This is a genomic window from Nocardia rhizosphaerae, assembly GCF_042650365.1.
Lineage (GTDB): Bacteria > Actinomycetota > Actinomycetes > Mycobacteriales > Mycobacteriaceae > Nocardia > Nocardia rhizosphaerae.
The window spans coordinates 113,086-207,102 of sequence record NZ_JBHSBA010000014.1; the positions used below are offsets into that span (position 1 = coordinate 113,086).

104 protein-coding genes, 2 tRNA genes and 1 pseudogene (1 of these 107 only partly in view) are annotated in these 94,017 nt (G+C 67.2%); 34 read left to right on the forward strand and 73 right to left on the reverse strand.

Annotated elements, in window-relative coordinates; translation table 11 throughout:
- Window positions 1-534: the 5' portion of a TetR family transcriptional regulator gene (locus tag ACFOW8_RS20690; RefSeq protein ID WP_378553174.1), read on the reverse strand. It extends 108 nt beyond the left edge of the window; 534 of the gene's 642 nt are visible here — the first part of the coding sequence; the start codon lies at window positions 532-534; the stop codon falls past the left edge of the window.
- A 285-nt stretch (window positions 535-819) separates the two neighbouring features.
- Here ACFOW8_RS20690 and ACFOW8_RS20695 point away from each other — a divergent pair, with 285 nt between their 5' ends.
- Window positions 820-2,031: a hypothetical protein gene (locus ACFOW8_RS20695; RefSeq protein ID WP_378552688.1), complete on the forward strand. Its 1,212-nt coding sequence runs from the start codon at window positions 820-822 to the stop codon at window positions 2,029-2,031.
- Window positions 2,032-2,122: 91 nt separating this feature from the next.
- On the opposite strand, the pseudogene ACFOW8_RS20700 reads toward ACFOW8_RS20695, so the two are convergent.
- Window positions 2,123-2,764 (reverse strand): annotated as a pseudogene (locus ACFOW8_RS20700) (ABC transporter permease); the annotation flags it as partial.
- A 234-nt stretch (window positions 2,765-2,998) separates the two neighbouring features.
- On the opposite strand from ACFOW8_RS20700, the gene ACFOW8_RS20705 reads away from it, so the two are divergent.
- Window positions 2,999-3,250 (forward strand): TetR/AcrR family transcriptional regulator C-terminal domain-containing protein, encoded by a 252-nt coding sequence (locus tag ACFOW8_RS20705; RefSeq protein WP_378552689.1) that lies wholly within the window; start codon window positions 2,999-3,001, stop codon window positions 3,248-3,250.
- Here ACFOW8_RS20705 and bcp read toward each other — a convergent pair whose 3' ends face one another.
- A complete protein-coding gene (bcp, locus tag ACFOW8_RS20710) occupies window positions 3,251-3,724 on the reverse strand; it encodes a thioredoxin-dependent thiol peroxidase (protein ID WP_378552690.1) in 474 nt (157 codons plus the stop codon).
- A 74-nt stretch (window positions 3,725-3,798) separates the two neighbouring features.
- Here bcp and ACFOW8_RS20715 point away from each other — a divergent pair, with 74 nt between their 5' ends.
- On the forward strand, window positions 3,799-4,032 hold the full coding sequence (locus ACFOW8_RS20715; RefSeq protein ID WP_378552692.1) for a DUF3618 domain-containing protein: 234 nt from the start codon (window positions 3,799-3,801) through the stop codon (window positions 4,030-4,032).
- Window positions 4,033-4,152: 120 nt separating this feature from the next.
- On the opposite strand, the gene ACFOW8_RS20720 is transcribed toward ACFOW8_RS20715, so the two are convergent.
- Both ACFOW8_RS20720 and ACFOW8_RS20725 read right to left on the reverse strand, forming a co-directional pair.
- Window positions 4,153-4,449 (reverse strand): excalibur calcium-binding domain-containing protein, encoded by a 297-nt coding sequence (locus ACFOW8_RS20720; RefSeq protein WP_378552693.1) that lies wholly within the window; start codon window positions 4,447-4,449, stop codon window positions 4,153-4,155.
- A gap of 232 nt (window positions 4,450-4,681) precedes the next feature.
- Entirely contained in the window at window positions 4,682-5,659 is a 978-nt protein-coding gene (locus ACFOW8_RS20725) for a pirin family protein (protein ID WP_378552695.1), read from the reverse strand.
- Window positions 5,660-5,721: 62 nt separating this feature from the next.
- On the opposite strand from ACFOW8_RS20725, the gene ACFOW8_RS20730 reads away from it, so the two are divergent.
- Window positions 5,722-6,186 carry a MarR family winged helix-turn-helix transcriptional regulator gene (locus ACFOW8_RS20730; protein ID WP_378552697.1) on the forward strand — a complete coding sequence of 155 codons (465 nt, stop codon included), beginning with the start codon at window positions 5,722-5,724 and terminating at the stop codon, window positions 6,184-6,186.
- Between the two features lie 65 nt (window positions 6,187-6,251).
- Here ACFOW8_RS20730 and ACFOW8_RS20735 read toward each other — a convergent pair whose 3' ends face one another.
- From ACFOW8_RS20735 to ACFOW8_RS20755, 5 genes are all read right to left on the reverse strand, one after another.
- A complete protein-coding gene (locus ACFOW8_RS20735; RefSeq protein ID WP_378552699.1) occupies window positions 6,252-6,578 on the reverse strand; it encodes an ArsR/SmtB family transcription factor in 327 nt (108 codons plus the stop codon).
- A gap of 4 nt (window positions 6,579-6,582) precedes the next feature.
- The gene (locus ACFOW8_RS20740) at window positions 6,583-7,545 is read right to left on the reverse strand and encodes a ketopantoate reductase family protein (protein WP_378552700.1); all 963 of its coding nucleotides are present in this window, start codon (window positions 7,543-7,545) and stop codon (window positions 6,583-6,585) included.
- A gap of 169 nt (window positions 7,546-7,714) precedes the next feature.
- Window positions 7,715-9,346 (reverse strand): SulP family inorganic anion transporter, encoded by a 1,632-nt coding sequence (locus ACFOW8_RS20745; protein ID WP_378552701.1) that lies wholly within the window; start codon window positions 9,344-9,346, stop codon window positions 7,715-7,717.
- A gap of 2 nt (window positions 9,347-9,348) precedes the next feature.
- Window positions 9,349-11,172, reverse strand: coding sequence for a phosphoenolpyruvate carboxykinase (GTP) (locus tag ACFOW8_RS20750; RefSeq protein WP_378552703.1), 1,824 nt, complete (start codon window positions 11,170-11,172; stop codon window positions 9,349-9,351).
- Between the two features lie 85 nt (window positions 11,173-11,257).
- A complete protein-coding gene (locus ACFOW8_RS20755) occupies window positions 11,258-11,569 on the reverse strand; it encodes an ArsR/SmtB family transcription factor (RefSeq protein WP_378553176.1) in 312 nt (103 codons plus the stop codon).
- A gap of 103 nt (window positions 11,570-11,672) precedes the next feature.
- On the opposite strand from ACFOW8_RS20755, the gene ACFOW8_RS20760 reads away from it, so the two are divergent.
- Together ACFOW8_RS20760 and ACFOW8_RS20765 are read left to right on the forward strand one after the other, a co-directional pair.
- The gene (locus tag ACFOW8_RS20760; RefSeq protein WP_378552705.1) at window positions 11,673-12,476 is read left to right on the forward strand and encodes an alpha/beta fold hydrolase; all 804 of its coding nucleotides are present in this window, start codon (window positions 11,673-11,675) and stop codon (window positions 12,474-12,476) included.
- Window positions 12,477-12,503: 27 nt separating this feature from the next.
- Window positions 12,504-12,848 (forward strand): zinc ribbon domain-containing protein YjdM, encoded by a 345-nt coding sequence (locus ACFOW8_RS20765; RefSeq protein WP_378552707.1) that lies wholly within the window; start codon window positions 12,504-12,506, stop codon window positions 12,846-12,848.
- A 136-nt stretch (window positions 12,849-12,984) separates the two neighbouring features.
- On the opposite strand, the gene ACFOW8_RS20770 is transcribed toward ACFOW8_RS20765, so the two are convergent.
- The 4 genes from ACFOW8_RS20770 to ACFOW8_RS20785 all read right to left on the reverse strand — a co-directional run bounded on the left by ACFOW8_RS20770 (window position 12,985) and on the right by ACFOW8_RS20785 (window position 16,552).
- Window positions 12,985-13,326 (reverse strand): hypothetical protein, encoded by a 342-nt coding sequence (locus ACFOW8_RS20770; protein ID WP_378552708.1) that lies wholly within the window; start codon window positions 13,324-13,326, stop codon window positions 12,985-12,987.
- A 63-nt stretch (window positions 13,327-13,389) separates the two neighbouring features.
- Window positions 13,390-13,998, reverse strand: coding sequence for a transglycosylase SLT domain-containing protein (locus tag ACFOW8_RS20775; protein WP_378552709.1), 609 nt, complete (start codon window positions 13,996-13,998; stop codon window positions 13,390-13,392).
- Between the two features lie 495 nt (window positions 13,999-14,493).
- Window positions 14,494-15,132 carry a potassium channel family protein gene (locus ACFOW8_RS20780; protein WP_378553177.1) on the reverse strand — a complete coding sequence of 213 codons (639 nt, stop codon included), beginning with the start codon at window positions 15,130-15,132 and terminating at the stop codon, window positions 14,494-14,496.
- A gap of 40 nt (window positions 15,133-15,172) precedes the next feature.
- On the reverse strand, window positions 15,173-16,552 hold the full coding sequence (locus tag ACFOW8_RS20785) for a TrkH family potassium uptake protein (RefSeq protein ID WP_378552710.1): 1,380 nt from the start codon (window positions 16,550-16,552) through the stop codon (window positions 15,173-15,175).
- Between the two features lie 131 nt (window positions 16,553-16,683).
- Between ACFOW8_RS20785 and ACFOW8_RS20790 the strand changes: the two genes are divergently transcribed.
- Complete coding sequence (locus ACFOW8_RS20790; RefSeq protein WP_378552711.1) at window positions 16,684-16,842, forward strand: hypothetical protein; 159 nt, start codon at window positions 16,684-16,686, stop codon at window positions 16,840-16,842.
- Between the two features lie 52 nt (window positions 16,843-16,894).
- Window positions 16,895-17,350 carry a hypothetical protein gene (locus tag ACFOW8_RS20795; protein WP_378552712.1) on the forward strand — a complete coding sequence of 152 codons (456 nt, stop codon included), beginning with the start codon at window positions 16,895-16,897 and terminating at the stop codon, window positions 17,348-17,350.
- Between the two features lie 121 nt (window positions 17,351-17,471).
- On the opposite strand, the gene ACFOW8_RS20800 is transcribed toward ACFOW8_RS20795, so the two are convergent.
- The 4 genes from ACFOW8_RS20800 to ACFOW8_RS20815 form a co-directional block, all read right to left on the reverse strand.
- Window positions 17,472-18,104, reverse strand: coding sequence for an MspA family porin (locus tag ACFOW8_RS20800; protein ID WP_378553179.1), 633 nt, complete (start codon window positions 18,102-18,104; stop codon window positions 17,472-17,474).
- 63 nt (window positions 18,105-18,167) lie between these two features.
- Complete coding sequence (locus ACFOW8_RS20805) at window positions 18,168-18,836, reverse strand: MspA family porin (protein ID WP_378552713.1); 669 nt, start codon at window positions 18,834-18,836, stop codon at window positions 18,168-18,170.
- Between the two features lie 258 nt (window positions 18,837-19,094).
- Window positions 19,095-19,682, reverse strand: coding sequence for a GNAT family N-acetyltransferase (locus ACFOW8_RS20810; protein WP_378552715.1), 588 nt, complete (start codon window positions 19,680-19,682; stop codon window positions 19,095-19,097).
- Window positions 19,679-20,287, reverse strand: a complete 609-nt coding sequence (locus tag ACFOW8_RS20815; protein WP_378552717.1) for a TetR/AcrR family transcriptional regulator — start codon at window positions 20,285-20,287, stop codon at window positions 19,679-19,681. The genes ACFOW8_RS20810 and ACFOW8_RS20815 overlap by 4 nt, the downstream gene beginning before the upstream one ends.
- A gap of 371 nt (window positions 20,288-20,658) precedes the next feature.
- Between ACFOW8_RS20815 and ACFOW8_RS20820 the strand changes: the two genes are divergently transcribed.
- From ACFOW8_RS20820 to ACFOW8_RS20830, 3 genes are all read left to right on the forward strand, one after another.
- Entirely contained in the window at window positions 20,659-20,967 is a 309-nt protein-coding gene (locus tag ACFOW8_RS20820) for a hypothetical protein (RefSeq protein ID WP_378552719.1), read from the forward strand.
- Window positions 20,964-21,161, forward strand: coding sequence for a hypothetical protein (locus ACFOW8_RS20825; protein WP_378552721.1), 198 nt, complete (start codon window positions 20,964-20,966; stop codon window positions 21,159-21,161). The genes ACFOW8_RS20820 and ACFOW8_RS20825 overlap by 4 nt, the downstream gene beginning before the upstream one ends.
- 238 nt (window positions 21,162-21,399) lie before the next feature.
- A complete protein-coding gene (locus ACFOW8_RS20830) occupies window positions 21,400-22,113 on the forward strand; it encodes a tyrosine-type recombinase/integrase (protein ID WP_378552722.1) in 714 nt (237 codons plus the stop codon).
- A gap of 2 nt (window positions 22,114-22,115) precedes the next feature.
- Here ACFOW8_RS20830 and ACFOW8_RS20835 read toward each other — a convergent pair whose 3' ends face one another.
- From ACFOW8_RS20835 to ACFOW8_RS20960, 26 genes are all read right to left on the reverse strand, one after another.
- Window positions 22,116-22,499: a hypothetical protein gene (locus ACFOW8_RS20835; RefSeq protein WP_378552723.1), complete on the reverse strand. Its 384-nt coding sequence runs from the start codon at window positions 22,497-22,499 to the stop codon at window positions 22,116-22,118.
- Between the two features lie 14 nt (window positions 22,500-22,513).
- Window positions 22,514-23,050 carry a DUF3558 domain-containing protein gene (locus ACFOW8_RS20840; protein ID WP_378552724.1) on the reverse strand — a complete coding sequence of 179 codons (537 nt, stop codon included), beginning with the start codon at window positions 23,048-23,050 and terminating at the stop codon, window positions 22,514-22,516.
- A 56-nt stretch (window positions 23,051-23,106) separates the two neighbouring features.
- Window positions 23,107-23,691 carry a hypothetical protein gene (locus tag ACFOW8_RS20845; protein WP_378552725.1) on the reverse strand — a complete coding sequence of 195 codons (585 nt, stop codon included), beginning with the start codon at window positions 23,689-23,691 and terminating at the stop codon, window positions 23,107-23,109.
- A gap of 9 nt (window positions 23,692-23,700) precedes the next feature.
- Window positions 23,701-25,029: a hypothetical protein gene (locus ACFOW8_RS20850; RefSeq protein ID WP_378552726.1), complete on the reverse strand. Its 1,329-nt coding sequence runs from the start codon at window positions 25,027-25,029 to the stop codon at window positions 23,701-23,703.
- Window positions 25,030-25,054: 25 nt separating this feature from the next.
- Window positions 25,055-27,454, reverse strand: a complete 2,400-nt coding sequence (locus tag ACFOW8_RS20855) for a hypothetical protein (RefSeq protein ID WP_378552728.1) — start codon at window positions 27,452-27,454, stop codon at window positions 25,055-25,057.
- A 128-nt stretch (window positions 27,455-27,582) separates the two neighbouring features.
- On the reverse strand, window positions 27,583-27,843 hold the full coding sequence (locus ACFOW8_RS20860) for a hypothetical protein (protein ID WP_378552730.1): 261 nt from the start codon (window positions 27,841-27,843) through the stop codon (window positions 27,583-27,585).
- A 37-nt stretch (window positions 27,844-27,880) separates the two neighbouring features.
- The gene (locus tag ACFOW8_RS20865; RefSeq protein ID WP_378552732.1) at window positions 27,881-28,249 is read right to left on the reverse strand and encodes a hypothetical protein; all 369 of its coding nucleotides are present in this window, start codon (window positions 28,247-28,249) and stop codon (window positions 27,881-27,883) included.
- Window positions 28,246-28,656: a hypothetical protein gene (locus ACFOW8_RS20870; protein ID WP_378552734.1), complete on the reverse strand. Its 411-nt coding sequence runs from the start codon at window positions 28,654-28,656 to the stop codon at window positions 28,246-28,248. Before ACFOW8_RS20870 ends, ACFOW8_RS20865 begins: the two co-directional genes overlap by 4 nt.
- Before the next feature lie 12 nt (window positions 28,657-28,668).
- Window positions 28,669-29,034 carry a hypothetical protein gene (locus tag ACFOW8_RS20875; protein ID WP_378552735.1) on the reverse strand — a complete coding sequence of 122 codons (366 nt, stop codon included), beginning with the start codon at window positions 29,032-29,034 and terminating at the stop codon, window positions 28,669-28,671.
- A complete protein-coding gene (locus ACFOW8_RS20880) occupies window positions 29,031-29,372 on the reverse strand; it encodes a head-tail connector protein (RefSeq protein ID WP_378552736.1) in 342 nt (113 codons plus the stop codon). The genes ACFOW8_RS20875 and ACFOW8_RS20880 overlap by 4 nt, the downstream gene beginning before the upstream one ends.
- Before the next feature lie 4 nt (window positions 29,373-29,376).
- Window positions 29,377-30,915 carry a hypothetical protein gene (locus ACFOW8_RS20885; RefSeq protein WP_378552739.1) on the reverse strand — a complete coding sequence of 513 codons (1,539 nt, stop codon included), beginning with the start codon at window positions 30,913-30,915 and terminating at the stop codon, window positions 29,377-29,379.
- Window positions 30,912-31,190, reverse strand: a complete 279-nt coding sequence (locus ACFOW8_RS20890) for a hypothetical protein (RefSeq protein ID WP_378552741.1) — start codon at window positions 31,188-31,190, stop codon at window positions 30,912-30,914. The genes ACFOW8_RS20885 and ACFOW8_RS20890 overlap by 4 nt, the downstream gene beginning before the upstream one ends.
- The gene (locus ACFOW8_RS20895) at window positions 31,187-31,333 is read right to left on the reverse strand and encodes a hypothetical protein (protein WP_378552742.1); all 147 of its coding nucleotides are present in this window, start codon (window positions 31,331-31,333) and stop codon (window positions 31,187-31,189) included. The genes ACFOW8_RS20890 and ACFOW8_RS20895 overlap by 4 nt, the downstream gene beginning before the upstream one ends.
- Window positions 31,330-32,058: a M15 family metallopeptidase gene (locus ACFOW8_RS20900; RefSeq protein ID WP_378552744.1), complete on the reverse strand. Its 729-nt coding sequence runs from the start codon at window positions 32,056-32,058 to the stop codon at window positions 31,330-31,332. Before ACFOW8_RS20900 ends, ACFOW8_RS20895 begins: the two co-directional genes overlap by 4 nt.
- Entirely contained in the window at window positions 32,055-33,209 is a 1,155-nt protein-coding gene (locus ACFOW8_RS20905) for a phage portal protein (protein WP_378552746.1), read from the reverse strand. Before ACFOW8_RS20905 ends, ACFOW8_RS20900 begins: the two co-directional genes overlap by 4 nt.
- A gap of 10 nt (window positions 33,210-33,219) precedes the next feature.
- Window positions 33,220-33,471 carry a hypothetical protein gene (locus ACFOW8_RS20910; RefSeq protein ID WP_378552748.1) on the reverse strand — a complete coding sequence of 84 codons (252 nt, stop codon included), beginning with the start codon at window positions 33,469-33,471 and terminating at the stop codon, window positions 33,220-33,222.
- Window positions 33,453-34,781 carry a terminase large subunit domain-containing protein gene (locus ACFOW8_RS20915; RefSeq protein WP_378552749.1) on the reverse strand — a complete coding sequence of 443 codons (1,329 nt, stop codon included), beginning with the start codon at window positions 34,779-34,781 and terminating at the stop codon, window positions 33,453-33,455. Before ACFOW8_RS20915 ends, ACFOW8_RS20910 begins: the two co-directional genes overlap by 19 nt.
- Window positions 34,782-34,821: 40 nt before the next feature.
- Window positions 34,822-35,220 (reverse strand): hypothetical protein, encoded by a 399-nt coding sequence (locus ACFOW8_RS20920; RefSeq protein WP_378552750.1) that lies wholly within the window; start codon window positions 35,218-35,220, stop codon window positions 34,822-34,824.
- A gap of 133 nt (window positions 35,221-35,353) precedes the next feature.
- Window positions 35,354-35,617, reverse strand: coding sequence for an HNH endonuclease (locus ACFOW8_RS20925; protein WP_378552752.1), 264 nt, complete (start codon window positions 35,615-35,617; stop codon window positions 35,354-35,356).
- Window positions 35,614-35,985: a hypothetical protein gene (locus ACFOW8_RS20930; protein ID WP_378552754.1), complete on the reverse strand. Its 372-nt coding sequence runs from the start codon at window positions 35,983-35,985 to the stop codon at window positions 35,614-35,616. Before ACFOW8_RS20930 ends, ACFOW8_RS20925 begins: the two co-directional genes overlap by 4 nt.
- Window positions 35,973-36,215, reverse strand: coding sequence for a hypothetical protein (locus ACFOW8_RS20935; protein ID WP_378552757.1), 243 nt, complete (start codon window positions 36,213-36,215; stop codon window positions 35,973-35,975). The genes ACFOW8_RS20930 and ACFOW8_RS20935 overlap by 13 nt, the downstream gene beginning before the upstream one ends.
- A complete protein-coding gene (locus ACFOW8_RS20940) occupies window positions 36,212-36,358 on the reverse strand; it encodes a hypothetical protein (RefSeq protein ID WP_378552759.1) in 147 nt (48 codons plus the stop codon). Before ACFOW8_RS20940 ends, ACFOW8_RS20935 begins: the two co-directional genes overlap by 4 nt.
- A complete protein-coding gene (locus tag ACFOW8_RS20945) occupies window positions 36,355-36,726 on the reverse strand; it encodes a hypothetical protein (protein ID WP_378552761.1) in 372 nt (123 codons plus the stop codon). Before ACFOW8_RS20945 ends, ACFOW8_RS20940 begins: the two co-directional genes overlap by 4 nt.
- A gap of 459 nt (window positions 36,727-37,185) precedes the next feature.
- The gene (locus ACFOW8_RS20950; protein WP_378552762.1) at window positions 37,186-37,371 is read right to left on the reverse strand and encodes a hypothetical protein; all 186 of its coding nucleotides are present in this window, start codon (window positions 37,369-37,371) and stop codon (window positions 37,186-37,188) included.
- Window positions 37,372-37,468: 97 nt separating this feature from the next.
- Window positions 37,469-37,900 (reverse strand): hypothetical protein, encoded by a 432-nt coding sequence (locus tag ACFOW8_RS20955; RefSeq protein WP_378552763.1) that lies wholly within the window; start codon window positions 37,898-37,900, stop codon window positions 37,469-37,471.
- Window positions 37,897-38,118 (reverse strand): helix-turn-helix domain-containing protein, encoded by a 222-nt coding sequence (locus ACFOW8_RS20960; RefSeq protein ID WP_378552764.1) that lies wholly within the window; start codon window positions 38,116-38,118, stop codon window positions 37,897-37,899. The genes ACFOW8_RS20955 and ACFOW8_RS20960 overlap by 4 nt, the downstream gene beginning before the upstream one ends.
- A gap of 191 nt (window positions 38,119-38,309) precedes the next feature.
- Between ACFOW8_RS20960 and ACFOW8_RS20965 the strand changes: the two genes are divergently transcribed.
- On the forward strand, window positions 38,310-38,540 hold the full coding sequence (locus ACFOW8_RS20965) for an XRE family transcriptional regulator (protein WP_378553181.1): 231 nt from the start codon (window positions 38,310-38,312) through the stop codon (window positions 38,538-38,540).
- On the opposite strand, the gene ACFOW8_RS20970 is transcribed toward ACFOW8_RS20965, so the two are convergent.
- A tRNA-Lys gene (locus tag ACFOW8_RS20970) sits at window positions 38,502-38,574 on the reverse strand. The genes ACFOW8_RS20965 and ACFOW8_RS20970 overlap by 39 nt on opposite strands.
- 354 nt (window positions 38,575-38,928) lie before the next feature.
- Here ACFOW8_RS20970 and ACFOW8_RS20975 point away from each other — a divergent pair.
- Window positions 38,929-40,134 carry a L,D-transpeptidase gene (locus tag ACFOW8_RS20975; protein WP_378552766.1) on the forward strand — a complete coding sequence of 402 codons (1,206 nt, stop codon included), beginning with the start codon at window positions 38,929-38,931 and terminating at the stop codon, window positions 40,132-40,134.
- A gap of 60 nt (window positions 40,135-40,194) precedes the next feature.
- Here ACFOW8_RS20975 and ACFOW8_RS20980 read toward each other — a convergent pair whose 3' ends face one another.
- Complete coding sequence (locus ACFOW8_RS20980; RefSeq protein WP_378552768.1) at window positions 40,195-40,539, reverse strand: hypothetical protein; 345 nt, start codon at window positions 40,537-40,539, stop codon at window positions 40,195-40,197.
- A 97-nt stretch (window positions 40,540-40,636) separates the two neighbouring features.
- On the reverse strand, window positions 40,637-40,807 hold the full coding sequence (locus ACFOW8_RS20985; RefSeq protein WP_378552770.1) for a hypothetical protein: 171 nt from the start codon (window positions 40,805-40,807) through the stop codon (window positions 40,637-40,639).
- Window positions 40,808-40,832: 25 nt separating this feature from the next.
- Here ACFOW8_RS20985 and ACFOW8_RS20990 point away from each other — a divergent pair, with 25 nt between their 5' ends.
- Window positions 40,833-41,357, forward strand: a complete 525-nt coding sequence (locus ACFOW8_RS20990; protein ID WP_378552771.1) for a CGNR zinc finger domain-containing protein — start codon at window positions 40,833-40,835, stop codon at window positions 41,355-41,357.
- A gap of 346 nt (window positions 41,358-41,703) precedes the next feature.
- On the forward strand, window positions 41,704-42,708 hold the full coding sequence (locus tag ACFOW8_RS20995) for a hypothetical protein (protein WP_378552773.1): 1,005 nt from the start codon (window positions 41,704-41,706) through the stop codon (window positions 42,706-42,708).
- 19 nt (window positions 42,709-42,727) lie between these two features.
- Here the strand turns inward: ACFOW8_RS20995 and ACFOW8_RS21000 are convergent, their stop codons facing one another.
- The 4 genes from ACFOW8_RS21000 to orn all read right to left on the reverse strand — a co-directional run bounded on the left by ACFOW8_RS21000 (window position 42,728) and on the right by orn (window position 45,263).
- Window positions 42,728-43,093 carry a hypothetical protein gene (locus ACFOW8_RS21000; RefSeq protein ID WP_378552775.1) on the reverse strand — a complete coding sequence of 122 codons (366 nt, stop codon included), beginning with the start codon at window positions 43,091-43,093 and terminating at the stop codon, window positions 42,728-42,730.
- A 7-nt stretch (window positions 43,094-43,100) separates the two neighbouring features.
- Entirely contained in the window at window positions 43,101-44,066 is a 966-nt protein-coding gene (locus ACFOW8_RS21005) for a hypothetical protein (RefSeq protein WP_378552778.1), read from the reverse strand.
- Window positions 44,067-44,493: 427 nt separating this feature from the next.
- Window positions 44,494-44,569: transfer RNA gene (locus ACFOW8_RS21010), tRNA-His, on the reverse strand.
- Between the two features lie 55 nt (window positions 44,570-44,624).
- Window positions 44,625-45,263 (reverse strand): oligoribonuclease, encoded by a 639-nt coding sequence (gene orn, locus ACFOW8_RS21015; RefSeq protein WP_378552779.1) that lies wholly within the window; start codon window positions 45,261-45,263, stop codon window positions 44,625-44,627.
- 165 nt (window positions 45,264-45,428) lie between these two features.
- Between orn and ACFOW8_RS21020 the strand changes: the two genes are divergently transcribed.
- Complete coding sequence (locus ACFOW8_RS21020; protein WP_378552781.1) at window positions 45,429-47,090, forward strand: helicase HerA-like domain-containing protein; 1,662 nt, start codon at window positions 45,429-45,431, stop codon at window positions 47,088-47,090.
- A 284-nt stretch (window positions 47,091-47,374) separates the two neighbouring features.
- Here ACFOW8_RS21020 and cmrA read toward each other — a convergent pair whose 3' ends face one another.
- Window positions 47,375-48,178, reverse strand: coding sequence for a mycolate reductase (gene cmrA, locus ACFOW8_RS21025; RefSeq protein WP_378552783.1), 804 nt, complete (start codon window positions 48,176-48,178; stop codon window positions 47,375-47,377).
- A 353-nt stretch (window positions 48,179-48,531) separates the two neighbouring features.
- On the opposite strand from cmrA, the gene ACFOW8_RS21030 reads away from it, so the two are divergent.
- Window positions 48,532-49,617 carry a phosphotransferase enzyme family protein gene (locus ACFOW8_RS21030; RefSeq protein ID WP_378552784.1) on the forward strand — a complete coding sequence of 362 codons (1,086 nt, stop codon included), beginning with the start codon at window positions 48,532-48,534 and terminating at the stop codon, window positions 49,615-49,617.
- 184 nt (window positions 49,618-49,801) lie between these two features.
- On the opposite strand, the gene ACFOW8_RS21035 is transcribed toward ACFOW8_RS21030, so the two are convergent.
- Together ACFOW8_RS21035 and ACFOW8_RS21040 are read right to left on the reverse strand one after the other, a co-directional pair.
- Complete coding sequence (locus ACFOW8_RS21035; RefSeq protein ID WP_378552786.1) at window positions 49,802-51,832, reverse strand: FAD-dependent oxidoreductase; 2,031 nt, start codon at window positions 51,830-51,832, stop codon at window positions 49,802-49,804.
- A complete protein-coding gene (locus ACFOW8_RS21040; RefSeq protein ID WP_378552788.1) occupies window positions 51,829-52,383 on the reverse strand; it encodes a PadR family transcriptional regulator in 555 nt (184 codons plus the stop codon). Before ACFOW8_RS21040 ends, ACFOW8_RS21035 begins: the two co-directional genes overlap by 4 nt.
- A gap of 115 nt (window positions 52,384-52,498) precedes the next feature.
- Here ACFOW8_RS21040 and ACFOW8_RS21045 point away from each other — a divergent pair, with 115 nt between their 5' ends.
- Window positions 52,499-53,833: an MFS transporter gene (locus ACFOW8_RS21045; RefSeq protein ID WP_378552791.1), complete on the forward strand. Its 1,335-nt coding sequence runs from the start codon at window positions 52,499-52,501 to the stop codon at window positions 53,831-53,833.
- A 124-nt stretch (window positions 53,834-53,957) separates the two neighbouring features.
- Here ACFOW8_RS21045 and ACFOW8_RS21050 read toward each other — a convergent pair whose 3' ends face one another.
- Window positions 53,958-54,605, reverse strand: coding sequence for a TetR family transcriptional regulator (locus ACFOW8_RS21050; protein WP_378552793.1), 648 nt, complete (start codon window positions 54,603-54,605; stop codon window positions 53,958-53,960).
- Window positions 54,606-54,748: 143 nt separating this feature from the next.
- Between ACFOW8_RS21050 and ACFOW8_RS21055 the strand changes: the two genes are divergently transcribed.
- From ACFOW8_RS21055 to ACFOW8_RS21065, 3 genes are read left to right on the forward strand one after another with little or no spacing between them, the layout of a single operon-like run.
- A complete protein-coding gene (locus ACFOW8_RS21055; RefSeq protein WP_378552794.1) occupies window positions 54,749-55,840 on the forward strand; it encodes a ferredoxin reductase in 1,092 nt (363 codons plus the stop codon).
- A gap of 34 nt (window positions 55,841-55,874) precedes the next feature.
- Window positions 55,875-57,023 (forward strand): fatty acid desaturase family protein, encoded by a 1,149-nt coding sequence (locus ACFOW8_RS21060; protein ID WP_378552795.1) that lies wholly within the window; start codon window positions 55,875-55,877, stop codon window positions 57,021-57,023.
- Window positions 57,024-57,026: 3 nt separating this feature from the next.
- Window positions 57,027-57,329 carry a hypothetical protein gene (locus ACFOW8_RS21065; RefSeq protein ID WP_378552797.1) on the forward strand — a complete coding sequence of 101 codons (303 nt, stop codon included), beginning with the start codon at window positions 57,027-57,029 and terminating at the stop codon, window positions 57,327-57,329.
- A gap of 3 nt (window positions 57,330-57,332) precedes the next feature.
- Here the strand turns inward: ACFOW8_RS21065 and ACFOW8_RS21070 are convergent, their stop codons facing one another.
- On the reverse strand, window positions 57,333-57,863 hold the full coding sequence (locus ACFOW8_RS21070; RefSeq protein WP_378552798.1) for a DUF4254 domain-containing protein: 531 nt from the start codon (window positions 57,861-57,863) through the stop codon (window positions 57,333-57,335).
- Window positions 57,864-58,211: 348 nt separating this feature from the next.
- On the opposite strand from ACFOW8_RS21070, the gene ACFOW8_RS21075 reads away from it, so the two are divergent.
- Window positions 58,212-58,532 carry a hypothetical protein gene (locus tag ACFOW8_RS21075; protein WP_378552800.1) on the forward strand — a complete coding sequence of 107 codons (321 nt, stop codon included), beginning with the start codon at window positions 58,212-58,214 and terminating at the stop codon, window positions 58,530-58,532.
- A gap of 6 nt (window positions 58,533-58,538) precedes the next feature.
- Here the strand turns inward: ACFOW8_RS21075 and ACFOW8_RS21080 are convergent, their stop codons facing one another.
- From ACFOW8_RS21080 to ACFOW8_RS21095, 4 genes are all read right to left on the reverse strand, one after another.
- Complete coding sequence (locus ACFOW8_RS21080; protein WP_378553182.1) at window positions 58,539-59,528, reverse strand: ABC transporter ATP-binding protein; 990 nt, start codon at window positions 59,526-59,528, stop codon at window positions 58,539-58,541.
- 2 nt (window positions 59,529-59,530) lie between these two features.
- On the reverse strand, window positions 59,531-60,364 hold the full coding sequence (locus ACFOW8_RS21085; RefSeq protein WP_378552802.1) for an ABC transporter permease: 834 nt from the start codon (window positions 60,362-60,364) through the stop codon (window positions 59,531-59,533).
- The gene (locus ACFOW8_RS21090; protein WP_378552803.1) at window positions 60,357-61,205 is read right to left on the reverse strand and encodes an ABC transporter permease; all 849 of its coding nucleotides are present in this window, start codon (window positions 61,203-61,205) and stop codon (window positions 60,357-60,359) included. Before ACFOW8_RS21090 ends, ACFOW8_RS21085 begins: the two co-directional genes overlap by 8 nt.
- A gap of 75 nt (window positions 61,206-61,280) precedes the next feature.
- On the reverse strand, window positions 61,281-62,648 hold the full coding sequence (locus ACFOW8_RS21095) for an ATP-binding protein (RefSeq protein ID WP_378552805.1): 1,368 nt from the start codon (window positions 62,646-62,648) through the stop codon (window positions 61,281-61,283).
- A gap of 530 nt (window positions 62,649-63,178) precedes the next feature.
- Here ACFOW8_RS21095 and ACFOW8_RS21100 point away from each other — a divergent pair.
- The 7 genes from ACFOW8_RS21100 (at window position 63,179) to ACFOW8_RS21130 (ending at window position 73,026) form a co-directional block, all read left to right on the forward strand.
- Window positions 63,179-64,489: a DUF1254 domain-containing protein gene (locus ACFOW8_RS21100; protein ID WP_378552807.1), complete on the forward strand. Its 1,311-nt coding sequence runs from the start codon at window positions 63,179-63,181 to the stop codon at window positions 64,487-64,489.
- Between the two features lie 357 nt (window positions 64,490-64,846).
- The gene (locus ACFOW8_RS21105; RefSeq protein WP_378552810.1) at window positions 64,847-65,023 is read left to right on the forward strand and encodes a hypothetical protein; all 177 of its coding nucleotides are present in this window, start codon (window positions 64,847-64,849) and stop codon (window positions 65,021-65,023) included.
- Between the two features lie 392 nt (window positions 65,024-65,415).
- A complete protein-coding gene (locus ACFOW8_RS21110) occupies window positions 65,416-67,113 on the forward strand; it encodes an aldehyde dehydrogenase family protein (protein WP_378553185.1) in 1,698 nt (565 codons plus the stop codon).
- A gap of 312 nt (window positions 67,114-67,425) precedes the next feature.
- Window positions 67,426-68,187 (forward strand): iron-containing redox enzyme family protein, encoded by a 762-nt coding sequence (locus ACFOW8_RS21115; protein WP_378552813.1) that lies wholly within the window; start codon window positions 67,426-67,428, stop codon window positions 68,185-68,187.
- Window positions 68,184-68,768 (forward strand): hypothetical protein, encoded by a 585-nt coding sequence (locus tag ACFOW8_RS21120; RefSeq protein WP_378552816.1) that lies wholly within the window; start codon window positions 68,184-68,186, stop codon window positions 68,766-68,768. Before ACFOW8_RS21115 ends, ACFOW8_RS21120 begins: the two co-directional genes overlap by 4 nt.
- Before the next feature lie 92 nt (window positions 68,769-68,860).
- The gene (locus ACFOW8_RS21125; RefSeq protein WP_378552819.1) at window positions 68,861-71,278 is read left to right on the forward strand and encodes an efflux RND transporter permease subunit; all 2,418 of its coding nucleotides are present in this window, start codon (window positions 68,861-68,863) and stop codon (window positions 71,276-71,278) included.
- The gene (locus tag ACFOW8_RS21130) at window positions 71,275-73,026 is read left to right on the forward strand and encodes an AMP-binding protein (protein WP_378552820.1); all 1,752 of its coding nucleotides are present in this window, start codon (window positions 71,275-71,277) and stop codon (window positions 73,024-73,026) included. Before ACFOW8_RS21125 ends, ACFOW8_RS21130 begins: the two co-directional genes overlap by 4 nt.
- A gap of 41 nt (window positions 73,027-73,067) precedes the next feature.
- Here the strand turns inward: ACFOW8_RS21130 and ACFOW8_RS21135 are convergent, their stop codons facing one another.
- On the reverse strand, window positions 73,068-73,703 hold the full coding sequence (locus ACFOW8_RS21135) for a TetR/AcrR family transcriptional regulator (protein ID WP_378552821.1): 636 nt from the start codon (window positions 73,701-73,703) through the stop codon (window positions 73,068-73,070).
- Window positions 73,704-73,798: 95 nt separating this feature from the next.
- On the opposite strand from ACFOW8_RS21135, the gene ACFOW8_RS21140 reads away from it, so the two are divergent.
- On the forward strand, window positions 73,799-74,530 hold the full coding sequence (locus tag ACFOW8_RS21140; RefSeq protein ID WP_378552823.1) for an alpha/beta fold hydrolase: 732 nt from the start codon (window positions 73,799-73,801) through the stop codon (window positions 74,528-74,530).
- Window positions 74,531-74,572: 42 nt separating this feature from the next.
- On the opposite strand, the gene ACFOW8_RS21145 is transcribed toward ACFOW8_RS21140, so the two are convergent.
- The 7 genes from ACFOW8_RS21145 to ACFOW8_RS21175 are packed head-to-tail and all read right to left on the reverse strand — an operon-like array spanning window position 74,573 to window position 81,084.
- Complete coding sequence (locus ACFOW8_RS21145) at window positions 74,573-76,663, reverse strand: MMPL family transporter (RefSeq protein WP_378552824.1); 2,091 nt, start codon at window positions 76,661-76,663, stop codon at window positions 74,573-74,575.
- On the reverse strand, window positions 76,660-77,583 hold the full coding sequence (locus ACFOW8_RS21150; RefSeq protein WP_378552825.1) for a hypothetical protein: 924 nt from the start codon (window positions 77,581-77,583) through the stop codon (window positions 76,660-76,662). Before ACFOW8_RS21150 ends, ACFOW8_RS21145 begins: the two co-directional genes overlap by 4 nt.
- Window positions 77,580-78,062, reverse strand: a complete 483-nt coding sequence (locus ACFOW8_RS21155; protein WP_378552827.1) for a type II toxin-antitoxin system RatA family toxin — start codon at window positions 78,060-78,062, stop codon at window positions 77,580-77,582. Before ACFOW8_RS21155 ends, ACFOW8_RS21150 begins: the two co-directional genes overlap by 4 nt.
- Window positions 78,055-79,092 (reverse strand): SDR family oxidoreductase, encoded by a 1,038-nt coding sequence (locus ACFOW8_RS21160; protein WP_378552829.1) that lies wholly within the window; start codon window positions 79,090-79,092, stop codon window positions 78,055-78,057. The genes ACFOW8_RS21155 and ACFOW8_RS21160 overlap by 8 nt, the downstream gene beginning before the upstream one ends.
- Window positions 79,089-79,904: a hypothetical protein gene (locus ACFOW8_RS21165; RefSeq protein WP_378552831.1), complete on the reverse strand. Its 816-nt coding sequence runs from the start codon at window positions 79,902-79,904 to the stop codon at window positions 79,089-79,091. The genes ACFOW8_RS21160 and ACFOW8_RS21165 overlap by 4 nt, the downstream gene beginning before the upstream one ends.
- Window positions 79,901-80,164 (reverse strand): hypothetical protein, encoded by a 264-nt coding sequence (locus ACFOW8_RS21170; protein ID WP_378552832.1) that lies wholly within the window; start codon window positions 80,162-80,164, stop codon window positions 79,901-79,903. Before ACFOW8_RS21170 ends, ACFOW8_RS21165 begins: the two co-directional genes overlap by 4 nt.
- On the reverse strand, window positions 80,161-81,084 hold the full coding sequence (locus ACFOW8_RS21175; RefSeq protein ID WP_378552835.1) for a diiron oxygenase: 924 nt from the start codon (window positions 81,082-81,084) through the stop codon (window positions 80,161-80,163). Before ACFOW8_RS21175 ends, ACFOW8_RS21170 begins: the two co-directional genes overlap by 4 nt.
- 254 nt (window positions 81,085-81,338) lie before the next feature.
- Between ACFOW8_RS21175 and ACFOW8_RS21180 the strand changes: the two genes are divergently transcribed.
- Window positions 81,339-81,968 carry a TetR/AcrR family transcriptional regulator gene (locus ACFOW8_RS21180; protein ID WP_378552837.1) on the forward strand — a complete coding sequence of 210 codons (630 nt, stop codon included), beginning with the start codon at window positions 81,339-81,341 and terminating at the stop codon, window positions 81,966-81,968.
- A gap of 94 nt (window positions 81,969-82,062) precedes the next feature.
- Here ACFOW8_RS21180 and ACFOW8_RS21185 read toward each other — a convergent pair whose 3' ends face one another.
- The 5 genes from ACFOW8_RS21185 to ACFOW8_RS21205 all read right to left on the reverse strand — a co-directional run bounded on the left by ACFOW8_RS21185 (window position 82,063) and on the right by ACFOW8_RS21205 (window position 90,441).
- Complete coding sequence (locus ACFOW8_RS21185; protein WP_378552839.1) at window positions 82,063-82,521, reverse strand: hypothetical protein; 459 nt, start codon at window positions 82,519-82,521, stop codon at window positions 82,063-82,065.
- A 21-nt stretch (window positions 82,522-82,542) separates the two neighbouring features.
- Window positions 82,543-83,808: an aspartate kinase gene (locus tag ACFOW8_RS21190; RefSeq protein WP_378552842.1), complete on the reverse strand. Its 1,266-nt coding sequence runs from the start codon at window positions 83,806-83,808 to the stop codon at window positions 82,543-82,545.
- Window positions 83,805-86,594, reverse strand: coding sequence for a beta-ketoacyl synthase N-terminal-like domain-containing protein (locus ACFOW8_RS21195; RefSeq protein ID WP_378552843.1), 2,790 nt, complete (start codon window positions 86,592-86,594; stop codon window positions 83,805-83,807). The genes ACFOW8_RS21190 and ACFOW8_RS21195 overlap by 4 nt, the downstream gene beginning before the upstream one ends.
- Before the next feature lie 226 nt (window positions 86,595-86,820).
- The gene (locus ACFOW8_RS21200; RefSeq protein WP_378552845.1) at window positions 86,821-87,099 is read right to left on the reverse strand and encodes a hypothetical protein; all 279 of its coding nucleotides are present in this window, start codon (window positions 87,097-87,099) and stop codon (window positions 86,821-86,823) included.
- Between the two features lie 225 nt (window positions 87,100-87,324).
- Window positions 87,325-90,441 (reverse strand): non-ribosomal peptide synthetase, encoded by a 3,117-nt coding sequence (locus tag ACFOW8_RS21205; protein ID WP_378552846.1) that lies wholly within the window; start codon window positions 90,439-90,441, stop codon window positions 87,325-87,327.
- A 315-nt stretch (window positions 90,442-90,756) separates the two neighbouring features.
- On the opposite strand from ACFOW8_RS21205, the gene ACFOW8_RS21210 reads away from it, so the two are divergent.
- The 3 genes from ACFOW8_RS21210 to ACFOW8_RS21220 form a co-directional block, all read left to right on the forward strand.
- Window positions 90,757-92,466 carry an MFS transporter gene (locus ACFOW8_RS21210; protein ID WP_378552848.1) on the forward strand — a complete coding sequence of 570 codons (1,710 nt, stop codon included), beginning with the start codon at window positions 90,757-90,759 and terminating at the stop codon, window positions 92,464-92,466.
- Between the two features lie 2 nt (window positions 92,467-92,468).
- A complete protein-coding gene (locus tag ACFOW8_RS21215; protein WP_378552850.1) occupies window positions 92,469-93,809 on the forward strand; it encodes a homoserine dehydrogenase in 1,341 nt (446 codons plus the stop codon).
- Between the two features lie 2 nt (window positions 93,810-93,811).
- Window positions 93,812-94,017: pyridoxal-phosphate dependent enzyme (locus ACFOW8_RS21220; protein WP_378552851.1), on the forward strand; the 206-nt coding region annotated here is incomplete at its 3' end.

Genomic DNA, 94,017 nt, shown 5'->3' on the forward strand with positions numbered 1-94,017 from the left:
GTTGGTCTGTTCGTCCTGCACCGAGAAGTTCAGCATCGAATAGACCACGTGCACCAGGACCTCGGCCATCATGGTGCGCCGGGCGCGCGGCGTGCGTGGGGTGAGCGGCCGCAGCATCTGCGAGACCACCTCGGCGAACTCCTTCTCGTGCAGCGCGCCGGTGGCCCTCGTGGACGGGGTGGACTGCATGGCCAGCCACACCTCGCGGCGGGAGGGATCGGTAGTCCACAGATTCGCCAGGTGGTCGACGAACTGGTTCATGTGCCGCAGCCAGTCCAGCGAGGGGATCTCACCGTGGAAGTCGGCCAGCTCGCGCGACACCGCGACCAGGTCCTGCCGATTGAGCTCGCACACGATGACGTACTTGTTGGCGAAGAACTGGTAGAGCGTGCCGATCGGCACCTCGGCCCGCTGCGCGACCTCTTCACAGGTGAACGACTCGAACCCCACCTCGACGAGCAGTTCTCGCGAGGCCTGCAGCAGCGCGTCGAACTTGCGCTTGCTGCGTTCCTGGGTCGGCCGCTTGCGCGGCATCAGCTCCTGCGGATCGTCCTGCAACTCCAGCGCAGGATCCAGCCGGGGATGCTTCGACCTGGTCTGCGCGTGTACCTCCACCCATCCAGGCTAGCGGTATACACCGGGCGGCGGCACCGGTCTACCGGCAGCGTGTCAACAACTGGGGGAATTTCCTCCCATCCACGCCGAGGATGGTGACGAATCATCAGATGAGCGTGCTTGCATCCGCACGCTTATTCGCGGCGACCTCTCGCCGCACCGACCTACCGCGAAGTGATCAGCCCCCGTGGGAAGGCAAGATTTGTGGCTGCAGGATCTGTGATCACCCTCGGCGTCAGCACCGAGCGAGGCGCCGCGCACGCGGTGGCGTTCGCCGAATCGGGCGCCACGCTCACCGACCGGATGCTGTTGCGGCGCACGGTCCGCGCGGGTGCCGACGGCAAGGCCGAGGTGGCCGCCGCCGTGCAGACCGCGCTGGACTCGATGGCCGCCGAGCTCGCCGACGAGCACGAGATCGCCGGTGTCGCAGTGAGCTACCGCGATGCGGTCGAACGCCGCGCGATCGTCACCCGGCTGGCCGGCACGCCGTGGCGCACCGCCTCGCTGGTTTCGGCCAAGTCGGCGCACCTGTTCGTCGCGGGCGCGATGACCTGGCTCGACGAGTTCGACAATCTCCTCGTCTACGAGGCGGTGCCGGGCCACCAGGCGATGACCCTGCTCGATCCGGGCAGGCACCGGGTGCTCGCGGCCTCGGCGCAGACCGGTGCCCCCACACCCGATGCTCTGCGTCTCGGCGTGTCGGCGGCCTGGGACCAGTTCGACGCGGCCGGGGTGCGTCCCGCCGCGGTGGTGCTGGTCGGATCGTCGGCGGAGTCGTCCGCGGTGCGTGAGGCGGCCGCCGGGTTCGGGGTGCCGGTGCTGCCGTGCAGGCTGGCGCCGTTCGTCCCCGCCGCTGGTGCCGCGCTGGTGGCGCTCGGCGATGTCACCGAGGCGCCGGTCCCGGTTGCCCCGCAGTCGAAGCGGGGGACCGCGCTGGTCGCGGCGGCCGCGAGCCTGCTGGCAGGCGGTCTGGTGGCCGGCGGTTCCTATGCCGTGATGAACGGCGGGCCGCAGGCGGTGGACAACACCGCCGTGTCATCGGAGCCGGAGGCGGATCCGGCCGCGCCGCCGTCGCCCGCTGTGCAGGAGATCGCGGACACCGGCGCGCCGGAGACCGGGGCGGCGGCCGGCGGCGGTCTTCAGGTGGGTCCGGCGGGCGGGCCCGCCGACACCGCACCGTATGAGTCGGTGTCGCCGAACCCTCAACTGGTCGACCCGTCGCAGTTCCCCCTCGGCTATCCCACTCAGCTGTACGGCGATGCGCCACAGGAAGATCCGCTTCCGCTCGTACCTGCGCCCGCGGTCCCGCAGACCCCGGCCGCCGCGCCGGCCCTGCCCGGTACCGGGATCCCGATGGGGATGCAGCCCGCCCAGGCACCGGTGCCGGAGGGGCTGCGCACCGAATCGGCGGACTGACGCCACGCGCCGAAGGAGCCGTGCGATTCGGTCAAGTTCCGGCGGTCGTCGCAACACTCTCAACTGAGAGGTTGCGACGACCGTGTCGTTTTCAGACGCTGGTGCGGCGCCGGAACAGCGCACCGGCCGCGAGGAATCCGACCAGCGCGATCCCCGCGCACCACAGCACGGCCAGCAGCGCGCTGTCACCGATCGGGGTACCCATCAGCAGTCCGCGCACTGTCTCGATCACCGGTGTCACCGGCTGGTTCTCGGCGAACCGGTGCAGCCAGGTCGGCATCGACTCGGTCGGCACGAAGGCGCTGCTCACATAGGACAGGAACAGGAACACGAAGGTGAATCCGTTGGCCGCCTCCGGGTTCCTGGCCAGCAGGCCGAGTGCCGCCGACAACCACGACAGCGCGAACACGAACAGGGCGAGCACGCCGAACACGGCGAGCCAGCGCAGCGGATCGGCGGTGGGCCGGAAACCGATCAACACGGCGACTCCGATGACGATCGCGGAGGTGAGCAGATTGCGCAGCACGCTCTCCACGACATGCCCGGTGAGGACCGCCGAGCGGGCGATGGCCATGGCGCGGAACCGGTCGATGATGCCCTCGGCCAGATCGGTGGACAGCGCGACCGCGGTGGTCGCCGAGCCGAAACCCGCGCACAGCAGGATGTTTCCGGGCACCACGTAGTCGATATAGGCGCCGGGGCCCACGTCCATCGCGCCATCGAAGACGTAGATTCGGGACGCTCAGGCGGTGACGGCACGGCCGGTCCGGCCGGTGAGTGCGAAGAAGAGAGTTCGCACCGGAGTGAGGAGGAGTCGATGACGGACTGCTCGATCTGGTCCCGGACCGGGTGGTCGGGCCGCCGCCGGAGATCGCGCCCGACATGCCATGGCGGGCGGCCCTGGAGCAGTGGGCGCGCACGGAGTTCGAGCGGATCGGCGCCGGAGCCGGTCAAGCTGCAACTGGCGATGAACCTGTCGATGTTCGTGATCGGTAAGCGCAGAGCCGGGCGCGACCTGCGGACGGAGGAGGACAGCGACTTCGGCGAGGTGCTGGCCACGGTGCTCGGCCGGGCCGACCTTCCCGCGGTCTCGGCGGCGTTGTCCGCCTCCGCCTTCACCGACGAGGGCGATATCGATTGGGAACAAGCCGATTTCGAGTTCGGCTTGGCGCGGATGCTCGACGGCTACGAGGTGTTCATCCGCACCTTCGAAACCTGATCAGACCGAGAGATCGCGGCGCAGCTTGGCGACGTGCCCGGTGGCCCGCACGTTGTACTGGGCCAGTTCGATCGTGCCGTCCGCGTCGACGAGGAAGGTCGAACGGATCACGCCGGTGACGGTCTTGCCGTACATCTTCTTCTCGCCGAAGGCGCCCCACTCCTGCAGCACGGTGCGCTCGGGGTCCGACAGTAGCGGGAAGGTGAGGCCCTCGGCGTCGCGGAACTTGGCCAGCTTGGCGGGTTTGTCCGGGGAGATTCCGATGACGTCGATCCCGGCGTCGCCGAGTTCGGCCAGGTTGTCGCGGAAATCGCAGGCCTGCTTGGTGCAGCCGGGCGTGCTCGCGGCGGGGTAGAAGTAGACGATCACCTTGCGGCCGCGATAGTCCGAGAGCGACACGTCCTTGCCGTCGGCGTCGGGCAGCGTGAAATCGGGTGCGGGGTCTCCGGGGGAGAGGCGATGGTTGTCGGTCACCACCGCACGGTAACCGACCGGGTACCGCGACGGCATGGATAGACTCGTCGGCGAGCAGCAGACTGATATGGGAGGTGACGGTGGCCAAGGACGACACCGACCGGATCGAACGCGAGATCGAGATCGCGCGCGCCCGGTTGGCGACCACGCTCGACGAACTGGCGGTGCGCGCCGATCCACAGCGGATCGCGGACGACACCAAGACGATGGTGGTCGCCAAGTTGAACGAGCCGAAGGTCAAATACACACTGATCGGCGCGGGTGCCCTGGTTGCGGGCCTGGTCCTGGTCAAGATCTTCCGCCGCTGAGCGCGGTGGCCAGAACGCGAACACCCGATGCGGCAGTCGCCACATCGGGTGTTCGCGCTATAGCCGGCCCCTAGGTTTTCGGGTTACGAGGCCGAAAACCCGCGGCGCCAGCCGCCGATGTCATTGCGTGGGGCAGGCCAGGCCGTCGCCGTCGGGATCGAGGTGCGGGGAGTAGCCCGCCTCGCCACGGAACAGCGGGGCGCGCCCTGCCGCGTAGGCCTCGTCGCAGCTGGCGAACGCGCCGCCCGCCGAACCGGACTGGACCAGGTTGGCCGAGCCGGTCGCGCCGAGCAGCGAGTCGAGGCTGGAGGAGCCGGTGCCGGCGGAACCGGTGGGCACATTGGCGTTGGCGGCGGGGACGGCGAGCAGGGAGAGTCCCACTGCGGCCAGGGTGACGGTGAGCCGGCGAGCGTTCATGAATTCCTCGATGTGTGCGGCGTTTCGGTGATGGGCCCGGACACGTGGCGCCTCGGGCGGCCCCGTCCACCTTCGTGACCAAGCATCCGGTTTGTCAACGCTCGAGCGTCGACGATGTTCGAGCGTCGACAACCATACTGTGTTCTCGGTCTCGGCACGATCCCATGCCGCCGATCTGGACACCGGGGGTGTGGCCGCACCCCTGTTTTTGTGAACTCAGCCGAGGCCACGCTCACTCGCCAAGGCGCAGCCCCGATGAGTGTTCGGCAGGCACGGTGCCCATTCGGCCCGCCTGGAAGTCCTCGATGGCCGTGATGATCTCCTCGCGGCTGTTCATCACGAACGGTCCGTACTGGATCACCGGCTCCCGCAGCGGGATGCCGCCGAGCAGCAGCACCTCGAAATCGCCGGTGGTGGTGTGCTGTTCGGGATCGGCCGCCAGGGTGACGGCTTCGCCCGCGCCGAAGACGGCCAGCTGCCCCGCGCCGATCGGCCTGCGGTCGGTGCCCACCGTGCCCTCGCCCGCGAGCACGTAGGCCAGCGCGGTGTAGTCGGCGGGCCACGGGGTTTCCAACTGCGCGCCCTGGCTGATCGAGGCATGCGCGTAGATGATCGGGGTGTAGGTGGAGCCGGGGCCTGCGAAACCGGCCAGCTCGCCGGCGATCACCCGGAGGAGGGCGCCGCCGTCGTGCGAGCTCACCAGGGTCAGCTCGCTCGCGCGCAGGTCCTGATAGCGCGGGGTGGCGAACTTGGTCGCGCGTGGCAGGTTCACCCACAGCTGGATGCCGTGGAAGGTGCCGCCGGAGATCACCAGCTTCTCCTCTGGCAGTTCGTCGTGCAGCATGCCGGAGCCCGCCGTCATCCACTGGGTGTCGCCCTCGCCGATCACGCCACCGCCGCCCTGTGAATCGTGGTGGACCATGGTGCCGTCGAGCATGTAGGTGACGGTCTCGAAGCCGCGATGCGGATGCCACGGCGCGCCTTTGGCCTCGTAGGGCTCGTAGGCGACCGGGCCCATCTGGTCGAGCAGGATGAACGGGTCGGCCGTGCGCAGGTCGACGCTCGGGAAAGGCCGGGTCACCTCGAAGCCGGCGCCTTCGCGCTGCCGGTCGGCGGTGACGATCCGGCGGACCGGTCGCTGGGTCTGGGTGACATCGGGGCGGGGCAGCCGGGGTAGCACCATGATGTCGTCGACGGTGATCGCTGGCATGGGATTCGCCTCCTGAGTAGCTTTGTTTCCATGTCAACCAAATGGGTTCTAGGATCATTCCCGTGACCCGATGGTTGACCGAGGAAGAGCAGCGGACCTGGCAGGCGTTCATCCGCATGCGCCAGCGGCTGGACGCGGCGCTGGCCGCCGGCTTGGCCGAACACAGCCTGTCGATGGCGGACTACGAGCTGATGGTAGCGCTGTCGGCCACCCCGCAGGGGTGCATGCGTGCCAAGGAGCTGGCCGCCGAGGTGTGCTGGGACAAATCACGCCTGTCCAAGCAGCTGGCCAGGATGGCCGCGCGCGGCCTTGTCGACCGGCGGCCCGCCGAAGACGACGCGCGCGGGATCGTCGTCTCGCTCACCGATGTCGGCCGCGCGGTACTCGGCCGGGCCGCTCCTGAACACGTCGAGCTGGTGCGCGAGGTGTTCGTCGACCGGTGGTCCGAGACAGAGAGCGCCGCGATCCGGTCGCTGTCGGCCAAGGTGGTCGCCGCCAGCGACGAGCGCAGCGCTTTGCCCGGCTGACGGCGTCGGGTCGAACATCGCGTGCGGTTCAGGGCAGCATCGTCCCGATGGTCGAGGTGGCCGGTTCACCGCGCGCGGTGTTCATCCAGGCATTCGGTGATCCCCCGCACCATGTCGACCAGCGGCTCCAGCGCGCCCGAATCCGCCTCTAGCACATAGCGGCGGGTGGTGCCGATGCGCTGCACGTCGAGGACCCCTGCGTCACGCAGGATCTTCAGATGGTGGGAGACGGCGGGCTGGGAGAGCTCGATGGCCTCGGCGATCTCGCCGACACTGAGTACCCCACCTGCCTCGATCAACCGCCGCACGATCTCCTGACGTCGTTCGTCGCCGAGCGCGGTGAGCAGTGGCCGGGCGGCCTGGAAGAGGGCGGGGATGTCGTGCTGCGGCATCCGCCTATTGTCGCGGGTCATCCGCCCGCGCCGGTAGCGGCGGCATGGCTGCGACGAGATCGCGCAGGTGGCCTGCCGGGAGGCCGCGGTGCTCGCCGAGTTCGGCCCACTCGCGCAGCATCGCCCGCGTCTGCGCGCCGACCTTGGTGAAGTGCGCGCGCAGGTACTCGGGCGCGTCGAAGGGGGCCAGCGCGGGGAACATGCCCCATGCCATCCAGGCCGTCCATTCCATGGTTCGGCGTGACGGTGGCGCGGGCAGGCCCCGCTCGGCCGCGACGATGGTGGCGGCCTCGAACGCCGCGTGCGAGGCGGGGGAGAGATCGGACCGCAGCGTCGCGATCGACCAGTCCGCCACCTCCAGCGCGGCCAGGTACGGAACGGTGCGGGCGGCCCTGGCGATCCCGCCGCCGTTGCGGCGGATGCGGGCCGGTGCACCGCCTCGGCTGAGTGCGGCCCGTATCGGAGCGACGCGTGCCGGGGTGCCCGTCAGTATCACGGCCGCGCCGGGCGGGCGGTAGTACGCGGTGGGTCCGGGCCGCGCTGTGCCGAGCGGCGTCGTCCAGGCGAGTTCCGCCACCGTCACGGCGACCACCTGGTCCGACGGCCACAGGCGCGTCAGTGTGATCAGGTCGCCGAGGCTCTGGTCGAGTGTGACGACAGTGGTGGTGCCGATGGCCGCCCGGAGGGTGTCGAGCCAGTCGGGCCGCAGGGCGGTCGAGTCGACCAGCAGCCAGACGCTGTCCCACGCGGTGTCGGCGACCGCGGCGGGCTCGGTGTAGACGCGGGCGGGTTCGACGGTGGTGGCGGCGTCGGGTCGCCATCGGCGTAGCCGTTCGACCGTCATCCCACCGCGCACCCGCTCGGCCTGTCCGGGTTTCACCAGGTAGCTGACCGCCGCCCCACCACGGGCGAGGTCGGCGCCATAGACCTGTCCGAGCGCACCCGCTCCCACGATCAAGACCTCCATGCCAACTCCATCTATATATCGAAACATTTGGAAATATGGATACTACCAGACAGGCCGGTGCGAAAAGCCGATCGTGGCCACGAGGTTGCCGGGCCGGTGAGACTTCGTGCCGGATCGGCCGCGCGCTCACCGCGATGGTCCAACGCGGCGCATGCCTCTGGGGCCGGACCTACTTACGCGCACTCGGCAGGAACCGGCGGGCGTAGTCGATGGCGGCGCCGGTGTCGGAGAAGACGGCGTCGGCACCGCCCGCGGGAAGGGCTCCGATGGTGGCCAAGCGCTGCCGGTGGTCGGTACGCAGGCCCGACATCAGCACGGTGATGTGCCGATGCTCGAGCTTGTCGACAGCGTCCTTCAGGACAAGGGCGCCGGTGGTGTCGAGCGCGGTGACGCGCGACATCCGCAGGATCACCACGCGCACGTCGGCGACCTCGGCCAGCTCCAGCAGGAAGCGGTGGGCGGCGGCGAAGAACAGTGGTCCGTCGATGCGGTAGGCGACGATATGGTCGCGCAGCAGGTCGTGTTCCTCACCGAGATGATCGCTCTCGTCGAGCGGTACCTGGTGCAGTCGCGCCTCCCGTGCGACCGCGCGCACCGCGAGGACCAGCGCGATACCGATGCCGATCACCACGGCGGTGACCAGGTCGAATGCCACGGTGACGACAAAGGTCACCGCCAGCACCATCGCGTCGCCCCTGGAGGCACGCGCGATCGCGGACAGCGAGGCCGTCTCGACCATCCGCACGGTGGTCGCGAGCAATACCCCGGCCAGCGCCGCGATCGGGATGTCGGCGACCAGCCCGGCTGCCAGATAGACGATTCCGGCCAGAACGACCGCGTGGGTGAGCGCCGCCAGCCTGGTCCGGGCACCGGAGCGGACATTGACGGCCGTGCGCGCGATCGCCCCGGTCGCGGGAACCCCGCCGAACAGCGGCGCGGCGATATTCGCCAAGCCCTGCCCGAACAGCTCGCGGTCGGGGTTGTGCCTGGTCCCGACGGCCATGGCGTCGGCGGCGGTGGCCGAGAGCAAGGATTCGAGTGCGGCCAGCGCGGCGACGGCGAGCGCGGGCAGCAGCAGCCCGGTCAGGTCGCCGAGTTCGAGGAAGCCGAGGGAGGGTGCGGGCAGGCCGGCCGGGATGGCCCCGATCCTCGCCAGATCGAGCGGGAAGACGGTCGCGACCAGAGTCGCCGCCACCACGGCGGCCAGGGCGAACGGCAGCTTCGGCAGGAACCGGCCACCGACCAGGATCACCGCGGCAACCACCAGCGCGGTCACCGGTGCGGTCGCGTCCGGCTCCTCGACGAATCGCCGGACGGCATCGAAGGCCGACTGCCAGACCTTCGCACCCTCGGCCCCGGACACCCCCAGCGCGCCCGGAACCTGTTGCAGCGCGATCACCACCGCGATTCCCGCGGTGAACCCCTCGATCACCGGGGCAGGCATGAACCGCACGGCTCGCCCGACCCCGGCGAACGCCAGCGCGACCAGCACGATCCCGGCCATCAGCCCGACGGTCAGCACACCCGACGCGCCGTGCTCGTGCACGATCGGCACCAGCACCACCGTCATCGCGCCGGTCGGGCCGGACACCTGGAACCGCGACCCGCCGAAGACCGCGGCCACCACACCTGCCACGATCGCCGTGGCCAGACCAGCGGCGGCACCGAGCCCGGAACTGATGCCGAATCCCAGCGCCAGCGGCAGGGCCACCAGCGCCACGATCAGCCCCGACAACAGATCCGTGCCCGGTGCCAGGAAGGCGGGCTTCCACTCCGACCACGTCGGCAGCAGTGCCCGCATGGTCAGCGGTTGCCGAGCAGGCGCAGTTTCAGCGCGGCCAACTGCTCGCGCAGCTCGTCCGGGAGCCGGTTGCCGCCGATCCCGGCGAACCAGTCGTCGATGGACCTGGTCTCGGTGACCCATTCGGCCACATCGACGGTCAGCGCGGCCTCGACCAGCGCGCGGTCGGCGTCGTCGAGCCCGGACAGGTCGAGCGCGTCGGCGGTCGGGACATAGCCGATCGGGGTCCATTCGGCGTCGGCGGCGCCGTCGAGTCGTTCCAGCGCCCACTTCAGTACCCGGACGTTGTCACCGAAACCGGGCCACAGGAAGGTGCCGTCCGCCGCGCGGCGGAACCAGTTGACCTGGAATATCTTCGGCAGCTTCACCGGGTCGGCCGCGGCGCCGAGCCGCAGCCAGTGCGCGAAGTAGTCCCCGACGTGATAGCCGAGGAAGGGCAGCATCGCCATCGGGTCGCGGCGCACCACCCCGACCGCGCCGGTCGCCGCGGCGGTGGTCTCCGAGGACAGCACCGAGGCGGTGAAGACCCCGTGCTCCCAGTTGAATGTCTCGGCGACCAGCGGCACTGTCGTCGCCCGGCGTCCGCCGAAGAAGATCGCCGAGATCGGCACGCCGGTCGGGTCGTTCCATTCCGGCGCCACCGACGGGCACTGCTCGATCGGGGTGCAGTACCGCGAGTTGGGATGTGCGGCAGGGGTATCGGAGGCGGGTGTCCAGTCGTCGCCGCGCCAGTCGATCAGGTGCGCGGGCGGCTGCGTGGTCAGTCCTTCCCACCACACATCGCCGTCGTCGGTGCGGGCGGTGTTGGTGAAGATCGAGTTGCCCCGGTCGATGGTGGCGATCGCGTTGGGGTTGGTGCGCGCTCCGGTGCCCGGCGCGACGCCGAAGAAGCCGGCCTCGGGGTTCACCGCGCAGAGTCTGCCGTCGGCACCGAACCGCAGCCAGGCGATGTCGTCACCGACGGTCTCGGCCTGCCAGCCGGGCAGTGCGGGCTCGAGCATCGCCAGGTTGGTCTTGCCGCACGAGGACGGGAACGCGGCGGCGACGTAGTGGGTGCGGCCCTGCGGGGACGTGAGCTTGAGGATGAGCATGTGTTCGGCCAGCCACCCTTCGTCCCGGCCGATGACCGACGCGATGCGCAGCGCGAAGCACTTCTTGCCGAGCAGCGCGTTGCCGCCGTAGCCGGAGCCGTAGCTCCAGATGGTGCGGGTCTCGGGGAAGTGCGCGATGTATTTGGTGCGGTCGCACGGCCACGGCACATCGGCCTGACCGTCGTGCAGCGGCGCGCCCACCGAATGCAGGCAGCGCACGAATGCGGTGTCACCGGTGAGCTTCTCCCACACCGGTGTGCCGGAGCGGGTCATGATCTGCATCGAGACCGCCACATACGGCGAGTCGGTGATCTGCACGCCGAACTGAGGTTCCGCGGCATCGAGTGGGCCCATGCAGAACGCGATCACATACATCGTGCGACCTGTCATCGCGCCGCGGTAGTGCTCGGTCATGACGGTGCGCATGTCCACCGGGTCGACCCAGTTGTTGGTCGGGCCCGCGTCGCCCGCGTCGGCCGAACAGATGAAGGTGCGGTCCTCGACGCGAGCCACGTCGTCGGGATCGGAGACGCACCAGAACGAGTTGGGTTTGCCGGTGAGCCGGACGAAGGTGCCCTTCTCGACGAGCTCGTCGGTGAGCCGGTCCCATTCGGCGCGGGAGCCGTCGCACCAGACGATGCGTGCGGGTGCGGTCAGTTCGGCGATCTCGGCGACCCAGTCCAGGATGGCCGGGTGTGTGGTCGGAACCGTCGTGGGCGCGGAGCTCGCGGTCACGGATGTTCTCCTTGTCAACTTGCTAGGTGGCTAGTTTAGAAAATATGCAATCAGTGGGCGTGTGGCGATCGGTGGGTGGACGTGGTCAGGCGACCGTGGATTCGGGATTCTCCAGGAGTTCGGCCTGCCCGGTGACGACGCCGGTGAGGATGGCGCGAGCCACGATCAGCAGCTCCTTCACCCGCGGTGAGGTGAGCTCGTAGGTCACCGAGAGTCCTTCGCGGCGGGCCGTCACCAGGCCTGCCCGGCGCAGGATGGCCAGCTGCTGAGACAGGTTCGCCGCCTCGACGCCGACCTCGGGCAGCATCTCCGAGACCGCGTGTTCGCGCTCGCTGAGCAATTCCAGCACCCGGATGCGGACGGGATGGCCGAGAGTTTTGAAGAAGTCGGCCTTCATCTGGTAGAGCGGCCTGCTCAATCCCGGCACCGTGGTGACCCCGTCCTGCTGTGTGGCGGTATGGTGTGTTTTCTAACTTTAGCAAACAGCTAACAGGAGAGTCATGCCCCTCGCCACGCTCAACGGCATCCAGCTCAACTTCGACGTCACCGGATCGGGACCGCTGGTCCTGCTGGTGATGGGCAGTGGCAGTCCGGGCCGGGTCTGGCGCACCTACCAGGTACCCGCCCTCGTCAAGGCCGGGTTCCGCGTCGTCACCGTGGACAACCGGGGGATCGCGCCGTCGTCGGAGTCGGCGGCGGGCATCACCATGGCCGACCTGGTCGGCGACACCGCCGCGCTGATCGAACACCTCGGCGCGCCCGCGCACATCGTCGGTACCTCGATGGGTTCGCGCGTGGTGGCCGAACTGGCGCTGGCCCGGCCGGAGCTGCTCGGCAAGGCGGTCATGTGCGCCGCCACCGCCCGGCCGCATCCGGTGTCGAGCACACTCAACCGGGGCGAGCAGGCGTTGTTCGACAAGGGAATCCAGCTGCCGCCCGAATACGCGGCGGCGATCAAGGCGATGCTCAATCTCTCTCCGCACACGCTGGCCGACCCGGCCAAGGCACAGGAGTGGCTCGACATCTTCGAATTCACCTCGGGCAAGGGCACTCCCGGCACTCGCGCGCAACTGGGGATGGACCGGTCCCAAGACCGGCGGGACGCCTATCGCGGGATCACCGTGCCCAGCCTGGTCGTCGGATTCGCCGACGACCAGATGGTGCCGCCGCGGTTCTGCCGGGAAGTCGCCGAGGCGATCCCGGGCGCCCGCTACACCGAGATCGAACGCTGCGGCCACTACGGCTACCTGGAGCGGCCGGACGAGGTCAATCGGATCATCGTCGAATTCCTTTCCGCCGCCTGATCATTCACCCCATCGAAGGACTGTCCCATGAGCGACTCGCTGCCACCCTGTCCCGCCTGCTCCTGCGAGTACACCTATGAGCTCGGTGCGCTGCTGGTGTGCCCGGAGTGTGCCCATGAATGGGAACCCGCCGGTGCCGAGGGCGGCGAGACCGAGGAGATCCGCGACGCCGTCGGCAATGTGCTCGCCGACGGCGACACCGTCACCGTGGTCAAGACGCTCAAGGTCAAGGGCAGTCCCACCGGGATCAAGGCGGGCACCAAGGTGCGCAATATCCGGCTGGTGCAGGGCGTCGGCGATCACGACATCGACTGCAAGGTGGACGGCATCGGACCGATGCAGCTGAAGTCCAGCGTGGTCAAGAAGGTCTGATCCGGGCGGGGGAGTCGAGTCTCCACTGTTGCCAGTACAGCGGGACGCGCCGTTTCTCGCATGCGGACTAGATCTGCGCAGCGCGAACCGAGACAAGCCGGCCTCGGCGCTCGATCTCATGTCCCTCAGCAAGACATCAGCTGGCGGTCCACGGTGTGACCGGCGGCTTCACCCACAGCAGTTTCTCGTCGGAATGCGGGCGGGCGGCGGCCGGATGGCCGGGATTGCGGGCGGCCCAGTCGTCCTTCTGATCGAGCAGCTCGGCGACCACCTGCCAGGTCTCGCCGGTGCTCGGCGGGTTGGTCTCGGCCGCTCTCGCCAGTTTGCGCAAAGTGGCGGCGGGCAGGGCGCGCAGTTCGGCGCTGTGGATATCGCGGGACCAGAGGTAGGCGGCCAGGCGACGGGCCTTGGCGACGCGGCTGGCGGTGGCCGCGTCGGAATGCGCGTGATCGGGTGCCTGATCGGCGCTGTCTGGCACGTCGGCGATTCTACGACGAACGCCCGCACCGGTCGGGGTGCGGGCGTTCGGTGCTCAGGTCGCTCAGTACGCGCTGTTGACGTTGTCCATGGAGCCGTAGCGGTGCGCGGCGTAGTTGCAGGCCGCGACGATGTTGGAGACCGGGTTCCACACGTCGAACGGGGTGCCTTCCACGTGGTATGCGGCGAAGGTCGGGTCGATCACCTGCAGCAGGCCCTTGGACGGGATGCCCGCGGCGGCGTTGGAGTCCCAGAGGTTGATCGCCTGGGGGTTGCCGGTCGACTCGCGCATGATGTTGCGGTAGATGCCCTCGTAGCTGCCGGGGATGCCCTTGGCGGCCATGATGTCGAGCGCCTCGCGGATCCAGCCGTCGAGGTTGTTCGGGTAGACCGGCGGGGCGGGCTCGGGCATCGGGGCCGGGACCGGTTCGATCGCCGCTTCCAGCGAGGGAGCGGGGATCTCTTCGACGGCGGGGGCGGCCTCGACGGCGGGGATGGCCTCCGCCTGCTCGACGACGACCTGGGCAGCACGCTCGGGCACGCTGTCGTCCGCGAAGGAGACGGCGGAGGACGCGGCTACGGCGACCAGACCGACCGCGGCGACCGCCACGGTGAACGCCTCACGGCGCGAACGACGGCCGAAAACGGTGCTGAGCTTGTCTTTGTTGAGCATTGCTGATCTGTTCCTTCATCTCTGTCTGGCGACGCAGGCCCGGGTGAGGGCACGGTGGATCGCGCAGCGCGCACACGGCGGCGCACGCCGGTCAGGCGATGTGTTGTTTCTGTTCTGATGGGGAATGTGCGACGCTGTCGGGGTCGGACGCTCGATGGCGGTCCGCGCGTCGCACGGCGCTCCACAGCTGGCTGCGGGGAGACCACGCGCTGTTCGGGGCGGGCGGAGGTTGGATACCTCCGGGCTGACCGAACCGCAGGTCTGTTTTTGACCTGATTGCAGAATGGTCACGATGGGTTAATAGAAGGTGAACGGAATCTGAACGGAAGGTGCTGCCGATCTTGGTCGGTTCGCCCCACGGTTGCAGAATCGTTATGTATGCAGGGGGTTTGCCCCGCGAATAACTGTGTCCCGGCTCACAGAAAAAGTTGGCCAAGATCGGGTTTCGTGCGCGTTTGCGCAGCTCCAGCGGGTCCGAGCGGTCCGGATTCGCCGTTACACGAGATCGGCGAAAGACTCCACACAGACGATGCTGCCCGAGACGATCAGCTCGTCACCGGCCATCACGACAGTCTCGGGTGTGGCGTAGGTGAACTCACCACCGCGCCGCTTGATCGCGACGACCGTCACGGCGAAGTTCTCCCGCAGACCACTCTGGGTGAGCGTCATCCCGATCGCCGCGCGCGGGGCGGTGGTACGCACCATGGCGAAGTCGTCGTCGAACTCGATGTAGTCGAGCATGCGGCCGGTCACCAGATGGGCGATGCGCTCGCCCATGTCGAACTCCGGCAGTACCACGTGGTGCGCGCCGATGCGCTCGAGGATGCGGCCGTGCTGGCGGCTGGTGGCCTTGGCCCAGATGCGCGGGATACGGAAGTCGACGAGCAGCGAGGTGGTGAGGATGCTCGCCTCGAGATCGGTGCCGATGGCGACCACCGCGTGCGGGAAGTCCCGGACACCGAGCTGTTCGAGCGCCGCCACGTCGGTGGTGTCGGCGACCGCGACGTGGGTGATCTCGTCGGCGTAGTTCTGTACCAGACGCGGGTCGGAGTCGATGGCCAGCACCTCCGAGCCGTGCACGACCAGTTCCTTGGCCAGTGAGCCGCCGAACCGGCCGAGACCGATGACGACCACGCGGGTGGTCGGATGCTTGGGCGCCTTGGTGAACGGTGTCCTAGCCAACGATGGGTCGCTCCTCCGGTAGCTCGTAACGGCGTTCGTGCTCGCGCAGGGCGAGCGCGGACGCCAGGGTGATCGGTCCGACGCGGCCGATGAACATCAGGCCGATCAACAGCAGGTGGCCCGAGGTCGGCAGGTCGGCGGTGATCCCGGTGGACAAGCCTACGGTGCCGAACGCCGAGGTCACCTCGAACAACACGTCGTCGAGCGGCAGGTGCGACAGCCGCAGCAGCGCCATCGTGGCGATCAGCACGACCCCGAGACTCAGCAGCGTGACGGTGATCGCCTGCCGCTGCACGGTCGCCGCCAGCCGCCTGCCCATCACATGCACGGTCGGCTGGCCGCGCACCTCGGCGTATACGACGAACGCGAGCAACGCGAAGGTCGTGACCTTGATGCCACCCGCGGTGCCTGCGCTGCCGCCGCCGATGAACATCAACGCATCGTTGACGAGCAGGGTCGTCGGATGCAGTGCGCCGACGTCGAGGGAGTTGAACCCCGCCGTGCGCGGCGACGCGCCGTGGAACATCCCGGCGAGCAGCCGACCGGGGACACTCAGGGCGCCGAGCGTATTCGGGTTGGACCATTCCAGGGCGGTCACCAGCACCACACCCACCGCGAGCAGTCCGCCGTAGGTGAGCACGGTGATCTTCGTGTGCAGCGACCACCCCGGCACCCGGACACCGCGCACCCGAGAACGGATCGCCCGCGACACCTCGAACACCACCGGGAATCCGATGCCGCCGAGGACGAACGCGATCATGATCGGTGCGATGATCCAGACGTCGGTGGCGTGGCCGACGAGGCTGTCGGCACTGAGCCCGAAACCGGCGTTGTTGTAGGCCGAGATCGCGTGGAAGACACCCCAGTACAGTGCCGAGCCGAACGAATCGGTGGTGGTCGCCAGCCGCCGCGCGGTGAGCGCCGCGGCGGCGAGCACCTCGATGCACAGGCTCATCGCGAGGACCCCGATCACCACCCGCCTGGTCTCGCCGAGTCGCAGGGTCTTGGTCTCGGTCTGGGCGATGAGCTGCATCCGCAACCCCATCCGGCGCGCGACGAGCAGACCGAGCAGCGAGGCCGCGGTCATGATGCCGAGCCCGCCGATCTGGATCAGCGCGAGCACGACCCCCTCGCCGAACGCCGACCAGTGCGTAGCGGTATCCACCACGACGAGCCCGGTCACGCAGACCGCGGAGGTGGAGGTGAACAGTGCCGTCACCGGATCGGTCCAGGTCCCCGACTCCGAGGAGACCGGCAGCATCAGCAGCAGCATGCCGAGGAGATTGACCGCACCGAATCCGGTCACCATCAGCCGAGCCGGATGTCCGAGCGGCCCGAGCCGGCGCACCATCGGCAGCGCGGTACGCGCCATGGGTCACCTCCTCCTGCCTGGCCCCGCCCGGTGCGATCGGCCCGCCGCGGAGTCTATCCGCGTCCGCGCCGCCGAAGCCGCACCGCACGGCCCGCAAGGCGGTCCTCGACATCGACACCACCCGTGGCCCGGTGCGGTTCTTCTACGCGCCGCCCTACACGATCCGGTCCGCGGGTGCGACCGGGTTCCAGCCGCCCGATCGGGCAGGACTCGGTGCGGCGATCGTCATCATGGCGCTCGCCGTATTGATCCCGATGGTCCTCATCTGTGCGGCGGTGCTGCTGGGCTGACGCCGGGCGATCGGCCACGGCGGCAACCGGAATCGGCCATAGGATGGCCGGGATGTTCGACCTCGCTGTTCCGATGCTCGCCGGACTGGCCGCCGTCACGGTCGCCGGATTCGTGTGCGGGCTGGCCTATCACCACATCCTGGTGCCGGTGAACGAGGCGCTGCGCAGCCATGGCGGCCCCGGTTATACCGCTCGTCGCCCGGCGCTGGCCGTCGCGCACACCTGTGCACTGGCCCATGACCCCATGGCCTGCCCGTGCCCGCCGCGCAGGCAGCGCACGATTGTCGAGTACCAGGGTGTGGACTGGTCGCGGCGGCGGCACCCGGTTCCCGGCCGTTACCCGCTCGGCGCCGAGCTGTCGGTGCGGGTGCGGTACGCCGGTAACCGTCCCTATCCGCTCACGCGGATCACGGTGCTCCGCAGTGCGATTCGGGGTGCCGCCGCGGGGGTGGGTTTCGGTCTGGTCTTCATCGTGCTGCTGATCGCTGTGCTGGTGTCCCAGAGCTGACATCCGTCGGACGGCCGGAACAGTGTGGGCGGTACCAGCTCTGACCGAGGGCGGGATCCGGTGATGACGGAGTGAACGGATCCCGCCGATCGAGACGGCCCAGGTGCGGCCGAGCTGAGGGTCAGCCCAGGCTGAAGGGCTGGCCCCAGAGGGTGACGACGGTCCTGATGGTCTCGGTCTGCACCTTGACCTTGACGAACGCGCGCGCCTGCGCGTAGCCGGCGCAGCCGGACAGCCCGATTGTCGAATCCGCCCAGGTGACACTGGCTTCGGAGCCCTTGAACGAGTTGGCCGAGCTGTGTGACTCGTCGCCGTAGTCGTTGGCCGATTCCCGGTCGAGGATGACGAACGAGGTCGCCTCACCCGGTCCGAGACTCAGGTTGCCGCCGCTGGTGAGCCCGCCCGAAGCGTTGCCCTCCCAATCGGTCTTGCCAGATGCGCCGCCGTCGACACCGCCGCCGGCGATATCGACCTGGCAGCCCACCACGTATCCGGGCTGGATCGACCCCTTCTTGATCCCACCGGCGACCTGAACCTCGGCCCGGCCGGAGACCCACGCATTGCGGTGGACCGGGGTGGCGCCCATCGACGGGCTGATGGTGGCGGACTCGCCGACGAGCCGGACCGTCACCACGGTGCCGTCACCGAGCGTGCGGCTGATCTCCCCGCCGGGCAGCGGGACGAACGTGTCGGCGTGCGCGGCACCGGTCGAGAGCAGACCCACGGTGGTGACAGCGGTGGCCAGCCAGGGCATGACTTTGCGGATGATCACGAAAAGACTTCCTTCAGAAATGGATCGGGCAGGACGGCATTCGGCTCAGCCGATGCTGAACGGGGCGCCGTACAGGGTGGTCTTGGAGTAGTGGTCGCCGATGATCTCGACCACGGAGTAGGCCCGCGCCTGGGCGTAGCCCGCGCAACCCTGGATCTGGATCTCGACATCCTGGTACTCCAGCGAGTACACCCCGGCCCGCAGAATGTCCATCGCGTCGATGGCGACGAACTTCACCTCACCCGGCCCGAGCTTCAGGCCGACCGAGCCGCCCGCGTTCACGCCGCCGGTGCTGATGCCGCCGGAGACACCCGCGGAGATGGCGTTGTCGGCGATGCTGACCTGGCAGCCGACGATATAGCCCGTATTGACCTGCGACGCACCGTGTGTCGAGGAGTTGTTGGTGCCAGGGTTGTTGTTCGGGCCGCGGTACGGGCCCGGCTCACCCTCGGGTGTCTGGGTGACGTCGGCGGTGACCGTGCCGGTCACCCACACGGTGCGCCCGGCGCCATTGGCCGCCAACGAGGGTGAAATCAGGGCGCTCTCGGCGGTGCGCTTCAGCGTCACGCCGGGACCGACGCGCTCACCGTCGGGCAGCGGAACGAAGGCGTCGGCGTGCGCGGCGCCGGGCGAGAGCAGGCCGAGCGTCATGGCGGCGCCGACACACGCGGCCCCGCCACCGCGACGCAGTCCGACAGCACGAAAGAGACTCATAATTCCTCATCTTCATCAGGTTCGGCCGGGCACCCGCCCGGCGCATGATAACGATAATCGTTGTCATTAATGCGGATGAGGCGGGTCTGCTCTCGCGCTGTCGCTCGGTGGCGACCGAAGTCGTGTGCGCGTTGTCCCGCGGGCCGTCGCGTCGACCTGCGCCTCGACCCGATCGAGAAGTGCCGCCGCGACACCAGGCACACCGACCGGTGAACCTCGATCGGCTGATCCGTGGGTACGACGATGGCGACCCGTCAGCTACCTGACGCGGGACATCGATACGTACGCGGAGAACCCGGCACGGGCGGCGAACCACACTGGGCGAGTGCTGGATTCGTGGAATCCGAGCTTCCGGTAGAGACCGAGGGCTGGTGCGTTCGTGTCTTTGATGTCGCGAAGCACGAATTCGTCGTAGGGCAGCTGCAGTAGGTACTCCATCAACGCTGTCGCGACGCCCTTGCCCTGGTGCTGCGGTGCGGTGGTGACGAAGCCGATCTCGGCCAGGCCGGGACGCGCGTCGGCGTACGCGCCGAGGAACTGACTTCGCACGATGTAGTAGCTGATCAGGCCGTGCACCCTACCGAGTCCGCGCTGCATCGCTCGACGGTCGGGCTCGAAGCACTCCTGGCTGCCCTCGGTGACGCACGCGATCGCGGCGGGTTCCCCGTCGACCAGCGCCACGTAGAAGCGCTCGAGGATGAGCATGTGCTCGAATGCGTCAGCGAGAGCCCGTTGGTCCTTCGAGAAGTACTCGAAGTCCTCGGCGAACCCTTGCACCAGGACCTCGGTGATTCGCCGGCGGTATCCCTCGCCCAGTGCGTCGCCGCGCGTGATCTCGATGGTCATGAAGCTCCTTGTCGTCTCAGCAGGCGAAGCACCAGGTCGACGCCTGTCTCGGTCGTCGCGTCCGGGATGACTGTTCGCATGGCGGCGATACCGGACAGCATCGCGAAGTAGTAGGCCGTCAGCTGGGCAGGTTCGCCGTCCTCGAACTGACCGGCCAGTTGACCGCGACGCACGAGCGCCGCGAAGGCGTCCCACAGCGGGCGCTGGGCGGTCGCCAGCCGCTCCGCGGTGCCGGCCGGGGTGTCCGTCAGAAACCCCTGGTTGATAACCAGGACGAACTCGGCCTCGCCGTTCCCGTTCGCGAGGTCGGTCAGGAAGACGCAGGTGAAATCACGCACCAGGGTGAGCGGATCCGCGTCGCTCGAGAGCGCGGCAGATGCTGCGACAAGACCCGACGTCGCCTGATCGAGCAGTGCGTCGAACAGTGCTTCCTTGCTCGCGTAGTGGCGGTAGATCGACCCCGTGCTGAGGCCGGCCGCTTCCGCGATATGCCTGATGCTCGACGCGGCGAATCCTCGATTCGCGAAGACGCGGACGGCCGCGCGCTCGATGGTCTCGCGCGTCGCGTCGCGCATCGCCGCGTTCTGCTCCGGTGTTCTCGTCAACTCGGCTCCAATAGAATGAACTTCTGTTCATTATACGGCCTCAGGTGGTGTCGCGCGCGACGCTGGAGTGTGAGGGAACCAGGAGGGCGGGGATCGCCGAACGGCACTACAACGTGTCGCCGGACTCATCGGCCGGGCTGGAACAGGTTTCGGCGCGCCGGGCTGACGAAACTCTTGGTGGCGGCCCGGAATGGCGGGTGGAATGAAAGAAGTCCCTGACCGTATGACCTGGTCAGGGACTTCCTGTTGTGCGCCATCAGGGACTCGAACCCCGAACCCGCTGGTAAGTGCACTACGCACGTGTTGCCGCAGGTCACAGACTTGGACCGGTACCGGTGGCGTAGCGAACAGAAGCGGCTGGAGAAGGTCGCGTGAGCGCGCTGAAGCTGGCCGCCGGGACGCGGTACGGGGATGGAACGCAATACGACGCGTGGAATCGGCCGACGGCCGTTCCCTGGTGCATGGGCGGGTCGGTTACGCACCCGGTGATGGTCGACGGTCGCCGGGTGGGATGGGTCGGCGATATCCGGCGGTGGCGCGGGCATCGGCACGGCGGTCGGCGGTGGTGGGCGTGCTGGCGCGAGGACGGCGACACGCATGCGCGCTGGTCTGAGTTCGAATTCGGCACGCGCCGGGCGGCGCTGGCGGCACTGACCGAGCGAATCGAGGGTGCACGGTGAGCGGCGCCGACGACCTCACGATCACGCGTAGCGACCTAGTGGCTATTCTGCGACTCGCCGAGGCGGCCGGACAGAACTACCTCACCGAGTACGGCGGCGATCACGCGACGCGGCATGTCGCCTATACCGAGCGGTGGGGCTATCTGCTTGGTGCGCTGGGCATTTCGCCGGAGGAGATAGAGCCGCCGCAGTGACCGGCCGTACCACGGCAACGTTGGTGCAGCGTAGGTCCCCTAATCGTGCGATTGGGGGACCCCGCTACGTCGGGGGACCGGTCGGTTCGGTGAGGCTGAGCACATGACCAGACAACGAACCGCCATGCGGCCCGTACCGGTCGCATGGCGCGCGGATATCAACGATTGGCAGGCGGCCCTAGCAGCTGGCGGTGCGCCGAAAACCACTCAGACGACACGGCTTTCACACATTCGACGGATGGCGCGCGGGGTGGGCGCCCGGACCGGTCCGTGGGAAGTCGGCGCCGACGCGCTGATCGGGTGGGCCGGGCGCCAGGACTGGAAACTCGAGACCCGCCGGTGCTTCCGGTCCAGCGCGCTCCAGTTCTACCGATGGGGGATCGAGGCCGGGCGCGCGACCGATAATCCGGCGCTGCGCCTGCCACGGGTGCGGCCCGCCGAGCCGATCGCCCGGCCGACACCCGAACACGCCTACGTCGCGGCGGTGATCGGTGCGCCGCCGCGCGAACGGCTCATGTTGCGACTCGCTGCGGAATGCGGGATGCGTCGGGGTGAAGTCTCCCGCGTCCACAGCGACGACTTGCTCCAGTCGATCGACGGATGGTCGCTGATCGTCCACGGCAAGGGCGGCAAGGACCGGTGCGTTCCGCTGCCGGACTCGCTGGCCGCGGAGCTGCGCGCGCTCGGGGCCGGCTACGCGTTTCCAGGCGCCGATAAGGGTCACTTATCGGCGGCCTGGGTCGGCAAGCTCGTCACTCGCCGGTTGCCCGGCAACTTCACCATGCACACGTTGCGGCACCGGTTCGGCACCCAGGCCTACGCGGTCGACCGCGACATCCTCGCCGTGCAAGCGCTGCTCGGTCACGCCTCACCGGTGACGACTCGTAGGTATGTGCGGGTGCCGGATGCCAGTTTGCGGCGCACTATCGAGGCGGTGCAGCGCATCGCGTAGCGTCAGATGCCCTGAGCGGCGGCGCGGATGGCGGCGGCGCGTTCCTCGTCGACCATCTCGAGTTTGCCGATAGCCGCGGCGAACGTGTCGTGCTGTAGCCAGGCGATGGCGATGTGCTCTTGGAGGCGAGAGACCGCGTTGTCGGTTGGGTCGTCGCCACCGCCGACCGCTTTCTGTTCGAACTTCACGCGGAGCAGCTTGGCAGAGTCCAGACCGCCCCAACCGGACAGGTATCCGAGGCGCTGCGCTTCGCCTACCAGGATTTCGAGGTCTTCGGCGTACTGCTTGGCTGCCTTGCGGATTGCTTCGCCGACACCGGGCTCGATCCGAAGTTCGCCAGACATGGCCTGCCCGGCGAGCGTGAGCCATTTCGTGCGTTCGTCCATCGTTGTCCCCCTTGCTATTTCGGCAGGCTCGGTTCCAGCGCTTCGGCGTGCTTGGTCACGAGGTCGCACAGGTCGCTGATCTGGTCGCCGTATTGGCTCAACTGGCGAGCATCAACGGTGAACATGCCCTGCTCAGCCTTCATCGACAGCCAACAGCCAGGATCGTTACGTTCGGAGGTGAAGAGCGCACGGCGGCCGTTGACGGTGGATTCACGCAGGACGGTCACGCCCTCTTTCGTGGTGAGTTGGTCGAGAGTGCGCGAGGTGGAGAACACCCCGATCGTGTAGTTCGTCGGCGCGTAGCGGTCATCGACTGGTCGCCAGCTGCAGATGCGGAAGGTCGACGGTCCTTCGGGCGGGTCGACGGTTACGCGCTTGGTGGTCGGGTCGAGCCCGGCCGCCAGGAGTGCGGCGTCGCTGAGGCCGGGATCGCGGCAGACGTTGAAGATGTCGGGTTTGGTGGTCGTCGGCTGGGCGGTCTCGCTGGATGTGTCGTTGCATCCGGCCAGTGCCAGGCCGAGGACGGCCAGTGCCACGGCGGCGCGCTTCATCCGGTCCCCTCCCGCGTTGTGTGCCGTCGGTGGGCGAGCCTACCTCGAGCATCCGGCTACGGCGCCGGGCGAAGGTAAGTCATCTTGAACCGGCCGCGCACGGCGCCGCCCCACATGGCGCCGCCTCCGGCGAGGTTGCCGCCGCTGTCCTGGGTGACCAGCAGTCGCAGGATGTTGCCCGCGGCGAGGTTGAGCACTCCGGCGACCTTGCCGATGTTGTCCCAGCTGTTGGCGTTCACGGCGTCGGCCAGGACGGTCCCGGTGCTGCCGGTCGAGTTGAGCGTGATTTTCACGGCGCGGCGTCCGTTGCCGTTGCCTGCCCAGGGCCACATGCATTCGACCAGGTACAGGCCGGGCGCGCGGACAGTGAGCCCGGTCGAGCTGGCTTGGACTTGGCCGCCGGGCAGGGTGTCCCAATCGGTGGCGTTCCACGACACCAGGGTGTCGGCGCCGTTGGCGACGGTGACCGCCGAGGATCGCGATACCGCGGCGGCGGGCAGGGATGAGGCGGGCGGGACGTTGAGCGCGGCCAGCACGTCGTCCACGCGCCCGGCCAGTGCGCCGATGGTCGCGGCGCCGTCGGCGATCGGCTCAGTCGGCAGCGGGTAGGGAATCTGGTACTCGGGGGTGTAGGCGGGCATGTCGGCACCTCACGCGGGGTTGTAGACGGTCGGGTCGTCGAAGTAGCGAAAGTCGGTCCAGCTGACCGACTTTGCCAGCTTGAAATCGTCGGGCCGCTCCCACCACATCCACGAAACCAGTTGGTTCCAGCGCATCGGGGTAACGGCGTTGGTGCGCCAGATGGTCGACAGGCGGGCGGTGATGCGCCAGTGCCCGCCGGTGTGGCGGATGGTCCCGCCGATGATGGCAAAAACGGGGTGGTGGTCGGGGGTCCACGCGGCGAACTGGCTGCCGGACACGTAGGCGGCGGCCTGTGTCTCTCCGGCGAGGGTGAGCGCGCGGGCCTGGGCGACGGTGAGGAACCCGCCGGTGCGCCCGGTGTCGAGGGTCACCGGTGGGTGCCGCGGTGCGGCGCCTTCGTGTTCGGCGCGGGCGAGCACTTCGGCAATCATCGGGTCGATATGGATCCCGTCGTCGATCCAGGAATCGAACGTGAGCGTGCGGCGCCCGTAGGTGTCCCCGGCCGGGATTTCGGCAACGGTCGTCCAATCATTGAATCCGGCCGTCGAGTCTTTCCAGGTGACCTCGCAGCGGGTGAGCACGCTATTCGGTCCGGCCGATAGTGCGGGGTCGTCGGTGGTGGTCGAGCAGCCGGGAAACGCTATCCCGTGGTAGGTGACGCCGTCGTACTGGGTGCTCGTCGGGAACAGGTAGATAGCGTCCCCGGCAATGTAGGTGAAATGCACACCGACCGCGTATGCGCGCCGGAACAAATGTCGGCACACATCTTGGTCGGGCAGATACGAGAAGGTGTCACCCATCGAATAGTAGAACTCTTCGGTGAGCTTGCGGAGGTCGCGGCCGCCGACATCGAGCGGCCAGCAATTTATATTCACGCTGCCGGGGAAGAAATAGAATTCGTCGATTTTCGCCGGTACCGCCATATCGGCTATCCGGTTGGCGCGCACGATCATTGTTTCCTGAGGCCATGTTTCCGGCGCGGCCAGGATGTTGCCGAGGTCGGCGTCTCGCGCGGCCGCGGTGAAGTCGATCACCCATTGGCCGGCCTTTCCGTGCGGCATCGCGGTGGCCGCGGTGACCCGGCCCCGGAAACAGATCTGATCGGCTTCGCCGGGCAGCGACCATCCGATGGTGACTTCCCGGCCGAGGACGGTACGCGCGGAGATCCTGTCGGCCCACGTGCGGGACCGGTCCACGACGGCGAACCCGGCCGTGCCCGGCCTACTGTGGGCCATGTAATCGTCTCGGCCCCAGGTGATTTCGAGGCCGTCGAGGACGACGGGGGTGAAGCCTACAGCGGCGCCGTCGCAGCGTATCCGGTCGCCGTCGACCTCCACCCAGGGCGAGGGTTCGTAACCCATATCAGGCCACCCCCAACCGGAGATCCACGGCCGCGGCGGCGCCGACCGTGCGGTCACGGCCGGTAAGGATGTTCTTGATCTGCTGCCCGACCGCTTGCGGGTCGATCGCACCTTCGACCGTGATGTTGATGTTGGTGATCTGCGGCGGCGCGGTCGATCCGGACGCGAACACGCCACCCAGCGACGGCGCCGCGGCGGTGAGCGACGGGGCCGCGGCACCGAACGTCATCGGCGTCGGCGGCAGGAACCGGAACACCTCAGCGCCGCCGGGGACGCCGACCAGTTGCGGGCCGACCGCGCCACCGAACAGATCCGACAGCCACCCCGGCGGAGACGGGAAACTGATATTCGAGATCGCGTTTATCAGGTTCTGCACGAACCCGATAATGGTATTGATGGCGTCGCCGACGAATCCGATCGCGGTTTTGACCGCGTTGAACGCGCCCTCACCGATCGACTTGAAGGTGTTGAATACGCCGATGGCGGTGTCGATCGCGGCGGAGATCACCGACCCGATCGCGGACATGACCGCCGACGCGACCGCCGAAATTCCGTCCCAGATCGCCGACCACACCGACGCCATGAAATCCCAGTATCCGACGATGGCGGACACCACGGCGGAGATGACCGCGGAGATGACCGCGATATACGTTTTAACGGCGGTGACAATGATATTCCAGATCGCGAGCGCGGTGTCTTTGATCCAATTCCAGGCAGCGACCGCGGCGGCGGCCATCGCCTTCCATATCGTTTGGAACCATGTGGTTTTGGTGGCGATCAAGACAATGACCGCGATCAGCGCAATAACCGCGAGGATCACAATCGCGAGCGGATTGGCGGACATGGCGATATTCCATGCCCACTGAATCGCGGTCGCGATCTTGCCCGCATTCGAGTACAGCAGCATCACTGTGTTGTAGAGCGCTTGCGCGGCCATGGCGGCTTTGACCGCGATAGCGATGCCGAGTATCGCCGGGGCCATGGGGGCGACGGCTACCGCGATCGAGGCCAGCAGCGGCGCCACGGCGGCGAGCACGGTCACCCACGGAGTGAACGCGTTCGCCAGCACGGGGATGATGGGGGCGAGATTCTGGATCACTTGCGACAGGGCCGGAAACACGACTTGGGCCATGTTGGACAGGGCCGGGGATGCTTCGGTGATCGCGGCGCCGACCGCGGCGAACGCGGGCGCCATCGAGCTCGACACGATCGGCCCGAGTTCAGCCATCAGCCCGACCACCGGGCCGAGCACGTTTCCGATGTTGGTGAGCGTTTGCGAGATGGTCGCGAACACGCCCTGGATCTGCTCGGGGGTGATCGCGGCCAGCTTGGCGCCGATCGAGTCCAGGGCGGCACCGGCTTCGGGGCCGAGCCGCGCGAACACCGTGCTCGCGGTCGCACCGAACTGAGTGAGGCCGCCGACCAGATTCGCGATGCCCGGCGACAGCGCCGAGATGAACGAACGCGAGGTCTCGATCATGGTCTGTATGGCGCCGGTCGGCACCGCTTCGGCGATGCGCGAGAACATCGCGCCCATGGTCGAGCCGAGCCCGGCCATCTGCGGCGTGATGGTCGACACCAGGGAGCCGAGCCGCTCGAACGCGGGCACCATCGCCGCTGAAAAACTGTCCACCACAGCGCGTTTCATGCTGTCCATGGCGGTCAGGAACGGCCCCATCCGCTGCCCGACCAGCTTGTCGAGTTCAGCGTTCGCCGCGGCGAATTGCTTGTTGAACTCCGCAGCACCGCGCGAGAGCCCAGAGAATCCGATCTTGGCGGCGATCAGCGCGGGCGCCAGGGTGCCGACCGCGCCACCGATTCCGGCGCCGAGGGCGGCGCCGATCGCGGCACCGGCGGCTATGGCGGTGGTAGCGATCGCCGACAGCGCACCGAGTAGCGGCACCGCGGCAAGGGTGAGCTTGCCCATCGTGCGCCAGAGCCGGGTGATCGCGCCGACCGCCCGGCCGACGGTGCGCAGCACCAGAATCGCGGAGGCGAGCCGACCGAGATCCCGGGCGGCCTTGGCCGCGGCCCGGCCGGTGAGCCGCAACGCGAGCCCCAGTTTCACCAGGGCGGTTCGCAGCGGCGCGGGCAGGATCGCGAACAACGCGGCACCGAGCAGCTTGGCGCGGCGGGCGAGCTTGCCCGCGGCGTTGGCGGCGAAGCGCAGCGCGGCCGACGACGCCAGCGCCTTTCCGGCGAGCACGGACATGGCAGCGCCGCCGTAGCGGGCCACGGTCGAGATCGTGCCGATGTTGCGGGCGACGAACACCGCGGCGACCCCGGCCGCGGTGATGGTGGCGGCCATCCGCTTCGCGGTGTCGGCGGTGCGGCGCATCGCCGACTGTGCGCCGCTGCCGTCGCCGGTGATCCGCACCGCAAGAATTGCTGTGCTCGCCACGTGTCACCTCTTCCGTTTCGCTTCTTCGGCCTGGTCCTGCAGCACCTGCACGGCGGTCGCGATCACCTCGTCCGGCTCGTCCAGCCACCATGACGGCATCGTGTTCGTGGCTACCGCGAGTTCGACTATCAGTCGTTCGACGGTGCCGGGTTCGTAGGGTCCACCGGCTCGTCCTCCTCGAACACCACCGACACCGCGCGCTCACAGAACGCGGTGAAGTCACCGTCGAACAGATCCAGGCGCCGCAGCACGGCATACCCAACGAAATTCTGAAACGTGATCGGGTCATCGGCCGGGCCGTCCCACTTCTGGCGCCGCCGGGTCGAGGCGTAGAGCTGCTGGTCGGCAACGATGGTCGGCAAGTGCTCATGCTCAGTGCCGTCGTCCATCAGAACCGACACGTATGTACGTTGAATTGCCATGTGCTCAAATGCCTTTCACGGTGTCAAGGGTGCGGGTGACGTGCTGCTCATAGCGCGCCACCCACGCGGGTTCGGTGGTTTGCGCCGCCTCGGTGACGAACGGGCGCGCCGGGATCTCGCGGGCAGGCCACCCCCAATGGATGACACCGGCATACGGCAGCGCCGAGGTGACGGCCGCGGTATTCGGCCCCCACACCCCGGCCTGCAGCGAGTTGGCGAGCGTCCCGGTGCGCCGCGGCGCCAGGCCACGCGCCGCGGCCAGGGTGGCGCGGGCGGCGGCGCGGGCCGGTTCCGACAGCTCGCCCATCCGCGCCGCCGCGGCGTCGAGGGTGCGGGCGAGATTGTCGGCACCGTAGACCCGAACCCGGGTCATGGCGTGGTCGTCATGGTCGGATCACCGACCACCGGGAACTCGAAATCGCTTGTCGGGCGGGTCTTCACGTCACCACCGACCGACAGCGGGCGAACCACCACGGTGCCGGTGAAGCTGGACCCGACCGAGGTGGACGGGGTGAACGTGAACGGCTGTTCCGTTCCGGCGTTGTCCCAGGTCCATTTCACGATGCCCGCCGCGGCGAGATCCTGAATCGCGGTGCCCGACAGTTTCCACGTGGTCTTCTGCTCGCCGGGCAGCGTGTCACCACACAGCGTGTACAGGTCATCGTCGGAGTCGAAATCCGGCTCCAGCACGCCGTTGGTGATCTGGCAGGAGAAATCCATTTCGGTGCCGACCGGGCCGATGGTGAGCGTGCCCGGACCCATCTTGTAGCTGTTCGCCATTTGTGTTGCCTCCTAGCAGTTTTCGAGGTTGACAGTCACCCGGAACGCGGGCAGTGGGGCCGGGGCATCGGGCAGGCGCACCGACTCAGCGAGCGAGGTCGGCGCGTCCGGATCGACCACCGACAGCACCGCGGCGAGCATTTCCGACAGCACGCCGAGCGCGTTCGGGATGCCGGTATCGGGCGCGATCAGCCACAGATCCACCGTGACCGTGCCACCGGCCAGAATGTCGTGATCGATCTGCCGCGCCGACACCCACACCGCCGGGGCGTTGATGTTGCGCGGGTCGATCGACGCACGTAACCCGGCATCTTCGGTGATCAGCGCGACCAGCTCGTCCAGCAGTACGGGCAGCGGGGTGCTCATGGGGGTGCTCATGCGACCGTTGGCCTTTCGTAGGCGCCGAGCCCGAGCAGCGCGGCAATGTCGGGATCGTTGCGCGAGACGTAGACCGGGCCGAGCTCGCCGAGGGCTTCAACACCGCTGGGCGAGTTCCGGCGCCGGTAGACGCGGGCGGCGAGCATGACCGCGCCCTGAGCCTGGTCGACCGGCCACCCCGACGCCGCGATCTCGTCGGTGCCGAACCAACGCCAGACAAGGGCGTTGACCGCGGCGACGGCACCGGCGATCAGGTCGTCATCGGTGGTATCGGTGACCCGCAGGTGTGCCTTCACCTGCGCGACGGTGCACGCTTCTGGGTAGGTGGGCGCGGTCATCGGGTCACGGCGCCGGGGTGTAGTTGACCGACACCAAACCGCCGTCGTCGTTGAGCAACGTCGCGTAGTAGCCGAACACCGCGGCATCGCGGCCGCCGCGGGCGAGCTCGACAGCTTCCACACGGATCGGAGATCCGCCGAGCTCGTAGAACGTCGCGGCCGGTTTCGCGCCCACGATCACCTTGCCCGCGGGCACCAGTTCGGACGGGGTCAGCCGGTTCGGAGTGAACGCGAACAGCTCGAGCCACGCGGGCACGTCCAGGTCCGTGATATCCATCAGATCCAGGTAATCGTCCGGGTTGACCAGGGCGAACGTCGCGCGGGCGCGGCGCGGGCCGTACTTGATCGCGTGGATGCCGCGCGCGACGGCCTTCAGCAACGACGCCTCGGATGCTTCGGTGACGCCGTCGGACTCCATCACCGGTGCGGCGTTGGTGGTGACGAACGTTGCCGCGCGCTGGTCGGACACGACCGCGTAGGACTCTGCCATGGCCGCCCAGTAGGACCGGATGAACTCGTGGTCGTTGAAATCCCAGAACTTGCGGTCGAGGTCATGACCACCAGCGAGCCGCGACGCTTCGACCGAAACAAGCTCAGTCGCAACAGGATTGGTCGGGATCTCGGTCTTGTCGCCCGCGTAGTCGCCTACGGTCGGCTTGGTGACCCAGCGCCACCCCGACGCCTTCCAATGCGTCAGCGCCCGGCGCGTCAGCAGCGGCACAATCTCACGCTGATAGGCGACGCCATCCCACACCTCGCCGACCCACCCATCCGGGGACACCCACGGGTTGGCCGATCGGGTGATGTCGGCCAGTGCCGCCGTCAGCGACAGATCGCCCTGCCGCACCGCGTGCAAGGTTTCGGTGACGTTGTCCAGGGACATCGGGCGCGGCGCGGTAGTGGTCGGCAGGCCGACCGGGGCCGCGGCAGCGGTGATCTGCGGCGCCTGCGGTCCGTTTTCCGCAGGGGCCGCCGGAGCTGTGACCGGGGCGGATGCAGTCGCCGGCTCGGGGCCGGCTACGGGTGCCGGTCCGTTTTCGGGCGCCGGGTCATAGTTGAGTTCCACGGGGGTTTCCTCCTGGGTTTGGGCGGCGGTCACGTCGGTGACACGCGCGTCATCGAATGCGGGGACGGGGACCAGCGCGACGGCCGAGAGCTGGGCACTGATCACGGTGCGCCGATCCGGCGAAAGCTGGACATTGGACAGCTCGACAGACAGCGCGTCACGGACACCGGCGGCGTCGGCTAGCGCCTGGTCGCCGTCCGGGCCGGGGCCGACACGAAACGACATAGTGAGCCCGCCAGTGTCGGAGTTGGCCGCGGTGGCGAACCCGACCGGTTGCCCGCCAGCGTTGGAGTGATCGCGAAACAGCTTCACCCGCCGCAGATCCGCGGGCAGCGAGATCGCGCCGGGGGCCACATTGACCGGCCCCGCCGAAGTGCGCCCGGTCGGCCCGTAGGGCAGGGCAAGGCCGGTGATGGTGCGCCCGGCGTTGTCGGCGGTGAGGTCAGCCGATGTCGGGGTGGTGGTGAGCTTGGTCATGGCGTGTTCCTCCTGCGGTGGCGTCCGGTGTCGTCGGTGGCGGCGAGCAGCGGCAGGGCGTGGCGGAGCCACTGGTCTACCTCCGGGATCGCCAAAACCCTTGTGACAACGGCGTTCCCGGCCAATGCTGCGGCAATGACCAGCGCGGCCCAGGTTTGGCCGAGGTGGGTAACGAGCAGCGGGACCAGTGGACCCAGCCCGACCAGCGTTGCTGCCGTCGACCGGGCCGCGGCCCTGCCGGGGTGCGCGCACTGCGTCGGCTGGGCATCGCTCATGGCCTCGTCAACTCCCGCCGGGGGGTGAGCGCGCCGCGCGATTCCATGGCCTGAGTGACCGCGATCAACAGCCACGTCACGGCACCGACCGCGATCAGCGCCGTGCAGGCGAGCGCGAAAGCGAGGATGGCGAACCACATCACCGGTCGGCCCTCCACTGCTCCATTGCCTGCTGCCACTCGGCGAGCAGCGCTTTCCACTCCTCCGAGGTCGCCTGATCATCGATCTTGGTTTCGATGTCGGTCAGCCGGTCGAGCACGGCCGGGATCGTCGAGCGGTGAAGCTCTTCGATCTTGCGGTCGATCTCGAGGATGAAATCGGCCAGCGGGGCGGCGTAGTCGCTGCCGGGGACCTTCGACTTGTAGACGGGGTCGGACACGGTGGGCTCCTCTTCGGGGGTGTAGACGCCGAGGTATCCGGCGCTCAAGTCGCGGGCGAGTTGCGACAGGCGCGGGTCACCGGGCGGTACCGCGATTTCGGTGTGCATCTCGTCGGGCGGGTTGGACCAGTCACCGCCCCACGCGAGCACGCCGCGGAACTGGGTGAGCAACTCGTGTACGGCGTCGCGCTGGTCGGCGGGCATGGTGTACCGCTGGAACGGCAGACTCGAGGCGTTGAGGTCGATCGCGGTACCGGACAGATGGCAGCTCGTGGGGTGGTCGTTGGTGGCCGACCAGCCCCAGTAGTCGCGCGGCTTGTACGTGTCGATCGGCCGAATGCGCTTGTGCCACAACGCTGCCCAGGCGTTGAGAACGGTTGCGACCTCACCGGCGCGGATCTCGATCCGCACGTCGGCGGTGCCGGGCACCAGTGCCCGAACGATCCGGTGTGCGCCGATGAACGGCCACCCGTTGTAGCTGGTCGTCACTGTGCGGCCTCCTGAGTTTGGGGGGTGGCCGCACCCGCGCGGGGGGTCGCGGGTGCGGCCGGGGCGGCGGCCTGAGCGGGGGCGGGGCCGCCGTCGTCGGGTGGCGCGACAGAACGGGCGCCGACCCCGACGAAGTTCTCAGCGTCGAACGCGACGCGCTGGCCGCGGGGCACCATGTCATCCATGCCCAGCCGGGCCGAGATCGCCGACATGTACGGCGCTAGCCCGTAATCGACCAACTCCGCATTCCGGCTCTCGGTGGTCGAGTACGTCATCGAGGCGTTCTCGAGCGAGGCGTCGAGGGCTGAGGCCGGTACGCCCATCGTGCGGGCGATGTCGATCGCGGCAGCGTTGCGGCCCTCGAGTAGCAAATGTTCACTCGCGGCGCCGAGTTCGCGCACTTCGATCGAGCTGGGTGTCATGGCGACGCCACCGTTTTCGCCGCGGCGCGCCGCTACCCACGCCGCAATGAGATCTGCGCGGTCTCCGGCGGTCATGGGCGCTTCGTTGGTTTGGTGCAGCTCGAGATGCGCCGCGGGCGTGGCCGCGGCCTTGTCCGCGGCAGCCAGCAGGCGCGCTGCGTGCCGGATGGCGAGTTTCCCGTTCCACAAGATTCCCTCGTCGACGCCGGGGATCAGGCACACCGCCGAATCTGCGACCAGCTCGCCGTCGATTTCGACACGGCCGAAGGTGTCGAAATCCCAACGGTCCCAAGGGACACGCCCGGCGGCCAGGACCGAGCCATCGGCGCCGCGGGTGACCCGCCAAAGCGACCAACCCCAGAACAGTAGATCGTCGACCGTCCAGAGCATTCGGTGGTAGGGGGAGACCTCGCCGTCGGTGCGGTCGAGCCAGGCCGGTTGCGGGGCGAGAATGTCGTCACCGCGCAGCACGTGCAGCGGCATACCGGCGATCGCGCCGCAGATGATCTTGCGGGCGCGGGCGACCGCGGGCACGGTCATCGCCTCGAGCCGCGTCATCGGTAGCACGTTTTCGAGGCCGACCAGGTCCGGCCACACGACCTGATTCAGGTGCGACGGGTACGCGGTCCACGGGCTTTCGACCTGCACGTGTTGCGGCGCGTACGGCGTCGAGGCCGCTACCAGGTCCGGCAGTGCCCGGACTGCGCGCAGTGAGGAAATGATGCCCATGCACTTATCGTCACGAGACGGTCTGAATCCTGCGCTTGCTGCTGCGGGCGTGGCGTGTCTGGTAGTTGGCGCGGTTGATCGCGGCGCGTTTGGCCGCCTTGTCGTCGCCGTGCACCGCGTGTACGTGATCGCGGCAGGCGCGCGCGTTCTCCGCAGCGGTGGCACCGGCGTAGCGCCATCCGCACCGGCACACGCTCACGGTGCCGAAAGCTGTTGAGTCCGTGACGAATCCGGCCGCGTCCTTCATCCGAACATCACCCATGGTGCCTCCTGCTCGTGGTCCTGGTGCAGCAGCGCATACAGCGCGAGTGAGGCAGCCTCGAGCGTGGCGATGCTGCCTACGGTGCGGCGCGACAGCGCGAACGCATCGCCTACGGGGCGTTTGGCGAGGATGTCGGCGGCGGCGTCGAACGCGGCGTCTGTGCGCACCCGCACCGTGGGCGGGCCGCCTTCGGGCGGGTTGATGCCGTCGACCAGCTGGGCGGCGGCGGCGCACACTTCGCGGGTACCGATCTTCACCAGCTCGACCCCGGCCACGTCGAGCTCATCGGCGAGCGCACCGGACGGGCCGTTGCGGTCGATCGCGACGCCGTGGTTACGGTGCGCCGCGGCGACCGCGGGCACGCGACCGATCGCCCAGCGCCAGCCGGGGCGCACGTCGACCAGCTCGAGCACCGGCACGCCGTCGACCAGGGCCGCGGCGACGATCGCGGTTTCCTCGCGGTCGATCGACACCGCGACACCGAACGCGGGCCGGGCGGCATCGGGAATCGAGGCCGCGGTTTGCGCGTCGTTCCATGGTCCGATCGGGATCAGCCGCTCACCGGCGCCGGTGCGGCGGTTGCCGTAGGCGCGGGCGAACTCGCCGGGTTTGTCCGCGAACTTCTTCTTGGCCGCGATCAGCGCGTCCATGTCGAGCGTGTGCCCGTAGGCCGGGTGCGCCGCGGCGACCGCGTCCAGGTCCATCGGGTCCACGTCGTCGGGGATCGACCACTCGAAATAGCAGATGTCGGGGTCACCGGCGCGACCGCGGTCGGTCAGCGCGTGCCACCACGTCGAGGTCGCATCGCCCATCGTGGACAGGATCACCACTTGCGCGCCGGGCCGGGTGTTCTGCGTCGGCGCGATCGCCTGCAGCAAGTCCGCGCCTTGCTGCTCGGTGAAGTCCCAAGCCTCATCTATCACCGACAGATCCGACTGTTTGCCGTGCATCGCGCCGGAGGTCGGCGGGTGCGGTCGCAGCGTGCCACCGGTGGCGAATGTCGCGTGCTCGTCACCCTTGCCGCGCTTGATCGACACCAGCGGCGCCAGCGGCGAGCGGGTCAACCGTTGCACCATTTCCACCCACTGGTCGCGGGCGTCCTGCCCGGTCTGGGCGGTGTACCAGGTGCGGGCATCGGGCCGGGGCAGCGACAGGCACCGGTGCACCGCGGTCGCCAGCGTCAGCGTCGTTTTCCCGGCCTGCCGGGGCACCGAGATCACAACGAGCGGGTGCGCGTACCGGCCGCGGGCGTCGACCTCACCGGCCACATCGGCAATCTGGCGTTGCCAGGGCATGAGCGGTTGCCCCATGGCCGCGGACACCTTCGCGACCGCGGGGCCGAACGTGGCCCTACTCGGGTCGCGCGGTGTCGCGAACCGGGGCGGCGGGGTCGGGTGTGGCGAGTTCACGGAGCAACTCCTGTACTTGGTCGTCCTGCGCGGTCGCGCGGGTCTCCGGCGTCATCCGGAGTTCCTTCAGCGCGTCGAGGATCGGGTTGATCAGCTTCGACGGCCCGTAGGGCTTGTTCTGAGCCTCGAGCGCGTCGAGCGCCCATGCACCGGCCCGCACCAGCGACAGCGCGGCGTCATCGCGGTCGTCGAGGGTGCCGTCGTTGCGTTCGGCGTCGATCGCGCGCTCGACGGCTTCGCTGTGACGGCCGGGCCGGGTCCGCACGACCGCATTCGCCGGCATCTCGGGCAACAGCGATTCTTGCCCCTGCTCGGGGTCGCGTGAATGTCGTCGTGGCATGGGGTATACCCTTCCGATTGCGTTGTTTACCAGGTGTTTCGGACCGTTCCGGAACGGTACCTACCCCCCGTATAGGTATTCGGGAAGGGGGAAGGAAGCTCGCGGGGTGTCCGCGCCGATCGGTGACAAAAACTCACCACCGGCGAGACGGCGCGAGAGTCTGCGCGCGGATCGGATGGCGACGGAACCACTCGGCGAGATCCATGTCACCGCGCGAGCTGTTGCATCGGCGGTGTGCAGGACGCAGATTGGCGAGCGCATCACTGCCGCCCTTGCTGCGTGGGATCTTGTGATCAGCACTGTTGGCACCGAGACGGCCGCAGAGATGGCACCGCACGCCGTATGTCTCCAGGGTGAGGCGCACCAGTGCTTGCGATCTACGGCCGCCCCAGCTCATGCGGGCTCTACCGGCTCGGTCGGCTCCATAGCCAGCGGGGCCGGGCCGACATGCGGCGGCGGACCGGCCTTGGCCGCCCGGCGAGCAGCGACACGTGCCCGGGCCTTGCTCACCGGGCCGTGTCCGGGCCGACCGCCCGCGCGAGGCACCAGCGGCACACCGCCGAAGTCCGCCTTATACAGGGCGTCGGCCTCGTCGGCGGCGTCGTCGGCTTCCCACTGGCGCCGTACTTCGGCCTCTTCGGCGGCCAGATCGTAGTCCGGCCGCGGGCACTCGCACCCGTAGCAATCGGTGCAGGTGCCGCAGTCGGCGCACCGGGCGACGGTGCCGCAGCCGCACGGCAATTCGGGCCAGGTCACGGCAGCCATGGTTTGCATCCTTCGGTCGGTCGGTGCAGGCGGTAGCGGGTCACACCGCGGCGCTTCGCCTCGATCAGATCCACGCCGGTCAGCACCACGGCCCGGTCTCCCTGGACGCGGATCGTGCCGAACTCGTCGGGGTCGCAGTCCAGCGGCAGCCACTCGCCGTTGAGTCGGCGCCGGTAGGCGATCGGCGCGAAGCACACACGGCAGACGTTGGTGTCCTCGAGGGTGGTCACTGCTGGCGCTCCTTCCACGCGGGGCCGACGCACGACATGCCATCGGCGGTCTTGTGCGCCATCGGTCGGCCGCTGCGGGTGATCGTCACTTGCTTGCCGCACGCTGGGCAGGCGGCGCGGTCGCGGTCTCGTCGGTTCCTCATCGGGCCGCCTTCGCCCGGCGCCGCGGCGCGGTCGGCGCTTCGGGGTTGCTGCCCGCGCGGAACGTGGCGCCGCGCAGGATGGCGTCACGGTTGCGGGTCGCTTCGGCGACGGCCGCGCGCACTTCGGCCTGGTTCGCACGACGGCCCTGCTTGCGTGCCTTGCGGTGCGCGGCGGCGCGAGCGGCGGCCGGGTCGGCTATGCGGGTGGTGAGGTGGACGGCGTCGGCACACGCCTTGTGCAGGATCCGGCCGCGCGACCATTCCACCGGCGACTGTGCCTTGATCGGTTCGTTGCAGTGTCTACAGCGGTCATCCCACCGAGCCAGCCACGGGCCACGGGCCGGTTTCCGGGTGGTGTCTCGTTTCATCGAATGCCCCTATCAATCGGTGTTGTGGTGGTGGGTGGTGCGCGCGTGACCTCCCCCAGGAAATTCCCGAGAAGCGGCGCCCTGCTCTCGTTTAGGCCAGCGGCATCCCCGCACCTGTCGGGGTGCGTTGTCGGGGTTGCGTTGTGCTGGTGCAACATTCGCCCGGTAGCGAGCCGGAGCGGATGTCCCAGAGCGCCGTCTCTCCGGGTAAAGCAGCGTGTCGACGTGGCGCGGTCGGTTTACGTCGGACCGCACGGTGGAGCGACGCTTAGGCGGCATCACCGCCTGAAGTGGTGGCCCGCTGGCGCCTAGGGATCGACACCGGACGCCAGCGGGAATCTGTGCGCCCGCCGCGGCACTCCCAGCACGGCAGCACCTCACCGGTATCAGGCCGCCGCGGAACGCGCGCCTGCCGGTGGTAGGGGATGCCGCACTCGGGGCAGCGGGGGCGGGGTGAGGTCATCGGCGGGACATCTCCCGCTGGATCGCCCAGCACGCGAACTTGAATTCGCGGGCGGCACTGGGCGAGTTGGCGTTTGTCGCGAGCAGGCCGCGCGAAGTGTCGAGCGCTTCGGCCAGCTCGTCGCCGGAAAGCTGTTTCAGCTGCCGCATGTACGCCCGGCGCGCGGCGTCATCGGCGCTCACAGGACTACCCAGAACAGGGCGACCACGGCAGCGAGCACCAGCAGCACGCGGCCGATGTCGAGCAGCAGCACGACAGCCGGGTCGGTGTCTTCGGGCCTCATGCGGCCAGCTCCAGTCCGATCCAGATCAGCGCGGGCCAGCTGGCACCAATCGCGATCGCCCACAGCCACACCGACAGACCCCGGCCTCTCTCCGGGGCCTGTCGGTGGGTGCCCTTACGGTCGCGGTGCCCACCAACAACCGAAAGGAAGTCCTCATGAGTGAGCAGACGATGACCGACGCCGAGTTCCGTGCTCGCACCGCGGCCAACTTCGCCATTGCTGAGCGCCGGATCGTAAAGCTTGAGTCCCTCTGTGAGCAGCTCCGGGCCGCAAATGCGGCACTCGAAAAGCGGTTGGCTGTAGTCGAGGCTGCGCGGCACTGAATCGCACGTGCAGATGTCCTGGTCCGGCGTACTCGTGCGCCGGGCCAGCCCGAACGCGACGGCGAACCCGGCGAGCGCGGCGGCCAGGATCAGCGCGGCCATCATGATGCCAGCCCCAGAACGCGGCGCGCTTCGGTGCGGCGGTGAGCAAGAGCGGACACGACGGACTCGTCGAACATCCAGTGCCCACGCGGGCCGGGTGCCTTGTGCAGGTGCGGCAGATAGCCAGATAGCGCCCAGCGCGTCACAGTCGCGACCGTGACACCCAGGATGCGCGATGCATCGGAAGTGCCGATCTCACGATTGGGGTGCATGACACTCATGTAAGCCGATTGCATCGAGTTGTGCAATGCACGACACGCATCGAAACGCGCCGGAACATGCTTATGTTGCTTGGTTGTTATTGCGTCAGTGCAATACGATGGCCGACATGACCACATCACACGGTTTCCGGCCGGAGGCCGGGCGCATCCCGGAGTTCAGCAAGGGCGATCGCTACCGGAAGGCGCGCGAGATGGCTGGCTACGGGTCGGCAGAGTTCGCGGCACTCATCGGCGTGAGTCGTAACACGGTGTCCGCGATCGAGGGTGACCGCACCAACGTTCGCCGGATCGTCGCGAACGCCTGGGGGATGGCAACGGGCGTCCCGGTGGTCTGGCTAGAGACGGGAACGGCCCCGTCACCAAGTGGTGACGGGGCCGCTGAGTGCGCCATCAGGGACTCGAACCCCGAACCCGCTGATTAAGAGTCAGCTGCTCTGCCAATTGAGCTAATGGCGCTTGGCTTGCCCGGTTCGTCACCATCTGGAGCAACCTTTCGGCTTCTCTCCCTGGCCCCGCTCTCCGGTGCGGAACAAACTTTATCAGGAGGGGGCCCGGAAACTGAAATCGGGCTCTGAACAGCGCAGATGCTGAGATCTTGGCGTTGTTAACGATCGGAGGGCCGAGGCGGATCTACAGGATGTGACTTGGTCGTGTCGGGGCGCTTTCGCGTTGGTGCCGACCGGGCGGGCTGGCAGAATGGCTGGGACGGCGGATTCGCAACGCCCCAGCCGGCGTGGATGGCACGGGCGTGCAACGTCGGTGGGATCTGCGGCGCACACGTTATTGCGTCGGTATGGAAACGGGGTTGACATGGGTAAGACGCGGGGACATCGGTCGCTGCGGGCGATCGTTCCGGTGGCACTGCTCGCGGTGCTCGCGATCGGGGCGACGGCCTGTTCCACGGCGGAGGGGGCTGGTGTCGATGTCGCGATCGACCGTAACCCCATCACCGAGCTGATGAAGCCGAAGTTGGTGTCGGAGATCAAGGACGGGCAGGTCGGCGTCTCGCCGGGCATGCCGATGGCGTTCCAGGTCGAGGACGGCAAGTTCACCGAGGTCACCCTGACCAACAGGGAGGGCAGGGCGGTGTCGGGCCAGCTGGCGCCGGACGGGCGGTCGTGGGCGACCACCGAGGTGCTCGGCTACGGCAAGACCTACCAGCTCACGGCGTCGGCGATCGGGCTCGGCGGCGCGAACTCCTCGACACTCAGCTTCACCACCAGCTCGCCGAACAACCAGACCAAGCCCTATCTGACGCCGGGTGAGGGCGAGGTCGTTGGCATCGGTCAGCCGGTGGCCATCCAGTTCGACGAGAACATCCCGGATCGCCGCGCGGCACAGGATGCGATCACCATTACCACCGAGCCGCCGGTGGAGGGTGCCTTCTACTGGGTGAACAACCGTGAGGTGCGCTGGCGGCCCGAGCATTTCTGGGCACCCGGCACCCGGGTGAACATCGATGTGAACGTCTACGGCAGGGACCTCGGCGACGGGCTGTACGGCCAGGACAACCTCACTTCGCACTTCATCATCGGAGACGCGCAGATCTTCACCGCCGACGACAGCACCCACATGGTGACCGTGGAGCGCAACGGCGAGGTGATCAAGACCATGCCGACCTCGATGGGCAAGGATTCCACACCCACCGACAACGGCATCTACATCGTCGCCGACAAGCACGACAAGCTGATCATGGACTCCTCCACCTACGGTGTCGCGATCGACTCGCCCGACGGCTACCGCACGCCGGTCGACTACGCGACGCGCATCTCCTACAGCGGTATCTTCTTCCACTCGGCGCCCTGGTCGCTGGGGCAGCAGGGGTACTCCAACGCCAGCCACGGCTGCCTGAACCTGAGCCCGGCGAACGCGCGCTGGGTGTATGAGAACGCCCAGCGGGGTGACATCACGATCGTGAAGAACACCGTCGGCGGCACGCTGTCCGGGGTGGACGGGCTCGGCGACTGGAACATCCCGTGGGCGGAATGGAAGGCGGGCAACGCTGACATCGCCTGAGTCGCGGGAATGCGAACGGCCACCGGGGTTTCCGGTGGCCGTTCGTCGTTTCCGGGGCGGTCAGGCTGGGGTGGGCAGGTCGCTGCAGTCCATCATCGCCTCGCCCGCCACCGCGAGCGCGCTGCCGAGCGCGCCACAGAGGATGCGGCCGCCGAACAGCAGCCGGTCCAGGTTTGGCAAGCCGGCCGAGCCGGTGCCGGAGGAGCCGGTGGTCTCCAGGCCGGTGGTCGACCCGCTCTGCGCCGATCCGGTCGAGGGCTTCTCGGTGGGAAGGCCGAAGTCGCCCGCGGGGGATTCCGCCGTGTATTCGGTCAGGGGCAGGCCGGGTGCGGCCGTCGCGGTCCCGGCCAGGGGGCCGAGCACGGTGGCCGCCGCGACGGCGACGACAACGGTGGAACGCTTCATCTAGGGGTCTTTCGGTCGAGCCAGACGAGATCTTCCGCACAATTGGGCGGTGGTCCAGAGTGTAGCGGCGAACAGTGATCTCCGTCATGACACCGGCTCAGGCGGTTGCGGCGAGTTCGCGATGGGGGAGTTCGGTGGTGATGCTCACGTCCAGGTCGCCGGTGACGACTCGCCGGACACCGCATGGGCATCGTTGGTAGGCGATGAGGCCGTCGCTGGTGCGGTGGCACGACTCGATGGACCAGGTGTGCGCGGGGTGGCTGCTCATGCTTCGAGTCTGTTGTAATGGCATTATGCATTACAACCATTACGGTCGGGAGCCGGTGCAGCTCGGGGTGGGGTTGCTCAATGAACCGTGCGCGAGCGCGGCGGAACTGGGGCAGCGGTGCGCGGCGGCAGGCCTGGTGCTGTCGCGCGCCCCGACCACGGCCGATCTCGCCTCGGTGACCGAGTTCCTGGCCCGCTGGCGCGCGGTGGTGGAGTGTGTCGAGCGCACCGGCCGGGCGGCGCTGCTCAACGACCTGCTCGCCGAATACGCCTCCGCGCCACGGCTGACCGATCACGCGGGCGACGGCTGGCACCTGCATTTCCGCGACCCCGGTGTCGCGACCGACCGGCAGATCGCCGCCCTCGTCACGGTCGGCACGGCCCTGCATCTGACCGGGCTCGGGATGGACCGGCTCGGCGTGTGCGCGGCCGACGGCTGTACGCGCGTGTACGCCGACACCTCCCGCAACGGCAGGCAACGCTTCTGCAGTCCGGCCTGCGCCAACCGCTCGGCGGTGCGCAGGCATCGGGCAGGCCGCGCCGCGAGGTGATCAGGGCGCGGCCGGTCGGCGGTCACGGTACCGGGAAGTTGGCGCGCAGGACGTTGTGCGGATCGCGTGCCCGCTTGATCCCGCGCAACCGTGATGTTGGATCATGTTGTGGGCAAGTAGGATTGGATGAGTTCCAGGATGGTTGTCGGTTCTCTCGGCCGAGCCTCGGTGACCCGGCTGTGGCGTCCCTGGGGCAGCACGTGCGCAGCGCTTGTCTCAGGGGGATGGAATGGTCGACCTTGCTGTTGATGCGTCGAAGCTTGCGGGCCTCACGCTGGATCTCCAGGACATCGGCGTCAACTTCACCGAGAACGCGAGCCGGTTGCTACCGGGTTTAGCGCTACCGGTGGGAACATCCGGACAGCTGGCACAACTGTCGCCGCCGATCCAGAAGCTGCAAACCACACTGTCCGGCGGTCATCAGAAGGACATGAGCGCCCTCGGCGCGCTGAGTTCTGGACTGGGGACCGCGGGTATCGCGTACAAGAATTCCGACGAGCAGCACGCTGTCTCGATCAATCAAGCCGTGGCCACCGTGACCGACATGCAGGGTGTCGCGGCGACGAACCCGGCCGGGGACGTCCGCCGATGCACCGGCATGCAGGAGCTCAGCCTGCTGGACGTGGAGGAAGCCCAGTACACGGTCCGCCAGGTCGTCACCGGCTGTGTCGAGCTGCTCACCTCCTACGACGAGCCACTCGGCCGGACCATTGGCATCAAGCCCGCTGCCGACTATCTGGCGCCGCTGGCGGCGGACTGGGAGGCACTGCGGGGAGTCGGTAAGCGGATCGGCCTGCTCGGCATCAACGACTTCGTCCACTCACAGAACCTGTTCGCGGGCATCGGGTGGATACAGGCCGACTGGACCGGTGCGGCCGCGGCCGCTTTCGGAGCTACCGCGACTACCCTCGGACAGTCGTTCGATACCCGTAGCGTCGATCTCGACGCCGTCTCCAAGATCGTCGAGAACGGCGCGTCGCTGCTCGAACGGCTCGTCTACAACCAGGCCGCGGACCTGGCGGGCTCCCTTACGGAGCGCATGACCTTCGCCAATTTCACGCTCCCCCTGGCTAGTTGGGCGCAGCTGATCGACGAGCCGATGGACGAGTCGACCAGATCTCAGATCACCGCCGCCGTCGACGCGCTGAAGAAGTCGGTCGCGACTCGCCAGGACGCGATAACGACCACGATCCAGCGGATCGCCGGCGCCCTGGGCTACGAGTCCGGCCGCACCGCCCCGGTCTACAACCCAGGCGAATTCGAACTCCCGGAGAAGGTGGTCGTCGACATGGGCACCATTCGGTACGGATACGGCGACAACGTGTGGTTCGAACACGCCCTCCCCGTCTGATCCGGTGACTCCGGGCAGGTCAATCGGGCGCGAATCCGTTGACCTCGAACGAAATCACGACCGCAGCGACCACGGCAGCGCCGAGGGCGAACGTCGCCGAGGACGCCAGTGCGAAAACTCGGATGCGTCGCCACCGGGACAATGTCAATCCGGCGGGGATCGCGACGAGTGCCGGAACCATCCACGTTATCCAATACCACGGCGAGATCGGTTCCGTCTCGCCTCGGTATTTCTTCGGAGTCGCCGTGAGTTCGGGCACGTCGAAGACGTTCTGCAGCAGCGCGACCAAAGGAAAATAGGCGATCACCGCCAGTATGCCGCCGGTGATGGCTCCAAAGGTCGCCGGGGCCAGTACGTGATCCGTCCTGCTGTTCTTGTCAGTCATATCCCACCTATTTCGAACCCGACCAGGAATGCACCGTACCGGAACCGTATACCAGGAACGATTTGGCAAGGCCGAGTTCCTCGCTCTGCGCCATGGTGTTCACGGCGGCCTGAGCCATGTTGCCGTAGTCGGCGTCGGTATGGAAATTGTAGATATCGCAGATGTGGGACTGCTGCCTCAGTTCGATCCGATGCGATCCGGCCGCTCCGGGATGAGCGACCACCACAGTGGTCGAGGCAAGGCTGTACCGGCCGAGCGATTGGACATGATCGTTCGAGATTCCGGCGACGATGATCCAGTCGGTGGACAAGATGACCTTGACAGGATTCTGAGTCTTGTCCACTTCGGTGATCGCCCGGCTAATCGCGGCCTCCTTGTTGTCGGAGATTTCCGCGGGGCAGGTTGAAATCCCGGAGTCGCTGTACGCGTGGCGGTCTTCACTTATCCAAGTCTCGATAGTTGATTCTTCCAGCACGTAGTCATCGCCGGTCACGCGATAATAGTGATCGAATAGTTTTTTGGCGACAGGGCGATCTCGCGAGCTGAAGTAGACTGCCACAGCGGCCGCTTGAGTAGCATTTGCTTGGGTCAAATCTCCGGTGAAATCGCGAACTGTCTTGAATTTGCTCAAGTCGACTACCGGGAAATTTGGATGTATAGAAGTGTCGTAACTCGCGATCGGCGGCGCCTGCCCATTCTCGCCACCTTGAATTTCCTCGTACATAGCATTCCCCCCGACCCGCACGCTTCGATATTTCTGCGCGGTCCGACCCTGGTCGGACCACTCGGACTCTACTTCCTGTGAGGTTCGACGGCCAACTTCGGTAGCGCCGAATCTGTTGCGGTGCAGTAGGTCTAGGTTGTTCGGTGGAACCATGGCCCACCCCGACCACGACGACCGAGCTACCGCGCCTGCTGTAGCTGTTGTGCCCGAACAAGCATCTGCTGGTCGCCAGGCGTCGAAGGCGTTCATGAAGTCTCCAACGCCCGTGGTCACGCACAGAGTCATATCGAGACCGGGCCACTTGGTCGCTACCGCGCTGCTACCGGTGCTGGAGCAGGCACGGCTGGCCGCCATCGGGAGCACCCGCATCGGCGTGGCCGATATCCGGGATGCATAGCACGCCCCGATGCGGTCGTCGTCACGCTGGCAGTGTGCCGGTCGGGAGGTTCGGTTCCCTTAGTTCCACAGCTGAATGTGGAGCCTACTCGGCGGCGCCGGTGCTGCCCAGGAACGAATCCACGGCGCTGATCAGGGAGTTTGTTGCCCGCGTGACGATTGCTGGCCCGGACCGGCTGGTCCGGGCCTTCCAGGTCGCGCTAGGAGGTACAGCAGACGGCTGCGGAACACGCTGGTCCCGGTGCGCGAACCACGAGAGGTGGCCCGCGCACCGGGCGCTTGGGGTGAGTGACGGGACTCGAACCCGCGACAGCCAGGATCACAACCTGGTGCTCTACCAACTGAACTACACTCACCATCGCCGGTGAATCACCGGCGCCGTCGATATTAGCGTGTTTGTAGCTTCAGGCCCTAATCCGCTGGTCGGAGGCCTGTTCCAGCGACATCCACGGCCTCGGTGACCGCGTCGGCGACGGCGGCGACCTCGGTGCTGGACGGGCCGGGCAGCGGCACGAACGCGGTGCGGCGGTAGTACTCGAGCTCCCGGATGGACTCCTTGATGTCGGCCAGCGCCCGATGCGCGAGGCCCTTCTCCGGCTGGCCGAAGTAGATCCGGGGGTACCAGCGGCGGCACAGTTCCTTGATCGAGCTCACATCGACCATCCGGTAGTGCAGGTGCTCGTCGAGGTCGGGCATGTCGCGCGCGATGAAACCGCGATCGGTGGCGATCGAATTGCCGCACAGCGGCACCGTGCGCGGGGTCGGCGCGTACTGGCGCACATAGTCGAGCACCTGGGCTTGGGCCTGCTCGAGCGTCACGGTGGAACGCCGGACCTCTTCGGTGAGACCGGATTTCGCGTGCATCTCGGCGACGACCGGGGGCATGCAGGCCAGGGCGGCGTCGTCGGCGTGGATGACGATGTCGACACCGTCACCGAGGATGTTGAGGTCGCTGTCGGTTACGAGCGCGGCGATCTCGATCAGCTTGTCGCTGTCGAGACGGAGCCCCGTCATCTCGCAATCCATCCAGACCAGGAGTTTGTCGGACACCCGAGCCACCCTAACGGGATGCCGTCGGGCGTGAGCGGCAGGTGTGTCGGACGGGCGAGGCGCGGGACGGGAGATGACGGGCGGCGATACAGTTTGCGGGGAGTTCCCGCATACCTTTCGAGCATTTCTTGCGTACGGCAGTGGTGACCAGACGGAGGACGCGCGATGACCACCCCTCAGGAAAAGGCGGCAGCGGCCCGTAAGGCGGCTGAGGAGGCGGCACGGGTCGCCGCCGAGGCGGCGGCCGCCGCCGAAGCCGCGGAACGCGAAGCCGCCGCGAGTGCCGAATCGGCGCAGGAACCCGCGGGCGCGGCGGGCGAGATCGCCGCCGGGTACAACTTTTCCGGACCCGCGCTCGAACTCGGCACGGTGATGGTCGATGGGGTGACCGATCCCACTGCGCGCGTGCGGATTCCGCTGCGCATGATGAACCGGCACGGCCTGGTCGCCGGCGCGACGGGCACCGGCAAGACCAAGACCCTGCAGGGCATGGCCGAGCAGCTGTCCCGCGCAGGCGTTCCCGTGGTGCTCGCCGATGTGAAGGGTGATCTGTCCGGGCTGAGCGAACCAGCCGAGGACAGCCCGAAGATCCGCGAGCGGGCCGCCGAGACCGGCGCCGCCGACTGGACCCCGCGCGGATTCCCCACCGAGTTCGTCTCGCTGGGTACCGGCGGGATCGGTGTGCCGATCCGGGCGACGATCACCTCGTTCGGCCCGATCCTGCTGAGCAAGGTGCTCGGACTCAACGACACCCAGGAATCCACCCTCGGGCTGATCTTCCACTGGGCCGATCAGCGGGGCCTCGCGCTGCTGGATCTCAAGGATCTGCGCGCGGTGATCACCCACCTGACCAGCTCCGAAGGCAAGGAAGACCTCAAGGGCATCGGCGGGGTGTCGGCGCAGACGGCGGGGGTGATCCTGCGCGCGCTGGTGAACCTGGAAGCCGAGGGCGGCGACACGTTCTTCGGCGAGCCCGAGCTCGATCCGGCCGACCTGCTGCGCACCGCGGGCGGGCAGGGGGTGATCACCCTGTTCGAACTCGGGCAGCAGGCGGCCCGGCCGGTCCTGTTCTCCACCTTCCTGATGTGGGTGCTCGCCGATCTGTTCCAGACGCTGCCCGAGGAGGGCGATCTGGACAAGCCGAAGCTGGTCTTCATCTTCGACGAGGCGCACCTGCTGTTCGCCGAGGCGTCCAAGGCGTTCCTGCAGCAGGTCGAGCAGACGGTGAAGCTGATCCGCTCCAAGGGCGTCGGAGTGTTCTTCTGCACCCAGCTGCCCACCGATATCCCGAACCCGGTGCTGTCGCAGCTCGGTGCGCGCGTCCAGCACGCACTGCGCGCCTTCACCCCCGACGACCAGAAGGCGTTGTCGAAGACGGTGCGCACCTACCCGAAGTCGGAGGTCTACGACCTGGAGAAGGCGCTGACCTCGCTGGGTACCGGTGAGGCGATCGTCACCGTGCTCTCGGAGAAGGGCGCACCGACCCCGGTGGCCTGGACCAAGATCGTGCCGCCATCGTCGCTGATGGACACGATCGGCGACGACGCGATCAAGTCCAAGGCCTTGTCGAGTGGGCTGCAAGGCAAGTACGGGCAGAGCATCGACCGTGAGTCGGCCTACGAGATGCTGCTGGCCAGCGTGGCCGCGACCGAGCCGCCCGTGGAGGCGCCGAAGACTCCCGGCCGATCGCAGGCACCGCAGGAGCAGGACTCGGCGGCCGAGCGGATCATGAACAACCCGGCGGTCAAGAGCTTCCTGCGCTCCGCGGCCAGCGCGGCCGGTCGCGAGATCAGCCGGAGTTTGTTCGGTACCCGCAGGCGGCGATAGGCCGCCCCGCCCGGCATCAGGCCGGGCGGCGTATGCGGTTCAGCTGCCGAACCAGCCCCAGGGGAACCAGTGGTGGTAACCGCCGCCAGCACCACGATGGCCGCGATCACAGCGGTCCCAGTCGCGGTCGTACCGGTTGTTGCTGTTGTACCAGTCACGGTCGCAGCGGTGGCCGCGATCCCGGTCGCAGTACTCCCCATGGCGATGGTCCCAGTCATCGCAGCGTGGGTAATGGTTGGTGTGCACCACGGCCGGTGTGGCCGCGGGCAGGGCGGTGGCGGGAGCTAACCGCCGAGCTTCTTGTAGAAGGCACCGGCGATCGGCGCGGTGACGGCGCGGGGGCCGTAGTTACCCGCGACGCTCATACCCTTGCTGATCAGGCCGGGCACGATGCGCATCTTGTTGCGGGCCAGCGCGTCGATGGAAACCTTGGCGGTGTATTCGGAAGAGACCCAGAGGAAATCCGGGACCATCTTGTCGACGATCGACTCGTCCTCGGGGGCCGGTGTCTCGGTGCGGACCGGACCCGGCGCCAGCAGGGTCACGTTGACGCCGGTGCCCTTGAGCTCGCCGCGCAGCGATTCGGAGAAGGTGTTGGCGAACGCCTTGGACGCGGCGTAGGTGGCGTTGTTCGGGATCGGCATGTTGCCCGCGGCCGAACCGCTGATCAGGATGCCGCCCGCTTTGCGTTCGAGCATGCCGGGCAGCACGGCCAGGGTCAGGTCGTGCACGGCGGTGGCGTTGAGTTCCATCTGCGCGCGCTCGTAGGCGAAGTCGAGCTCGGCGACCGGGCCGAAGGTGGCGATGCCCGCGTTGTTGCACAGGACGGCGATATCGCGGACCGCGAGCTCGTCGACCAGGCTGGCCCGCTGGGCGCGATCGGCGAGGTCCACGGCACGCACCTCGGCCGTGATGCCGTGCGCCAGGGTCAGCCGCTGGGCGAGTTCGGTGAGGATCTCACCGCGCCGGGCGACCAGGATCAGCGAGTAGCCGCGCCCGGCCAGCTCGGCCGCGAGCGCGGTGCCGATGCCGGAGGACGCGCCGGTGACGACGGCACGATTGTCTGCGGTGGGGGAGGGCAAGCTCACACGGGGAGCTTAGGGGATCCGGTGAGGTGTGGTTCGGCCACATCCGCTGGGCGGTACCCGAGGTCACGAACAGCCGGTTGCCCTGGATCTAGCATGGCAGTTGCGATGACGACCCAACCACCGCCCCGCCCCGCCGACGAGCACTCGATGATCCCTGCCAACGACCGTGACGGCAGGCACGCCGTGACGCCGTCTGCCCGGCACCCCGGAATCGGCGTGGGTACGCAGGGAGCAGGGTGATGGCGGATGGGTGAACCCAGCACGCGTGGCCGGGGTGCGGGTGGACTCGGCGCGGACAGATCTTCGGTGGGATTCCGGTCGTCGGTGCTGATGTCTACGTATGCGGTGTGGTCGTGACCGGTGAGCGGGTGTTCGGGATGGGCGAGACGCCCACGGCCGAAGCGACCTGGCCCGCGCTGACCGAGGACGAGATCGCCGAAGCCGTCGCGGGGGCGTGGCCAGGGCTGGCGGCCGCCGAGATCACCTGGCGAAGTGCCAGGCCGCTGTCATCGACCGTGGGTGTGCGTACCGCGGATGGCATCGACCTCGTGGTCAAACGCGTGCCCGCGCGGTTGCGTGACCCGGCGGCGCTGGCCGAGGAGCACCGTTTCATGGACCATGTGCGCGGCAACGGGATTCCGGTCCCCGAGGCGCGAACGGCCACACAACCCTCGCTCGGTGCTGCCTTCGTCTACGAGGTCCAGCGAGCAGGGGAGGGGCAGGACCGGTATCGGGCCGACTTCTCCTGGTCTCCGTACGCGGCGGGCGATGCGGCGGGTGCCGGGCGCATGCTGGCTCGATTGCACGTGGCCGCTGCGGGTTTCGACGCCCCGGCCCGGCCTGCCCGGCCGCTGCTGGCGTCGATGCACGGTGGTGTGGTGCGTGCCGTCGAGTGGCACATCGCGCGCCGCCCCGCGGTGGCGGAGTTCCTGACGTACCGGGACTGGCGCGCGGAGGTGCGCGACCTCGAAGTCGACCTGTCAGCGGTGGAGCCGCTGTGGACGCACGGCGATTGGCACGGCACCAACCTGCTGTGGCGCGGACATGAGGTATCCACGGTGTTCGATTTCGGCCTGGCCGACCGCACCACCGCGATGTTCGATCTGGCCACCGCCATCGAACGCGCGGCCGTGGATTGGGTCTCGCTGCGCAACGGCGGCGCACCCGATGTCCGCGAGGACCAGATCCGCGCGCTGATCGAGGGCTACCGCTCGGTGCGCCCCCTGCCACCCGCCGAGCGACGGCTGCTCCCGGATCTGCTCCCGCTGGTGCACCTCGGCTACGAGCTGTCGGAGATCGACTACTTCCTGACCGTCGCCCGCCAGCCGCGCAATGCCGAGATCGCCTACCGGGATTGGCTACTCGGCCACCTCGACTGGTTCCGGACGGCCGCGGGGCAGCACATGCGCGGATTCGTCCGGGATGTGGCTGCCGGATAGTGCACCGGCCGCTCCCACGCCTGCCACACACAAAGCTGTCCGGCGGTGGTATTCCGAACCATCAGCGCCGTTCGTGTGCGCTCAGCTCGGTGTCAGGCTGACAGCACACCGCCCCGCCCACCGGATGCGAGGTCGGCGAGCGGGGCGGGGCAACGGTCGTCCGTTCGCGGCGGACGACCGGGCTCTACAGGCGCGCGGCCAGGCGGGTGCCCTGGTCGATGGCGCGCTTGGCGTCGAGTTCGGCGGCCAGGTCGGCGCCGCCGATCAGGTGCAGGTCGATGCCCGCGGCGCGCAGCGGCTCCTCGAGTTCACGCACCGATTCCTGGCCTGCGCACACGATCACATTGTCGACCTCGATGACGCGCGGCTTCTCGTGCTTGTCGCCGAAGCTGATGTGCAGGCCCGCGTCGTCGATGCGCTCGTAGTTCACGCCACCGACCTGCTCGACGCCCTTGGCCTTGAGCGCGGCGCGATGCACCCAGCCGGAGGTCTTGCCGAGATCCTTGCCGAACGGGGTGGACTTGCGCTGCAACAGCACCACGTCGCGGGCGGCGGGGGCGGGCTTGGGCTGCTTGAGCTGACCGCGGACCTGCTCGTCGTCGGCGTCGACGCCCCACTCTTCCTTCCACTCGTCCAGCTTGAGCGTGGGATGGCCTTCCACGGTGAGGAATTCGCTCACGTCGTAGCCGATGCCGCCCGCGCCGATCACCGCGACCTTCTTGCCGACCGGCTTCTCCTCCTTCACCAGCTCGGCGTAGGAGAGCACCATCGGATGATCGATGCCGGGGATGTTCGGGATGCGCGGGCGCACCCCGGTGGCCAGGACCACCGAGTCGTATCCGCCCGCGACGAGTTCCTCGGCGGTGACGCGCTTGGCGAGGTGCAGGGTCACACCGGTGAGGTCGATCTTGCGCCGGAAGTACCGGATCGACTCGTCGAACTCCTCCTTGCCCGGGATGCGGCGGGCGATGTCGAACTGACCGCCGATCTTGTCGTCGGCCTCGAAGAGGTCGACCCGGTGCCCGCGTTCGGCCAGGCTCACCGCCGCCGACAGCCCGGCGGGACCGGCGCCGACCACGGCGATCCGCTTGCTGCGGCGGGTCGGCAGCAGGTTGAGCGTGGTCTCGCTGCCCGCCCTCGGGTTCACCAGGCACGACACCTTCTTGTTGCCGAAGGCGTGGTCGAGGCAGGCCTGGTTGCAGGCGATGCAGGTGTTGATCTCGTCGGCCCGGTCGCCCCTGGCCTTGTTGGCCCATTCCGGGTCGGCCAGCAGCGGGCGGGCCAGCGAGATCAGTGCCGCGTCACCGCGGGTGAGGATCTCCTCGGCGATCTCGGGCATATTGATCCGGTTCGACGCGCACACCGGGATGTTCACCCGGCGGGCCACCTTCGCGGTGAACTCCACGAACGCCGCGCGCGGCACCGAGGTGACGATGGTGGGCACCCGCGCCTCGTGCCAGCCGATGTCGGTGTTGAGGATGTCGACGCCCGCGGCCTCCAGTTCCTGGGCCAGCGCGATGATCTCGTCGAAGGTCTGACCCTTCTCCACCAGTTCGGCCATGGACAGCCGGAACACGATGATGAAATCCGGGCCGACCGCCGCGCGGATGCGCTTGGCGATCTCCACCGGCAGCCTGCGCCGGTTCTCCGGGGTGCCACCCCATTTGTCGGTGCGCTTGTTCACCCGCGGCGCGAGGAACTGGTTGATGAAATAGCCCTCACCGCCCATGATCTCGCAGCCGTCGTACCCGGCGAACTTGGCCAGTGCGGCGCAGCGGGCATAGTCGTCGATGGTGTTCTCGACGCCCTTGGCCGACAGGGCGCGCGGCTTGAACGGGTTGATCGCCGACTTCACCGCCGAGGCCGACACGCTGGTCGGCATGTAGGAGTAGCGCCCGGCGTGCAGGATCTGGATGGCGATCTTGCCGCCCTCGGCGTGCACCGCCTTGGTGATGGCGCGATGCCGGTAGGCCTCGGACTTGGTGGTGAGCTTGCCGCCGAACGGGGCGAGCCAGCCGGTGCGGTTGGGGGCGTAGCCGCCGGTGATGATCAGGCCGACACCGCCGCGGGCGCGTTCGGCGAAGTAGGCGGCCAGTTTCTTGGTGTCCCAGGCCCGGTCCTCGAGACCGGTGTGCATGGAACCCATCACCACCCGATTGCGCAGGGTGGTGTGGCCGAGGTCGAGTGGTTCGAACAGGTGGGGGTAGGCGGTCATGGGTGATCGTCACCTTTTCGCGGTCGCAGGGCCTGCAGTACTTCGTCGCACCATTCGACGTAGCCGGACTCCGCGCGGATGCCCGCGCGCAGCACCAGATACTGGTGCAGGGCGGCGCCGGAGAGCTGATCCGGCGCCGGGAAGAATTTCTTTTCGCTGAGCCGGTACTCGTCCAGGCGCTCCGCGTGCTGGGCGCGGTGGCGCTGGACCTCGGCGCACACGGCCTCGATGTCGCCGTACGCCGCGCCGCGGATCTTCACGCCGAGCACGTCGTGAGCGGGGCTGTACTCGGTGGGCTCGGCGATCCAGCGGGCCAGTTCGGTGTGGCCCTCGGGGGCGACCGAGTACACCTTCTTGTCGGGTTTTCCCTGCTGGGCGACCGATTCCACGGTCACCCACCCGGAATCCTCCATGCGCTTGAGTACCCGGTAGATCTGCTGGTGGGTGGCACTCCAGAAGTAGCCGATCGACTTGTCGAACCGGCGTGCGAGCTCGTATCCCGACCCGGCGCGTTCGCTGAGTGAGACCAGTAGCGCGTGCTCCAGTGCCATGGGACGAGGGTATCCGCAACGCTCGGTACTATGCAACCAGGTTCATATGATCGGCGGCGTGCCGAAACGCCGATGTGCCCGGCCGAGCGCGCCGATCCCCATTACGCTTCGCCTCATGACCGAGGTGAACGCGTCCGACACCGTCGGCGAGGCGGCCGGGCGTGGGCGGGTGCTGGCATGGGGACTCTGGGACTGGGGATCGTCGGCGTTCCAGGCCGTCACGCTCACCTTCGTCTTCTCGGTGTATCTCACCGACAAGGTCGGTGACGATCTGCCCGGTGGCACCTCGGCGAGTGCCTGGCTGGGATGGTCGCTGGCGGCGGCCGGGCTGCTCGTCGCGCTGACGGCGCCGGTCTGCGGCCAGTACTTCGACGCGGTCGGTTCCCGCAAACGCGCGCTGGCGACGCTCACCGCGCTCACCGTCGTCGCGATGGCGCTGATGTTCTTCGTCCACGACGACTACCGCGATCTCTGGCTCGGCCTCGCCCTGCTGGCCTTCGCCTCGGCGGTGTTCGAGCTGGCCGGGGTGCCCTACAACGCCATGCTGCGGCAGGTCTCGACCCCGGCCACGGTCGGCCGGGTGTCCGGATTCGGCTGGGCGATGGGCTATTTCGGTGGCATCGTGCTCCTGCTGATCTGCTACCTGGGGTTTCTCGCCGGTGACGGCGACACGCGCGGGTTGCTCGGCATCCCCACCGATCAGGGCCTCAACGTGCGCTTGGCGATCGTGCTCGCCGCGGTGTGGTTCGCCGCGTTCGCGCTGCCGGTGCTGTTCGCCGTCCCCGAGCTGCCGCGCACCGGCGCCGATCCCGGCGCCGAGAAGGCGGGCGTGCTCGGCTCCTACCGGGTGCTGTGGCGCGATGTGCGCGACCTGTGGGTCACCGACCGGCACACGGTGTGGTTCCTGCTCGCCAGCGCGGTGTTCCGGGACGGGCTGGCCGGGGTCTTCACTTTCGGCGCGGTACTGGCGGTGCAGGTGTACGGGTTCGCCGACGCCGATGTGCTGCTGTTCGGGATCGCCGCCAATGTCGTCGCGGGCGCGGCGGCCATCGCGGCGGGCCGGTTCGATGACCGGCTCGGGCCCAAGCGGGTGATCGTGGCCTCGCTGGTGGGGATGATCGCGTGCGGACTCGTGCTGCTCGTGGTGTCGGGCACGTTGATGTTCTGGATCTTCGGGCTCGCGCTGACCGTGTTCGTCGGCCCGGCGCAGGCCTCGGCCCGCTCGTTTCTCGCGCGCCTGGCTCCGCCGGGACGTGAGGGGCAGCTGTTCGGGCTCTACACCACCACCGGGCGGGCCGTCTCATTCCTGGCGCCCGCGCTGTTCGGCCTGTTCGTCTGGGTGTTCGGCACCGACCGAGCCGGGATCGCCGGGCTGCTGGTGGTCCTGACCGCGGGATTGCTGGTGCTGCTTCCGGTGCGCGCGCCCGCCGAGGGGGCCCGCGCCGCGTAGTGGTGTCTCACCACGATCGGGCGGCCGGGTTGTGTGTACGCCCGTACTCCGAGTTTCGGGTTACGTTCGGTGTGCGGTGTGTTACACCATGGACCGCATGCGGCGACAGCAGCGGAAAGGATCCTCAGTCAGCGGCTTTGGGAATCCAGCCGCCGATGCCGAGGGCGATCAGGCGCATCTGCATGACGGTGCGTTCCACCACCGCGGGCTCCTCGCGCGCAGTCGCCGCGACATAGGCGGCGATGCCGTCGGTGACCGTGGTGACCAGTAGGTCGGCCGCGATCTCGAGCTCGGTGGTGCTCCAGCTGTCAAGGGCGCGCAACCGGGACAGATCAGCGACGATCTCGCGCACGATCAGCTGCATCTCCCGCGCGATCGCCTGGCGCAGCGGCGCGGGCCCGCCGTGGCGCTCGCGGATGAGGAATCCGAACAGCGCGCGTTTGGCCGCCACCTGCTCGAACACGAACCGGACGGTATCGGCCATGTGCGCGTCCGGCTTCCGCCTGACCTCGCGCAGGGCGAGCCGCAGCGCCGTCACGCCCTCGTCGACGAGGGTGGCGCCCAGATCGTCGAGTGAGGCGAAATGTCGATAGAACGCGGTCGGCACGATGCCGGCCGAGCGTGCGATCTCCCGCAGGCTCAACGCCGCGAAGCCGCGGTCGGCGGCCAGCGTGAGGGTGCCGTCGAGAAGGGCAGCCCTGGTGTGCGCCTTGCGCTCGTTGCGGGTTCCTGCCTGCTCAGTCACATCGGTGAGCATACATCCGTGCACCATAGTCGCTTCCCTCGAGATGTTGCCCGGCTCACATCATTGCCGGTTGACAGCTGGCCGGGTCAGTCCGGCACACTAGTGAGTGTACAGGCGTGCACTGAAATATGACGGGCATGCCGAGGGACTTCCGCAGAGGGGCAAGACGCATGGTTGGCTTGATCGACCTGGTGCAGACGCTGACGACGCCGCACCCGCTGGACCGGTATCTGGAGCTGGTCAGCCCGGCGCTGACCGCACGGGAGCTGCGTGCCGAGATCACCCACGTCTCGCACGCCGTGCCTGGCTCGGTGACGCTCACCCTGCGCGCCTCACGGCAGTGGCGCGGGCACACCGCGGGCCAGTACGTGCAGATCGGGGTGTCGATCGACGGCGTTCGGCACACCCGCTGCTACTCGCCGATCGACCCGGAGACCAAGGGCGACCGCTTCCTCCAGCTCACCGTCCGGCAGCACCCGGGCGGTCTGGTCTCGAACTACCTGCACGAGCACGCCAGGCCCGGCATGGTCGTCGACCTCGCGCCCGCCGCCGGTGTCTTCGCGCTACCGGCGCCGCGGCCCGAGCGGGTGCTGCTGATCAGCGGCGGCAGCGGGATCACCCCGGTGCTGTCGATGCTGCGCACCCTCGACGCCGAGGGGTTCACCGGCGAAGTCACCTTCCTGCACTACGCCAGGCAGCCCGAGCTGGTACCGCACCGCGCGGAACTGACCGCCGTCACCAACCGCCGCCCCAACATCCGGGTGGAGTATCGCTACCCGGTCGAGCCGGGCACCGTGGTGAACGGCGAGACCTCGCCCGGCAGCGGGTTCTTCGACTACGACGAACTCGAGCGGGTGGCGCCCTGGTACGCCGAGTCGCAGGTCTTCGTCTGTGGTCCGCCGCCACTGATGCGCGCCGTGCGCACTGTGTTCGAGGCCGAGGATCTCGGCGATCGGGTGCACACCGAGGAGTTCACCCTCACCACCGTGCCGGCCGATCCGGCCGAGGCGACCGGCACGATCACCTTCTCCGACAGCGATGTCGCCACCGGCAACACCGGCGCGTCCCTGCTCGACCAGGCCGAATCGGCCGGCCTGACCCCGGAGTACGGCTGCCGCATGGGGATCTGCTTCTCCTGCACCGCCACCAAGGTCTCCGGCTGCACCCGCAACCTGCGCACCGGCGAACTCGACGCCGATCCGGACAAGCAGATCCAGATCTGCGTCAACACCGCCGTCGGCGACGTCGACATCGCCCTCTAACCCACCGCAGACAACCACAAGGGGAGACACCGCCATGACGATTCTTACCGAAGGCAAAGACGGCCCGGTCATCCTGACCCCCGAGCAGGTCGAGGAACTGGGCCAGGCGCTCGACGACCTGCGCGCGCGCATCGAGGCCGATCTCGGTGAACGCGACCGCGACTACATCTACAAGATCATCAAAACCCAGCGCGGGTTCGAGATCGCCGGGCGCGGGCTGATGTACCTGGGCTTCCTGCCGCCGTTCTGGCTGGCCGGGGTGGCCGCCCTCGGGGTGTCGAAGATCCTCGACAACATGGAGATCGGCCACAACGTCATGCACGGCCAGTACGACTGGATGCGTGAGCGCGGCATCAACTCCCGCGAGTTCGACTGGGACACCGTGTGCCCGGCCGACCAGTGGAAGCACTCGCACAACTACATGCACCACACCTACACCAACGTCCACGACATGGACCGCGACATCGGTTACGGCATCCTGCGCATCGACGAGGGTCAGAAGTGGAACCCGTACTACCTGGGCAACCCGGTCTACGCCTTCCTGCTGATGGTGCTGTTCGAGTGGGGCGTGATGCTGCACGACCTCGAGGCCGACAACATCGTCGCGGGCAAGCGCACCTGGGCGGAGGTGAAGCCGCTGCTGAAGGGGCAGGCCAGGAAGGCGAGCAAGCAGGTCCTCAAGGACTACGTGATGTTCCCGCTGCTCACCGGCCCGCTGTTCCTGCATACCCTGGCAGGCAACGCCGCGGCCAACCTGGTGCGCAACCTGTGGACCTTCTCGATCATCTTCTGCGGCCACTTCCCCGCCGGTGTACAGACGTTCACCAAGGAGGAGACCGAGGTCGAGACCCGCGGTGAGTGGTACGTCCGGCAGATGCTCGGCTCCGCCAACATCAAGGGCTCCAAGCTCTTCCACATCATGTCGGGCAACCTGTCGCACCAGATCGAGCACCATCTGTTCCCCGACATCCCGGCCAACCGGTACCCGGAGATGGCGCCCGAGGTGAAGGCTCTGGCCGACAAGTACGGCCTGCCCTACAACACCGGTCGCTTCTCGAAGCAGATCGGCTCGGTGTGGGCGAAGATCTTCCTGCTCGCGGTGCCCGATCGCTTCGTCAAGAGGAGCGCAAAGCCCAGTGTTATCGTGATGCGTAATCGGAAGGCGACCGAAGTGGGCGTGTAGACAATGATCGGGAAATTCGAAGCCAACAAGGATCTCGTCCAGGAACTGACGTCCTCCGGTGCCAGGCATGTCGGCAATATCGCGGCCCTGATCACCGGAACGGTGGCCGAGGTGGCGCGGGAGATCGGCGAGTTCATCACCGACGCGATCGAGATGAACGAGGCGGCCACCGCGGCCCGCCGCGACGCCGAGCAGAAGCTCGACACCGAGCCGGTACGTGAGTTCACCGAGTCCGTCGACCTCGACGAGCCGGAGCCGGCTTCCGCCGACGTCACCGATGCGGCCGTGCCCGGCGACAAGTCCTGATCCTCACCACACCGGCAGCCGCCTGCGGTGCTCGGTGACATCGGTGATCAGGTCACGGTAGCCATCGGTCAGCTCGGCCAACCGGCACCAGTGCAGATGGGTACGTGCCTCCCGCTGCCGCGGTGTCGTCATCTCGACCGTATCGCCGCCCAGCGCCCGCTGGGCGGCGATCCATTTCGCGGCCATCCGGTCGATCACCGCGCCGAGGGTCTCGGTGTGCAGCGAGGCGCCCGCACGATGGGCCACGTTCGCGGCCACCCAGTCGTCGATACGGGCGATGAGCCCGCCGCGATCGGCGTCGATGTCGTCGATCAGCCTGCCGCAGGCCGCGACCCGGCTGCTCGGCGCGTCCGGTGCGCGGGCAGCGTCGAGCGCGGCGCGTCTGCGATCGTGACAGCGGGCGAGTGCGCTCGCCGCGTCGAGCACGTGATGGCGGCTGGTGCCCCGCTCTCCGCGGTCGAGAAAGGCGCGGATCAGCGCCGACGGTGGTGGGAGTTGCGCGGAATCCACCTGAAGGCCGGGATCGATCGGCATGGTGCACGCCCCTGGGGAGAAACGAGCTTCGGATACGTCGGAGCCAGGGAGAGCTCGTTCGTGGAGGCGCTCCCCGGCTCCGGCGCAGCCCCACCCGGGCGTCGACGAAATGTCCGCGACGCTGCGGTGGGTAGTCGGCCCGGGATTGGGGACGCTTCCAGGAAAGCGCGATCCGGCGCGGGCGCGCAATAGTATGGTGTACGAATCTCCGGGCCAGTGGAAATCGTTATCGACCGTTACGGCGGGATCACCACCACACTTCCCCTGGGTAACCGAGTGGCACATTGCCGGCAATCGAGTCGGCGGTGTCGGCCGGCGCGGTGGCCACATGTACTAGCCTCGACAAATGTGCCCGCCTACGTGTCCTCGCCCGAGCTGACGTTCGGGTTCCTGTTCGCCCTGGAAGACCCGCAGCGAATCGCCGACGTCGTCGGCGATCTGATGGAGCGGCGCGCGATCTCGGTGTTCCGGATCGCGCGGCTGTCCGACAACGCGGGGCCGCCGGAGCGCTTCGTGGTGAACTGGGCCGCGATTCCGCAGATCACCATCACCACCAGCGCGCCCGAGGCCACCGACCTGCGCGAACAGCGGATCATGCTGGTCAACGCGTTCCTCGGGGAGAACGGCGAGGTCAGCCTGTACTCGGGAACCCCGAACGCGCCGAGCTGAATCCGCTCACCGCGCCGATTCGTAGATCCGGCGCACCACGTCCTCGATGCCGGGCTCCTCGATCGAGAGGTCGCGCACCTTCGCCCGATCCGACACCGCGGCCAGTAACGCCGCCGCGGTGGTGTGTTCGGCGTCGAAGGCCAGCCGCTGGCGCATGCCGCCCGCCTCGCTGGACAGCAGCTGCGCGCCGCACGGCAGATCGTCGAGATCCGGGGACGGCACCGCCAGATCCACGACGAGTACCCGCCGCGCGCCGACGGTCGCGCCGAGCCCGGCCAGTGAACCGTCGTACACCAGCCTGCCGTGATCGACGACGAGCACCCGCTCGCACAGTCGCTCGATATCGCCCATGTCGTGGGTGGTGAGCAGCAGCGTGGTGCCGCGCTCGATTCGCTCGGCCCGCAGGAATTCCCGCAGCCGCTGCTTGGAGATCACGTCGAGGCCGATGGTCGGCTCGTCCAGGATCACCAGTTCCGGCGAATGCAGCAGCGCTGCGGCCACTTCCGCGCGCATCCGCTGGCCGAGGGAGAGCTGGCGCACCGGGATGTCGAGCGTGTCGGCCATCTCGAGCTGCTCGACCAGTTCGTGCGTGCGTTTGTCGGCGACATCGGGATCGAGCCGGTGGATCGCGGCCAGAATCGAGAACGATTCGTGCAGCGGCAGATCCCACCACAGTTGCGAACGCTGGCCGAAGACCACGCCGATCCGGGACGCCAGCTCCCTGCGCTGGCGGACCGGTTCCAGACCGCAGGTGCGCACCGATCCGGTGGTGGGGACCAGGATGCCGGTGAGCATCTTGATCGTCGTCGACTTGCCTGCGCCGTTGGCGCCGATATAGCCGACGGCGGAGCCACGCTCGACCCGGAAACTCATCCGGTCCACGGCGGTGATGGTGTCGCGGTGTCTGCGCCAGCGGCTGCCGTTCTTGCGGTACACCGTGAACTGCCGGGTGAGGTCGTCGATGTCGATGATCGGTTCGCCGCCGTGCTCATCCATCGTCATCCCCCTCCTCCCTGATAGTGCCTCGTCCCTATCCGCCACGCCGCGAACGCCAATATCCACACCCATGCTGCCGCGATCGGGGTCAGCCAGGCCGACCACGCGGGAAACAACGGCGGCCCCGGGAGGCCGAGCAGCGCGATCGTCGGCACATAGGCGGTGAACGCGACGGGAATCGCGAACCCGAACAACAGCTTCAGCGGGGCCGGGAACACCGAGGCCGGCTGCATCGCGGCGAAGGAACCGCCGTAGGTGAAACTGTTGGTGAGCTCGGCACCGTCGATCAGGAAGAACTGTAGTCCGGCCGCGCAGACGAAAAGGCCACAGAACAGTGCGATTCCACTGATCAGGGTGATCACGATCAAGGCAACGGGGCCGATGCCCCAGTCGATTTCGTTGCGCCACAGCCCGACCCCCAACACGATCACCGCTACGGCGGCGCGCGCCAGTCTGCGCAGTGAGATATCGCTGGTGATCAGCTGTAACAGCAGCGGCTGCGGGCGAAGATGATAGGCGTCGAGGGTGCCCATGCGGATCATCGTCGGCAGTGAATCGAGATGGCCGACCAGCACCTGGGCCAGCGCGAACGAGGTGTTCGACAGGCCGAAGAGCAACAGCGCCGCGTTCACGTCCAGGCCGCCGAGCACGCCGACGTTGTGGAAGATGACCCACACCTCGCCGAACTCGACCAGGCCGATCAGGAACGCGCTGAACACCTCGGTGACGAACGAGACCCGGTACACCTGCTGTGCTTTCACACGCGAACGCAATACTGCGAGGTAGGGGGTGAACCAGGTTCCGGACACGATCCGCGCGGAATCCGGTTCACCCACCCTGTACCTCCAGCCTGCGTTGTCCCGCTCGCAACAACACCCTGCCGAGCAGGCCTATCGCCAGTACCCAGAAGCACTGGATCCCAACGGTGATCAGTGCGTCCATCCCGGCGGCCCGCCCGGACAGCGTATCGATAGGGGCCTGGAGAATGGACGGAAACGGTGTAGCCATCGCGATGAACCACAACCAGTCGGGAAACATGTGAACCGGGACGAAGAGCCCGGCGAGGAAGGTGCCGACGATCTGGTACAGCACCCGGATCCCGCGGATCTCCACCACCCAGAACCCGATGAGCGCCACCGCGAACAGACACAGGAACGACAACGCCACCGCGAGCAGCACACTGGCGAGGCCGAGCAGGTAGGCCACCGGCGATGTCGGCATCGCCAGCCCGAAGGTGGCCGCCCCGATGATGATGCTCGGTACTCCGCGGGGCAGGAAAGTGCAGGCGGCCCTGCCCATGTCCGTGGCGAGATAGCTCAGCTGGATGTCGACCGGGCGCAGGAAATCGATGGCGACGTCACCGGATTTGATCCGGTCGACCAGATCCAGTGGCGGGCCCATGAACTGGGTCGCTCCGAGCAGCGCCTGCGACAGCCACACGTACGCGGCGATGGTGCCCTCGGTGTAGCCGCCGAAATCGTCGGCGGCCCTGACCGCGGCGACCAGTACCGCAGCGCGGACGAAGCCGAACACGGCATTGGTGAACAGTCCGGCGAACATTGCCAGCTTGTATTGGGCCTGCCGCCGGAACCCGGCCTTGGCGAGCTTCCAGTAGACGCCGAACACGCACGGCCCGCGGCAACGTGACAGCGCGAGGGCGAGTCGACCGTCCCCCACCACAATGCCCCGCACAATCAGTCAACTCTAGGCCGTTACCGGGCAATCCGGACGAGATCGCCGCGATCGTGACGACTACCGCAGCGGCACCCGCACGTCGGCGCCGCCCTCTGGGGTGATCCTGCTATTGACCTTCGCCAGCGCGGGCGCTGGCACGAAACCACCGGCGAACAGCGCCTCACCCTGGCGGAACCAGGGGGAGCGGTCGAGTAGCGCCGCGGGCGCGTACCCGAAGTAGGTGCCGAGCTCGGTGAGGTCGAGCGGTGAGGTCATCTTCATCAGGGCGAGGTTGTCGCACTGGGAGAGAATGCCGGGGTGCACCTTCGATGGCCGCTGCGTCGACAGCAGCAGCCACAGGCCGAACTTGCGGCCCTCGGCGGCGATCTGGATCAGCCGCTCGCGCACCGCGATCGCGATCGGCGAATCCAGCCGGGGGGAGGCCAGATTGTGCGCCTCGTCGATCACCAGCAGCACCGGTCTGCGTTCCTCGCGCCGGGCCCACAGATCGTCGAGCAGGGCCAGCGCGACCACGAGCTGCTGTGCGGCGGTGGAGAATCCGCCCAGGTCGAGCACCGTCGCGTCCGGGCGCTGGCCGACCACATCGGTCACCGCTCGGTCGGCGCGGGCCCAGACCTCCCAGTCGAGCAGGCCGAGGTTCTCGATCCGCATCGCGAGGCGACGCTGCGCGGGGGACTCGGCGGCGCGCAGGGCGGGTAGCACATGGTCGAGTTCGGCGTTGGACAGCTCGTCGGCCAGATGGATGAGCTCGTTGAACTCCTCGCGGTCCGCGATCGGGTCGATGCGCAGTACCGCCGCCTTCGACGCCAGCGGCAGTTCGGTGAATCTGGCGCGCAGGGGCGGATCGGAGTGTGGCCGCAGTACCCGGATATCGCGGTCAGCGAGGGCCGCTGCGGTCGGGCCCGTGGCCGGATCGGCCTCGCCGAGCCGGACGAAATCGGAATTGGGGTCGAAGATCACCACCGGCAGCGCGGTGTGGGCGATCAGCTGTTCGAGCACCACGCCGAGCGCGTAGGTCTTGCCCGAACCGCTCTGCCCGCACCAGAAGGTGTGCCGGTTGAACCGGGTCGGCAGCAGCCGGGCCGGGCCGCCGGGCGGGGTGAGATTCACCCCCACCTCCAGCACCGCGCCGGTGGTGTCGTGCAGGGTCTGCACCGTCGCCGCGTCGACCAGTTCGACCGCGCCGTCGGTGAACGGATAGCCGGCGCCGGTGTCGATCCCGTCCCCGGTCACCGCACCGATCAATCGGCCGCGCAGCCGGACCGGTGTGGTCTCGGCGCGCTCCTCGACCAGCGCGAGCTGGCGCCGGTCGCCGGCGATGATCACCGCAAGCGACCCGGCGACCAGCGCACTGCCGGTGGCGTCGGAGACTACGAACGAGCGGCCGTCCTCCGACCGCGCACTGGGTTGACTGTTCGTCGGCACCCAGCGATCATCTCACCCGATCCGCGCTGCGCTCGGCGACGCGTCGACGGTCACGGGTCCTCAGTGCTCCGGGAAACCGGTCGCGAACAAGATCGCGATGATCACGGAGCTGACCACGGAAATGGCGAGAATGATCCACATGGGTGGGAAGATTACCCGCCCGCCGCGGCTGTCCCACCATCGCGGTGGGCGGAAGGCGGGGCGGAGGGTCACCACCTCACCGGTTCCGCGGGTGCGGCCAGGTCGGGTCCGCCTGCGTCGTACGCCCTGATCCGCTTGTCGTGCGGCCACGTCGCGGTGCCGCGCCGTCCCGCCGCGTACCGCAACGACCTCGACCGGGGCGATCACGCCGTGACTGCTCCGGCACGCCACCGGACCCCGCGCCGCCGGGCCCGTCTCGGCCCGGTCCACCCGGTGTTGGCCCCGGTCAGGGCAGATCATCCGGGCGAGGTGCCGCGCTCGCGACGCCTAGACTGGCCACCGATGCGTGACTGAAACCGGCAGGATCCCGATCCATGGTGGAGGCGTCGATGAGCGTGTTGTCCAGCGATCCGCGAACTCTCGCCTACGAGGCGTATGTCTACCTGTATTCGCTGGTGACGATGGATGTCACGCGCAGGCAGCAGACCAACTCGCCCGCCGGTTCGACGCCGGGTTTCGGCCCACCCAACGAGTTCCATCACATGTACACACTGCCCGACGTCGACTTCCGGGCGGTGGTGCGCCCGAACTTCGACACGCTGTACTCCTCGGCCTGGCTGGACCTCACGCACGGACCGGTGCGCATCCACATCCCCGACAGCAACGACAGATACTTCATGCTGCCGATGCTCGACGCGTGGACCGACGCGTTCGCCAGTCCAGGCAAGCGCACGACCGGCACGGCGGCCCAGGACTATGTCGTCGTCGGGCCGGGCCGTCGCGACGCGCTGCCCGAGGGCGTCCCGGTGATCGAAGCACCGACCCCGATGGTGTGGGTGATCGGGCGGACCCAGGCCAACGGACCCGACGACTACGCGACGGTCAACGAATTCCAGAACGGGCTGGCCATCACCGAACTCGGCGACCGGCCCCCGTTCACCGCCGACCCGGCCCAGGTCAGCCGGGTCGAGCCACTCCGCCAGGTCAACGAGATGAGCGCGACCGAGTTCTTCACCCTGGCCTGCGCCGTGCTGAAGACCGTCCCGGCGCACCCGACCGACTTCGCGGTGCTCGCCCGGATCGCCCAGCTCGGTATCGTGCCTGGCCGGGATTTCGACGCGACCCGTTTCTCCTCGGCCGAGCTGGCCGAGATCGACGCGGGCGTCGCCGCCGCGCGCACGGACCTGGTCGCCGCGAGGACGACGATGATCCCGGCGATCGACGGGTGGATGAGTATCCTGTCCACCATCGGCGTCTACGGCAACGACTACTTCCGGCGTTCGGCGGTCACCCTGGTCGGTCTCGGCGCCAACAGCGCCGAGGACGCCGTCTACCCGCTGCTGGTCCACGATGCGGCGGGTAACCCCCTCACCGGCGACAGCGATTACGTCCTCCATTTCGACGCCGACAGGCTGCCCCCGGTCGCGGCGTTCTGGTCGGTCACCATGTACGACATCGAGGGCTTCCAGATCCCCAACGAACTGAACCGTTACGCCCTCGGCGACCGCGACCCCCTGCACTACAACCCAGACGGTTCCCTCGACATCGTGATCGCGCACAAGAACCCCGGCCCCGACCGCGAAGCGAATTGGCTCCCCGCACCCCGCGGCCCCATGGGCATCACCCTGCGCCTCTACGCCCCCGACGCCACGGTCCTCGACGGCACCTGGACCCCACCGCCGGTCACCAAGGTGCCCTGAGAGCTGCCACCAGCGGCGATCCCGATCTCCTCGCGCGCAGCTCAGCAGATCTTCCGCGGTTCAACGACGCGCTTGTCCGAGTTCCCGGACGGAAACGCCCGGAAACCCGACACCAGCACCAACACGCGCCCCCGGCGGGGCACATCGAAGATGGGAACGCGGGTGACCGGGGAATCTGCCCTGGTCAACTGGTTGTCGAGGCGGAGTTCGCCTTGAGCTGAGAAAAGATGCGCTGCTCTGCCTCGCCGGGGAGTCGACCTCCTCGGCCGGTGCGCCGATGCCTGGAACGAAGCGTCCAGGCGCTACATATCACTCACGAGCTGGGGCGCCGGCAGTGGATCACCTGAGGCCAACGGCATGCCGTCCTACCTGTCCTCGGTCGCCGGCGACAAACGGAGCTGCCACGTCGTCACCGATTCCGCGCTGACCGCATCGGAACCGGGTACGCCGGCACCCGCCATGTACTGGGCGCAGTGGGCAACGTCTCTGCTCGACCTCAGGTACGCCCACTGGGCGGCCGCCCGTACCGGCTGACGACGCTGCACATCGGCCTGGAGTGGCATGAACTCCCCGGTCTGCGCAGCATTCCCGACCTGATTACACCGGCTAAGCAGGCCGCTGACCTGCACCGGGCAGCATTTGACCACCCCCCGGCGATCGACGGTTCGAACGCGCGCCGCCCAGCTCTACGGCGAGGGGGAGTTGCCAGGTCGTCGCAAATCCGAAGCCGAGGCGCACTTACGCGAAGCTTTCGCTCCGCAGGCTCGGCGCCGCACCGTGGGCACAACGCGACCGTGCCGAACCGGACGCGACCGGCACGCTCGCGCCGACCGGGGTTGTTTCGGCCTTACGTGGGCGGTGAACGGTCGCCGAGTTCGTGTTACGTAACTCCTTGTAGCCGAGTAAATCCCGTGGACAGTGGAGGAATGACAAAGACAGTCGATTGCGCCGTGCTCGACCGGGCGCTGGCGGATCTGGGCAGTGGTGAGAAGGTCTGGTCGAAGACGACTCTGGCCGAGCGTCGGGAACTGCTGAGTCGTGTTCATGTCTTGACTGGTCGGTATGCGGCGGACTGGGTCCGCGCGGCAATCGAGATCAAGAGTCTGAACGAGGGCTCGCCACTGGTGGGCGAAGAGTGGATGTCGGGGCCGCTCGCTCTACTACAGGCGCTCGAAGCTCTGGGGGACACCCTGGCGGCGCTCGCCGACGGTCGGAGCCCGCTGGACGGTGTGAAGATCGGCGCCGCGCCCGGCGGTCGCATCGCAGTGCCGGTGCTGCCGTTCGACACGCTGGATAAGCTTGTCCTCAACGGATTTCGTGCCGACGTCTGGCTGCGCCCCGGCGTCGACGCGGGAACCGCCCGGCGCCGCGCCGGCCTGGCGCAGCTCGACCCGACTACCACCGGGGGAATCGGTGTGGTCCTGGGTGCCGGCAACATCATGTCGATTCCTCCGCTGGATGTTCTCTACGAGTTGTTCGCGCACAATCGGGTGGTCGCGCTGAAACTGAACCCGATCACCGATCCGTTGTTGCCGGTATTCGAGAAGATCTTCGCGCCCTTCATCGGCCTCGGCGCGCTGCGCATTCTGCGTGGTGGCGCCGCCGAAGGCGGATACCTCGTCGAGCATCCCGCCGTCGCTCACGTTCACATGACCGGCGGTACGCAGACTCACGACGCGATCGTGTGGGGCCATGGCGCCGCGGGGGACAAGCGACGCCGGTCCGGTAAGCCGCTGTTGGACAAGCCGATCACCAGCGAGCTCGGTGGCGTCTCGCCGACGATCGTGGTTCCCGGGCCGTGGAATGACGACGATGTGAAGTTCCAGGCCGAACATGTAGCCACCTCGCGACTGCACAACGGCGGCTACAACTGCATCGCCGTGCAAGTCGTCGTCGTAAGCCGGGACTGGGAGCACAAGGCGCAGTTCCTCGACGAACTACGCGTGGCGCTGCGGCGGGCGCCTCAGCGCGACGCCTACTACCCCGGCAGCGCGGGGCGGGTCGACGCGGCGCTGAAATCCTATCCCGACGCGACAGAGTTCGGTGGGCGGGTGTTGGTCGAGAATCTGCCGACCACTGACAGCCCGCTGCTGCGCACCGAGTACTTCTCCCCGGTGCTCGGCGTCGTCGAGCTCCCCGGCGACGGTGCGGAATTCCTCACGAGCGCGGTGGAGTTCGCCAACAACGAATTGATGGGCACGCTCGGAGCCAACGTCTTGGCACATCCGGCTACGCTCGCGGAACTGGGTCCGGCGTTCGACCACGCGATCGAGAGTCTGCGGTACGGCACCATCGCGGTGAACGCGTGGACCGGGCTGGCGTTCGGCATCGCGCGAGCGGCCTGGGGCGCCTACCCCGGCCACACTCTCGCCGATATCCAGAGCGGCACGGGCGTCGTCCACAATGCGCTGTTGCTCGACGATGTCGAACGGACTGTGGTGCGGGGACCGTTCCGGCCCGCACCTCGAGCATTGCTGTCCGGAATGTTCACGCTCAGCCCGAAACCACCGTGGTTCGTTACCAACCGAACCGCGGTGGCTACCGGGCGGGATCTTGTCGAGTTCTACGCGCGTCGCCGCTACGCGAAACTTCTGAAGGTCTTCTGCTCGGCACTGGCAGGCTGACCTGCTCTCTCGGCAAACAGCTCGGCACGGCAACCGTGGAACGGTTGCCGTGCCGAGCTGTTTGCCATGTTCCGAGCGGGTCGGACTTTCGTAACGAGCGCACCGTCGAACGGGTTGTTGCCGTTGTCGTAGGGTCGTAACCTTTTCTCAGGGTGCCGCCGACAATGGTGTCGGAGAATCTCTGATGTTTCATGCTCGAGGTATCCGGAATTTCGCGACTTTTGTCGAAACTGACGGAAATGCCGAGTGTCTATTTCGTGACCGGCCGTCGATGGCGATGTCGGTACACGGTTATCTGGAGTGGAGTTCTCAATGACCGCACACACGCAATCCGTTGAAGATTTTGTCGAAAGCGAACTCGCCGAAATGGCCGCGAAGACCTCCGATACGCTGCACGAAGATCTGTTCACCCAGCTCGATGCCGAGATCGACGCGCTGTGGACGCGGGCCCGCGAGGGCAAGATGTGGAAACACGTCACCACCCACGGCTTCGATCGCGGGTTGTACTTCCTGGTGATGAAGCAGGTGTTCCATTACACGAGCCACAACGCGACCAATCAGGCTGTTGCCGCGTTCCGGACCACTCCGGACCAGCTAGGTCTGCTCAAGTTCGTGTACGAGCACGCCCGCGAGGAACTCGGCCACGAGCGGATGGTGCTACACGACCTGCGTGCCATCGGCCTGATCGAGAAGGGCGAGGTGATCGATGACGTACCGCTGCCGGCCACCGATGCGCTGATCGGCTACCTGTACGGCGTGGCGCTGCGGGAAGGTCCGATTCCGCGCCTGGGCTACTCCTACTGGGCTGAATCGGTGTATACCCACATTGCGCCGTTGCTGGACGCCGCGCGCGGCACTCTCGGCCTGACCGATCGGGAAATGGCCTTCTTCGTTGCCCACGCCGAGATCGACAGCAAGCACGCCGACGAGGTGCGCCACACGATCACCAGGGCGGTGACTACGCTTGAGCAGGCCCGCGACGTGCACCGGGTAGCGGTGACGACCCTGTCGTTGACATTGTTGCTGCTCGAACAGTCCTACGAGAAGTGGGTCGAGCAGAAGTCCGCAGCGTGACAGTCCAGGCGCAGGCACCCGCGCTGTCGGCGTCGATCTGCATCACCCCGTGTGAGCTCGACCAGGCTCGTGCTTTTCGGTCGAATGTGTTCCGCTCGCGTCGCAACATCGGCTTCGACGCCGGACTCGAGCGGCGGCGAGACGCCGACGCGATCATGGTCATCGTGGTCCGGCACGCAGGCAGGCTCGTCGCGACGCTGCGGACGACGGCGTTCCCCTGTGTACGGTCGACGATCACGCCTCGACCGGAGCTCGATGAGCTCGGTGTCGATTCCGAGGTCGGTCGGCTCGCCGCCGTCGCAGACCCGAGCCGTGCACGTTTCGCGCTGACCGCGATGGTGCTCGGTGCGATGTGGATGCGGGATTTCTCGTCGCACCGCACCTATGTAGCTCATGCCCACCCGTATCTGATCGATTCCTACCGTGCAGTCGGTGCGTTCGACACCGGTTTACGTCAGCAGGTGGCGGGCCGCGACACCGACTATCGGCTGGTGGTCGGTTCCTACGCCGACTGTGCTCGGATGGGTATGGAATTGCTCGGTCTGGCCGAGTATCAGGCCGGTGACCTGTTGAAACGGTGATACAGGTCGTAAGACGACGGGCCCGGTCTCGCCGAAGGGTGAGACCGGGCCCGTCGCCAACTTCTGAAATTCTCGAGGGCAAGGAAAATGCAATGCGCCCCCATATCATCGGCGCCCGCGCCGCACGATCGGTTTATGAAATTCTGTACAATTACCGGCGTACAACGATCATCTTTCTGATTCTCGGTGTGGCAGCCGGATGCTTCGGTATTTTCACCATGCGCCTCGACATGTCGTTTCGTCCGACATTCACCAACGATCCCGAACAGATTGAGCGGACCGAAGGTGCCGAACATGAATTCGGCCGCGTTGGATTCAACGAACTCGTCGTGATGATCGACGTCGGCGACGCTCATGACGCCGGGAAACTTCGCGCTGTGCACCAACTCGCCGAAAGCATCGCCGAGTCCCCGCATGTCATCGCGGTGCGTGAACCACTGAATTTCCCGTTCACCGACCGGTCGGGAGTCTTCCATCCCGCAGGTGTCGGCGCGGAGCTCCCACATGCGGATCCCGCTACCGTCGATCGACTCATCGCCGATGTCGCGGCCACTCCCTCCGCTCGCCGCCTCATCTTCGGGGACGGCAACCGCCGAGTTGCTGTCACCGCGACGTTCGACATCGCCAACCAGGACTTCACCACCTGGCGCGAAGCCGACCGCGAGTTCCGGGATCTGGTGTCACGCTGGGCATCAGCGACGGCGGGCAAACCGCCGTTCGACCGTATCGTCGACACCCAGATCACCGGATATCCCGACGTGGAGCAGGTATACGCGCACGAGGTACTCTTCAGCACGCTGCGCGGTGTCGCCGTGCTGGTCATGGTGATGATCGCGATCTTGTACATGTACTTTCGGCGGGTCGTCGACGTGGTCATCTGTCTGATAGGTGTCACCCTCTCGGTGCCGCTGACCCTCGGCGCGATGAACCTGCTGGGGCAACCTTTCTCTATCGTCAACAGTCAGGTCCTGACGCTGGTGCTGATTGTCGGCATCGCCGAGGCACTCCAGCAGCATCAGGAGTACATCCGCCGTCGCGAGGCAGGTCGTGACCATTCGGTCGCCAATCGTGAAGCCTTCTCGCTGCTGGCCTGGGCCGCATTCATGACCGGGCTTGCCACGGTCCTAGGATTCGCCGCCCTGATGGTGGCTGACATGAGTGCCATCTCGTCCTACGGCCTGTGCACGGCGGTCGGGGTCGGTATCGCCTACCTGGTCAATTGGCTGGTCGTGCCGCATGCAATCGATCTGTTCTACCGAGGATCGACCCAGCGTCGGTTCGGGACGCGCGCCAACAAGTGGAGCATGGCGATGTTGCGCAGCGCAGACCGTATGGTGGTCGGACGTCCCGGCACGATCGTGGCCACGTTCGTGGTCGTCGTCGCGGGTCTGGGATGGCTCGGACTATCCCAGATCTCCATCGACCAGAAGGTCAACGAAGAACTGCCCGGCGACCATCCCGCATTGATCGCCCAGCGCACCTTCGAACAGGAATTCACCGGGTTCCTCGGACCAGAGTTGTGGATTCGACCGACGTCGGGAACGATCAGCGACCACCGTGCGCAACTCGTGCAGTTGGTCCAGCGGTTGTGCGAGCAGCCGGAGATCCGCTATGTCGGTTCGGCCCTCGACCTGGTCCCGCAGCCCCTGGACCAAGGCGCGGCCGACAGCCCGAGGTGCGGTCGCGAGGCCGACGATCTGACACCTGCGGTCGCCGCGCGAGCCGGTGCGTACGGACCTGGGCTGCACCAACTCTCGCGGTCCGTGCTCAATGCCGACGCCACCCATTCGGCGGTGATCATTCGAGTGGCCGACATCGGCACCAAGGCATCGATCCCGTTCTCCGCCCGGGTCCAGGACATCGCCAGGCAAGCCATGCCGTCAGCGGAGATCGACCTCGTCGGGCCGTGGTGGCTGGCCCAGCAGGGGATGCACTCGTTGTCCTTCGAGATGGGATTGTCGGCCATCGCTGCGCTCGCGCTGATCCTGCCCGTGATGTGGGTCGCCATTCGGGACCGGCGCCTGTTCCTGGCGGCGGCCGTGCCTACCGTGCTGCCGATCATGGCGGTCCTCGGATTCATGGGGATGGCCGGTATCACGGTCCGGATCGGCACTGCGATGATGCTGGCCATCGCGCTGGGACTCGCCGCAAGCAACACGATTCATCTGAGCCTGCGGATCCGCGACCGGGTGCGCGCCGGAGTCGATGCCCAAAGCGCGGTGAGCGCCGTATTGCTGCGTACCGGAACCCCTGTGATGTTCGGGTCCTACGTTCTCATCGCCGGCTTCGTCTCCATGCTGGGAAGTTCGTTGCTCGCGTTGCGGGACATGGGCGCGGTCGGCACTTTCACCATGGCGTTCGCGATGGTCGCTGACCTGCTTGTCGGCCCGGCGGTCTACCTGCTGCTGGTCCGCATCGGAAAGCCTGGATCGCTGGACCGACACGCTTCCGCCGCGCCCCCGCAGATCACGCCGGCACTCGAGACCATTGCAACAGGAGCCCTTCGATGACCTATACCCTCGCCGCCGCCCTGCGTGACACCCTCGCACGCCATCCCGAACGACCGGCCATTACTTATCGCGCGGTACATGGTTGGCGCACCGTCACCTGGCATGAGCTGGGCAGTCTCGTAGCCGACACCTGCGATCGACTCGACTCTTTCCCTGTCGGCCAGGTGGTCGCGGTGATCGCCGAGACCGATGCCAGGTACCCGATTCTGGAGCTGGCGTTGGCACTGACCGGTCGAGTCACCATGCCGCTGTACACGACTAGCAGTCACGACGAACTGCGCGCGCTGGTCGCCGCAGCACCCGCGGATGCGATGGTGGTCGGTGGCGGGGTGTCGGCTCCGGGCATCGGGTCGATCCCGGTACATCGTCTGGTCGACCTCGTTCCGCTACCTGGTGTCGACAGCGCGGTGGAGGTGCTCAGCGCCGACGTCGAGCCGTTCGACTCGAGCGATGTCCTGCAACGTATTTCGGGATTCGATCCACCCGCGCAAGAGCCCGCGCTGTACTTGCAGAGCACCGGTACGACCGCGCCGGCCGGGCTGATCGAGCTCTCCGGCGCCGCGATGGCCGCGGCAGCCGACGTGCTGGCCGACTATCCGACGCAGAAGCATCCGCGATTTCTGTCCTTTCTGCCGACCGCGCACATCTCCGAAAGGTTGCTGACGGTCTATCTGGCCGTGCGGGTGGCCGGACATACCTGGTATGGCGGCGGCCTTGCGGATCTACAGGCCGATCTGCGGGATTGCCGACCCACATTGCTGTTGGCGCCACCGCCGCTGCTGCGCACGATCCGGCAGGAAACCGAGACGACTGCGGCGGGCTCGGCGGTCGGTAGATGGCTGGTGACTGCTGTCGAACGGAACGTGGCCCGGATTCTGGCCGCTGGTCGGACAGGGGTTACCAGACGGGGGCTCGGGTCACGACTGCTCGGGCGATCGGTACGGGCCTCAACGGGACTTACCTCGGTCCGCGAGATCTTCGCCGGGACGAGCCCACTGGACGCGTCGACCCACGCGTGGTGGGAGGCGGTCGGGTTGCCTGTGCGCAACGTCTACGGACAGACCCAGATCGCCGGAGCGGTGTCCTCGACCACGCTGGTCGGTGCGCGGCTAACTGGGGTCGGTACACCGGAGAAATCGGTCAGGGTGCGGATCGGCGACGATGACGAGCTGCTGATCGACAGTCCGGCGAACTTCACCCGCTATGTCGGTCCGGATGGGCCTGAGCGCACCACGGCGGCGTTCACTGTGGACGGTTGGCTTCGCACCGGCGACCGAGCGCGGTTGACCGAGGACGGCGAGCTCGAGGTGATCGGCCGGACGCAAGGTGTACTCGGTCCACCAACGGCTCCGTTGTCCGCCGAGGTATTGGTCGGGCAGCTGGCCGAGCGCTTCGGTTCGGTCGACGCGGTAGTTGCCGCCCCCGAGACCCGTGACAGTGCGGTGCTCTACCTCGCGTTCCGCCCGGAGCTATGGACCGAGGCGGACAGGAATGTCGAATCACCGATGCAGGCTCTCGTCATGAACGACTCGCGCTTCGGCTCGGTTGCCGATGCTCTCGCGGTGGCGGACCCGCTGGGTGTCGTCACGGCGGTGTGTTTGCTCGACGGCGCGTTCGGTATGAGTACCGGGGAAGTAGGGCCGACCGGCAAACTCCGTGCTTGGCGTATTCACCAGCTTCGGTCGAGTGATCTGGTCGCCCGTGAGCGAATGCGGATCGACGCGCTCTCGGTCGAGCCGGCGAGCTGATCACATCAGCGCACGGCGAGCACAGCGAACGAGCAGGCTTGTCAGCGGGCCTGCTCGTTCGCCGGTCGTACGGCGGAGGCACTTCGCTCGGTACTACCGGGGCATCGGTGTGTTCCGCGCGCGACGATGTCGACAATCGTGTCGATGTAGTCGGGGCTGAGCGTCAGCCCACGCAGTACCAGACGCGCCCACAGCGAGCCCGCCAGTAGATCTATCACGGTGCCGACATCGGTATCGGCCGGGATCTCCCCGCGGGCGATTGCTCTGTCGAAGATGGCCTGCTCGCGCTCGAGCCGTTCGCTGAAGAACCGGTGGCCGACGGTGGCGAGTGCCGGTCGCGACGCCGACGCGGACAAGACCGCCGCCGCAATGGCCGCGGTGTCTTCGGCGGTCAGCAATCGGGCGATCTCGAGTCCGAGTGCGGCTAGATCGCCACGGAAGCTCCCGGTGTCGGGGATGGAAATCCGCAGCGGCGCAGCAACAGTCAGCGCCGCGGCCAGGAGGGCGTCCTTGGAGGGCCACCACCGATACAGCGTCGTCTTGTTGACGCCGGATCGGCGGGCGACCGACTCCATGGTCATGTTGTCGTACCCCGCCTCGGCGAGATGTTCGAGGGCGGCGAGGTAGATGACCTCTGCTTTGCGCGGTCCCGCGGTGGGCGGGTCGGTTGCGGACATGCCGCAATGATACAACGCAACGTTGCGTTGCATCTCTGGCGGCGATACCCTCGATACAACGCAACGTTGCGTTGATTTTCTGAGGAGGGGTTGCGATGTCGGATCGTCTGCCGGTGGTTCTCGTCCACGGAATCAGGCTCAGTGGCGCGGCCTGGACTATGGTCGCCGACCGTGTCGCGGACAGTCATCCGGTGGCCGCGGTCGATCTGCCGGGACACGGACGGCGTCGCGGCGAGGAGTTCACTCTTGCCGCCGCCGCCGAAACGGTGCACGCCGCCATCGATTCCGTCGGTGGCCGGGCCCTGGTCGTCGGGCATTCTCTGGGGGGATTTGTCGGTGTCGCGGCAGCCGCCGCGGCTCCTGGCGAGGTGGCGGGTTTGGTCGTCGCCGGCTCGACCTGCGTGCCGAGCCGATCGCTGATGCTGCCGTTCTCCGTGATGCATCGGGTGCTGTCGCTACAATCTGACGGCGGCCAGCGGGCGAGTGCCCGGCTGTTCGACGCGATGCTGCCGGAGCCGGTGGCGGTCGCCGTCAACGGCGCGGGTATTGCCACCGAGGTGATCCCGGATGTGGTCGCCGAGCTCAGCCGATTCGATGTGCTCGCGGCGCTGGCCTCGTACTCGGGGCCGGTGTGGCTGATCAACGGCCGTCATGATCATCTGCGGATACACGAACGGCGCTTCGTCCGAGCCTGCCACGTCGGACGGCTGACCGTGCTCCCCCGAGCCGGGCACTATCTGCCCTTGGCGGATCCGGTACGTTTCGCGGGCATCGTTCTCGAAGCGGCGGCGTCGGCCGAGCACCGTTCGAGTACCGATCCGAACTGACCAACAGTGGCGGTCCCAGGCATGCTGCCTGGGGCCGTCACCTCAGCGCTGCGGCACCTTGGCCTTGGCCTTGGTGTCGAGCAGGTCGTCGTCTCGGTGCAGTGCCGAAGGCCACCAGTTGTAACGGCCGAGCAGGCCCATCAACGACGGCACAAGCAGAACTCTGACCAGCGTCGCGTCGAGTACGACGGCCAGTGCCGCGCCGGCACCGAGCATCTGCACCGGTGTTAGTCGTGACGCGAGTAGCGCACCCAACGGGATGACCAGCAGCAACGCCGCCGCGGTCACCACCGGTGCCGTACTAGCGAGGCCGACATCGACCGACTCGCGAGGCGACGCCCCCGCCTGACGGGCCTCGGTCATGCGGTGGAACAGGAACGAGGCGTAGTCGGTCGACAGGCCATAGGCCAGCACCGCGACGATGACCAACGCGGTCACTTCCAGCGCGGGTGAACCACCGATCGCGGTGTGCTGGAAGACGATAACGAGGATGCCGAGGGTGGCGCCCAACGACAGCACACCGATGACGGCGTTCTTGATCGGGATGACCACCGATCGGGTGAGGATGCCCAGAAACAACCCGCTCAGCACGATCAGCAGGGTCGCGACGTACGGCAGCCGGTGCGCCAGGCTCTGCAACAACGAGTCGAACCGCGCGACCTCACCGAGAACCTGTGCATCGGGGACCGCGCCGCGAACAGACCGCAGGATCTCGCGACTGCGCGGCGAGGTCGCGGGGGAATCCACCGCTGCGTTGACCATATTGGATCCGTCCGGCAACGGGAGGGGTGGCTGTACCCGGAGTATCCCGGGGAGGGCGGCGATCAGCTCGGCGGCTCGCTGCGGTGTCGTGTCCGAGCCGGGAGCGATGAGCAGGGCGATACCGGTGGTATCGGCGTGCTCGAAGTCGTTGCGCAGCATCGTGGTTACCCGCATGGCGGCGGAATCCGCGGGCAGTACGTCGGTGTCATAGCCCTGGATCCGGGTGCCAAGCGCCGGTGCCGCGAGTAGCAGCAACGCCAGCGCTCCGGTCACCGCGACCACGGCCGCATGCCGTTGGACGAAGCCACTCCACCGGCGCCATCGTCGGCCGGCGACGGCGGGACGTGCTCGCCGCAGGCTCAGTGCTTCGATCCGGTCGCCGAGCAACAACAGAATCGCAGGCAGTACCAGGAGCGCGAAGATCAGGCACGCCCCCGTCAGTGCGACGCCGGCGATCCCCATCGAATACAGGAAACGTTGCGGGAGCAGGCATAGCGTCGCGAGCGCTGACATCACGGTCAATCCGCTGAACGCGACAGTGCGCCCGGCGCTGCTCATCGCGACGTAGACCGCGTGCGGCACCGGCGCGGCGCGGCGCTCGGTGCGGTAGCGGGTGATGATCAACAGGCTGAAGTCGATCGCGAGACCGGTGCCTAGGGCGGTGATGAGATTGAGGGCAAAGGTGGACAACTGCAGGGCCTGTTGGGCGACGAGCAGCGCGACGAACGTGGTCAGGATGCTGAACCCGGCGCCGATCAGTGGAATCGCGGCGGCGACGGCGGTGCGGAACACCCACAGCAGCGCGACGACCAGCAACGGAAACGCGACCAGTTCGGCGATGAACAGGTCCTCTGTGGAGATGGTCGCGGTGTCGTGGTTCGCCACGGTAGGACCGCCGACGATCGTCCGCGGCGCGAGCCCTGGTACCGCCTCGATCACGCGCTGGACCTGGTCGAGGAAATGAGCGTCGGCGCCCGCGCCACGATTCAGGGCCACCAGCAGATAGGCGTGATCCCCATCGCCCGAGATCATCCGGGCGTCGCCTGTGGTATCGAAATCCGCCACCGCCACGACATGGGAGACACCGAGCAGCGCACTGCGGATCTCGGTGAGTTCGGGGCACGGGTGTGCCCTCCCACGGGTGCAGTCGACGATCACCTGCAACCCCTGCTCGGAGTCGATTCCGGTGCGCTGGGTGTAGTCGGCCATCGCCGCGCTGAAATCGGAGCTCGGGTCGTCGTAGTCCGCCAGCGAGGCAGTCATCTTCGGTGCGACGAGCGCTGCGGCGAGCAGGCCGAGCGAGGCGAGCACCAGGGCCGCGGCGATGACAGCGCGGGGACGCAGCAACGCGAGACCGATCAGAATTCTCATGCGGGCACCCCGGTCACGGTCGTGAGATCTATGCAGGTCCAATAGTTGTGCCCGCTCGAGATCGCCATCACCCGGTCGCCCGCCGCCATGGTGGACGCGTAGGTGTCGAGGTTGACCAGTACATCGGCCGCCAGACAGTGACCGTGCGCTGCGGTCTGGCGCAGTATCCGCGCCGGGTCGAAGCCGCCGAGGCGGGCGAACATCTGGACCACCGTGTCGCCGAGGTTGCCGCAGACCAGATGCGGGAACGCCGTCGGCGCGATATCGGCGAAGAACCCGCGGTAGGCCCGCTGGATCCCGGCGACGGTGCCACGCACCATATCCATGGTGTCGACCGCCGGATCGACATCGTGCATGCTGTGGTCGACCGCGGGGGTGATCTTGCCGATCGCCCACGAGGTCGCGCTCGGCGCCGGAGCGGCGGAGACGATGGCCGCCGCGGCGGCATCGCTCATCAAACAGGTGCCCGCGTCGACGAGTCGTGGACGATCATCCCAGATGTCGGTCGTGACAATGAGAACGATGCGATGCTCACCCAATCGCACGGCGTTGCGTGCCGTCACCAGCGCCGCGCCGAAGTTCGCGCAGACGTTGCCGGTGACGGTGATCAACGGTGTCGTCCTGGCGCCGAGTGCGTCGGCGAAACGGTTGGGCTCCTTGCTGATATCGGCACGGGTGTCGGTCGATTCGGTCGAGTACAAGATGAAATCGACGTCGGCGATATCGAGGTCGGCTCGTCGCAGTGTCTTTGCCGCGGCTTCGTGGGCGAGTTGCCATGGGGCGCAGTCGGCACGGAAATAGTGGTCGATGCCTTCGGCCCCGGTCCGTGCGCGCAGTGCTGGGTCGGCGTCGAGTTCGTCGAGAAGTGACTGTTCTTCGCCGTGCGCCCAGCTGATCGAATGCAGGTATGCCGTGCTCATGCGGACACCGCCGGGTGTTGTGCGGCACTCGCGGTGTGGGCGAACGTGGTGTCCCGACCGAGCAGTGCGGTCAACAGCGCGCGCATCGCCTCGTCGAAGGCGCGGTGGGCGATGGGTTCGAGTACGTCGGCGACGGCCGGCATCCCGAGGTCGAAGGTGACGTGCAGGCTGACGCGGGTGGGCCGGTCGCGCCCACCGGACACCTGCCATGCGCCGGCGAAATCGGCGAAGTCACCGGCGATCTGTCGGAACTCGATGCGGTGGGCCGAGGTATCGATAGCGTCGTGCTCGCGCCATTTCAGGATTCCACCGTGAAATCGCACGGCCCACTCCGAGCTCGGCGGGTCGCCGCCCTCGTCGACGGTCAATGAGACGATGACCTCGGGCACCAGGGTTGGGTAGCCGCGAAAGTCGGAGATCAGGGCGAACGTGGCTTCCGCCGATGCCGTCGTAGTGGCGGTGATGCTGTATTCAGGCATGAACGATCGCCTCTTCCCTCGGACGTGCTGCGGCGCCGACGCGAACCCAGTGGTCGAGCGAGCGATTCAGCTGAAGCAGTGGATCAGTGACGGCGGGCTGGTAGTCGCCGATCGTGGTGGCATCGGGGAACGGGTCGACGATCGATACGTAGGGAGCCACATGGGTGAACAGGTTGTCGATCCGCCTGGCCAGGCTCGGGTCGAGCTCGGACAGGAAGGCGGGGCGAATCAGCCGCTCGTATTGGTCGCGATCGATGAAGCGCGGGGTGTGCGGCCGTGGTTCTCCCGTCGAGCGCGGGGCATCGAGGAAGGCCTCGATCACCTCCCATACTCGAGGGGCCGTCGCACCGGAGGTGAGCCACACCAGATCGTGTCCGGTGTCGCCCCGCTCCAGCGCGACCCGGCTCAAATGTGCCAGTGTCGCAGCGACGACATCCTGGGCGATGATGTCGACGCGGGAATCGGGGCCGCACGGGAAGAAGGGCAATCGACCGTCCCGAACGAGTTCGGCGAGCCGGAACAGGCCCTGGTAGCCGGCGATGTGACCGTCGCTCGAATCGCCGATCACAATGGAAGGGCGCACGATGGTCCAGCGCCGGGCGCGGTCGGTGACGAGGCGCTCGCCGACCAGTTTGGATTCGGCGTAGTTCAATCGCGCGCCACGGTTTTCGGCCCGGTCGATCGCTTCGACGAAGGCGGTGCTGACGTGGATCAGCGGAGCATCGGCGTCGTTGGCCAGCTCGATCGCGTGCCGGGTGCCGCAGGCATTGTCGTCGGCGAGGACGGCCGGATCGGCGTTGAGTGAGGTGTTCGCGGCACAGTGCAGCACGCACCGGGTGTCTTCCACCAGTTGGATGTACGCGGTCTCGTCGAGACCGAACCGTGGCGCGGTGATGTCGCCGGTGACGGTGTCGACGCCGAGCAGCGGCGTGCGATGAGTGAGAGCGGTGTAGGACCGGGTCGCGAGCCGTTCCCGCAACGCGGTGCCGACGACCCCGGTAGCACCAGTGAGCAGGATCGGGTTGCTCATTCGCCGCTCGCTGTCGGATCGAAGGAGGCAATGGCCGCGCGCGTGGCTGCCCAATCGCCGTTGAACTTGCGGTCCAGTGCGTACACCCAGCGTTCGAGGCCGAACGCCACGCAACTGGTGTGCACCGGGTTGCCTTGGAAGCTGATGCGGGCGCGGTTGCCGAAGAAGTTGCGATGGCTGTTGAACGAGGCGATGGCGACGCCGTCGTCGGTCACGATCTCTTCCTTCACCGGCAGCAGCCGCTGCATCAGCGCCCGGGACCCGTTCGGGTCGAAGAACGGATCGGTGGCGTGCTGCACCTGCACCGACAAGCCGAGGTGTTCGGTCAACGACAGGACGCGGGGTTTGAATCGCATCAGGTGCGCGGTCGCGTGATCAGCGGGACCGAGGGCGACCAGCTCTCGCATCGTGAACTGGTGCAGTCGGCGCAGGCCGTGATATCGGGCTTCGTTGCGGCAGCATCGGGTCGCAACGGTTACCGACAGCGGCTCCTCGAGCGAGGTGCCGGTCAGTGCGGCGTAGGCCCCGTAGCAGGCGGCCGAGGTGATGAACAGCTCCTCGGGCGAACCGTCCGCATCGGCTGGCATGGTCGGTGTCGCGGCGACGGCGAGGTGTGGGAAGTTGTCGAAGTAGTCGAAGGACGCAAGCTGCGAACGGGTCAGCAGTGCGGGCAGATCCCACGGTTGCGCGTTGATCCCGGTGGCCCACTGCTGAAAGATGGCGTCGATGGCGTATTTCACGCGAGCGACGTCGGGGCCGAGGACGGCGAGGCCGTCGGTGACGCGGTATCCGGGTGTGGTCGTCTCGATCATGGATTCCTCGCGGTGAAGTAGGTGGCACGGAGTCCTCGCAGGGTCCGAATCGAGTCGAGATCGAGTGTCTCCATGTCGATTTCGTCCCCCGTGAGTTCTTGGATCAGCAGCAGGAACTCGACCAGGCCCAGCGAGTCCAAGGTGCGGGTCTCGATCAGGTCCAGATCGGGGTCGTCGCCGGTGAAGTCGGGATTGCGGGTGGTGAGGAAGCCGATGACCTCCTGCATGCCCGAATCGACGAGCGGTGGGTGGTAGGTCACTCGTCCCACCCGCCCTCGTAGAGACCCAGGCGTCGGTAGAAGCGGTCCAGGCGGCGCATGATCTCGGTGTGGACTTCGGCGCGGACGGGATCGGCCAGCAGTCGGCGACGCATCGCCAGTGGGTTGTCCACTCCGGCGTAGGCGTAGCAGCGGGGGTTGTACATGCTGGCCACCGAATGGCGGATGTAGGTCTTGATGTAGTTCGCGACATCGTCGTGTTCGGCTTCGCCGCCGGCGCTCATTGCTTCGGCGTAGAGCGACTCGACGAGCCGTTTGCCGAACGCGACGTGCCGGTTCTCGTCGTGGTGATGCACCGCGTGTAGCTCGGCGATGATCGGAGGGATGAGGGTGCTGCCACCGAGCCGTGCGTTGTAGTAGTCGAACAACTCCTCGAAGATCAGGATCCTGCTGAACACCACGAAGTCGGTCCACGGGCCGTCGGTGGCCGAACTCGCCAGCGGGCTGGGAGCCGCGGCCGGATACACCCCGTCCCAATAACGGTTGCAGAATTCGGCGAAGAACCACATATGGTCGTTTTCCTCGCCGATGAAATGGTGTAGATACTCCGATGCCGGACGGAATCGGGGGGTATGGATTCGAACTGCGACCGCGCCCATCAGTTCCCGGATGCCGTGGACGTGCAGACTGAAGAAGTTGATGGTCTCAGCGTGGGAGAGGCGTATTGCATCCGCGATGCCCCAGTGCTGCTCGGTACCGTGACTGGTCAGGAAAGGCGGGTCCATCCACCACGCATCACGGTCGACCTCGGCCGGCCAATCGAATCGTGTATACGGGTTGTAGAAGTCACGTCGAGACAGGTCTGTCAACCGTCCCAACGCCGTCTCGAGGTTCGCATTCATCGCATTCCTAGATAGGGCGGGGGTCCCGCGTGATTGCGGAGGACATGTCGGGTCGAGCATGCGTAATCCGAGTGCGTCGACTCAACGGGTTTCGTCACGACCCCTCGACTCGCTGCCGGTTCGGTTCGATGCGTGTCGAGGATTCCTGTGAGCAACCGCGCATCCGGCATGAGCTCGACCGCTTGCGTTCTGGCGGACCGTCGGTCACAGTTGTGTCTGACATATGTCTGTCATCGTGTATGACACGCCGTTATTTCCAGGCTCGCCGCTGAGCTCCCAGCTCGTGTCCAAGCCGGTGGAGGGAGGTCCACGAGATGCTGACGAATCGGACGTCGTCCGCGAAAGCGCGCCGTAAGCAGGCCGCAGCGAACCTGATGGTTGCCTTACGGGAGCTGCTCGAGGAGGGAACGGCCTTCTCCGACATCACCATCCAGCAGATCACCGAGCGCGGCGGGGTGTCGCGTCCCGCCTTCTACAGCCACTTCGTCGACAAGAACGAGTTGCTGTCCAGGCTGGTGGTCGATGCGCTGGCGCCGGTCACCGCGCGGATGAGTGAACAGATGGGGGAGTGGCCGTCGGGGCCCGCCCATATGCCGACCGCGCTGCGCGCGGCGATCGAGTATCTGGAGCCGCACCGCGTGGTGATCGCTGCTTTCCTCGAAGTGGCCAACTACGACGCCGATGTCGCCGCGGCCCTGCATGCCTCTGTCACCGCCTTCCGTGGCGAGCTGACGCAGCGGATCCACCGACAGCAGCAGGCCGGTGTGGCGCTCGGCGGTGACGCGAGCACGATCGCCCTGGCGCTGTCGGCGCTCGCGATCGAAATGGTGCGCGAGTTCGTCAACGGCGCGAACGGCGTCGACGCGCAACGATGGGTCGAGATCATGTCGCTGGTGTGGGGGCGAGTCGTCTACGGCGACCAGGCCGGCCCCGTGGCGGGCTGACCGGACCTCCGGTCGGCGGAGCGACGACCAGGGGTCGGCCGGTGATTCGAATCATCGGCCGACCCCTTGTCGACTATCGGTGTCGATTATCGGTTCAGTCGGCGGTGCCGGTGAAAGCCACCACCACGGAAGAAATCGACGCGGCCGCGATCACACCGCAGATGATGTTTCCGCCCGCGGTCGTGATGCCCGGCCACTGCTGAATCGCGATTGGCACGAACGCGGTCGCGATCATGCCATCGACCGCGATCACCGCGACGATCGACCGTTCGTCGGCGAGCAGCCGCCGTAGCTGCGTGATCATCGTGGCGCCACCGAGGACGAAGGCGATTCCAGCGAAGGCAAGCAGCGCGGGTGTCAAACCATGGTGGACCGGCCATACTCCGCCGACGATCGCCACGAGCGCGGCGCCGCCGAGGATTTTTACCGTTGCATCGAAAAGCAGGCCGGTCCGCGCGGCGGATATCGCGGAGGCGGGCGACCGGGAATTCAGAACAGACATGAGACATCCTGGGTGTGGGAATCTGCGAATCGAAAAGTGCTGCGTGCGCACGGCGCCGACATCGTCGCGGTGTCAGCGTCCCGTTCCCGCGTACACCATCGCGGCTGTGTCACCGGCCAGGTCGAAGGCCTTGTGCACGGTCTCGACGGCGGTGTCGAGGTCGGTGTCGGCGACGAGGACCGAGATACGGATCTCGGAGGTCGAGATCAGGTAGATATTGATTCCCGCCGCGGCGAGCGACTCGAAGAACGTCGCCGTCACGCCGGGGTGTGTTTTCATTCCGGCGCCGATCAAGGACACCTTGCCGACCCGATTGTCGTAGGCGACCCGAGTGAATCCGATCTCGGCGCGGTGCGCGGTGAGCAGGCCGACCGCACGCTGACCGTCGGAGCTGGGCACGGTGAAGGTGATATCGGTCTTGCCGGTCTCGATGACCGACACGTTCTGTACCACCATGTCGATATTGATGCCGGCGTCGGCGACGACGCGAAAGACCTTCGCGGCGTAGCCGGGCTGGTCGGGTATGCCGACAACGGTCACCTTGGCCTCGCTGCGGTCGTGTGCGACGCCGGTGAGGATCGGTTGTTCCATGACTGTCTGCTCCATTGATCCGGTGACGAGAGTTCCGGTGGTGTCTGTGTAGGAAGACCTGACGTGGATCGGCACGTGGTAGCTGCGGGCGTACTCCACGCACCGCAGCATCAGAACTTTCGCGCCACAAGCGGCCAGTTCCATCATCTCCTCGTAGGAGATCGTGTCGATCTTGGTGGCATCGGAGGCAAGGCGTGGATCAGCGGTGTAGACGCCCTCGACATCGGTATAGATCTCGCAGACGTCGGCCCCGAGTGCGGCAGCGAGTGCCACCGCGGTCGTGTCTGATCCGCCACGTCCGAGGGTGGTCACATCATCGGTGTCCTGCGCGATGCCCTGGAAGCCGGCGACCAGGGCGACGCACCCGTCGGCCAGTTCCTGTTTCAGCCTGCCCGGAACCATATCGATGATCTTGGCGTTGCCGTGGGTACCGGTGGTGATCACACCTGCCTGGGCACCTGTGAACGACTTGGCCTCGATTCCCAGTGACTGTATGGCCATGGCCACCAACGCATTCGAGATCCGCTCGCCGGAGGTCAACAGCAGATCCAGCTCACGAGACGCGGGTTCGCCGCAGACCTGACGGGCCAGATCGACGAGGTCGTCGGTGGTGTCGCCCATCGCCGAACACACCACCACGACGTCGTGCCCTTGCCGCTTGGTCTCGACGATCCGTTCGGCAACCCGACGGATCCGTTCGGGAGTGGCGACCGACGAGCCGCCGAACTTCTGGACGATCAGGCTCATGCGACCACCTCGGTGTCGCCCACGGCTCCCGCTGCCACCGCGGCGGTGAAGGCGGCCGCCAGCGCGGGCACGAGGTCGGCGTCGGTGAACATGGTGTAGTGGTTGCCGGGGACCGAGATGATGTCGACCTCGCCGTCCAGGTGGGCGAGCCAAGCGTCCTTGGGGACTAGCCGGATCCGCAGCGAGGCGAGTTCGTTCTCGGGGTGTTCCTCGGCGGCATCGAAGATCACACAGCGGCCGTGGAATCGGCTGTCCGGGTAGTAGCCCTTGAGCGCGTTGTGGTTCTGGCGCCACGTCTGGGCGAAGCCGACGATGTCCTCGTCGGAGATATTCAGCCAATCCGGGCGGGACGCGAGCAGGGTCGGCAGCTCCGCCAAGGTGTCCGCGGTGCGGTCCGTGGCCAGGGTGAGACCGGGCACCGCGGCCGAGATCATCTGTGGCAGGGCGGTCAGGAACTCCGCTTCGGTGAGCTCGTCGCCGAGGTAGGCCAGCGGCGCGTGCGAGTCGAACAGGTAGAGCTCGGTCACTGTTTCGCCGACCGCCTGCAGTTGTAGCGCCATCTCGAGCGCCACATTGCCGCCGAAGGAGTAGCCACCGAGGCGGTACGGGCCACTCGGCTGGATGGTGACGAGCTCGGCCACGTTGCGCCGGGCCAGCTCACGGATGGAGGCCGACTCGCCGTGTGCCGGCGCGGTGAAGGCCGTGATCGGTCCGGTGTTGTCGAGGTGGCCGGCCAGCCGGGAGTAGCAGAAGTTGGTGCCACCGGCCGGGGGCACCAGGAACAGCGGTGCGCCCTCGCCGGCGACGATGCGCACCGTCGTGGCTCGACGCGCGGTTCCGCCGATGACGTCGGCGATGTGCGTCGCGATGTCGGCCACGGTGCGCAAACCCTCGAACCCATCGAAATCGAGCTGCACATCGAAGTGATCGCGTGCGGTGGTGACCAGATCGACCATGGCGATCGACTCGCCGCCCGCGTCGTAGAAGTCCGAATCGAGTTCGATGGCATCGTCTTCGAGAAGATCGCGGACCGTGTCGAGAACGAATTCCGCGATGACTGTCGGATCTTCCGCGCGCGAGTTCTCGGCGGTTGCCTGCGCCACGGCGCTATCGGCGGCGTCGCCGACCGGCGCTTGCGGCTCGATCCAGTACGACTCGGTGTCGAAGGCGTAGGTTGGCAGCGAGACCTTGTGTGCGGCAACGGGTTCTGGTGCCACACTGGACACTGGAGCGCTGCCGGTGCGGGCGAACTGCTCCAGGATGGTCGCGGCCTGCGCGGCGGACTCCGCGTCGAAGGTCAGGGCTTCGGGGAATTTCTTCCGGCCGGCGTGCAGTGTCCAGGCGACGTCGTCGATGCGATGCGCCTCGGTCCGCAGGGCCGTGGCCAGACGCGCGGCGTTCCGGCTCAACGACTCGGTGGTGCGTGCGCTGATCGTGATGCGATGGGGCCTGGTCGGTTCCGGACGAGCCGAGGCCGGTCGGTGGTGGCGAACCAGGACCGCGTGAGTGTTGGTGCCGCCGAGGCCGAACGAGCTGACTCCCGCTGCTTCGATCGGACTGTCGGGGACATGCGGTTTGACGTTGATGACGTAGTTCGACTCCGCGAGCGGCACGTGGGGGTTGGCTTCGGTGAAGTTGATCTGGGGCGGGACCACTTGGTGATGCAATACCAGCGCGGTCTTGATCAGTCCGACCACACCCGCGGCGGCGTCGAGGTGGCCGACGTTGGCCTTGATACTGCCCAGCAGGCACGATTCCGGCCCGCCGCCCTCGGCATCGCCGTGGGCCCGCGAGAGCGCGCGGAACTCGATCGGGTCGCCGAGCGCGGTACCGGTGCCGTGGGTTTCGACATATCCCACCGTGGCAGCCGCGACGCCGGCATTCGACAGCGCCTGGCCGATGACCGCGGCCTGTCCGGTCACACTCGGTGCGGTGAACCCGACCTTGTTCGAGCCGTCGTTGTTGATGGCGGTGCCCGCCAGCACGGCGTACACGTGATCGTTGTCCGCGATCGCGTCGGCGAGCCGTTTCAGCACAACTACGCCGCAGCCGTTGCCGCTGACGGTGCCGCTGGCGTCACGGTCGAACGGACGGCAATGTCCGTAACGCGCGCCGATTCCGCCTTCCTGGTAGAGGTACCCGGAGGTCTGCGGGTTCACGATCGAGACGCCACCGGCGAGGGCGATGTCGTTGTCGCCCGTGCGCAGCGAGGTCGCCGCCTGGTGGATGGCGACCATCGAACTCGAGCAGGCACTCTGCACGGTCGCCGCCGCGCCGCGAAGACCTAGCTTGAAGGCGACCCTGGTCGCCAGGAAGTCCTTGTCGTTGCCGATCAGGACGGGATAGTTGAGATCTTCGACCCGGTAGCGGCTGTTGCGCTGGATGTTGTTGAGCAAGTAGGTGCTCAGCGTGGTCGAGGCGTAGACGCCGATGCGCCCAGCGGTCGATGTGGCGACGACACCAGCGTCTTCGAGCGCCTCCCAGGCGGTCTGTAGCAGAATCCGATGCTGGGGGTCGGTGATCTTGGCTTCGTAGGTGGTGAACCCGAAGAATCCTGCGTCGAACTGATCTGCATCGTCGAGCACGGTGCCCGCCGGCACGTACTGCGGGTGGTCGACGAGATCGGCGGGTATACCGGCGGCCAGCAGCTGTGCTCGGTCGAACCGGCGTACCGATTCGACTCCGTCGAGCAGGTTCCGCCAGAGGCCGGTGTGGTGCGTGACATCGGGCAGGCGAGTGCCGATACCGATAATCGCGATGGGCTCCTGCGCCCGGTTTTCGTGCATGGTTCTACTCCGTAGGAAAGATGGCGGGATCGACTGATTGATTCCGAATCGACATGAAATTCGGCAAAACGTTCGCTGAAATCGAATTTAGTCGATTTGGGAGCCAGGCGGACCGGTGCGAACTGTGATCGTTCAGTCAGTTCGTCGTGTTATGAAAGTCGTCGACGTGCCGTAATCCATTGATCTCGCGTGGAAGTCGCCGGATTAGCGGTGTCGAACGCCCGCATTACATGGAGTAATCCGGTGTAATGCGCGCCGACATCAGATCGCTGATATGAGCCAGTAGTTGCCGTATTTCGTCGACCTGCCGACTCATTGCAGTCTCCCACCCGGTGGGAACCGTGCCGCATTGCGTATCTGGATTGTCAATTTCACTGATTGCGAGAACGAGATCGGATGTTCTGTCGATCAGATGGGTGTTCAATTCGGTGACCAGATGCTCGATATCCTGGCCGGTGCGGAGTCGGCCGGCGAGCGATCGAGGTGTGTTGTTCCCGGATGCCATGGATTCCCCTGTCCGCAGCGAGCGGTGCCGGTAGCTTCCGACACGGTGTCAGACTCAGTGTCTGACAACAGTCGGGAGCCTATCAGGGCGTCGTGGGGGCGAGGGAGTGTATGTGACTCGGAGTTTCATGTGTGATGAGTCACAGGGAATCTGGCAAACACGCCAACGGGGCGGGGAAGTCTTCGGCTCCCCGCCCCTGGCGGTGATGTGCTGATCGGCGACGGCTCAGGCGGCGACCAAAGTCCGCAGCTGAAGGCGCTCGAGGTGCTCGGACTGCTGCTGTGGCGTGGTGAATTCGAACATGTCCACCATCTCCAGTCGCTCGGGCTGCTCGCACGAACGGCGCAGCTCCTCGAGTACCCGGATGAGCTGTGTCGAGGTTCCGCCGGCGTCGAAGAAGGCGTCGTCGTCACCGAAATCGTCACGGCCGAGCGCGGTCACCCATGCGGCTCGCACGGTGGCGAGTGCGCTCACGACCTGCGGTGCGGCTGTGTCGGCGATCTCCGGTGAGGTCGGCGCGGAGGCCTCGGTGACCTCGGCGTCGCCTGTCCGGTTCGGCCACGGCAGTGCGGCATCGGCGATCTTGCCGTTGACAGTCAACGGCAGTGCGTCCAACGTGACGAAACGGTTGGGTCGCACGGCCGCCGCGAGTCGGGTGCGCAGCGCCTGGCGGATCTGCGCATCGGCGATCGGATAGGCGGTCACCACGAACGCGACCAGCTCCGGTTCCTCCGGTGATCGGTCGTCGACCCGCACCGCGCACTCGCGGATCCCGTCGATCGCCAGCAACGCCGCTTCAACCTCGCCTAGTTCGATCCGCACGCCGCGTAGCTGGACCTGCTGATCCATCCGGCCCAGATAGACCAGGTCGCCGGATTCGTCGACGCGGGCCAGATCGCCCGAGCGGTAGTGCACACCGTCGCGTTCAGGCAAACGTATGAAGCGCTCGGCGGTCAGATCGGGACGCCCGAGGTAGCCTGCGGCGACACCGGCGCCGTAGATGAGCATCTCGCCCGTCACCCCGGCCGGAACCGGTCGCAGCTGCGAGTCGACGACCACGACGCCCATGTCGGGCAGCGGCTTTCCGATCACGCTGGCCCGTTTCGCGGCCAGGTCCGCCGCGGTGATGTGATGGTAGGTGACATGCACCGTCGTCTCGGTGATGCCGTACATGTTTATCAGCTCCGCGCGGTCGCCGTAGAGCTCGAACCATCTGTCCAGGCTCTCGAAGCGCAGCATCTCGCCGCCGAACACCACCAATCGCACGGCGAAGCGTTCGGCGTGCTCGGTGGTCATCGCCTGGGTGAGCTGGCGGAAGGCGGTCGGCGTCTGGTTGAGGACCGTGACCTCCTCGTCGGCCAGGAATCGGGCGAAGTCGGCCGGGGAACGGCGGGTCCACTCGGGCACGATCGCCACTCGTCCACCGTGCAGCAGCGCCCCGAACAACTCCCACACGGCGAAATCGAAAGCGTAGGAATGGAACAGCGCCCAGGTGTCGTGCGCACCGAACTGCATGTGCTCGCGCGCTGCGGAAAACAGCCGCAACACATTGGCGTGGGTGATCGTGACACCCTTGGGAATGCCGGTGGATCCGGACGTGAAGATCACATACGCCGGGCGGTCGTGCAGGACTTCGGCTGAGGTCTGGGTGAAGGGCGCCAGTGCTGCCGTGTCCTGGAGCATCCGTCGAAGGTCTACCCGTTCGGGGCCATCGAGATCGGGTAGCGCACCGCGGCTGGCGATCACCGGCATGTCTTCGAAGCTCGCGAGGATGTGCTCGACGCGTTGCCGCGGCGCAGCCGGGTCGATGGGCACGTAGGCCTTGCCCGCCTTGAGGATTGCCAGCAGGACGGTCGCGAGTTCGGCCGAGCGTTCCATCGAGACGCCGACGAATTCCCCGTCGACGTTCTCGACGATCCAGCGGGCGAGTCGGCCCGCGCGCTGGTCGAGTTCGGCGTAGGTGTAGTAGCTGTCTTCGTAAGAGACCGCGACGGCATCGGGCGTGCGATCGGCCTGGTGCTCGAACTGTGCGGCGAGCGAACCGAATTTCAGCTCGAAGGCCGAGCGCCGACCGGTTGCGGTCTCGAGCTGTGCCAGTGCCTGGCCGCTGACCCATGGAATCTCGCGCAGTCGGGCGTTCGGTCGGCTGGCCAGGAACGACAGCATCGTATTGATCACCTGCTCCGGTCGGCTCCGGGCCACAGTGTCACCCACCTGCAGGTAATAAGTGTAGCCCGTGTCGTTCTCCTCGACATTGGCCATGAACGGGCACAACGCCTTGCTGCGTTCGAGGTGGATCGGGTCGATCTCGTAGCCCGGCAGGCTCAGTGACATCCGCTGGCGGTAGAAGGTGAAGCTGCTCGACGGGCGTGATCGGCCGGCCTCCGCCGATCCGAAGACCTCGCTCGAATGTCCGGCGAGATCGAAGTCCTCGAATTCGATGAAGCGACCCATCTGCTCCTCGACGTGCAGGCACAGACTCTCGAAGGTGTCGAAATCGTCCAAATTCACCACCAGCGGCAAGGTGTTGACGTGATAGCCATAGGCTTTCAGCATGCGCTTGTCGCGGCGCCGGTTCGACAGCGGGACACCGGTGGTCACGGTCGACGTGCTGCTCAGGCAGCCGAGTACCAGCAGATGTGCGGCGAGGAAGAAGCTGAACTTTCGCACACCGAGCGACTCGACCGCGCCATCGATGTCGGCACTGAGCTGCGGGCCCAGGTCAACGGTGTGGTGCAGGCCCGGTAGTGCACCGTCGCGGGTGCGATCGGCCTCCCACTCCGGGATCGACAGCGTCTCGACGCCTGCCAGGCTCGACCGGAAGAACTCTACCGCGGCGGTCGTTCGCATGGTGTCCGCGTCGACGAGTTCGGGGAACAGCGTCCCGCCGGGGATGGTGGCGTCGGGCACGCTGTACATCAGCATCAGGTCGGCGATGACGTTGTAGAAGGTGTGGACGTCGGCGATCATGTGCGAAGCGACGATCTTGATGTACACGCTGATGTCGTCGCGGATGATCTCGGCGTCGAACAGCGGCCACCGGTCCATCGGGATCGGTGTGTCGAGCTGATCGGACACCTCGGCGCGCAGTTGCTCCCCGGCGTCTCCATCGCGGTTGGTCAGCGGTGTCCGGTACTGCTGTGCCGCGTCGTAGACGGCATGCACCTCGCCATCCTCGACGACGAAATACTCGTTCAGTGGCTCGGCTTGCCGGGCGACAGCGTCGATCGCTGCCCGCACTCGATCCACATCGATCTCGCCTCGGATGCGCAGCAGGAATCCGACGTTGAACGCCGGGTCGTTCGGAAAGAGAATCTGCTGAGTGTGAAGCTTTCGCTGCATTGCTGAAATTGGGCGACGACGCACAGTCACGTGGTCCTCCTCAGGTGTTACGTCGCGATATCAGGAGATGCGTCGTTGCGATCAGCCTGATGAAAAGGGTGCAGTTGCACCTGCGCCCGCCGGGGGTGCGAACGTCAGGATTGTTAGTTGTGCGGCTCGGACGCAATCACTTTCGTCACGGATGGAGCGGTGTCGGGCCGGGTGTCGGTGTACGGCGCGACGGACATCGAGAGCCGTGACGCAACTCGTTGCCGTGTGCACGGCGGCCGGAAAGGATCGGCCCATACCGCACTACGGCAGAAATGAGGATCCGCTGTGGGATCGCCCGTAACAAATTCCAGGCGCTGGGTCGTACTCGGTGTCCTGGTATTCAGTCTGCTCGTTGTCGTCATGGACAACACGATTCTCAATGTCGCACTTCGAACAATTCAAGCGGAGCTGCCTGCCTCACAGGCGCAGATGCAATGGGCGGTGGACAGCTACGCACTGGTTTTCGCGGCGCTGTTGATCGTCTGTGGTGTGCTGGGGGACCGGTGGGGCCGCCGACGCATGTTGCTCATCGGACTGACGGTGTTCGGCGTCGCGTCGGTCCTGTGCGCCTTCGCCGACACCCCTCTGGAACTGATCGTCTGTCGCGGTTTGCTCGGTGCCGGCGCGGCCGCGGTACAACCTCAGACGCTGTCGATCATCCAGAATGTGTTCCCCGCCGACCAGCGCGCCAAGGCCATCGGCATCTGGGCCGGCGTCGCGGGTATGGCGATCGCGCTGGGCCCGATCGCCGGTGGCGTGCTGCTCGAATATTTCTGGTGGGGTTCGGTGTTCCTGGTCAACGTCCCGGTGGTCGCGGTCGGACTGGTACTGACCTGGTTGCTGGTGCCGGAATCGAGTGATCCCAAGGAGGGCGGCTTCGATCCGATCGGTGTGGCGTTGTCCTCGGCGGCGATGTGTCTGGTGATTCACGGGATTATCGAGGGCGGCAACAGCGGTGAGTGGCTGCAGTGGGCCAGCACAGGCACGGTCCTGCTCGGATTGGGCTGCGGTGCGGCCTTCGTCTGGCACGAACGTCGAACCGAACACCCCCTGATCGCGATGGATATGTTCGCCCACAAACAATTCGCCGCCGGGGTCGGTGCCATCGCTATCGCGTTCTTCACGCTGATGGGGGCAACGTTCTACCTGTCGTACTTCTTACAGGCGGTGCGCGGCTACTCAGCTCTGGCGACCGGCGTCGCGTTGATCGCGGTGGCCGCCGCGGTGATGGTGATGTCCACCCTCGCACCTCGATTGAGCCAGCGGTGGGGGGCGAATGTCGTCGCCGGAGCCGGTATGACGATTCTCGCCGTCGCGATGCTGTCGTTCGTCGGAGCCACCGCGACCATGCCGCAGTGGGTGCTCGAGATCCAGATGGCACTGATCGGCATCGGATTGGGACTCACCATGACTCCGTCGACCGAGGCCATCATGAGCACTGTGCGGGCCGATGAGGCCGGCGCGGGCTCAGCGGTCAACAATACGATGCGACAGCTTGCCGGAGCTCTCGGCGTCGCAGTGCTCGGTTCGATTCTCACGGTGGGCTTCCACGACAGCTTCGGCCCCGACCGGCCCGCGCAACTCGCCGCGCGACTGGATCAGCCGACCTCGTTGGTGTCCCTGCCGGATTCTGCCCTGGCGACCCCGCAGCTGCACGCGAACAGCAGCGGATCGATCACGGAGGCACTGGATTTCGCGCAGCGGTCGGTTGACGCACTCGGGCAGCGCGAGCGGCTGGTCGCCGGCGCGCTGCCGGAATCGGCGATCGCCGGGTTCCGGCAGACCGCCGAAGCCGACCTGCGCGCCTACGTTACCGCCGCCAATGATGCCTTCGTCCACGGAATGCGGATCTGTGCCGTTGTCAGTGGCCTGAGCGCATTGGCTGGCGCCGGTATCGCCTTCGCGTACCTCCCTTCTCGACGTCGAGGGCGGTCGGGCGCGCCTGACGAGCGGTCGATCGAAGCGCGCACAGAATTCGCCATGGCAAAGGAATGATGATGGTTGACAGAACACAGCAGCCGCGCGCGCTCGGAGTCGCGGTGATCGGGATGGGAAACGTGGGCTCGCAAGTGGTGCGGATGCTCCAGGTCCACGGCGACGAGCTGCGTCAGCGGGTCGGCGCGCCGCTGGAACTGCGGGGTGTGGCGGTACGCAACCCGCACCACGACCGGGGTATCGCGCCGGAGCTGGTGACCACCGACACCGAATCACTGATTGCTCGACCCGACATCGACCTCGTCGTCGAGGTTATGGGCGGAATCGACCCGGCACGTGAGCTGATCGCCAAAGCGCTGACGGCAGGCAAATCGGTGGTGACGGCGAACAAGGCGCTGCTGGCCGACTACACCAGCGAGCTGGCGCAACTCGCCGATCGCCACCGTGCCGACCTGTGCTTCGAGGCGGCGGTTGCCGGGGCGATCCCGGTGGTGCGGCCATTGATCCAGTCACTGTCGGGTGACCGGATCAATCGCCTCGTCGGCATCGTGAACGGCACGACGAACTACCTGTTGTCCGCGATGGCCGAACGTTCGGACCGCTACGAGGATTTGCTGGCGGCGGCGCAGGAGCTCGGCTATGCGGAGGCCGATCCGACGGCCGATGTCGAGGGACACGATGCCGCCGCGAAAGCGGCGATCCTGGCGTCGCTGGCCTTCCACACCCGTGTCACCGCTACCCAGGTGTACCGCCAGGGCATGACTCGCATTTCCGCCGAGGATTTCGCGGCAGCCGCGGCCGAGGACTGCACCATCAAGATGCTCGCCGTGTGCGAGCGTGTGGATGCCGGACCGGGCGAGCCTGCGATCGCCGACGGCGGGAAAGAGCGGCTCGCGGTTCGCGTGTACCCGGCGCTGATCCCACGCAAGCACCCGCTGGCAGCCGTCGACAGTGCGTTCAACGCGGTTGTGGTCGAGGCCGACAATGCTGGTCGGCTGATGTTCTACGGTCAGGGTGCGGGTGGCGCGCCTACCGCGTCAGCGGTCATGGGCGATCTCGTGATGGCTGCTCGCAACAAGGTGCACGGTGGCAGGGCGCCCGGGGAATCGGTCTACGCCGAGCTTCCGGTGGCGCCTATCGGCGACATCCTGACCCGGCACCATCTGCGGCTGACAGTGTCCGACCGGGCCGGCGCGCTGGCCGCGGTCGCCGGCGAGTTCGCCCGGCGGGGCGTGAGTATCGCCTCGGTCCGCCAGCAACTGGACGGCTCGCACGCGCAATTGGTGGTGCTGACCCACCACGCCAGGGAGTCCGTACTCGACCAGATCGCGAAGTCGCTGGCCGCACTGGATTCGGTCACGTCGGTGACCAGTGTTCTCAGACTGGAAGGCACCGAAGAATGATGATGGTTACGCACTCGCGCTGGCCGGGCCTGATCGCGGCCTACCGTGATCGGCTCGAAGGTGCGGCCGACTGGGAGCCGGTCACTTTGTTCGAGGGTGGTACCCCGCTGGTTCCCGCGCCGCACCTGTCCGAGCTGACCGGTTGTGAGGTGTATCTCAAGGTCGAGGGTGCCAACCCGACCGGTTCGTTCAAGGACCGCGGCATGAC

What these genes read in the sequence shown, in the direction of transcription:
- ACFOW8_RS20990 (WP_378552771.1), top strand. Translation starts at nt 40,833, where the DNA reads ATGCATTACAACCATTACGGTCGGGAGCCGGTGCAGCTCGGGGTGGGG.
- ACFOW8_RS20725 (WP_378552695.1), bottom strand. Translation starts at nt 5,659, where the DNA reads ATGCCAGCGATCACCGTCGACGACATCATGGTGCTACCCCGGCTGCCC.
- ACFOW8_RS20885 (WP_378552739.1), bottom strand. Translation starts at nt 30,915, where the DNA reads ATGACCAAGCTCACCACCACCCCGACATCGGCTGACCTCACCGCCGAC.
- ACFOW8_RS20925 (WP_378552752.1), bottom strand. Translation starts at nt 35,617, where the DNA reads ATGAGCTGGGGCGGCCGTAGATCGCAAGCACTGGTGCGCCTCACCCTG.
- ACFOW8_RS20795 (WP_378552712.1), top strand. Translation starts at nt 16,895, where the DNA reads ATGTTCGACCTCGCTGTTCCGATGCTCGCCGGACTGGCCGCCGTCACG.
- ACFOW8_RS21175 (WP_378552835.1), bottom strand. Translation starts at nt 81,084, where the DNA reads ATGCTCGACCCGACATGTCCTCCGCAATCACGCGGGACCCCCGCCCTA.
- ACFOW8_RS21115 (WP_378552813.1), top strand. Translation starts at nt 67,426, where the DNA reads ATGACCGCACACACGCAATCCGTTGAAGATTTTGTCGAAAGCGAACTC.
- ACFOW8_RS20960 (WP_378552764.1), bottom strand. Translation starts at nt 38,118, where the DNA reads ATGAGTGTCATGCACCCCAATCGTGAGATCGGCACTTCCGATGCATCG.
- ACFOW8_RS20745 (WP_378552701.1), bottom strand. Translation starts at nt 9,346, where the DNA reads ATGCGGGCACTGCTGCCGACGTGGTCGGAGTGGAAGCCCGCCTTCCTG.
- ACFOW8_RS20985 (WP_378552770.1), bottom strand. Translation starts at nt 40,807, where the DNA reads ATGAGCAGCCACCCCGCGCACACCTGGTCCATCGAGTCGTGCCACCGC.
- ACFOW8_RS21105 (WP_378552810.1), top strand. Translation starts at nt 64,847, where the DNA reads ATGCCGTCCTACCTGTCCTCGGTCGCCGGCGACAAACGGAGCTGCCAC.
- ACFOW8_RS21140 (WP_378552823.1), top strand. Translation starts at nt 73,799, where the DNA reads ATGTCGGATCGTCTGCCGGTGGTTCTCGTCCACGGAATCAGGCTCAGT.
- ACFOW8_RS21160 (WP_378552829.1), bottom strand. Translation starts at nt 79,092, where the DNA reads ATGAGCAACCCGATCCTGCTCACTGGTGCTACCGGGGTCGTCGGCACC.
- ACFOW8_RS21150 (WP_378552825.1), bottom strand. Translation starts at nt 77,583, where the DNA reads ATGAGCACGGCATACCTGCATTCGATCAGCTGGGCGCACGGCGAAGAA.
- ACFOW8_RS21200 (WP_378552845.1), bottom strand. Translation starts at nt 87,099, where the DNA reads ATGGCATCCGGGAACAACACACCTCGATCGCTCGCCGGCCGACTCCGC.
- ACFOW8_RS21165 (WP_378552831.1), bottom strand. Translation starts at nt 79,904, where the DNA reads ATGATCGAGACGACCACACCCGGATACCGCGTCACCGACGGCCTCGCC.
- ACFOW8_RS21070 (WP_378552798.1), bottom strand. Translation starts at nt 57,863, where the DNA reads ATGCCGATCGATCCCGGCCTTCAGGTGGATTCCGCGCAACTCCCACCA.
- ACFOW8_RS21020 (WP_378552781.1), top strand. Translation starts at nt 45,429, where the DNA reads ATGACCACCCCTCAGGAAAAGGCGGCAGCGGCCCGTAAGGCGGCTGAG.
- ACFOW8_RS20835 (WP_378552723.1), bottom strand. Translation starts at nt 22,499, where the DNA reads ATGGACGAACGCACGAAATGGCTCACGCTCGCCGGGCAGGCCATGTCT.
- ACFOW8_RS21060 (WP_378552795.1), top strand. Translation starts at nt 55,875, where the DNA reads ATGACGATTCTTACCGAAGGCAAAGACGGCCCGGTCATCCTGACCCCC.
- ACFOW8_RS21035 (WP_378552786.1), bottom strand. Translation starts at nt 51,832, where the DNA reads ATGACCGCCTACCCCCACCTGTTCGAACCACTCGACCTCGGCCACACC.
- ACFOW8_RS21130 (WP_378552820.1), top strand. Translation starts at nt 71,275, where the DNA reads ATGACCTATACCCTCGCCGCCGCCCTGCGTGACACCCTCGCACGCCAT.
- ACFOW8_RS21045 (WP_378552791.1), top strand. Translation starts at nt 52,499, where the DNA reads ATGACCGAGGTGAACGCGTCCGACACCGTCGGCGAGGCGGCCGGGCGT.
- ACFOW8_RS21080 (WP_378553182.1), bottom strand. Translation starts at nt 59,528, where the DNA reads ATGGATGAGCACGGCGGCGAACCGATCATCGACATCGACGACCTCACC.
- ACFOW8_RS20755 (WP_378553176.1), bottom strand. Translation starts at nt 11,569, where the DNA reads ATGAAGGCCGACTTCTTCAAAACTCTCGGCCATCCCGTCCGCATCCGG.
- ACFOW8_RS20810 (WP_378552715.1), bottom strand. Translation starts at nt 19,682, where the DNA reads ATGACCATCGAGATCACGCGCGGCGACGCACTGGGCGAGGGATACCGC.
- ACFOW8_RS21065 (WP_378552797.1), top strand. Translation starts at nt 57,027, where the DNA reads ATGATCGGGAAATTCGAAGCCAACAAGGATCTCGTCCAGGAACTGACG.
- ACFOW8_RS20945 (WP_378552761.1), bottom strand. Translation starts at nt 36,726, where the DNA reads ATGAAACGAGACACCACCCGGAAACCGGCCCGTGGCCCGTGGCTGGCT.
- ACFOW8_RS21215 (WP_378552850.1), top strand. Translation starts at nt 92,469, where the DNA reads ATGGTTGACAGAACACAGCAGCCGCGCGCGCTCGGAGTCGCGGTGATC.
- ACFOW8_RS20735 (WP_378552699.1), bottom strand. Translation starts at nt 6,578, where the DNA reads ATGCCGCAGCACGACATCCCCGCCCTCTTCCAGGCCGCCCGGCCACTG.
- ACFOW8_RS21100 (WP_378552807.1), top strand. Translation starts at nt 63,179, where the DNA reads ATGAGCGTGTTGTCCAGCGATCCGCGAACTCTCGCCTACGAGGCGTAT.
- ACFOW8_RS20865 (WP_378552732.1), bottom strand. Translation starts at nt 28,249, where the DNA reads ATGACCCGGGTTCGGGTCTACGGTGCCGACAATCTCGCCCGCACCCTC.
- ACFOW8_RS21110 (WP_378553185.1), top strand. Translation starts at nt 65,416, where the DNA reads ATGACAAAGACAGTCGATTGCGCCGTGCTCGACCGGGCGCTGGCGGAT.
- ACFOW8_RS21195 (WP_378552843.1), bottom strand. Translation starts at nt 86,594, where the DNA reads ATGCACGAAAACCGGGCGCAGGAGCCCATCGCGATTATCGGTATCGGC.
- ACFOW8_RS21205 (WP_378552846.1), bottom strand. Translation starts at nt 90,441, where the DNA reads ATGCAGCGAAAGCTTCACACTCAGCAGATTCTCTTTCCGAACGACCCG.
- ACFOW8_RS20980 (WP_378552768.1), bottom strand. Translation starts at nt 40,539, where the DNA reads ATGAAGCGTTCCACCGTTGTCGTCGCCGTCGCGGCGGCCACCGTGCTC.
- ACFOW8_RS20785 (WP_378552710.1), bottom strand. Translation starts at nt 16,552, where the DNA reads ATGGCGCGTACCGCGCTGCCGATGGTGCGCCGGCTCGGGCCGCTCGGA.
- ACFOW8_RS21055 (WP_378552794.1), top strand. Translation starts at nt 54,749, where the DNA reads ATGGTTGGCTTGATCGACCTGGTGCAGACGCTGACGACGCCGCACCCG.
- ACFOW8_RS21135 (WP_378552821.1), bottom strand. Translation starts at nt 73,703, where the DNA reads ATGTCCGCAACCGACCCGCCCACCGCGGGACCGCGCAAAGCAGAGGTC.
- ACFOW8_RS20940 (WP_378552759.1), bottom strand. Translation starts at nt 36,358, where the DNA reads ATGAGGAACCGACGAGACCGCGACCGCGCCGCCTGCCCAGCGTGCGGC.
- ACFOW8_RS20870 (WP_378552734.1), bottom strand. Translation starts at nt 28,656, where the DNA reads ATGGCGAACAGCTACAAGATGGGTCCGGGCACGCTCACCATCGGCCCG.
- ACFOW8_RS20860 (WP_378552730.1), bottom strand. Translation starts at nt 27,843, where the DNA reads ATGGACGACGGCACTGAGCATGAGCACTTGCCGACCATCGTTGCCGAC.
- ACFOW8_RS20805 (WP_378552713.1), bottom strand. Translation starts at nt 18,836, where the DNA reads ATGAGTCTCTTTCGTGCTGTCGGACTGCGTCGCGGTGGCGGGGCCGCG.
- ACFOW8_RS21155 (WP_378552827.1), bottom strand. Translation starts at nt 78,062, where the DNA reads ATGCCTGAATACAGCATCACCGCCACTACGACGGCATCGGCGGAAGCC.
- ACFOW8_RS20880 (WP_378552736.1), bottom strand. Translation starts at nt 29,372, where the DNA reads ATGACCGCGCCCACCTACCCAGAAGCGTGCACCGTCGCGCAGGTGAAG.
- ACFOW8_RS20955 (WP_378552763.1), bottom strand. Translation starts at nt 37,900, where the DNA reads ATGATGGCCGCGCTGATCCTGGCCGCCGCGCTCGCCGGGTTCGCCGTC.
- ACFOW8_RS20800 (WP_378553179.1), bottom strand. Translation starts at nt 18,104, where the DNA reads ATGCCCTGGCTGGCCACCGCTGTCACCACCGTGGGTCTGCTCTCGACC.
- ACFOW8_RS20840 (WP_378552724.1), bottom strand. Translation starts at nt 23,050, where the DNA reads ATGAAGCGCGCCGCCGTGGCACTGGCCGTCCTCGGCCTGGCACTGGCC.
- ACFOW8_RS21180 (WP_378552837.1), top strand. Translation starts at nt 81,339, where the DNA reads ATGCTGACGAATCGGACGTCGTCCGCGAAAGCGCGCCGTAAGCAGGCC.
- ACFOW8_RS20720 (WP_378552693.1), bottom strand. Translation starts at nt 4,449, where the DNA reads ATGAACGCTCGCCGGCTCACCGTCACCCTGGCCGCAGTGGGACTCTCC.
- ACFOW8_RS20760 (WP_378552705.1), top strand. Translation starts at nt 11,673, where the DNA reads ATGCCCCTCGCCACGCTCAACGGCATCCAGCTCAACTTCGACGTCACC.
- ACFOW8_RS20775 (WP_378552709.1), bottom strand. Translation starts at nt 13,998, where the DNA reads ATGCTCAACAAAGACAAGCTCAGCACCGTTTTCGGCCGTCGTTCGCGC.
- ACFOW8_RS21040 (WP_378552788.1), bottom strand. Translation starts at nt 52,383, where the DNA reads ATGGCACTGGAGCACGCGCTACTGGTCTCACTCAGCGAACGCGCCGGG.
- ACFOW8_RS20930 (WP_378552754.1), bottom strand. Translation starts at nt 35,985, where the DNA reads ATGGCTGCCGTGACCTGGCCCGAATTGCCGTGCGGCTGCGGCACCGTC.
- ACFOW8_RS20905 (WP_378552746.1), bottom strand. Translation starts at nt 33,209, where the DNA reads ATGGGCATCATTTCCTCACTGCGCGCAGTCCGGGCACTGCCGGACCTG.
- ACFOW8_RS20875 (WP_378552735.1), bottom strand. Translation starts at nt 29,034, where the DNA reads ATGAGCACCCCCATGAGCACCCCGCTGCCCGTACTGCTGGACGAGCTG.
- ACFOW8_RS20890 (WP_378552741.1), bottom strand. Translation starts at nt 31,190, where the DNA reads ATGAGCGATGCCCAGCCGACGCAGTGCGCGCACCCCGGCAGGGCCGCG.
- ACFOW8_RS21000 (WP_378552775.1), bottom strand. Translation starts at nt 43,093, where the DNA reads ATGACTGACAAGAACAGCAGGACGGATCACGTACTGGCCCCGGCGACC.
- ACFOW8_RS21125 (WP_378552819.1), top strand. Translation starts at nt 68,861, where the DNA reads ATGCGCCCCCATATCATCGGCGCCCGCGCCGCACGATCGGTTTATGAA.
- ACFOW8_RS20705 (WP_378552689.1), top strand. Translation starts at nt 2,999, where the DNA reads ATGAACCTGTCGATGTTCGTGATCGGTAAGCGCAGAGCCGGGCGCGAC.
- ACFOW8_RS21050 (WP_378552793.1), bottom strand. Translation starts at nt 54,605, where the DNA reads ATGGTGCACGGATGTATGCTCACCGATGTGACTGAGCAGGCAGGAACC.
- ACFOW8_RS20910 (WP_378552748.1), bottom strand. Translation starts at nt 33,471, where the DNA reads ATGGGTGATGTTCGGATGAAGGACGCGGCCGGATTCGTCACGGACTCA.
- ACFOW8_RS20740 (WP_378552700.1), bottom strand. Translation starts at nt 7,545, where the DNA reads ATGGAGGTCTTGATCGTGGGAGCGGGTGCGCTCGGACAGGTCTATGGC.
- ACFOW8_RS20915 (WP_378552749.1), bottom strand. Translation starts at nt 34,781, where the DNA reads ATGGGGCAACCGCTCATGCCCTGGCAACGCCAGATTGCCGATGTGGCC.
- ACFOW8_RS20920 (WP_378552750.1), bottom strand. Translation starts at nt 35,220, where the DNA reads ATGCCACGACGACATTCACGCGACCCCGAGCAGGGGCAAGAATCGCTG.
- ACFOW8_RS21145 (WP_378552824.1), bottom strand. Translation starts at nt 76,663, where the DNA reads ATGAGAATTCTGATCGGTCTCGCGTTGCTGCGTCCCCGCGCTGTCATC.
- ACFOW8_RS20845 (WP_378552725.1), bottom strand. Translation starts at nt 23,691, where the DNA reads ATGCCCGCCTACACCCCCGAGTACCAGATTCCCTACCCGCTGCCGACT.
- ACFOW8_RS20975 (WP_378552766.1), top strand. Translation starts at nt 38,929, where the DNA reads ATGGGTAAGACGCGGGGACATCGGTCGCTGCGGGCGATCGTTCCGGTG.
- ACFOW8_RS20965 (WP_378553181.1), top strand. Translation starts at nt 38,310, where the DNA reads ATGGCTGGCTACGGGTCGGCAGAGTTCGCGGCACTCATCGGCGTGAGT.
- ACFOW8_RS20830 (WP_378552722.1), top strand. Translation starts at nt 21,400, where the DNA reads ATGGCGCGCGGGGTGGGCGCCCGGACCGGTCCGTGGGAAGTCGGCGCC.
- ACFOW8_RS21190 (WP_378552842.1), bottom strand. Translation starts at nt 83,808, where the DNA reads ATGAGCCTGATCGTCCAGAAGTTCGGCGGCTCGTCGGTCGCCACTCCC.
- ACFOW8_RS21005 (WP_378552778.1), bottom strand. Translation starts at nt 44,066, where the DNA reads ATGAACGCCTTCGACGCCTGGCGACCAGCAGATGCTTGTTCGGGCACA.
- ACFOW8_RS20765 (WP_378552707.1), top strand. Translation starts at nt 12,504, where the DNA reads ATGAGCGACTCGCTGCCACCCTGTCCCGCCTGCTCCTGCGAGTACACC.